At 70.8% G+C, this 114,017-nt stretch carries 100 protein-coding genes and 3 pseudogenes (2 of these 103 cut by a window edge); 43 read left to right on the top strand and 60 right to left on the bottom strand.

The window, feature by feature from the left end; translation table 11 throughout:
- The 5 genes from egtC to BCF44_RS06985 all read right to left on the bottom strand — a co-directional run.
- Positions 1–210, bottom strand: the beginning of a protein-coding gene (egtC, locus tag BCF44_RS07005) for an ergothioneine biosynthesis protein EgtC (RefSeq protein ID WP_116173587.1). Its footprint begins 552 nt before the window's first position; only the first 210 of its 762 coding nucleotides appear in the window; the start codon lies at positions 208–210; the stop codon falls past the left edge of the window.
- A 5-nt stretch (positions 211–215) separates the two neighbouring features.
- The gene (gene egtB / locus BCF44_RS07000; RefSeq protein ID WP_116173300.1) at positions 216–1,520 is read right to left on the bottom strand and encodes an ergothioneine biosynthesis protein EgtB; all 1,305 of its coding nucleotides are present in this window, start codon (positions 1,518–1,520) and stop codon (positions 216–218) included.
- Positions 1,517–2,773, bottom strand: a complete 1,257-nt coding sequence (locus tag BCF44_RS06995) for a glutamate-cysteine ligase family protein (RefSeq protein WP_425460072.1) — start codon at positions 2,771–2,773, stop codon at positions 1,517–1,519. The genes egtB and BCF44_RS06995 overlap by 4 nt, the downstream gene beginning before the upstream one ends.
- Positions 2,774–2,836: 63 nt before the next feature.
- Complete coding sequence (locus tag BCF44_RS06990; protein WP_116173298.1) at positions 2,837–4,189, bottom strand: cytochrome P450; 1,353 nt, start codon at positions 4,187–4,189, stop codon at positions 2,837–2,839.
- 153 nt (positions 4,190–4,342) lie between these two features.
- Entirely contained in the window at positions 4,343–6,409 is a 2,067-nt protein-coding gene (locus tag BCF44_RS06985; RefSeq protein ID WP_379799940.1) for a PQQ-dependent sugar dehydrogenase, read from the bottom strand.
- Positions 6,410–6,628: 219 nt separating this feature from the next.
- Between BCF44_RS06985 and BCF44_RS06980 the strand changes: the two genes are divergently transcribed.
- Positions 6,629–7,240 carry a TetR/AcrR family transcriptional regulator gene (locus BCF44_RS06980; RefSeq protein ID WP_116173297.1) on the top strand — a complete coding sequence of 204 codons (612 nt, stop codon included), beginning with the start codon at positions 6,629–6,631 and terminating at the stop codon, positions 7,238–7,240.
- Between the two features lie 33 nt (positions 7,241–7,273).
- Here the strand turns inward: BCF44_RS06980 and BCF44_RS06975 are convergent, their stop codons facing one another.
- Positions 7,274–8,761, bottom strand: a complete 1,488-nt coding sequence (locus tag BCF44_RS06975; protein WP_116173296.1) for an MBL fold metallo-hydrolase — start codon at positions 8,759–8,761, stop codon at positions 7,274–7,276.
- Between the two features lie 93 nt (positions 8,762–8,854).
- Between BCF44_RS06975 and BCF44_RS06970 the strand changes: the two genes are divergently transcribed.
- Positions 8,855–9,769 (top strand): LysR family transcriptional regulator, encoded by a 915-nt coding sequence (locus BCF44_RS06970; RefSeq protein ID WP_170217375.1) that lies wholly within the window; start codon positions 8,855–8,857, stop codon positions 9,767–9,769.
- On the opposite strand, the gene BCF44_RS06965 is transcribed toward BCF44_RS06970, so the two are convergent.
- Complete coding sequence (locus BCF44_RS06965) at positions 9,750–10,307, bottom strand: DUF1707 SHOCT-like domain-containing protein (RefSeq protein ID WP_147328412.1); 558 nt, start codon at positions 10,305–10,307, stop codon at positions 9,750–9,752. The genes BCF44_RS06970 and BCF44_RS06965 overlap by 20 nt on opposite strands.
- Before the next feature lie 102 nt (positions 10,308–10,409).
- Between BCF44_RS06965 and BCF44_RS06960 the strand changes: the two genes are divergently transcribed.
- The gene (locus BCF44_RS06960; protein WP_116173293.1) at positions 10,410–11,678 is read left to right on the top strand and encodes a cytochrome P450; all 1,269 of its coding nucleotides are present in this window, start codon (positions 10,410–10,412) and stop codon (positions 11,676–11,678) included.
- A 299-nt stretch (positions 11,679–11,977) separates the two neighbouring features.
- Here the strand turns inward: BCF44_RS06960 and BCF44_RS06955 are convergent, their stop codons facing one another.
- Both BCF44_RS06955 and BCF44_RS06950 read right to left on the bottom strand, forming a co-directional pair.
- Positions 11,978–13,459, bottom strand: coding sequence for a peptide MFS transporter (locus BCF44_RS06955; RefSeq protein WP_211352918.1), 1,482 nt, complete (start codon positions 13,457–13,459; stop codon positions 11,978–11,980).
- 42 nt (positions 13,460–13,501) lie between these two features.
- Positions 13,502–14,419 (bottom strand): EamA family transporter, encoded by a 918-nt coding sequence (locus BCF44_RS06950; protein WP_116173585.1) that lies wholly within the window; start codon positions 14,417–14,419, stop codon positions 13,502–13,504.
- A 73-nt stretch (positions 14,420–14,492) separates the two neighbouring features.
- Between BCF44_RS06950 and BCF44_RS06945 the strand changes: the two genes are divergently transcribed.
- From BCF44_RS06945 to BCF44_RS06920, 6 genes are all read left to right on the top strand, one after another.
- Positions 14,493–15,416 (top strand): LysR family transcriptional regulator, encoded by a 924-nt coding sequence (locus BCF44_RS06945; protein ID WP_116173291.1) that lies wholly within the window; start codon positions 14,493–14,495, stop codon positions 15,414–15,416.
- A gap of 60 nt (positions 15,417–15,476) precedes the next feature.
- Entirely contained in the window at positions 15,477–16,502 is a 1,026-nt protein-coding gene (locus tag BCF44_RS06940; RefSeq protein ID WP_116173290.1) for a LacI family DNA-binding transcriptional regulator, read from the top strand.
- A complete protein-coding gene (locus BCF44_RS06935; protein ID WP_116173289.1) occupies positions 16,499–18,046 on the top strand; it encodes an amidohydrolase in 1,548 nt (515 codons plus the stop codon). Before BCF44_RS06940 ends, BCF44_RS06935 begins: the two co-directional genes overlap by 4 nt.
- Before the next feature lie 128 nt (positions 18,047–18,174).
- Complete coding sequence (locus BCF44_RS06930) at positions 18,175–19,494, top strand: hemolysin family protein (RefSeq protein ID WP_116173288.1); 1,320 nt, start codon at positions 18,175–18,177, stop codon at positions 19,492–19,494.
- Positions 19,495–19,549: 55 nt separating this feature from the next.
- On the top strand, positions 19,550–20,596 hold the full coding sequence (locus tag BCF44_RS06925; protein WP_116173287.1) for a hemolysin family protein: 1,047 nt from the start codon (positions 19,550–19,552) through the stop codon (positions 20,594–20,596).
- A 134-nt stretch (positions 20,597–20,730) separates the two neighbouring features.
- Positions 20,731–22,500 carry a substrate-binding and VWA domain-containing protein gene (locus BCF44_RS06920; RefSeq protein WP_116173286.1) on the top strand — a complete coding sequence of 590 codons (1,770 nt, stop codon included), beginning with the start codon at positions 20,731–20,733 and terminating at the stop codon, positions 22,498–22,500.
- Between the two features lie 137 nt (positions 22,501–22,637).
- Here BCF44_RS06920 and BCF44_RS06915 read toward each other — a convergent pair whose 3' ends face one another.
- Together BCF44_RS06915 and BCF44_RS06910 are read right to left on the bottom strand one after the other, a co-directional pair.
- Positions 22,638–23,762, bottom strand: a complete 1,125-nt coding sequence (locus tag BCF44_RS06915; RefSeq protein ID WP_246014871.1) for a glycerophosphodiester phosphodiesterase — start codon at positions 23,760–23,762, stop codon at positions 22,638–22,640.
- 290 nt (positions 23,763–24,052) lie between these two features.
- Positions 24,053–24,487, bottom strand: coding sequence for a DUF5655 domain-containing protein (locus tag BCF44_RS06910; RefSeq protein ID WP_116173583.1), 435 nt, complete (start codon positions 24,485–24,487; stop codon positions 24,053–24,055).
- A 49-nt stretch (positions 24,488–24,536) separates the two neighbouring features.
- Here BCF44_RS06910 and BCF44_RS56545 point away from each other — a divergent pair, with 49 nt between their 5' ends.
- Positions 24,537–24,917, top strand: a complete 381-nt coding sequence (locus tag BCF44_RS56545; RefSeq protein ID WP_211352917.1) for a hypothetical protein — start codon at positions 24,537–24,539, stop codon at positions 24,915–24,917.
- A 137-nt stretch (positions 24,918–25,054) separates the two neighbouring features.
- The gene (locus tag BCF44_RS06900) at positions 25,055–26,086 is read left to right on the top strand and encodes a CE1 family esterase (protein WP_116173285.1); all 1,032 of its coding nucleotides are present in this window, start codon (positions 25,055–25,057) and stop codon (positions 26,084–26,086) included.
- Positions 26,087–26,146: 60 nt separating this feature from the next.
- Here BCF44_RS06900 and BCF44_RS06895 read toward each other — a convergent pair whose 3' ends face one another.
- The gene (locus BCF44_RS06895; protein WP_211352916.1) at positions 26,147–26,971 is read right to left on the bottom strand and encodes an enoyl-CoA hydratase/isomerase family protein; all 825 of its coding nucleotides are present in this window, start codon (positions 26,969–26,971) and stop codon (positions 26,147–26,149) included.
- A 112-nt stretch (positions 26,972–27,083) separates the two neighbouring features.
- Here BCF44_RS06895 and BCF44_RS06890 point away from each other — a divergent pair, with 112 nt between their 5' ends.
- From BCF44_RS06890 to BCF44_RS06870, 5 genes are all read left to right on the top strand, one after another.
- A complete protein-coding gene (locus BCF44_RS06890; protein ID WP_116173284.1) occupies positions 27,084–27,605 on the top strand; it encodes a snapalysin family zinc-dependent metalloprotease in 522 nt (173 codons plus the stop codon).
- 119 nt (positions 27,606–27,724) lie between these two features.
- Positions 27,725–28,906, top strand: a complete 1,182-nt coding sequence (locus BCF44_RS06885) for an AfsR/SARP family transcriptional regulator (RefSeq protein WP_116173283.1) — start codon at positions 27,725–27,727, stop codon at positions 28,904–28,906.
- Between the two features lie 45 nt (positions 28,907–28,951).
- Positions 28,952–29,491: a hypothetical protein gene (locus BCF44_RS06880; RefSeq protein ID WP_147328411.1), complete on the top strand. Its 540-nt coding sequence runs from the start codon at positions 28,952–28,954 to the stop codon at positions 29,489–29,491.
- 77 nt (positions 29,492–29,568) lie between these two features.
- Positions 29,569–31,086 carry an aldehyde dehydrogenase gene (gene adh, locus BCF44_RS06875; RefSeq protein WP_116173281.1) on the top strand — a complete coding sequence of 506 codons (1,518 nt, stop codon included), beginning with the start codon at positions 29,569–29,571 and terminating at the stop codon, positions 31,084–31,086.
- Positions 31,086–31,481, top strand: coding sequence for a DUF779 domain-containing protein (locus BCF44_RS06870; RefSeq protein WP_116173280.1), 396 nt, complete (start codon positions 31,086–31,088; stop codon positions 31,479–31,481). Before adh ends, BCF44_RS06870 begins: the two co-directional genes overlap by 1 nt.
- Here BCF44_RS06870 and BCF44_RS06865 read toward each other — a convergent pair.
- From BCF44_RS06865 to BCF44_RS06850, 4 genes are all read right to left on the bottom strand, one after another.
- Positions 31,465–32,304, bottom strand: a complete 840-nt coding sequence (locus BCF44_RS06865; protein ID WP_116173279.1) for an alpha/beta fold hydrolase — start codon at positions 32,302–32,304, stop codon at positions 31,465–31,467. The genes BCF44_RS06870 and BCF44_RS06865 overlap by 17 nt on opposite strands.
- 29 nt (positions 32,305–32,333) lie before the next feature.
- Positions 32,334–35,069: an AfsR/SARP family transcriptional regulator gene (locus BCF44_RS06860; RefSeq protein ID WP_342775573.1), complete on the bottom strand. Its 2,736-nt coding sequence runs from the start codon at positions 35,067–35,069 to the stop codon at positions 32,334–32,336.
- A 311-nt stretch (positions 35,070–35,380) separates the two neighbouring features.
- A complete protein-coding gene (locus BCF44_RS06855; protein ID WP_116173278.1) occupies positions 35,381–36,778 on the bottom strand; it encodes a carboxylesterase/lipase family protein in 1,398 nt (465 codons plus the stop codon).
- Positions 36,779–36,782: 4 nt separating this feature from the next.
- Positions 36,783–37,730 (bottom strand): catalase family peroxidase, encoded by a 948-nt coding sequence (locus BCF44_RS06850; RefSeq protein ID WP_116173277.1) that lies wholly within the window; start codon positions 37,728–37,730, stop codon positions 36,783–36,785.
- Positions 37,731–37,813: 83 nt separating this feature from the next.
- On the opposite strand from BCF44_RS06850, the gene BCF44_RS06845 reads away from it, so the two are divergent.
- Together BCF44_RS06845 and BCF44_RS06840 are read left to right on the top strand one after the other, a co-directional pair.
- Positions 37,814–38,113: a hypothetical protein gene (locus tag BCF44_RS06845; protein ID WP_116173276.1), complete on the top strand. Its 300-nt coding sequence runs from the start codon at positions 37,814–37,816 to the stop codon at positions 38,111–38,113.
- Between the two features lie 111 nt (positions 38,114–38,224).
- Positions 38,225–38,854, top strand: a complete 630-nt coding sequence (locus BCF44_RS06840; RefSeq protein WP_116173275.1) for a hypothetical protein — start codon at positions 38,225–38,227, stop codon at positions 38,852–38,854.
- Here the strand turns inward: BCF44_RS06840 and BCF44_RS06835 are convergent.
- Entirely contained in the window at positions 38,851–40,458 is a 1,608-nt protein-coding gene (locus BCF44_RS06835; protein WP_116173274.1) for an AMP-binding protein, read from the bottom strand. The genes BCF44_RS06840 and BCF44_RS06835 overlap by 4 nt on opposite strands.
- 70 nt (positions 40,459–40,528) lie before the next feature.
- Positions 40,529–43,894 (bottom strand): S8 family serine peptidase, encoded by a 3,366-nt coding sequence (locus BCF44_RS06830; protein WP_170217374.1) that lies wholly within the window; start codon positions 43,892–43,894, stop codon positions 40,529–40,531.
- Positions 43,895–44,218: 324 nt separating this feature from the next.
- Here BCF44_RS06830 and BCF44_RS06825 point away from each other — a divergent pair, with 324 nt between their 5' ends.
- On the top strand, positions 44,219–45,916 hold the full coding sequence (locus BCF44_RS06825) for a cytochrome c biogenesis protein DipZ (RefSeq protein WP_116173272.1): 1,698 nt from the start codon (positions 44,219–44,221) through the stop codon (positions 45,914–45,916).
- Here the strand turns inward: BCF44_RS06825 and BCF44_RS06820 are convergent.
- The 7 genes from BCF44_RS06820 to BCF44_RS06790 are packed head-to-tail and all read right to left on the bottom strand — an operon-like array spanning position 45,895 to position 54,943.
- The gene (locus BCF44_RS06820) at positions 45,895–47,214 is read right to left on the bottom strand and encodes a rhamnulokinase (RefSeq protein ID WP_116173271.1); all 1,320 of its coding nucleotides are present in this window, start codon (positions 47,212–47,214) and stop codon (positions 45,895–45,897) included. The two genes, BCF44_RS06825 and BCF44_RS06820, sit on opposite strands and share 22 nt — an antisense overlap.
- Positions 47,211–49,265 carry a bifunctional aldolase/short-chain dehydrogenase gene (locus BCF44_RS06815; RefSeq protein WP_116173270.1) on the bottom strand — a complete coding sequence of 685 codons (2,055 nt, stop codon included), beginning with the start codon at positions 49,263–49,265 and terminating at the stop codon, positions 47,211–47,213. Before BCF44_RS06815 ends, BCF44_RS06820 begins: the two co-directional genes overlap by 4 nt.
- A complete protein-coding gene (rhaI, locus tag BCF44_RS06810) occupies positions 49,253–50,425 on the bottom strand; it encodes an L-rhamnose isomerase (RefSeq protein ID WP_116173269.1) in 1,173 nt (390 codons plus the stop codon). Before rhaI ends, BCF44_RS06815 begins: the two co-directional genes overlap by 13 nt.
- A gap of 3 nt (positions 50,426–50,428) precedes the next feature.
- Positions 50,429–51,496 (bottom strand): rhamnose ABC transporter substrate-binding protein, encoded by a 1,068-nt coding sequence (gene rhaS, locus BCF44_RS06805; protein ID WP_116173268.1) that lies wholly within the window; start codon positions 51,494–51,496, stop codon positions 50,429–50,431.
- Positions 51,493–52,443: an ABC transporter permease gene (locus BCF44_RS06800; RefSeq protein WP_116173267.1), complete on the bottom strand. Its 951-nt coding sequence runs from the start codon at positions 52,441–52,443 to the stop codon at positions 51,493–51,495. Before BCF44_RS06800 ends, rhaS begins: the two co-directional genes overlap by 4 nt.
- On the bottom strand, positions 52,440–53,402 hold the full coding sequence (locus BCF44_RS06795) for an ABC transporter permease (protein ID WP_116173580.1): 963 nt from the start codon (positions 53,400–53,402) through the stop codon (positions 52,440–52,442). The genes BCF44_RS06800 and BCF44_RS06795 overlap by 4 nt, the downstream gene beginning before the upstream one ends.
- Positions 53,403–53,455: 53 nt before the next feature.
- A complete protein-coding gene (locus BCF44_RS06790; RefSeq protein ID WP_116173266.1) occupies positions 53,456–54,943 on the bottom strand; it encodes a sugar ABC transporter ATP-binding protein in 1,488 nt (495 codons plus the stop codon).
- Positions 54,944–55,076: 133 nt separating this feature from the next.
- On the opposite strand from BCF44_RS06790, the gene BCF44_RS06785 reads away from it, so the two are divergent.
- Positions 55,077–56,093 carry a LacI family DNA-binding transcriptional regulator gene (locus BCF44_RS06785; RefSeq protein WP_116173265.1) on the top strand — a complete coding sequence of 339 codons (1,017 nt, stop codon included), beginning with the start codon at positions 55,077–55,079 and terminating at the stop codon, positions 56,091–56,093.
- Here BCF44_RS06785 and BCF44_RS55350 read toward each other — a convergent pair.
- Positions 56,090–56,245 carry a hypothetical protein gene (locus BCF44_RS55350; RefSeq protein WP_170217373.1) on the bottom strand — a complete coding sequence of 52 codons (156 nt, stop codon included), beginning with the start codon at positions 56,243–56,245 and terminating at the stop codon, positions 56,090–56,092. The two genes, BCF44_RS06785 and BCF44_RS55350, sit on opposite strands and share 4 nt — an antisense overlap.
- 550 nt (positions 56,246–56,795) lie before the next feature.
- Between BCF44_RS55350 and BCF44_RS06780 the strand changes: the two genes are divergently transcribed.
- On the top strand, positions 56,796–58,412 hold the full coding sequence (locus tag BCF44_RS06780; protein WP_116173264.1) for a DUF885 domain-containing protein: 1,617 nt from the start codon (positions 56,796–56,798) through the stop codon (positions 58,410–58,412).
- Here the strand turns inward: BCF44_RS06780 and BCF44_RS06775 are convergent.
- The 4 genes from BCF44_RS06775 to BCF44_RS06760 all read right to left on the bottom strand — a co-directional run bounded on the left by BCF44_RS06775 (position 58,398) and on the right by BCF44_RS06760 (position 61,557).
- Entirely contained in the window at positions 58,398–59,627 is a 1,230-nt protein-coding gene (locus tag BCF44_RS06775; protein WP_116173263.1) for an RNA polymerase sigma factor, read from the bottom strand. The genes BCF44_RS06780 and BCF44_RS06775 overlap by 15 nt on opposite strands.
- Entirely contained in the window at positions 59,624–59,947 is a 324-nt protein-coding gene (locus tag BCF44_RS06770) for a YciI family protein (protein WP_116173262.1), read from the bottom strand. Before BCF44_RS06770 ends, BCF44_RS06775 begins: the two co-directional genes overlap by 4 nt.
- 31 nt (positions 59,948–59,978) lie before the next feature.
- A complete protein-coding gene (locus BCF44_RS06765; protein WP_116173261.1) occupies positions 59,979–60,590 on the bottom strand; it encodes a dihydrofolate reductase family protein in 612 nt (203 codons plus the stop codon).
- A 208-nt stretch (positions 60,591–60,798) separates the two neighbouring features.
- Positions 60,799–61,557, bottom strand: a complete 759-nt coding sequence (locus tag BCF44_RS06760) for a TetR/AcrR family transcriptional regulator (RefSeq protein ID WP_147328410.1) — start codon at positions 61,555–61,557, stop codon at positions 60,799–60,801.
- Between the two features lie 83 nt (positions 61,558–61,640).
- On the opposite strand from BCF44_RS06760, the gene BCF44_RS06755 reads away from it, so the two are divergent.
- Together BCF44_RS06755 and BCF44_RS06750 are read left to right on the top strand one after the other, a co-directional pair.
- Positions 61,641–63,128, top strand: a complete 1,488-nt coding sequence (locus tag BCF44_RS06755) for an FAD-dependent monooxygenase (RefSeq protein ID WP_116173259.1) — start codon at positions 61,641–61,643, stop codon at positions 63,126–63,128.
- Positions 63,125–64,203: pseudogene (locus BCF44_RS06750) on the top strand (alpha-hydroxy acid oxidase). Before BCF44_RS06755 ends, BCF44_RS06750 begins: the two are co-directional and overlap by 4 nt.
- Before the next feature lie 72 nt (positions 64,204–64,275).
- Here the strand turns inward: BCF44_RS06750 and BCF44_RS06745 are convergent.
- Positions 64,276–65,445: an amidohydrolase family protein gene (locus BCF44_RS06745; RefSeq protein WP_246014869.1), complete on the bottom strand. Its 1,170-nt coding sequence runs from the start codon at positions 65,443–65,445 to the stop codon at positions 64,276–64,278.
- A gap of 27 nt (positions 65,446–65,472) precedes the next feature.
- On the opposite strand from BCF44_RS06745, the gene BCF44_RS06740 reads away from it, so the two are divergent.
- Complete coding sequence (locus BCF44_RS06740; protein WP_116173258.1) at positions 65,473–66,822, top strand: FAD-binding oxidoreductase; 1,350 nt, start codon at positions 65,473–65,475, stop codon at positions 66,820–66,822.
- A gap of 24 nt (positions 66,823–66,846) precedes the next feature.
- Here BCF44_RS06740 and BCF44_RS06735 read toward each other — a convergent pair whose 3' ends face one another.
- The 4 genes from BCF44_RS06735 to hrpA form a co-directional block, all read right to left on the bottom strand.
- Positions 66,847–67,245 (bottom strand): hypothetical protein, encoded by a 399-nt coding sequence (locus BCF44_RS06735; RefSeq protein WP_147328409.1) that lies wholly within the window; start codon positions 67,243–67,245, stop codon positions 66,847–66,849.
- An 82-nt stretch (positions 67,246–67,327) separates the two neighbouring features.
- On the bottom strand, positions 67,328–67,687 hold the full coding sequence (locus BCF44_RS06730; protein ID WP_116173256.1) for a hypothetical protein: 360 nt from the start codon (positions 67,685–67,687) through the stop codon (positions 67,328–67,330).
- Positions 67,680–68,171, bottom strand: coding sequence for a SigE family RNA polymerase sigma factor (locus BCF44_RS06725; RefSeq protein ID WP_116173255.1), 492 nt, complete (start codon positions 68,169–68,171; stop codon positions 67,680–67,682). Before BCF44_RS06725 ends, BCF44_RS06730 begins: the two co-directional genes overlap by 8 nt.
- Before the next feature lie 36 nt (positions 68,172–68,207).
- The gene (gene hrpA / locus BCF44_RS06720; protein ID WP_379799976.1) at positions 68,208–72,119 is read right to left on the bottom strand and encodes an ATP-dependent RNA helicase HrpA; all 3,912 of its coding nucleotides are present in this window, start codon (positions 72,117–72,119) and stop codon (positions 68,208–68,210) included.
- A 91-nt stretch (positions 72,120–72,210) separates the two neighbouring features.
- Between hrpA and BCF44_RS06715 the strand changes: the two genes are divergently transcribed.
- The 5 genes from BCF44_RS06715 (at position 72,211) to treZ (ending at position 79,788) form a co-directional block, all read left to right on the top strand.
- On the top strand, positions 72,211–72,990 hold the full coding sequence (locus BCF44_RS06715; protein WP_116173254.1) for a hypothetical protein: 780 nt from the start codon (positions 72,211–72,213) through the stop codon (positions 72,988–72,990).
- A complete protein-coding gene (locus BCF44_RS06710) occupies positions 72,987–73,667 on the top strand; it encodes a hypothetical protein (RefSeq protein ID WP_116173253.1) in 681 nt (226 codons plus the stop codon). Before BCF44_RS06715 ends, BCF44_RS06710 begins: the two co-directional genes overlap by 4 nt.
- Positions 73,668–73,799: 132 nt before the next feature.
- The gene (gene glgX / locus BCF44_RS06705; protein WP_116173252.1) at positions 73,800–75,914 is read left to right on the top strand and encodes a glycogen debranching protein GlgX; all 2,115 of its coding nucleotides are present in this window, start codon (positions 73,800–73,802) and stop codon (positions 75,912–75,914) included.
- Positions 75,911–78,106 carry a malto-oligosyltrehalose synthase gene (gene treY, locus BCF44_RS06700; protein WP_116173251.1) on the top strand — a complete coding sequence of 732 codons (2,196 nt, stop codon included), beginning with the start codon at positions 75,911–75,913 and terminating at the stop codon, positions 78,104–78,106. Before glgX ends, treY begins: the two co-directional genes overlap by 4 nt.
- On the top strand, positions 78,103–79,788 hold the full coding sequence (gene treZ / locus BCF44_RS06695) for a malto-oligosyltrehalose trehalohydrolase (RefSeq protein WP_116173250.1): 1,686 nt from the start codon (positions 78,103–78,105) through the stop codon (positions 79,786–79,788). Before treY ends, treZ begins: the two co-directional genes overlap by 4 nt.
- 4 nt (positions 79,789–79,792) lie before the next feature.
- Here the strand turns inward: treZ and BCF44_RS06690 are convergent, their stop codons facing one another.
- On the bottom strand, positions 79,793–80,095 hold the full coding sequence (locus BCF44_RS06690) for a WhiB family transcriptional regulator (protein ID WP_116173249.1): 303 nt from the start codon (positions 80,093–80,095) through the stop codon (positions 79,793–79,795).
- A 191-nt stretch (positions 80,096–80,286) separates the two neighbouring features.
- Here BCF44_RS06690 and BCF44_RS06685 point away from each other — a divergent pair, with 191 nt between their 5' ends.
- From BCF44_RS06685 to BCF44_RS06665, 5 genes are all read left to right on the top strand, one after another.
- On the top strand, positions 80,287–80,886 hold the full coding sequence (locus BCF44_RS06685) for an ANTAR domain-containing protein (protein WP_147328408.1): 600 nt from the start codon (positions 80,287–80,289) through the stop codon (positions 80,884–80,886).
- 139 nt (positions 80,887–81,025) lie between these two features.
- The gene (locus BCF44_RS06680) at positions 81,026–81,388 is read left to right on the top strand and encodes an STAS domain-containing protein (RefSeq protein WP_211352914.1); all 363 of its coding nucleotides are present in this window, start codon (positions 81,026–81,028) and stop codon (positions 81,386–81,388) included.
- Between the two features lie 15 nt (positions 81,389–81,403).
- On the top strand, positions 81,404–81,880 hold the full coding sequence (locus BCF44_RS57425; protein WP_116173247.1) for an ATP-binding protein: 477 nt from the start codon (positions 81,404–81,406) through the stop codon (positions 81,878–81,880).
- The gene (locus BCF44_RS06670; RefSeq protein WP_246014868.1) at positions 81,877–82,656 is read left to right on the top strand and encodes a SigB/SigF/SigG family RNA polymerase sigma factor; all 780 of its coding nucleotides are present in this window, start codon (positions 81,877–81,879) and stop codon (positions 82,654–82,656) included. Before BCF44_RS57425 ends, BCF44_RS06670 begins: the two co-directional genes overlap by 4 nt.
- Positions 82,657–82,962: 306 nt before the next feature.
- Positions 82,963–83,361, top strand: a complete 399-nt coding sequence (locus tag BCF44_RS06665; protein WP_147328407.1) for an Rv1352/Rv1906c domain-containing protein — start codon at positions 82,963–82,965, stop codon at positions 83,359–83,361.
- A 7-nt stretch (positions 83,362–83,368) separates the two neighbouring features.
- Here BCF44_RS06665 and BCF44_RS06660 read toward each other — a convergent pair whose 3' ends face one another.
- On the bottom strand, positions 83,369–84,274 hold the full coding sequence (locus BCF44_RS06660; protein WP_116173243.1) for a nucleoside hydrolase: 906 nt from the start codon (positions 84,272–84,274) through the stop codon (positions 83,369–83,371).
- A gap of 103 nt (positions 84,275–84,377) precedes the next feature.
- Between BCF44_RS06660 and BCF44_RS06655 the strand changes: the two genes are divergently transcribed.
- The gene (locus BCF44_RS06655) at positions 84,378–85,148 is read left to right on the top strand and encodes an aminoglycoside adenylyltransferase domain-containing protein (protein ID WP_116173241.1); all 771 of its coding nucleotides are present in this window, start codon (positions 84,378–84,380) and stop codon (positions 85,146–85,148) included.
- Here the strand turns inward: BCF44_RS06655 and BCF44_RS06650 are convergent.
- A complete protein-coding gene (locus tag BCF44_RS06650) occupies positions 85,145–85,813 on the bottom strand; it encodes an MBL fold metallo-hydrolase (protein ID WP_170217372.1) in 669 nt (222 codons plus the stop codon). The two genes, BCF44_RS06655 and BCF44_RS06650, sit on opposite strands and share 4 nt — an antisense overlap.
- Before the next feature lie 73 nt (positions 85,814–85,886).
- Between BCF44_RS06650 and BCF44_RS06645 the strand changes: the two genes are divergently transcribed.
- Positions 85,887–86,336 (top strand): MarR family winged helix-turn-helix transcriptional regulator, encoded by a 450-nt coding sequence (locus tag BCF44_RS06645; protein ID WP_116173238.1) that lies wholly within the window; start codon positions 85,887–85,889, stop codon positions 86,334–86,336.
- Here the strand turns inward: BCF44_RS06645 and BCF44_RS06640 are convergent.
- The 5 genes from BCF44_RS06640 to BCF44_RS06620 form a co-directional block, all read right to left on the bottom strand.
- The gene (locus BCF44_RS06640; protein ID WP_170217371.1) at positions 86,333–87,094 is read right to left on the bottom strand and encodes an alpha/beta fold hydrolase; all 762 of its coding nucleotides are present in this window, start codon (positions 87,092–87,094) and stop codon (positions 86,333–86,335) included. The two genes, BCF44_RS06645 and BCF44_RS06640, sit on opposite strands and share 4 nt — an antisense overlap.
- Before the next feature lie 168 nt (positions 87,095–87,262).
- Complete coding sequence (locus BCF44_RS06635) at positions 87,263–88,213, bottom strand: ABC transporter substrate-binding protein (protein WP_116173234.1); 951 nt, start codon at positions 88,211–88,213, stop codon at positions 87,263–87,265.
- 4 nt (positions 88,214–88,217) lie between these two features.
- Positions 88,218–88,919 carry a class I SAM-dependent methyltransferase gene (locus tag BCF44_RS06630; RefSeq protein ID WP_116173232.1) on the bottom strand — a complete coding sequence of 234 codons (702 nt, stop codon included), beginning with the start codon at positions 88,917–88,919 and terminating at the stop codon, positions 88,218–88,220.
- 153 nt (positions 88,920–89,072) lie between these two features.
- Positions 89,073–89,936, bottom strand: coding sequence for a homocysteine S-methyltransferase (mmuM, locus tag BCF44_RS06625; protein ID WP_116173576.1), 864 nt, complete (start codon positions 89,934–89,936; stop codon positions 89,073–89,075).
- Between the two features lie 17 nt (positions 89,937–89,953).
- Positions 89,954–91,195 carry a S1C family serine protease gene (locus BCF44_RS06620; protein ID WP_116173231.1) on the bottom strand — a complete coding sequence of 414 codons (1,242 nt, stop codon included), beginning with the start codon at positions 91,193–91,195 and terminating at the stop codon, positions 89,954–89,956.
- 109 nt (positions 91,196–91,304) lie between these two features.
- On the opposite strand from BCF44_RS06620, the gene BCF44_RS06615 reads away from it, so the two are divergent.
- Positions 91,305–91,526, top strand: a complete 222-nt coding sequence (locus BCF44_RS06615) for a DUF2630 family protein (protein ID WP_116173575.1) — start codon at positions 91,305–91,307, stop codon at positions 91,524–91,526.
- A 16-nt stretch (positions 91,527–91,542) separates the two neighbouring features.
- Here the strand turns inward: BCF44_RS06615 and BCF44_RS55345 are convergent, their stop codons facing one another.
- Positions 91,543–91,713, bottom strand: coding sequence for a hypothetical protein (locus tag BCF44_RS55345; protein WP_170217370.1), 171 nt, complete (start codon positions 91,711–91,713; stop codon positions 91,543–91,545).
- Positions 91,714–91,924: 211 nt separating this feature from the next.
- On the opposite strand from BCF44_RS55345, the gene BCF44_RS55340 reads away from it, so the two are divergent.
- Positions 91,925–92,101, top strand: coding sequence for a hypothetical protein (locus BCF44_RS55340; protein ID WP_170217369.1), 177 nt, complete (start codon positions 91,925–91,927; stop codon positions 92,099–92,101).
- Here BCF44_RS55340 and BCF44_RS06610 read toward each other — a convergent pair.
- From BCF44_RS06610 to BCF44_RS06600, 3 genes are read right to left on the bottom strand one after another with little or no spacing between them, the layout of a single operon-like run.
- Positions 92,098–92,934, bottom strand: a complete 837-nt coding sequence (locus BCF44_RS06610; RefSeq protein ID WP_116173229.1) for an ABC transporter permease subunit — start codon at positions 92,932–92,934, stop codon at positions 92,098–92,100. The genes BCF44_RS55340 and BCF44_RS06610 overlap by 4 nt on opposite strands.
- Positions 92,931–93,830, bottom strand: a complete 900-nt coding sequence (locus BCF44_RS06605) for an ABC transporter ATP-binding protein (RefSeq protein WP_116173228.1) — start codon at positions 93,828–93,830, stop codon at positions 92,931–92,933. Before BCF44_RS06605 ends, BCF44_RS06610 begins: the two co-directional genes overlap by 4 nt.
- Before the next feature lie 35 nt (positions 93,831–93,865).
- Positions 93,866–96,580, bottom strand: coding sequence for a helix-turn-helix transcriptional regulator (locus BCF44_RS06600; RefSeq protein WP_116173226.1), 2,715 nt, complete (start codon positions 96,578–96,580; stop codon positions 93,866–93,868).
- 151 nt (positions 96,581–96,731) lie between these two features.
- On the opposite strand from BCF44_RS06600, the gene BCF44_RS06595 reads away from it, so the two are divergent.
- Positions 96,732–97,271: a hypothetical protein gene (locus BCF44_RS06595; RefSeq protein ID WP_147328406.1), complete on the top strand. Its 540-nt coding sequence runs from the start codon at positions 96,732–96,734 to the stop codon at positions 97,269–97,271.
- A gap of 49 nt (positions 97,272–97,320) precedes the next feature.
- On the opposite strand, the gene BCF44_RS06590 is transcribed toward BCF44_RS06595, so the two are convergent.
- Together BCF44_RS06590 and BCF44_RS06585 are read right to left on the bottom strand one after the other, a co-directional pair.
- Entirely contained in the window at positions 97,321–98,037 is a 717-nt protein-coding gene (locus BCF44_RS06590) for a glycoside hydrolase family 75 protein (protein ID WP_116173223.1), read from the bottom strand.
- Positions 98,038–98,126: 89 nt separating this feature from the next.
- Complete coding sequence (locus BCF44_RS06585) at positions 98,127–98,570, bottom strand: NUDIX hydrolase (RefSeq protein ID WP_116173221.1); 444 nt, start codon at positions 98,568–98,570, stop codon at positions 98,127–98,129.
- A gap of 77 nt (positions 98,571–98,647) precedes the next feature.
- Here BCF44_RS06585 and BCF44_RS06580 point away from each other — a divergent pair, with 77 nt between their 5' ends.
- Complete coding sequence (locus BCF44_RS06580; RefSeq protein WP_116173219.1) at positions 98,648–99,313, top strand: hypothetical protein; 666 nt, start codon at positions 98,648–98,650, stop codon at positions 99,311–99,313.
- A gap of 39 nt (positions 99,314–99,352) precedes the next feature.
- Here BCF44_RS06580 and BCF44_RS06575 read toward each other — a convergent pair whose 3' ends face one another.
- From BCF44_RS06575 to BCF44_RS06560, 4 genes are all read right to left on the bottom strand, one after another.
- The gene (locus BCF44_RS06575; RefSeq protein WP_211352913.1) at positions 99,353–100,315 is read right to left on the bottom strand and encodes a GlxA family transcriptional regulator; all 963 of its coding nucleotides are present in this window, start codon (positions 100,313–100,315) and stop codon (positions 99,353–99,355) included.
- On the bottom strand, positions 100,312–100,935 hold the full coding sequence (locus BCF44_RS06570; protein WP_116173217.1) for an HD domain-containing protein: 624 nt from the start codon (positions 100,933–100,935) through the stop codon (positions 100,312–100,314). The genes BCF44_RS06575 and BCF44_RS06570 overlap by 4 nt, the downstream gene beginning before the upstream one ends.
- Before the next feature lie 64 nt (positions 100,936–100,999).
- The gene (locus tag BCF44_RS06565) at positions 101,000–101,473 is read right to left on the bottom strand and encodes a DnaJ family domain-containing protein (RefSeq protein WP_211352912.1); all 474 of its coding nucleotides are present in this window, start codon (positions 101,471–101,473) and stop codon (positions 101,000–101,002) included.
- Positions 101,474–101,483: 10 nt separating this feature from the next.
- Positions 101,484–102,755: a COG1470 family protein gene (locus BCF44_RS06560; protein WP_116173214.1), complete on the bottom strand. Its 1,272-nt coding sequence runs from the start codon at positions 102,753–102,755 to the stop codon at positions 101,484–101,486.
- Between the two features lie 154 nt (positions 102,756–102,909).
- On the opposite strand from BCF44_RS06560, the gene BCF44_RS06555 reads away from it, so the two are divergent.
- A complete protein-coding gene (locus BCF44_RS06555) occupies positions 102,910–105,354 on the top strand; it encodes a choice-of-anchor D domain-containing protein (protein ID WP_147328405.1) in 2,445 nt (814 codons plus the stop codon).
- A gap of 262 nt (positions 105,355–105,616) precedes the next feature.
- Here the strand turns inward: BCF44_RS06555 and BCF44_RS57420 are convergent.
- A pseudogene (locus BCF44_RS57420) lies at positions 105,617–105,758 on the bottom strand (IS5/IS1182 family transposase); the annotation flags it as partial.
- Between the two features lie 76 nt (positions 105,759–105,834).
- The gene (locus tag BCF44_RS06545) at positions 105,835–106,350 is read right to left on the bottom strand and encodes a DinB family protein (protein ID WP_116173210.1); all 516 of its coding nucleotides are present in this window, start codon (positions 106,348–106,350) and stop codon (positions 105,835–105,837) included.
- Positions 106,351–106,469: 119 nt separating this feature from the next.
- Here BCF44_RS06545 and BCF44_RS57415 point away from each other — a divergent pair.
- Together BCF44_RS57415 and BCF44_RS06535 are read left to right on the top strand one after the other, a co-directional pair.
- Positions 106,470–106,865, top strand: a pseudogene (locus tag BCF44_RS57415) (transposase); the annotation flags it as partial.
- Positions 106,866–107,140: 275 nt separating this feature from the next.
- Positions 107,141–108,268, top strand: a complete 1,128-nt coding sequence (locus BCF44_RS06535; RefSeq protein WP_170217368.1) for an HNH endonuclease signature motif containing protein — start codon at positions 107,141–107,143, stop codon at positions 108,266–108,268.
- 44 nt (positions 108,269–108,312) lie between these two features.
- On the opposite strand, the gene BCF44_RS06530 is transcribed toward BCF44_RS06535, so the two are convergent.
- The 5 genes from BCF44_RS06530 to BCF44_RS06505 form a co-directional block, all read right to left on the bottom strand.
- Complete coding sequence (locus BCF44_RS06530; RefSeq protein ID WP_116173206.1) at positions 108,313–109,077, bottom strand: discoidin domain-containing protein; 765 nt, start codon at positions 109,075–109,077, stop codon at positions 108,313–108,315.
- 1,037 nt (positions 109,078–110,114) lie between these two features.
- Positions 110,115–110,654 (bottom strand): phage tail protein, encoded by a 540-nt coding sequence (locus tag BCF44_RS06520; RefSeq protein ID WP_116173203.1) that lies wholly within the window; start codon positions 110,652–110,654, stop codon positions 110,115–110,117.
- A complete protein-coding gene (locus tag BCF44_RS06515) occupies positions 110,654–112,603 on the bottom strand; it encodes a putative baseplate assembly protein (RefSeq protein WP_116173201.1) in 1,950 nt (649 codons plus the stop codon). Before BCF44_RS06515 ends, BCF44_RS06520 begins: the two co-directional genes overlap by 1 nt.
- Entirely contained in the window at positions 112,603–113,010 is a 408-nt protein-coding gene (locus BCF44_RS06510; protein ID WP_116173573.1) for a GPW/gp25 family protein, read from the bottom strand. The genes BCF44_RS06515 and BCF44_RS06510 overlap by 1 nt, the downstream gene beginning before the upstream one ends.
- A gap of 12 nt (positions 113,011–113,022) precedes the next feature.
- Positions 113,023–114,017, bottom strand: the 3' portion of a protein-coding gene (locus tag BCF44_RS06505) for a phage baseplate assembly protein V (protein ID WP_147328403.1). The gene runs 946 nt beyond the window's last position; the window shows 995 of its 1,941 coding nt (coding positions 947–1,941); the start codon falls outside the window, past its right edge; its stop codon occupies positions 113,023–113,025.

Raw genomic sequence — 114,017 nt, 5'->3', positions numbered from 1 at the left:
GTCGGCCCACATCGGTGTGGCGCGCCGATAGCGGGCGGGGTCCTTCTCGCCGGGCGCGAACCAGCCCGCCCCGAACCCGTCGGCGTTGATGGTCCCGCCGTGCCGCATGTCGGCCGGCGCGTACGACTGGTGCAGCAGCGAATGCGGCGGCGCCAGCAGCAGTTCGGTCAGCGGCACGGCGGGGCCCAGGTAACCCAGATGGCGGCACACCGGCGTCAGTCCCGCCGGTGGTCGCGGGCGCACCGGAAGCCGGCGAAGATCTGTCTCCGGATCGGGTGGTCCCAGTTGCGGAAGGTGCCGCGCACCGCGGCCTTGTCGGTGCCGAACGAGCCGCCCCGCAGCATCTTGTAGTCCCCGCCGAAGAACACCTCGGAGTACTCGCGGTACGGGAACGCCCGGAAGCCCGGATACGGCTGGAAGTCGGAGTCGAGCCACTCCCACACGTCGCCGATCAGCTGCCGCACGCCCAGCGGCGACGCGCCCAGCGGGTACGCGCCGACGGGGGCGGGCCGCAGGTGCCGCTGCCCGAGGTTGGCGTGCTCGGGCGTCGGATCCTCGTCGCCCCAGGGATAGCGCCGCGACCGACCGGTGGCCGGGTCGAAGCGGGCCGCCTTCTCCCACTCCGCCTCGGTCGGCAGCCGCTTGCCGGCCCACGCCGCGTACGCCTGCGCCTCCCAGAAGCACACGTGCACCACCGGCTCGTCCTCCGGAATCGGCTCCACCACGCCGAACCTGGTGCGCACCCAGCGATCGCCGTCCCGCTGCCAGAACCGCGGGGCGACGAGACCCACCTCCTGCCGGTACGCCCACCCGCGCTCGCTCCACCAGCGCTGGTCGTCGTAGCCGCCGGCGTCGATGAACGCCAGGTACTGGCCGTTGCTGACCGGCACGGTGTCGATCCAGTACGAGTCGACGTGCACCTGGTGCGCCGGCCGCTCGTTGTCGAGCGCCCACGGCTCCAGCGAGGTGCCCATCTCGAACGGCCCGCCGGGCACGAACACCTCGGCCGGCAGCTGCTCCGCCGGCGCGGCCGGCGGACTGGGCGCGTGCAGCACCGGCGCGCCCTTGCGGAGCTGGTGGGTGGCCAGCATCGTCTCGTCGTGCTGCTGCTCGTGCTGCACGATCATGCCGAACGCGAAGCCGTTGTCGACCAGCTCGCGGCCCTCCAGCGGCGTGCGGTCCAGCACGTCGAACACCTTGTCCCGGACCTCCCGCACGTAGGCGCGGGCCTCTGTCGGGTTGAGCAGCGGCAGCGACGGTCGATCGGCGCGGGCGTGCTGGAACGCGTCGTACAGCTCGTCGATGTCCTGCCGCACCGGCTCCCGCCCGCCGACGTCGCGGACCAGCCAGAGTTCCTCCTGGTTGCCGATGTGCGCGAGGTCCCACACCAGAGGCGACATGAGCTTGGAGTGCTGGCGGACCAGGTCGTCCTCGTCGACGGCGTCGGTGAGCTGGGTGCTGCGGTCCCGCGAGCGCTCCAGCGCCTCGGCAATGCTCAAACGGAGATCAAAAGTGGTCACAGCGTCTTGCCTCCAAGCGTCGCGGTGGCCGTCGCGAGCCGGCGATCGAGGCTGTCGATCACCGGCGCGGACAGCTCCGTCGGCAGGCCGAGCCGATGCATGTTGCGCAGGCCCAGCTCCAGGGCGGCGGCCGCGGCCTGGGCGACGCACGGGTCGTCCAGGCCGTGCTGGGCCGCCGGCAGCCAGCGCCCTACGCCGGGCGCGGCCGCGTCCAGCGCGGCGTCGACGACGTCGTCCGCGCTGAACAGGGCGATGAGCAGTGCGACCGCCGGGCTCCACTCGTCCGGCGGCTGCGAGTCCAGGTACCGGACCTCGAAGTAGCCGCGCGGCCGGACCGGCGTGAACATCGTGCTCAGGTGGTAGTCGAGGTCGTCGGTGGTGGGCACGCCGGGCAGCGCGCCGGCGATCCAGTCCGCGAAGGTGACGTCGCCGGGCACGTCCCAGCTGGCGCCGTCCCGCCGAAAGACGATCATCGGCGTGTCCAGCACGCGGCGGGCCCATCCGGCGGCCGGGTCGTCGCCGGTCTCGCCCGGGCTGCTGCGCGCGGGCTCGGCGCCCAGCACCACGCGGGTGCGGACGGAGGCCCATCCGGTCGAGGCGCCGGCCTGGCGCGGCGAGTTGGCGAACGCCGCCAGCAGCGCGGGACCGAGCGCGTGCAGCGCGTTCCAGCGGGTGGCGACCTGTGCGGCCTCGCCCGTGTCGAGGCACACCTGGAGGCCCGCGGTGCTGCACATCATGGCGGCGCCGTCGGGTCCGAGTCGGTCGTAGCGGGCGTTCATCGCGGCGTAGCGCGGGGTGTCCAGTATCCGGCGCGGCGGGCGATGCGGATCGACGCCGGCCGTGCCCAGTTCCAGCCCCTCGGCCGCGAGCAGCCCCTGGAGCTGCGCGATGTCGGCGGTGAGGGTGGTGAGCAGATCGGCTGTGGTTGTCTTGGGCGGAGTGGAGAGCTCCACCTGGCCACCGGGCTCGACGGTGACAGGGGAACCACCGCGAAGCGGCAGGTTCGGGCTGTCCGGCCGGAGCGTGGCGGGGGCGTGCGGCCCCAGGGCTTTCGCCAGGACGTGCTGGTCGAGCGGCTGACATCGGTCGTGCGCGTGGTGCACCGTCCACTCGATCTCAGCCCCGACGTACCGCGGCGGCCCGTGCTTGAAGCAGACCGAGGCCACGTAGGCCTCGGCCCGGTCACGGTCGCGCAGTAAGTCGGGCGCCGGATCGGCGGAAGGAGTAACACTGACGGTAGTCACCGTTACCACCCTTCGTGATCGTCGTCGTTCCGACGCTACACGCAGGGTCTGACAATCGCACTCGATCGCAGGTCAGGCTGGCGGTCGTTCATCTGTTGGTAAGGACCTGCGGCTGAGCACCATGTGCGAGTGCCGGGGCCGGTAGGTCGTGCTGGCCAGCGGCTCCGGGTCGGGGTGCACCGGCGTCAGGTTCCACGGTCCGAGGAACGTCGCCACCATGATCATCATCTCGGTGAAGGCGAACGACTCACCTATGCACTTTCGAACACCGCTGCCGAACGGCAGGAAGGCCTGCCGATGCATGGCGCGGGCCCGCTCCGGCAGCCAGCGGTCCGGGTCGAAGCTGCGTGGATTGTCGAAATTGCGCGGATCCATGTGCTCCGCGTACGGGCTGAACATGACGTCCGCGCCGGCCGGGATGCGCACGCCGGCGAGTTCGGTGTCCGACACGCAGTACCGGGACAGCAGCCAGGCCACCGGGTACATGCGCAGCGCCTCCTGCACGACCCGCCCGGTGTACTCCAGCTTCGGCAGGTCCTCGTAGTCGAGGCGGCGGCCGGCCAGCACCAGGTCCAGCTCCTCATGCATCCGGTCGCGCACGTCGGGATGCTCGTGCAGGGCGTAGGCCATCCACAGCATCATGGTCGCGGACGTCTCGGTGCCGGCGACCATCATGCTGCGGACCTCGTCATGCAGCTGGGTGTCGGTCATGCCGTTGCCGGCGTCGTCCTGGGCCAGGATCATCATCGACATCAGGTCGCCGTGGTCGGCGCCGGTGCGCCGGTACTCGGCGATCACGTTGTCCACCACCCGGTGCAGCTCGCGCAGCGCGGCGTCCTCGCGCAGCTTGGGCGGCAGCGGCAGCTTGTGCACCCACGAGATGGGGATGAACGCCCGGCGGCCCACGCCGTTGACGATCACCTGCATCACCGCCCGCACCTCGGCGGCGGTGTCGGTGTCCTTGACACCGGAGAACAGGCACCGGGTGAGCGCGTCCATGGTGGCCACGTTCATCAGCGCGTCGAAGTCCACCGTGGACCCGTCGACCCACTGCTCGGCGATCTCCGCCGACACCTGGGTCATCACCTCGGTGTAGCGGGCCAGCCGGCCGTGGTGGAAAGCGGGGTTCATCATCGGCCGCGCGCGACGCGCCTGCTCCCGGTCGCAGCCGACCAAACCGTTGCCCAGCAAGGTTTTGGACTGCTTGAACAGCGGGCCGCCCTTGTCGAAGCACTGCGACTTGGTGATCAGCAACTCCTTGCACATGGCGGGCGTGGTGACCACGTAGACGGGCTTGGGCCCCAGGTTGAACCGGACCACCGGGCCGGCGTCGCGCAGCCGCTCGACGAAGTCCAACGGCCGGCGGAGAAGATCCACTGCGTGTCCGAGCAGCGGCAGGCCGCCCGGCAAGACGTTGATCGGCATCTGCTGTCCTGTCCACTAGACGGCCGGACACCGATGTGATAGCACCGGCCGCGCCGCGGCCACATCCGTGCGGCGGCAATGGCTACGCAAAACCCCCGTGTTTGACCACGGGGGCTTGCGCTGCCGATCAGCCTGTACTAGCTAGGGATTTCCCTAGGGGAACTTCAGGTGCACGATGACGTTGTCGAGAACCGTCGGCGTGCCGCCGTTCTTGTCGTTGTTGGTGGAGGTCACCCACAGCCCGCCGTCCGGCGTCTTGACGACGGTGCGCAGCCGGCCCCACTTGCCCGCGAAGATGGCCTGAGGGGTGCTCGTGCCGGTGCCGGCCGAGTTGATCTGCGCCACGTACATCCGCTCGCCGGTGACCGCTGCGACGTAGATCCAGTCGTTGACGATCTCGATGCCGCTGGGCCCGCCCTGCGCCGTCGGCCAGGTCTGCTTGGGCGCGACGAAGCCGGCGCAGTTGCCCTGGGTGCCCTCGCAGGAGGGCCAGCCGTAGTTGCCGCCCTTCTTGATCAGGTTGAGCTCGTCCTGGCTGTTCTCGCCGAACTCGGTCTCCCACAGCTGGCCCTTGGAGTCCCACGCGATGCCCTGCGGGTTGCGATGGCCCATGCTGTAGACGTACCGCGCGTTGCCGCCCGAGGAGAAGAACGGGTTGTCGGACGGCGCGGTGCCGTCGGCGTTGAGCCGCAGGACCTTGCCGTTGAGCGAGTTCTTGTCCTGCGCGTTGGCGCCGTTCTTGGCGTCGCCGGCGGTGGCGTAGAGCTTGCCGTCCGGACCGAAGCGCAGCCGGCCGCCGTTGTGGAACCGGTTCTTCTGGATACCGGTCAGGATCGGCGTCGACGTGGTCGACAGCTTGCCGTTCTGATAGGTCATCCGCACGATGCGGTTGTCCGTGGCCGAGGTGTGGTCGATGTAGATGAAGTGGTCGGTGTCGTACGTCGGCGACACCGCGAGGCCCAGCACGCCGCCCTCGCCGTCGGTGGTCACGGCGCCGGGCACCTTGCCCAGCACGGTCACCTGGCCGTCCAACGTGACGCGGTCGATCTCGAACCGGTCGCGCTCGGCCACCAGGGCGGAGCCGTCCGGCAGCCAGTCGATGCCCCACGGCAGGTCGAGCTTGGCGACCGTCTTGTCGAACACCGGGATGCCGCCCTTGCCGCCCGGCGCGGACGTCGTCACCGAGACCGCGTTGCTCGCGGCGGAGGTGTTGCCGTCGGGGTCGCGGGCGGTGACGGTGAACGTGTACTTGGTGCTGGGGCTCAGATCCGTGACCGTGGTGCTGGTGGAGTTGGTGGTCGCGACCTTGGTCGTGCCCTGGTACACGTCATAACCGGCGATCACACCGCCGTTGTCGGTGGAGGCGTCCCATGCCAGCGCGGCGCTGTCCGCCGTGACGCCGGTGGAGCGCAGGTTGCCCGGCACCGACGGCGGGGTCTTGTCGTTGCTCGGCGGCGTCGTGAACGTGACGACGTTGCTCTGCTGCGAGGCGTTGCCCGCCGCGTCGAAGGCGCCGACCGAGATGTCGTACGAGGTGTTCGGCGTCAGAGTGTCAACAGTGGCCGACAGCGTCTTGCCGTCGACGGTCTTGAGCACGTTGCCGCCACGGTTGATCTCGTAGCGGACCACGCTCGTGTCGTCGCTCGCGGCGCCCCACGCGAAGTGCGCGGTGGTCGGCGTGATGTCGCTGACGACCAGGTTGGTCGGCGGCGTCGGCGGCGTGGTGTCGACGTTGTTCGGCGTCACCGTCAGGTTGTCGAGGTTGGGGCCACCGTTGGCAGTGGTGGCCGTGGCCCGGACCTTGTTGCTGCCGGCCTGGAGGTTGACGGTGGTGGTGGCCACCTGCCACGTGGTCCAGGCGCCGGTGGGCGGGAAGGCGAGGTTGCTGACCGCCTTGGTGCCGTTGACGGTCACGTCCATCGGCCGGTTGTCCGGGGCGTCGAAGGCGTAGCGGAAGTCCAGCCGCGCGCTGCCGGCGGCCGGCGCGGTCACCGTGAACTCGACATAGCTGCCGGTGACGTTCGTGTAGTCGACGAACCCGGTTCCGGTGTAACCGGCGTGGTTGTTGGCCACGGTCGCTTGAGAAAGAGTCGCCTTCTCCGCCTCGTACACCGTGCCGGCGTGCGGCGCGGCCAGCGCGTTCGGGACGGCCACGGCCAGCGCGACGAGTGCGGCCAGGCCACCGGCGAGCGCCAGCCGCAGGCGTGATGGGGGTGCCACTGTGCCTCCCACTGCAGGGGTTGGGGTGGCGGCGGAACGGATTAGGGAACTTCCTTACCCGTAACCGGGATCACACCATTTGTCCGACCGGCTGTCAATACATGAAAGCGCTTGCCTTCATTCACCACTGAAGCCATAGGATGTTTCACCAGTTACGTTCTGTATGCAATCCGTACGTACGGATTGCAATTGCCGTCCACCAACTGGGACGATGGCCGAATGCCCCGCGTCAGCCAGGACCACCTCGAGGCCCGCCGCCGCCAGATCCTCGACGGCGCGCGCGCCTGCTTCGCCCGCCACGGCTACGAGGGCGCGACCGTGCGGCGGCTGGAAGAGGCTACCGGACTCTCCCGCGGCGCGATCTTCCACCACTTCCGCGACAAGGAGTCGCTGTTCCTGGCGCTGGCCGAGGACGACGCGCTGCGGATGGCCGAGGTCGTCGCCGAGCAGGGCCTGGTTCAGGTGATGCGGGACCTGCTGGCCGGCCGGCGCGAGGACGGTCCGGACGAGGACGGGCGCGGCGAGCATCCCGCCGACTGGCTGGGCACCCGGCTGGAGGTGTCGCGCCGGCTGCGCACCGACCCCGACTTCCGGGCCCGCTGGGCGGAGCGTTCCGAGCAGCTGACCAAGGCCACCCAGGACCGCCTCCGCCGCCAGCGCGAGGCCGGCAACCTGCGCGACGACGTGCCGGTCGAGGTGCTGTCCGACTTCCTGGAGCTGGTGTTGGAGGGCCTCGTCTCGCACCTGGCGATGGGCCTGCCCGCCGACGACCTCGGTCCGGTGCTGGACCTGGTGGAGGAGACCGTCCGCCGTCATCGCCGCAGCAGCTGAGACTCGTGCGGGGAAGGCGCCCGTCCGTCACGCTCAGCGACCGGCGACGATGCGCAAGTACTCCAACGGCGCGGCGTGGGCAAGGGTGTGACCATCCGTTCCACGGTGGCCGCTGGCAATCGTCCTGACGTTCAAATCGAGTGCGACGATCGCGTCATAGAGCTGTTCGGCCAATCGACCCCGGCCGGAATGCGGCGCGGGCGGCACAGGGGTCGGGTTCCAGAGGTCGGACTGGAACAAGATGCCCGGCTTGCTCACGAACGCCACGAGCGTGTCGTGGGAGTGGTCGGTGTCGATGCGCTGGATCCGCAGCACGCCGCCGTCGGCGGTCGGCAGCTCCAGCACGTCGTCGACGCCGATCACCTCGACCGGCACCGGATTGGCGGCCAGCCGGTCCGGGTCGACGGTGTGCGGGCCGCGGAGCAGTTCCTCGAAGTAGGGCACGCTCGGCTCGCCGACGATCACCGCCACATTCCCGTCGGCGACGAATTCGCGAATGCCGCCGATGTGGTCGTAGTGGAAATGCGTGCCGACAACCGCGCGCAGCGGTTTTCCGGGGAATGCGGCCTTCACCTGAGCCAGCGCCGCGCGGCCGTATTCGTCGTAGAGCGGGGCGTCCACGGCGACGACATGGTCGGGCATTTCCACCACGAGCACGTTGTGGCTGGGACCGAGCACGATCTTCACGCCGGGCGCGATCTCCACCGCGGCCGACTCGACGGGCGCGGTCTGGAGGTCGAAATAGAACCGCACGCCAGCGAACACGTAGTTCATGATCCACTCGGTGGAGTGCTGGGCGTAGGAGGCCTGCTCCTCGCCGGCGTCCCGAACGGTCTCGTCCGGCAACCGGAAGTCGGCGCCCCGACCCAGCTCGATCGACGTCCGGGTCTCGTCGTGCACGGTCAGGCCGTCGATGTCGATCACCACCCGATGCGGCAGTGTCAGTGCGCCGACCGCGCGGTAGTCGTCGAACCGCACCTCCACCTCGGCGTCCCCGCGCGGCGAGTGCTCCTCGGTGAGCTCCACCCGCGCCGGCAGGCCGCGGTCGTCGAGGACGACGCGCACCGGCGGCCGGCCGATCTCGCGCAGCGTCACCGTCGAGCCGTCGATCACCAGGTCGGCGGCCGGCGCCAGCAGCTTGGTCGCCAGCCGCGGCACCGAAGCCAGGTCGATGTGCCGGAGCCGGGCGGCGACCCGCCACGACGGCACCGCCATCGACACCGGGCGCGGATCGAACATGAAGTCAATGCCGTCCACATATCCGGCGCTGCCGTTGCCGGTTTCGGTGTAGTGCAGTTTTGTCGGCACCAGCTTGGTGTCGATGGACGTCTCCAGCCGGTACCGCGGCCGCACGACGTCATTCGTCAGCATGTACGAGAATTCGCCCACCAGTTCCGGTCGGGAAGGGTCCTTTCCCCAGCCGGGGTGCCGTCGCCACCCGGTCGCGGTGACCATTTCGGTGGTGGCCGCGGCCAACGCGGCGCGCCCGCCCAGGGCGTCCGCCATCACGTCGAGAATCATCGCCGATCTCCCCTTTCACGGGCCTCGACAGGAAGTCTGCGCCCGGGAAAGTGAGGCGTCCAGTGCACATTTCTCAGCAGTACTATGTGCCCCATGCATATCGAGAACGCCGACCTCAACCTGCTCAAGGCGCTCGATGTCCTGTTGGAGGAGCGGCACGTGTCGCGCGCGGCGGCGCGGTTCCACCTCAGCCAGTCGGCGATGAGCCGCACCCTGACCCGGCTGCGCGAGACCTTCGGCGACGAGCTGCTGGTCCGCACCACCCGCGGCTACGAGCTGACGCCCCGTGCCCGCGCCATCCGGCAGGAGCTGGAGTTCATCCTGCCGCGGCTGCGCGCGATGGTGCGCGGCGGCGACTTCGACCCGGCGACGTCGACCGACGCGATTCGCGTCAACTGCACCGACTACGCCATCTCCATCCTCGGACCCGGCCTGCTTCCCCATGTCTTCGAGCGGGCCCCGAACCTGTCGCTGACGATCGAGCCGCTCAGCCCCCGCACGTACGACGAGATCGAGCACGGCCGGGTCGATCTGGCGCTGTCGCCGGTGCAGCCGCCGGCCGGCCTGCGCTGGCAGCCGCTGTTCGAGGAGGACTACGTGGGCGTGGTGGCGGCCGACCATCCGCTCACCGCGGACCGCCTGACGCTGGACGAGATCCGCGAGTTCCCCCGGGTGAGCGTGGTGGTGCTGCCGCAGGAGCAGATGGTCATCGACCGGCGGCTGGCGGAGTTGGGCGTGGCGCAACGCAGCGGTCTGCGCGTGCCGTACTTCGAGGCGGCGTTCACCGCCCTTCCGGGCACGAGATTGATCGCGCTGGTGCCTCGCCGGCTCGTCGAGGCCCGACGGGCCGACCATTCCGTGCGCCTGGTCGAGGCGCCGACCGAGCTGGCCGCGCCCTTCCCGTACGGCATGGTGTGGCACCCGCGGCTCAACTCCGACCCGGCGCACGTGTGGGTGCGCTCCAAGGTCGGCGAGGTGGCAGCGGGGCTCAGACCCGGAACACCTTGAGGTTGCCCAGCTTCACGGTGCCGCTGAGCCGGATCCGGGGCCCCTCGCGGCCGTCCTGCTCGCCGTAGATCGCGCGCTTGCCCAGGATCGCCGCCCCGTCGTCGATCACGGTGGCGTCGTCGGCGACCATCAGCTGCACCTTGCCGCAGAAGGCGTCCACCTGGACCTCGACCTCCTGGCCGGCGGGCACCGACACGAGGTTGAGCACCAGCGCGCCGAACGTGGAGCGGGCGTGGATGCGCCGCGAGGTGTCCGGCACCCGGACGATCTTGCTGAGAACGGCGCTGACCTCGGTGGTGCCGCTCGACAGCGGCACGACGCCGGCCGGGCCGAGGTCGGCCAGCAGGGGACGCAGGTCGTCGGTCACCCGCGCCGCGTAGACGGCCTCGACGCGCTCGGCGTGCTCCGTCCAGGTCACGCGGCCGTCCGCGACGGCCCGGTTGAGCTGCTCGACCGCCTGCTCGCGATCGTCGTTGGACAGCCGCATCGGCACGGCGGCCCGAGGCGCCTCGAACGGCACCGGCTCGGGCAACGACATGATGCCCACCCCCTCCAAATCTCTTAGTCGGCAAGATTCTCACCCCGCCATCGGCCGGGTCAAGTCGGTGGTACAAAGGCGGTCAGGGTGAGGAGAAAACACATGTCCGACAGACAACTCGCCACCGGGATCACACTCGGCAAGGCCGTTCTCGGCTGGTTCCGGCTGCTGAACGACCCCGGCGCGATGCTGATCCGCCCGTTCCAGTCCGTCGACCCCTATCCGCAGTACGAGCGCATCCGCGCGCTGGGCAAGGTGGTGCCCAGCCGGCTCGGCATGCTGCTCGTCACCGATTACCAGCTGTGCAACGAAGTCCTGCGCGATCCGGCGTACGGCGTCGCCCCCAACAGCGAGGTCGGCCAGCCCGATCTCGGCCTGGACGGGTTGGTGCACCCGCTGGAGGACTCGTTCCTGTTCCGCAACCCGCCCGAGCACAGCCGGCTGCGGCGGATCGTGTCGCCGCTGTTCACGCCGCGGGCCATGCACGAACGGCAGGGCCGCATCGAGGCCATCGTCGACGACTTCCTCGACCAACTGGCCGGCCGCGACGAGTTCGACCTCGTCGGCGAGTTCGCCGCACGGGTCCCCATCAAGATCATCTGCGACCTGCTCGGCGTGCCCGACGCCGAGCACCGGCGGATGACCCAGTGGGGCACCGTGCTCGCCGCGTCCATCGACGGCATGGGCAGCATGGGTCAGGTCCGCGAGTTGCGGGCCACGCTGCGGGAGCTCAACGACTTCCTCGCCGCGCGCATCGCCGAACATCGTGCGGAGCCGAACGACGACGTCATCGGGCGCATGCTGGCCGACGGCACCATGACCGAGGCCGAGTTGCTCGCCACCTCAGGGCTGTTGCTGGCCGCCGGCTTCGAGACCACCGTGAACCTCATCGGCAACGGTGTGCTGGCGCTGCTGGCCAATCCCGCGGCGCGGGCTCGACTCGTGGACGATCCCGATGCGACGGACGCCATCGTCGAGGAGATCCTGCGCATCGACCCGCCGATCCAGTACACCGCGCGGTTGTCCCTGGACGGCGCTTTGCTGGCCGGACGCCCGGTGCCCGCCGGCAAGGTCGTCCTGCTGCTCACCGCTGCGGCGAACCGGGATCCCGCCGTGTTCCCCGATCCGCACCGGTTCGACCCCGACCGCCCCAACGCCCGCGAGCACATGACGTTCTCGTCCGGGGTGCACTACTGCCTCGGCGCCGGTCTGGCCCGGATGGAGGGTGGCATCGCGCTGCGTGCGCTGTTCCGCCGCTTCCCCGACCTCCGCGTCGCCGGCACCGTGCAACGCCGCCCCAGCCGGGTCGTCCGCGGCCCGCTGCGGCTGCCCGTTCGGGTCACTTCCCGTCAACCCGCGGCGATCGGCTGACCACCGACCGTCAAAGGAGACCGGCATCACCCACCCGTTCGGGTCACGGGTTGCCGCTTTCCCCGGAACTTCAGGCACTCTGGTTGTAGCAGCCCCGGATCCGCCACCCCGCCGCCGTGACGGATCCAGGGGCTGCTTCCGTCCATTTCGGACATCTGAATGCCGCCAACCCCGCGAGGTCGCGCCGGTCTGAAGGACCGCCGGCTCAGCTCGATCGAGTCTGTCCATCGATCGAGCTGAGCCAAGGGAAGAGACCGGTCACGAGCGACCTCGCCCCGCGCGGAACGCGCGGAGAAAACTCAGTCGACGCCCTGCATCTTGCGGGAGATGGCCGGCGCCAGGAAGAGCAGGCCGACGGCCAGCAGGACGGTGATGCCGCCGACGATGCCGAAGTACGGGATCTCCGTCTGCGGCGTGGCGAACGGCACGATCTGGGCGCTGATGCCCTGGGCGGCGGCGTCGGACAGGAACCAGAGGCTCAGCATCTGGGCGCCGAAGGCCTTGGGGGCCAGGCGGGTCGTGGCGGACAGACCCACCGGGGACAGGCACAGCTCGCCGAGGATGACGATGAGGAAGCTGCCGACCAGCCAGAACGGGCTGACCTTGGCGTCGGGGCCGTAGAGCGCCGCGGGCAGCACCATCAGCAGGTACGAGACGCCGGCCAGGCCGAGGCCGATGGCGAACTTGACCGGGGTGGACGGCTGGCGGCTGCCGAGCTTGGTCCACATCACCGCGAACACCGGGGCCAGCACGACGATGAAGCCGGGGTTCAGGGTCTGGAACCACGACGCCAGCAGCGGCAGGCTGCCGATGTGCAGGTCGGTCCGGTTGGCGGCGTAGTCGGCCAGCACCACCGAGCCCTGCTCCTCGATCATCCAGAAGAACAGGGACGCGATGAACAGCGGGATGTAGGCGACGACCCGGGACCGCTCCACGTCGTTGACCTGCTTGCTGCGGATCATCGTCACGAAGTACGCGGTCGGCAGCAGGATGCCCAGCGCGCTGATCACGTTGATCACGAGGCCGACGGTGAACCAGCCGGCCAGCACGACCACCACGAACAGCGCCACCACGACCACGGCGCCGATGCCGATGCGGCCGAGCACCTTGCCGCGCTCCTCGGCGGTCAGCGGGTTGCCGGGCACGTCGCCGACGTCGCCGAGCCGGCTGCGGCCGAACAGGTAGATGACCAGCGCCAGGAACATGCCGATGGCGGCGACGGAGAAGCCGAGGTGGTAGCTGACCTCCTGGCCGAGCGTGCCGACCAGCAGCGGCGCGACCACGGCGCCGGCGTTGGTGCTCATGTAGAAGATCGAGAAGCCGGCGTCGCGGCGGCGGTCCTTCTCGTCGTACAGGCCGCCGACCATGTTGGAGATGTTCGGCTTGAGCAGGCCGGTGCCGATGGTGATCAGCAGCATCGAGACGTACAGCGCGGTCACGCCGGACGGGAACGACAGCGCGATGTGCCCGAACATGATCAGCACGCCGCCGTAGAGCACGGCCCGGCGCGAGCCGAAGATCCGGTCGGCCAGCCAGCCGCCCACCACGCCGGACATGAACACGGCCGCGCCGTAGATCGACATCAGGCTCTTGGCCAGCGTCGGGTCCAGGCCCAGGCCGCCGTCACTGAGCTTGCTGTACATGAAGTACAGCAGGATGGCGCGCATCCCGTAGTAGGAGACGCGCTCCCAGAACTCGGTGAAGAACAGCGGCCCGAGAGCGGCGGGATGGCCGAAGAAACCCTTCTGGGGCGGCTTCGCGCTCTCAACGGTGGCGCTCACAACCACTACCTCCCTGTAGTGCACGCACAGTGAGTTCGGCGATCACCGAACGTCGTGAGCCGCACCATAGCGTGAGGCCTGGAGTGAGCGTTGCCACCCCGTCAGCTTCGAGCCGAACACTGAGGTCAGAGACACGCCGACGATCACGAGAACGGCCGCGCCGATCCTCGGTGCGGACAATTTCTCGTGCAGAACGAGCGCGGACGACGACATTCCGAACACGGGCACGAGCAGAGAGTAAGGCGCAATGACCGTTGCGCCGTAACGACGAATGAGCATGCCCCACAGGCCGTAACCGACGAGCGTGGCCATCCAGGCGACGTAGCCGACCGACACCAGCGCCGACACGCTCAGGTGCGACAAGGCCCGCAGGTCAGGGCCGATGCCCTCGAACGCCAGCGACAACAAGAGCATCGGCAGCGGCGGCACGACGCTCACCCACACCATGAAGCGGAACGCGTCCGGCGGCGCGGCCTTGCGGGTGGCGATGTTGCCGAGCGCCCAGCCGACGGCGCCGCCGAGCACGAGCAGGAACGCCAGCAGCGGGCTGCCCTGCCCGTAGTCCACTGCGACGAGCGCGATCCCGGACAGCGCGATCGCCATGCCGACGATCTGCCAGCGCCCCGGCCGCTCCCCCAGCAGCGGCACGGCCAGCAGCATGGTGAACAGCGCCTGCGCCTGGAGCACGAGCGACGACAGGCCGGCGGGCATGCCGAGGTGCATGCCGACGAACAGCAGCCCGAACTGGAAGCAGCACGTCGCCGCGCCGACCGCGAGCACCCACCGCCACGGCACCTGCGGCTTGCCGACGAACAGCACCGCCGGCAGCGCGGCCACCACGAAGCGGATGGCCAGGAACAGCAGCGGTGGGAAGGAGCCGAGGCCGATGTCGACGAAGACGAAGTTCACGCCCCAGGTGGCGGCGACGAGCACGGCGGCGAGGATGTGGCGAGGGGACACGCGGACCAGCCTCACCCGGTGCTCAATTAAGCACAAACAAATAATGCTTCCGGGTTGGGTTTAGTATCGCTACATGATTGACCTGGGCCGGCTGCGCGCGCTGCACGCCGTCTCCGTGTACGGCTCCGTGAACGGGGCGGCGGAGGCGTTGGGCTACACACCGTCCGCGATCTCGCAGCAGCTGAACAAGCTGGAACGCGAGACCAGGACGACGCTGCTGGAGCGGCGAGGCCGCGGCGTCGTGCTGACGGACGCCGCGCAGTCGCTCGCCGACACCGCCGCGGAGGTGCTCAAGCTCGTCGAGCAGGCGGAGATCCGGCTGGAGGAGCAGCGCGGCGCACCGGTCGGCAAGGTCGCCCTCGGCGCGTTCCCGACGTCCTGCCGCGGTCTGCTGCCGCGGGTCGTCGCCGAACTGGCCGCCGAGCACCCGGCGCTGGACGTCACCGTGCTGGAGATCGACCCGCCGGGAGCGGTCGCGGCGGTGCAGCGCGGCGATCTCGACGTGGCGGTGGTGCACGACTGGGAGAACGCGCCGCTGGCGATGCCGGACGACTTGGCGCGGGAGGCGATCGGGGTGGACGTGGCCGATCTGCTGGTGCCGGCCGGCCACCACCTCGCCGGCCGCGAGCGCGTGACGCCGGCGGACCTGGTGCACGAGCGCTGGCTGTCCCAGCCGCCGGGGTCGATCTGCCACGACTGGCTGGTGCGGACCGTCCGCACCACCGGGCATGAGCCGGTGGTGTCCTATCTGGTCTCCGAGTACGAGACCCAGCTGGCGTTCCTGCGGGCCGGCATCGGGGTCGCGCTGATGCCGCGGCTGGGCCGGATCCCGCTGCCCGACGACGTGGTGGCGGTGCAGTTGACCCCGGTGCCGACCCGAACGTTGTATGCGGTGTGGCGGGAACGCACGAGTCGTCGACCGGCGATCAAGGTGACCGTCGCGGCGCTCAGCCGTATGACAAGTCGGGCCGGGCACGCGACAAGCCGGGGGCGTTGACACGACCGTTGCACAGGTCACCGGTACTGTCTGTCCAGTTGGCGAAGGGAAGGTGGGCCCGTGCCTGGACGGCAGATCACGCTCGCCGAGGTGGCACAGCACGCCGGCGTCTCGCTGGCCACGGCGTCACGAGTGATCAACGGCAGCACGCGGCAGGTCAGCGACGGGCTGCGGGACAAGGTGCTGGCCAGCGCGGACTCGCTGGGCTACCTGCCCAACGCGTCGGCGCAGGCGCTGGCGCGCAACAGCAGCTCGCTGGTCGGCCTGGTGGTGCACGACATCGCCGACCCGTACTTCTCGAGCATCGCCGCCGGCGTCACCCGGGTGGCGGAGGACGCGGGCCTGGTGGTGGTGCTCGGCACCACCATGCGCAAGTCGGAGCGGGAGCGCGAGTTGCTGTCCACGCTGCGCGCGCACCGGGCCAAGGCGGTGGTGATGATCGGCAGCCGGTCGACCCAGCGTTCGGTCACGGCCAGGCTGCACGACGAGATCGTCGCGTTCACCGAGCAGGGCGGCCGGGTGGCCTGCGTGTCGCAGGCGCGGCTGCCGGTGGACACCGTGGTGCCGGCCAACCGCGCGGGCGCCAAGGCGCTGGCGGTGGCGCTGGCCGAGTTGGGGCACCGCAAGTTCATCGTGCTCGGCGGCCCGGAGGAACTGGTGACCAGCCGGGACCGCGTGGCGGGTTTCCGGGCGGGGCTGGCCGAATCCGGTGTGGAGCTGCCGGACAAGTCCATTCGGTACGGCGAGTTCACCCGCGACGGCGGCTACGACACCGTGACCGAGCTGCTGGCCGAGAGCACCGACGCGACCTGTGTGTTCGCCGTGAACGACGTGATGGCGCTGGGCGCGATGGCGGCGATGCGGGCGGCCGGCGTGCGCGTGCCGGAGGACATGTCGGTCGCCGGCTTCGACGACATCCCCACGCTGCGGGACGTCTCCCCCACGCTGACCACGGTCCGGCTGCCGCTGGAGGAGATGGGCGCGCGGGCGGCGCACATGGCGCTGTCCGACCACCCGATCGACGAGCCGCGGACGGTCCGGATCCAGGCGCAGGTCGTGCTGCGAGAGAGCACCCGCAAGATTTGATCCTGCTGACCAACGCGGCCAACACGCCGCCGGTGGCGATCGCCGACAACCGGATCGTCGCCGTCGGCCGGGAGGCCGAGGCCTGGGACGTCGCCGACGTCGTCGACCTCCGGGGTGGCACGCTGCTGCCCGCGTTCGGCGACGGCCACGCGCATCCGGTGCTCGGCGGCCTTGAGCGGCAGGGGCCGGCGGTCACGGAAAAGTCCACTGTGGACGAGATCGTGGCCGAGGTCGGCCGGTGGGCGCGGGAACATCCCGGCGACGGCTGGATCGTGGCCGCGAGCTACGACCCGACGCTGGCCCCGGACGGCGCGTTCGACGCGCGCTGGTTGGACGCCGCGGTGCCGGACCGACCGGTGGCGCTGCGGTCCCGCGACTACCACGCCGTGTGGTGCAACAGTTCCGCGCTGGCCCGGGCGGGCATCGACCGCGACACGCCGGAGCCGCGGCTGGGCCGGATCCTGCGCCGTGCCGACGGCAGTCCGCTGGGGACGCTGCTGGAGTGGCACGCCTGCGATCTCGTGCTGGACCTGGTTCCGCAGCGGTCGACGGACGACCTCGTTGCGGCGCTCGATGAAGCCGGCCGGGTGTATGCGGCGGCGGGTGTCACCTGGGTGCAGGACGCGTGGGTGGAGCCCGCACTGGTGGACGCGTATCTGCTTGCCGTGGAACGGGATTCGCTGTTGTTCCGGGCGGATCTGGCGCAGCGGGCCGATCCCGACCGCTGGCGCGACCAGCTGCCGCACTTTGCCGACCAACGCGAGCGGGTCACACGATTCGGGCGAGACCTCGTCACCGCGCGCACGGTGAAGTTCTTTGCCGATGGCGTTATCGAGACCGGCACCGCTTCGATGCTCGATCCGTACGTGGACGTGCAGTCGCACGGGATGCCGGTGTGGTCGCCGGCGGAGCTGGCCGAGGCGGTCACCGCGTTCGACGCCGAGCGGTTCCAGATCCACGTGCACGCCATCGGCGACGCGGCGGTGCGCGCCGCGCTGGACGCCGTCGAGCGGGCGCGGGCCGTCAATCCGGTGTGGGATCGGCGGCCGGTGATCGCCCACGTCCAGGTGGTGGACCCCGCCGATCTGCCGAGGTTCGCGGAGCTGGGTGTGATCGCGACCGTGCAGCCGCAGTGGGCGCAGACCGATCCGGTGATGACCGAGCTGACCATTCCGCGTCTCGGTCCGGATCGCGCCAACCGGCAGTATCCGTTCGCGACGCTGGCGCGGCTCGGCACCCGGCTGGCGTTCGGCAGCGACTGGCCGGTCAGCCCGCCCGATCCGCTCGTCGGCATCGAGGTCGCGACGAGCCGGGACTGGCTGCCGGGCGAGCGGCTGACCGCGGCGCAGGCGATCCGGGCGCAGACCGAGGGCGTGGCGTGGCAGGCGCAGGCCGAGCTCGAGTGGGGCGAGATCGCCGTGGGCCGCCGCGCTGACCTTGTGTGTCTGAGCGGTGACCCGGCGCACACGGCGATCCGGGAAATCTCGGTGACGAGCACGTGGCTGTCCGGCCGCCGCGTCTACGCAGCCTTTACACTGGGCTGAAGTCGTACGACGTGATCCATCTGAGGAGTGACTGTCTCCGTGCCTGACGCGCGGTCACCTGGCCACAGTAGTGAGCCGGGGGAAAGCCCCGGCTGCGATATCGACCCGGTCCCGAGCGTGAGCCCGCGATGACCGGATACCTTCTCGACGGCCTCTTCCTGCTCGCCGTGCTGCTGTTGACGCTGGCGAACGCGGTGTTCGTGACGGCCGAATTCTCCCTGACCACGCTGGAGCGCAGCCAGGTCGACACCCAGGTCGCCCTGGTCGGCGACAAGCGGTCGCGCACCGTGCAGAAGGCGCACCGCTCGCTGTCGTTCCAGCTGTCCGGCGCCCAGCTCGGCATCACGCTGGCCACGCTGATCACCGGTTTCCTGGCCGAGCCGGCGCTGGCCGACCTGATCGAGGCGCCGCTGGACGCGATCGGCGTGCCGGCCGGGGTGTCGGACGCCGTCGGCGCCGTGCTGGCGCTGCTGCTGGCGTCCGCGCTGTCGGTGGTGCTCGGCGAGCTCGTGCCGAAGAACCTGGCGATCGCCCGGCCGATGCAGACCGCGCGGGCCGTCGCCGGCTTCCAGTACGCGTTCTCCCGCGCGTGCAAGGCGCCGATCACCGTGCTCAACGGCACCGCGAACTGGATCGTGCGGCGCTTCGGCGTGGAACCCGCCGAGGAGCTGCGGTCCGCGCGGTCGCCGCAGGAGCTCGGCTCGCTGGTCCGCTCCAGCGCCGCGCACGGCACCCTCGACCAGGGCACCGCGACGCTGCTGGACCGCTCGCTGCGGTTCGGCGACCGGACCGCCGACGAGCTCATGACGCCGCGCGTGCAGGTCGAGGCCCTGCGGTGCGACGCCACCGTGCTGGACCTCATCGCCGCGACCATGCGCACCGGCTTCTCCCGGTTCCTCGTGCACGAGGGCGACCTCGACGACGTTCGCGGTGTCGTGCACGTGAAGCAGGCCTTCGGCGTGCCGGCCGCGCGGCGCGGCACCACGCCGGTGTCGGCGCTGATCCGGCCGGTGCCGACCGTGCCGGAGAGCCTGGAGGCCGACGCCCTGCTGGAGCGGCTCGGCTCGGGCCTCCAGATCGCCATCGTGGTCGACGAGTACGGCGGCACCGCCGGCATCGTCACGATGGAGGACCTGGTCGAGGAGATCATCGGCGACGTCCGGGACGAGCACGACCGCGGCGAGGCCGCCCCGGTCCGGCCGCTCGGCAAGGCCAGCTGGATGGTGTCCGGGCTGCTGCGCGCCGACGAGGTGGCGGAGGCGACCGGCTTCCGCATGCCCGACGGCGACTACGAGACGCTGGCCGGCCTGGTGCTGACCCGGCTCGGCCGGATCCCCGAGGTGGGAGACGAGCTGCGGGTGGACGGCTGGCGGATCACCGTGATGGCGATGGACCGGCACCGGGTGGCGGAGCTGCGGGTGGCGAAGGTCAGCGAGGTGCCGGCGTGAACGGAACGTCACCGCGGACCGACCAGGGTTTGAGCACTGTCAGCGAGGTGCCGGCATGAGCGACGGCCTCGCCCTTGTCCTCACCGTGTTGTTGCTGCTGGGCAACGGGTTCTTCGTCGGCGCGGAGTTCGCCATCATCACCGCGCGGCGCGACCGGCTGGAGGAGATGGCCCGGCAGGGCCAGCAGCGGGCCCGCACGGTGATCCGTGCCGGGCACCAGCTTCCGCTGCTCATCGCGGGCGCGCAGCTGGGCGTCACGGTGTGTTCGCTGGCGCTGGGCGCGCTGGCGGAGCCGACCGTGGCCGGCCTGCTGGAGGCGCCGCTGGCGCCGTTGGGCGTGCCGGACACGGTCGTGCACGCCATCGGCCTGGTGGTGGCGCTGCTGCTGGTCTCGTTCTGCCACACGGTGATCGGCGAGATGGTGCCGAAGAACCTGACGATCGCCGGCCCCGAGCGGGCGGCGCTGTGGCTGGTGCCGGTGCACTTCGCGTTCTGCCGGCTGACCCGACCGCTGCTGAACGCGTTCACGGTGATCTCGCAGGCTCTGCTGCGGCTGATCAAGGTGGAGCCGAAGGACGAGCTCGAGGGCGCGTACACGCCCGATGAGCTGGCCTCGCTGCTCGGCGAGTCCCGCCAGGAGGGGCTGCTGGACGAGCCGGAGCACCGGCGGCTGGCCAAGACGCTGTCCTCGGCGGCCCGGACCGTGAAGGACGTGCTGGTGCCGCTGGACCGGCTGACCACGGTGCCGGCCGAGCCGACCGTCGGCGACGTCGAGGCGGCCGTGGAGGCGACCGGGTTCTCGCGATTCCCGTTGCGGGCGGCGGACAATCGGCTCGCCGGCTACCTGCACGTGAAGGACGTGCTGGACCTGGCCGACCAGCCGCCGTCGACGCCGGTGCCGCGCAACCGCGTCCGGGGCCTGCCGGAGCTGCCGGCGGATGCCCGGCTCGACGACGCGCTGGCGGCGCTGCGGCGGGCCCAGAGCCACCTGGCCCGCGCGGTGGACGCCGACGGCCAGCAGCTCGGCGTGGTGGCGCTGGAGGACCTGGTCGAGGAGTATGTCGGCACGGTCCGAGACGGCACACATGTGGGCGGAAGGTGACGATGATTCCGCCAATCGGGCAGCACCGTTGTGAGCGGTAGGGCACAATCTGCCGCGATCATGACGCTGATGTAACACCCTGTAAGTCACCTTGGCCCATTAGGTTCACCCGGGGTTCTGGAGAGGGACATCCCATGGCTCGACACCGCGCGCTGGTGACGAGGGTCCGGCGCGGCATGGCCAAGTGGCCCGTCGCGATCACCGGCCTGGTGGTGCTGGTGCTGCTCGGCTGGCTCGCCTGGACCTGGCTGGGCGGGGTGCTGGAGCGGCGGGCCGCCGCCGAGGCCAACGGCTGCACGAACGGCGACGTGGTGCTGCGCGTCGCCGTGACGCCGAGCATCGCCGAGCCGGTGCGGGACGCGGCGCAGGCGTGGACCAACACCAACCCGGTCGTCGACGACTCGTGCGTGCGGCTCCAGGTGCAGTCGGTCGACTCGCAGACCGTGCTGACCGGGCTGACGACCAAGTGGGACGAGGGCAAGCTCGGCACCCAGCCGGCGGCCTGGCTGCCGGACTCGACGCTGTGGGCGAACCGGCTGACCGCGCAGAACAACACGATCATCGGCACGCCGCCGCAGTCGGTCGCGACCAGCCCGGTCGTGCTGGCCACCCAGCAGCCCGGCGCGGACGCGCTGGCCAGCGGCAACCTCGTGCAGTGGACCGACCTGCCGGGGCTGACCGCCGCGCCGAACGGCTGGGCCGGCTACGGCAAGCCGCAGTGGGGCAAGTTCCGGCTCGCGGTGCCCGACCCGGCGACCAACCCGGCGAGCGCGCTGGCCATCCAGTCCGCGCTGGCCGGCGCGACCGCGCAGGGCGCGGGCCCGGTGACCACCAACATGCTTGGGCAGCAAGGCGTCAAGGACATCATCACCAAGCTGGCCAACTCGCGGGCCTCCGGCGCGCCGGCGGACACCCTGGACGCGCTGGACGGCCTGGCCAAGGCCGCCGACATCGGCACCGCCAGCTACAGCGCGGTGCCGGTGACGGAGGTCGACCTGTACCGGCGCAACCTCGGCAAGGACGGCGCGCCCAAGCCGGCGTCGCCGCTGTACGAGGTGCCGATGGGCGGCGCCAGCCCGGCCGCCGACTTCCCGTTCGTCACGCTGTCGGGCACCTGGGTCACGTCCACGCAGAACAAGGCGGCGCAACAGTTCCGCGACTTCATGCGGCAGCCGGCGCAGCAGAAGATGTTCGCCAAGGCCGGTTTGCGGGTGTCGGCGACCAGCGACCACCCGACCGACGCCGTCGGCATGCGCTGGCCGGCGCTGACCCAGAACCTGGTGCCCGCCGACGCCACCACCACCCAGGACATCTCCGCCAGCTGGACCACCGCCGCGGTCGGCGACGAGGTGCTGTCCGTGCTCGTGGACACCTCGCCGGCGATGGGCACGGACGGCGTGAACGGGGTGCGGCAGGCGCTCACCGGCGAGGTCGACCGGACCGTGTCCGGGTCGATGGGGCTGTGGGCGTACGCGGCGGGCCTGGACGGGGACAAGCCGTACAAGCAGCTCGTGCCGGCGGTGCGCGTCGACCAGAGCATCGATCAGCTGCACGTGGGCATCGGCAAGCTGAACCCCGGCAACGGCAGCCAGCTCTACACCAGCCTGCTCGCGGTGTACCAGTCGGTGCTGGCCAACTATCAGGACGGCAAGCACAACCGGGTGGTCGTCGTGGTGGCCGGCAAGAACGACGGCGGGCTCACGTTCGACCAGTTGCGGGCGCAACTGGGTGGGCTCAAGGACGGCAGGAAACCGGTGCCGGTCAACATCATCGCCGTCGGCGGGAACGTGGACCACGACCAGCTCAGCGCCATCGCGCAGGACACCGGCGGCAGCCTGTCGACCGTGCAGAACGCCGGCGGCGTGGACGCGGCGCTGGCGCAGCTGTTGTCCACCACTGGTTGAGTTGTGCCGATGGGGTGCCGGGCGGGCGGCGGAGGCTCTACCCTGTAGGACGCCTCGCCGCCAATCCCCCCTGGTGGTAGGCGACGCTGGAGCCCTTGCCTACCCCCCGGACAGGGGCTCCAGCCCTCCACTGTGGACTAGCGGCTCTCGTCCCGCGCCACGATGCCCATGTCGGTGTTGTCCGTGAAGAAGCCGTCGACGCCGGCGCGCAGGAACGTCTCGATCTCGCCGAACAGGTTGCCGTAGGCGTTCGGGTCGGCCGAGGAGCGGAAGTCCGCCGGCAGGAACACGTTCTCCGGCCGGAAGGTGTAGGGGTGCACCTTCAGGTGGACCCGGTGCGCGTCCGCGACCAGCGCCGTCGGCTTGGCCAGGTGGTCGGTGGCGTCACGCGGGATGATCTGGTTCTTGTCGGGTCCGACGCCCTGCGCGTACGTCGCGACCTCGCGCAGGCCCGCCGCCGACGTGAGGTCGGCGTAGGTGCGCTTGTCACCGGTGGCGGCGAAGTCGTACGGCTGGCCCGTGGCGCTCGTCAGCTGGATCAGCGGCACCCGCAGCTGGCGGTGCAGCTGCTTGAGGTTGGACACCTCGAACGACTGGACGAACACCTTGGCGTCCGGTCGGTTCAGGCCGTTGCGGTTGAGCGCGTCCACCAGCTTCGGCTCCAGCGCCAGGCCCGCGTTGCGAAAGAAGGTGGGGTGCTTGGTCTCCGGGTAGATGCCGATGTCCCGGTGCAGCTCCTTGTCCAGGCGGCGCACCAGATCGATGATCTCCTGGAAGGTCGGGATCTGGTAGCGGCGGTCGTAGACCGTGTTGCGCTGGCGGATGGCCGGGATGCGTTCCACCGCGCGCAGCGTCTTCAGCTCGGCGAGGGTGAAGTCCTCGGTGAACCAGCCCGTCACCGACACGCCGTCGAGCACCTTCGTCGTCTTGCGGCCGGCGAACTCCGGGTGCAGCGCCACGTCCGTGGTGCCGCCGATCTCCGGCTCGTGCCGGGCGACCAGCACACCGTCCTTCGTGGACACCAGGTCGGGCTCCACGTAGTCCGCGCCCATCCGGGCCGCCAGCTCGTATGAGGCCAGCGTGTGCTCCGGCCGGTAGCCGGCCGCGCCCCGGTGGCCGATCACGATCGGCCCCTGCTGCCGGTGGTGGTCGGCGGCCCAGCCATCGGTCGATCCGGGCACCGCGCTCGCGGCGGGAATGGCCGTCACGGCGATCGCCGCGGCCGCCGCCAGCACCATCCCGGCGATCCGGGTTCCGCTCATCGTTGCGACTCCTGACATCGTGGACCAATCGGGCAGCGACACCCAAGTCCCTCGGCACGAAATCCGGGTCAACGTAGCGGCAAGGGCCGGCCAACGGTAGGTAAAGGACGGGCGCGGGGTTCCCGCGGGCAGGACATCCGCGCTGAGCAGCCCCCGAATCCAGCCAACCACAGGACCCTGACAGTTCCGACGGCCGCGCTCCCCCGGCGACGCTCGGCTTCCCGAACTGTCAGCCCCTCCTGCTTGGATTGATTCGGGGGCTGCTCAATCGCGGCTCGTTGATCTTGCCTTCACACCGGGTTGTTCGCGCAGTCGTAGGCCGCGACGAACCACTCCCGCACCTCGTCGGTCAGCTCCCGCAGCGGGATCCGGTGCAGCACCCGGTCCCCGGACCGCCCCTGCGCATACGCCTCGTCGGCGACGAACGGCAGGAACAGCCACACCAGCAGGTCCTTGGACCGCGGCCGGATCTCGGCCAGCTTCCGCTCGTTCTTGAGGAACACGCCGACCTTGACGGCGTCCTCGTGCAGGTCCCCCAGCTCGCGCAGCTCGGCGACGATCTCGTCGTACACCGCGCGCATCCACGGCGGCCGGCCCGCGAAGGTGTCGTCGACGGTGCAGCCCGGCACGCACACGTGGGACTGACGCGCCCGCCCGAACTCCCGGTCGCACTCCGGGCACGTCCACCGCTCCGCCACGTCCCCATCGAACTCCGCGTCCCGCATCATACCAACTATATGGACATTGCGTCCACAAATGACCGGAGAAGGAGCCATGAGCAGCCAGATCGTCGTCGCCACGGGGGCGTCCAGCGGCTTCGGCGCGATGAGCGCCCCACCGGCTGACGCCGGCACGCCCGTCGACACCGCCACCGCCCAGGCCTACGAGGAGTTCTACAGCGGACTCACCGCCCGGCCGACCGAACTGGAGCCGGCCGACGCCGACCCGACCGAGGTGGCGCGGGCCGTGGTCCGGGTGGTCGACATGCCCTACGGCACCCGGCCGCCGCGCACCCACGTCGACCCGTCGCAGGACGGCGCCGAGGTGGTCGACGCCGTCGCCGACCGGCCGCGGTTCGGACTTCTACCAGCGGATCGGACTTTCCGACCTGCTCGAGCCGCGGGTCGTGTGGTCCTGACCACTTCGGACCTCTGACAACGTTGTCAAATGAAACGCCTGCAACCCCACCGGCAGATAACACGTCTACAGGGAAAATTCAGGAACTTCTTAACGTAGATTAGGGTCCGACCGCTGACGACGCCGTCGGCCCGCCGCCGCCAGAGGAACAGCCGATGAGTACCGCCGCCACGCGTCGCCTGACAGTGCTCGCACTGGGCACGCTCCTGGTCGCGCTGACCGCGTCCGCGTGCGGTGGCAGCGTGACGAGGGTAGTAGAGGGTTCCTCGCTCAAGCCGACGCCGCAGGGCGCGGTGCCGGCGCTCGGCGGCGTCTGCAAGCCGGCCGACATCCCGGCCGGGCTGAGCACGCAGCACGTGATGTCCGGCGGGGAGCGGCGCACGGTCGTCGTCTACTACCCGCACGGCCGCCACGCGGGCAAGTCCATCCCGATGGTGCTCGATCTGCACGGCAGCGGCAGCACGCCGCTCCAGCAGCTGTCCGGCTCGAACATCGCGGCCACCGCGGACAAGAACGGCTTCGCGGTCGTCGCGCCGCAGGCCGGCATTCCGTTCATCGCCGGCAAGTCGCACGGCTTCGCGTGGAACGTGCCGGGCGTGCCGCTGATGAGCGGCCGGCCGGTGCCCAAGGGCGCGCCGAACGACATGCAGTTCATCCGCGACACCGTCGCCGACATGGGCAAGCAGCTGTGCGCCGACCCCAAGCGGATCTACGTCACCGGCTTCTCCGGCGGCGCGCGGATGGCCTCCCAGATCGGCTGCGAGATGTCGAGCCAGATCGCCGCCATCGCGCCGATGTCCGGGCTGCGCATGCCGGGCAACTGCACACTGGCCAAGCCGGTGTCGGTCCTGACCTTCCACGGCACCTCGGACGGGACGAACCCGTACAACGGGAGCAAGCAGCTCTACTGGAGCTACAGCGTGCCGGTCGCCGCGCAGCTGTGGGGCAACGCCGACCAGTGCGCGAAGCCCGTGCAGAAGCAGGTTGTCAACGGTGTCATGAGCACCACGTACAGCAACTGCAAGAACGGCCGGGAGGTCGTGCTGTACACGGTGACCGGGCAGCGGCACGTGTGGCCGGGCATCGCGGGCTCGATGGCCCACGGCTACGCGCTGCCCAAGATCGACCCCAACGAGATCATGTGGGACTTCTTCGCCGCCCACCCCCTCGACGGCGCCACCGCTTGATGCAGGGAAGGACGCCTTACCCTCGGTGAACGCGGGTAAGGCGTCCTTCCCTGCGTAATCTCAGGCCGGGGCGCCGTCCTCGTCGAGCTTGGGCCACGGGATCCCGCCGAAGTCCGGCTGCCGCTTGCCCACGAACGCCTCCACGCCCTCCGCGTACTCGCGGCTGGCGTAGGAGGCCCGGTACCAGCGCTGCGCCCACTCGTCGTCGGCGGCCTCGCCGGCCACCGCCCGCGCGATGAGCTGTTTGGCGCCGGCCAAAGTGATCGGCGCTCGCGTCGCGAGTGTGGCGGCCAGCGCGTACGCCCGCGCCGCGGCCTGGTCGACGGGGTGCACCTCGTGCACGAGCCCGATGCGCAGCGCCACCTCCGCGTCCAGGAGATCGCCCGTGAACAGGATGTAGCGCGCCCACGCCGGCCCCACCGTCTCGACCACACGGGCCGTGGACATCTGGTGGTAGACCACGCCGAGCTTCGACGGCGTGATGCCGAACCTGGCTGTGTCATCGGCGATCCGGATGTCACAGGCCAGCGCCAGCTCGCAGCCGCCGCCCACGCACCAGCCCTGCACCAGGGCGACCGTCGGCTTCGACATCGTTGCCAACGCCCGCTCCGCCTCGTGCACGACCTCCGAATACGCCGCCGCGGCCTCCTCGCCCTTGCGCACCGTCTGGAACTCGGCGATGTCCGCGCCGGCCGAGAACGGTCCGTCGCCCGCACCGCGGATCACCAGCACCCGGACGTCGTCGTTGTCCTCGACCAGCCGCACCACCGCCGGCACTGCCGCCCACATCCGCAGCGCGAACGCGTTGCGCTTGGCGGGGCGGTCGATGGTCAGCGTGGCGACCGGTCCGTCGACCGTGAGCGCCAGTTCCTCGGGCAGGTTCATGGTCTCCCAAGCTACCCGGGTCAACCGTGAACGCACCCCGACGAACGCAGGTGGCTGCGTCACACCGCGTGCTGCCAACCTGGCCGGACGTCTTCGCCAGAGGAGTGACGAGATGCTTCGACGTTTGTCCCTCGGCCTCGCCGCCACCCTGCTCCCGTTGGCCGGCATCGGTCTTGCCGCGCCCGCGGACGCGGCGCCGTCCGTGGTCACCCTGCACTACAACGCGAGCGGGATCACGCACTACTCGGCCCAGGTGGTGCAGGCCGTCAAGAACTGGGACACCAGGCTCAAGAACGTCCAGCTGGTGTCCGGCGGCAGCGCCACCATCACCCTGCACGAGGTCAACGGCGGCGGTTCGTACACCACCACCGACGGGCACGGCCACGGGCAGATCTACATCGACCGGCAGCAGGTGGCCCAGGGCTTCGACCCGACCCGGATCATCACCCACGAGTTCGGCCACAACCTGGGGCTGGCCGACGACTACACCGGCCCCTGCTCCGAGGTGATGTCCGGCCACGGGCCCGGCACCGCCTGCAAGAACGCCATCCCGTCGGCGGCCGAGGTCGCCGAGGCCGACGCCGACTTCGCCAATGGCTTCGCCCCGGCGCTGGCCACCCACACCGTTCGCTGACCTTTCCGCTCGGAAGGGGGCATTCCTCGCGGTGAACGCCAGGAATGCCCCCTTCACCGCATCCAGGGCTACCCGGCTGGCCGGGTGCGTCGGGCCTCGTGATCAGGCAGTATCGGGGCATGGCATCCCCCAGCGCGCTGCGCAGGCGGAGGTCCGCGCTCGAGCGCAACTGGGCCGACTGGCTCGCCGGTACCGCCGCCGGCGACACCCGGGACGAGGTGCTGGCCTCGTGGTCCCGGTCTCGGCCGACGGTGGATCCCGGGCGGGCGGCCGCGCCGGCGGTGGATTCGACGGACCGGTGGGCGGCGTCGCCGCTGCGGGAGCCGGTGCTGGCGCTGGCCGACGAGCTGCGCAGCATCGCCGACGACGCCCAGTTCATCGCGGCGGTCACGGACGAGTCCGGCACGATCATGTGGACATGCGGCGGACGCGTGATGCGCCGCAAGGCCGAGCAGGTCAACTTCGCGCCGGGCGGGTGCTGGAACGAGCCGTCGATGGGCACGAACGCGCTGTCCCTGGCGTTGCGGACCGACCGCGCCAACTCCGTGTTCTCGGCCGAGCACCTCGTGCACGCGTTGCACGGCTGGGTTTGTTACTGCGCACCGATTCACGGCCGTGACGGGCAGGTGCTGGGTGTGCTGGACCTGTCGAGCACGTGGGACCGGTCGCATCCGCTGGCCATGTCGACGGTCCGCACGCTGGTGTCGGCGATCGAGGCGCGGGTCGGCGACGCGCCCCGCACGGGCCTGCGGCTCCAGTGCCTCGGCGACGCCGTCGCGCACCGCGGCGGCTCCCCGCTCGCGCTGCGTCCCCGTCAGATCGAGATCCTGACTTTGCTTGCCCTGCACCATCCTCGCGGCCTGTCCCCCGAACAGCTGCGGGACGCGTTGTTCGGCGAACGCGATGTCGCCACGGCGACGTTGAAGGCCCAGGTTTCCCAGCTGCGCAGCGCTTTGGATGGCGCCGTCAGCAATCGTCGTTATGTGCTCACGGAATCCGTCTTCTGCGACGCCGTCGAGGTGCTGCGGCTGTTGCGGGCTCGCGATGTCACCGGCGCCGTGCGGATGTACGGCGGTCCGCTGCTGCCCACGTCGACCGCCCCCGGCATCGAGACGTGGCGCGAGCACGTCGCCGTCGCCGTGCGTCAGGCCGTGCTGGACTCCGGCGACCCCGAGCACGCCCTGCGGTTCGGTGAGGCCCACCCGTACGACGCCGAGGTGCACGCGCGCGCCCACTTCCTCCTGCCGCTGAGCGACCCCCGCCGCGCCATCGCCGCGGCCCGCCTCACCTGGGCCGACTGACGCAACTCGCCCACGGTGCGATGATCGCGGCGCTACCGTTGCCACATGGTCAGAGGAGACAAACCGGTGGCGCGGCCGGGTATCCCCGCCGTCGTGCTGCTGCTCGCCGCCGGCGCGCTGCTTCTGGTCGTCGGTACCCTGGTCGACCTGGCCACGATCGAGCCGGCTTTCGGGTCGCGGCTGGTCGCGATCGGCCCGTGGCGCATCGACATCGGCTCCGGCGCGCCCGCGCAGCAGTACAACGGCGCCCTGCCGATCGTCGTCGGCTTCGCCCTGGTGCTGGTCGCGGCGGCGTCGCTGAATGCCGGCTTCCGGTGGACGCGGTCGGCGTCACTCGCGATCGGCGGCATCGGCGCGGGCACCGGGGTGTCGGTCGCGATGGCCGGCATCAGCGCCAGCTCGTTCCTCAACCAGGTGGTGAGCTCGCTGTTCGGCAGCCCGACCGGCAGCGCCGGCAGCCCGCCGGTCGGCCTCGGCATCTGGTTCGCGCTGCTGGCCGGCTTCGGCGCGCTGGTCGCGGTGCTGTTGCCACCCCGCTGGGACGCGGTCGAGTCCGCCACTGAGGGTGGTGTCGAGACGGCCTGACCTGGGCGGAAACCTCGCGGCAACCCCCGGCGGGCAGCGTGGCGGCGGTCACGGACGTCGATTCGGGAGCGCGAACAATGGTGTACGCCAAGCCTGGGGCAGACGGCAGCGTCGTGCGGTTCAAGGCACGCTACGAGAACTTCATCGGCGGCGAGTGGACCCCGCCGGTCGAGGGGCGGTACTTCGACAACCCGAGCCCCGTGGACGGGCAGACGTTCTGCGAGGTGGCCCGCTCCACCAAGCCGGACATCGAGCTGGCGCTGGACGCCGCCCACGCCGCCGCCGAGAAGTGGAACCGGACCTCGGTCGGCGAGCGGTCGCTGCTGCTCAACCGGATCGCCGACCGGATCGAGGAGAACCTGGAGCGGCTGGCCGTCGCCGAGACGTGGGAGAACGGCAAGCCGGTGCGCGAGACGCTGGCCGCCGACATTCCCCTTGCGGTGGACCACTTCCGCTACTTCGCCGGCGTGGTGCGGGCCCAGGAGGGCGGCATCAGCGAGATCGACGAGGACACCGTCGCCTACCACTTCCACGAGCCGCTGGGCGTGGTCGGGCAGATCATCCCGTGGAACTTCCCGATCCTGATGGCCACCTGGAAGCTGGCGCCCGCGCTGGCCGCCGGCAACTGCGTGGTGATCAAGCCGGCCGAGCAGACGCCGGCCAGCCTGCTGCTGCTCATCGAGCTGATCGCCGACATCCTGCCGCCGGGCGTGGTCAACGTGGTCAACGGCTTCGGCGTGGAGGCGGGCAAGCCGCTGGCGTCGAGCAAGCGGGTGGCCAAGGTGGCGTTCACCGGCGAGACCACCACCGGCCGGCTGATCATGCAGTACGCCAGCGAGAACATCATCCCGGTCACGCTGGAGCTGGGTGGCAAGAGCCCCAACATCTTCCTGCCCGACGTCATGGCGGCCGACGACGACTTCCTGGACAAGGCGGTCGAGGGCTTCGTGATGTTCGCGCTGAACCAGGGCGAGGTGTGCACCTGCCCGTCCCGGGCGCTGATCCACTCGTCCATCTACGACGAGTTCATCGCCCGCTGCGTCGCCCGCACCGAGGCGATCACCACCGGCAACCCGCTCGACCCGGCCACGATGATCGGCGCCCAGGCCAGCAACGACCAGTACGAGAAGATCTTGTCCTATCTGGACATCGGCCGGCAGGAGGGCGCGCAGGTGCTCACCGGCGGGCACTCGCGCAAGGTCGAGGGCCTGGAGGGCGGCTTCTACATCGAGCCGACGATTTTCAAGGGCACCAACGACATGCGCATCTTCCAGGAGGAGATCTTCGGCCCGGTGGTGTCGGTGACCACGTTCGACTCCGAGGACGAGGCGCTGAAGCTGGCCAACGAGACGCTGTACGGGCTGGGCGCGGGCGTGTGGTCCCGCGACGGCGGCACCGCGTACCGGTTCGGGCGGGCGATCAGGGCCGGCCGGGTGTGGACCAACTGCTACCACGCCTATCCCGCGCACGCGGCGTTCGGCGGCTACAAGCAGTCCGGCATCGGTCGGGAGAACCACCGGATGATGCTCGACCACTACCAGCAGACCAAGAACCTGCTCGTCAGCTACTCGCCGAAGAAGCTCGGTTTCTTCTGATGGGACAACGGATTCGGCGGGTCGAGCTCACCGGGGCGGCGGCGGAGCTGGTGGCGACGCTGACCGGCGAGCACGGCCCGCTGATGTTCCACCAGTCCGGCGGCTGTTGCGACGGCAGCGCGCCGATGTGCTACCCGCGCGGCGAGTTCCGGGTCGGCGGCTCCGACGTGCTACTCGGCGAGGTCGCCGGGGACGTGCCGTTCTGGATGAGCGAGAGCCAGTACGCGTACTGGCGGCACACGTTCCTGACCGTGGACGTGGTGCCGGGCCGGGGCAGCGGCTTCTCCGTCGAGGCCCCGCACGGTGTCCGCTTCCTGATCCGGTCGCGGCTGCTCACCGACGACGAGTCCCGCCGGATCGATCAGGAGCCGCCGCTGCCTACGGGCGCCGACTAGTGTGCGCGAGCAACGCGTCGGCGAAGACGTCCCAGAGCGGCGCCGGGACCTCGTGACCGGCGCGGTCGAGGACGAGCAACTCGGCGCCGGGGATCGCGTCGCGCAGCGCTTCCCCGTGCGGCAGCGGGAAAACCGGGTCCAGCTCGCCGTGCACGACCAGGGTCGGCGCGGTGATGTCGCCGAGGCCGCCCTTGGCCGGCGCGTCGAAGTCCAGCACGAAGTGGTTGATCAGGGTGGCGGCGATGGAGGTGGCCCGCGCGATGTCGGCCTCGGCGATCGCGCGGACCGCCGCCTCGTCGTGGTACGGCGAGCCGCCCGAGTAGGCCTTCATCAGTCCGACGACGAAGTCCACGACCGCCGCGGGATCGGACGCGTCCGGACTCCGCGCCGTGTACGCCAGGAATTCCGGAGACATCGGCGGCAGGCCGGGGAGGCCCGGCGTGGTGCAGACCATGGCGAGTGACGCGACCCGCTCGGGATGGTCGATCGCCGCCATGCCCGCGATGGCCCCGGCCATCGAGCGACCGACCACGTGCGCCCGTTCGACACCGAGGACGTCGAGGATGCCCAGCGCGTCCTCGGTCATGTCCCGCAGCGAGTACCCCGGTCGTCCCGGCGGGTAGCTCACGGACCGGCCGGTGTCCCGGTTGTCGAACCGGATCACGTGCCGCCCGCCGGCGGCGATCCGCGCGCACAGCTCCGCCTCCCACCACAGCATCGACGCCGACGCGCCGTGCACCAGCAGCACGGTCGGATCGGCGGCGTCGCCGAAGGTCTCGACGCAGAGCTCCACCCCGTTGACGTGCATCATTCGCTCGGTCATGCCGGTAGAACGTAGTCAGGCCCCCGAACTCATCGGTCGTCCGCCAATCGGGTGCGGAGCCGCACGGCGTCGTCGAGACGGTTCTGGCGTCGGTACAGGTCCAGGGCGGCTTCCCAGGCGGTCCGGGCCCGCCGGTCGTCTCCGAGGGCGGCGTGGGTGCCGCCGATCTTCTCCAGGGTGCTCGCCCGGTAGAACGTGTGGCCCAGCTCGTCGGCGATGGCCAGGGACTGCTCGTAGTACGTCACGGCCTCGGCGTAGCGGCCGCACCCGTGGGCGATGAAGCCCAGGCTGTCCAGGATGCTCGCCTCGGTGTCGCGGTCGTCGTGCGCACGGACCAGCGCCAGGGCCTGCTCGCAGGCGGCCAGCGCGCCCTCGTGCTGCCCGAGCTGCGCCAGCAGCCATCCGCGCTGGTTGAGGGCCCGCGCGTGCCAGGCCGCCAGCCCGAGCTCCTGGAACAGCGCCCCACCCCGGATGGCGTGCTCCAACGCCTCGGCATGGTCTCCCTGCCGCTCCCACGCCTGCGCCAGGGTGTGGTGCGTGTACGCCTGCACCGGCAGATCCGCGGCCGCCTCGGCCAGCGCGAGCGTCTGCCGGAGGTGCGCAATGCCCTTGGCGTGCTCGCCTGCCCGTCCGTACGCGTGGCCGAGCAGCCGGTGGCTCTGCGCGAGCGCCGCCGGATCGTCCAGCCGCTGGGCAGCAGCCAACGCCACCAGCGCGGTGTCCAGGTCGTCCCGGAGGTGGCCGCGCCGGATGCGGTAGGTGCTCGCCGCCCAGGTCAGCTGCCACACCTGGGCGTGCCAGCCGTGCTGCACGGCGAGCTCCTGCGCCGCCAGCAGGCCGGGATACTCGGCGTCGAACCAGGCCAGCGCGTCGTTCGGGCGCGCGGGCTCGCAGCCGGCGACCGGCGGATCCAGCGCGATGGCCTGCCGGTGCGGGTTGATCAGCCGGTCGGCGGTGGCCGCGGTGTGCAGGTAGAAGTCGATCACGCGCCGCAGCGCGGCCTCCTGCCCGGCCCCGACCTGCTCGCAGGCGTAGAGGCGGACCAGGTCGTGCATGCGGTAGCGGCCGGGACTGCGTTGCTGGAGCAGGGAAACACCCTCCAGCGCGGTCAGCGTGGCGGCGGCGCGGCCGATGCTCGTGCCGACGAGACTGGCGGCCGCCGGCAGGCTGATGTCGGGGCCCGGGGCCAGGCCCAGCAGTGAGAACACCCTGGCCTGTTCGGTGGTGAGCGCGGCAACGGAACACGCCAGCACCGCGCGGACGCTGGCCGCGGGATCGCTGTCGTCGAGCGCCCCGAGCCGGGCGGTGGCGTCGCGCAGCTCGGCGGCCAGCACGGCCAGCGGGAAGTCCGGATGGGCCAGGGCCCGGCCGGCGACGATGCTCAGCGCCAGCGGGAGGCCCGCGCAGCACGCCAGCAGTTCGGCGACGGCCTCGGGCTCGGCGTCGACTCGGCCGGCGCCGAGGCGTGCCGCCAGCAGGGCTCGCGCGTCGGCGTCGGAGAACACGTCCAGCGACAGCGGATGCGCCCCGTGCGTGGTTACGAGGCCGGCGAGGCGGTCGCGGCTGGTGATCAGCACCGTGCACGTCGAACCGCCCGGCAGCAGCGGCACCACCTGCGCCGCGTCGGCGGCGTTGTCCACGAGGATCAGCAGCTTCTTGCCGGCGACCAGGCTGCGGTACAAGGCGGTCCGCGCGTCCTGGTCCGCCGGGATGCCGGCCGGGTCGACCCCGAGCCCCTCCAGCAGGCTGCGAAGGGCGGCGTTCGGTGGCGTCGGCTCGGCCGTCGGGTCGAAGCCGCGCAGGTTCACGTAGAGGCGGCCGTCCGGGAAGCGGTCGGCGTTGAGGTGGGCCCAGCGCAGCGCCAGCCACGTCTTGCCGACGCCACCCGTTCCGCCGATCGCCGATATGACAACGGATCCGTCACCGTCACGCAGCAGCGCGTCGAGCCGGTCGATCTCGCGGCCCCGCCCGACGAACATCGCCGGCGCGCCGGGAAGCTGTTGCGGCACAAGGGACGTCTGCACCGGTCGCGACGGCGCGGTGCCGCCGTCGAGAATGTCCTGGAACCGTTGCCGCAGCTCGGGCGACGGGTCGACGCCCAGCTCGTCGGCCAGGCTTCGCCGGATCCGCTCGTAGTGGCGCAGGGCATCCTGCTGCCGCCCGTTTCGGTACAGGGCAAGCATCAGCTGGCCGGCGAGGCGCTCGTCGAGCGGGTGCGCCGCGGCCAGTTCCGTGAGTTCCGCGACCAGTTCGCTGTCGGCGCCGGCGCGCAGGCGCACGTCCGTCAGATCCAGGCGGGCCGCATGTCGTTGCCCGTGCAGGGTTTCCCGCAGGCCCGCCACCCACTCGGTGTCGAGGCCGGCGAACGCGTCTCCCGTCCACAGCGCCAGCGCCTCGGCCAGCAGGCCCTCCGCCCGGCCGTCGTCCGCCGCCCTCGCCGCGGCCACCAGTTCGTGAAACCGGTGCAGGTCAACGGATTCGGGATCCACCGACAGCTGGTAGCCGCCCGAGCGCTGAGCGATGTTCACGTCGTCGGCGTCGGACAACGCGGCGCGCAGCTGCGACAGGTAGCTGTAGAGAGATTCCCTCGGCCGCTGCGGCAGCCTGTTCCCCCACACCCGGTCGGCCAGCGTGTCCACCGTGACGAGCTTGTTGGCGTCGACCAGCAGCGCCGTCAGGACACAGCGCTGCTGGTGTCGGTTGATGTCCATGACGCGGCCCCGGTCCACCACCTGGACCTCGCCGAGCAGCCGGAACTGAACCACACCGCTCCCCCCTCGCACCCGACGCGACGTCCCCACATCGCGCCCGTCGATCCCCGCCGAGATACAACCATCCGCGGCGAGGCAGGTGCAAGGGTAAACCGGGCAAACCGCCAGGCCCGACGTGAGCCCGCCGGAGGGCCTGCCACCCCTGCAACAGGTGGGGTGTCTCCGCACGAAACCGACATTTCGTACGAGGGCGGGGAGGCTCGCGAGGTCTGCACGTAAGCGGGTTTCGGTATGACGCTGGGCGGGACTCGCGGGGTGTGCCTGAAACCTACATTCGGTCTGTCTGTGGGCGCGACTCGCCGGGGTCAGAACCAGGTGGTGGAGGGCCAGGATTCGGGCCAGGCACGGCGGCGGAGGGAGTCGGGGTCGTCGGCGAGGTGGGGCGGGGTGGCCATGATCATGGTGGGGCGGGTGGCGGCGTCGTAGGGGGTCCAGTCGACCTTGCCGGTGCGGACGAAGGAACCCCAGGCGGCGTGCATGATCCGGCTCAGCGCGGTCGCCTCCGGAGTGCCCAGGTCCCCGGCGCCGACGGCCCACGCGAAGGCGACGTCGGTGCCGTGCCCGGCCGGCGCCGAACCGGGCAGGGAGCCGTCGAACCGGTACCGCCACGTCGGCGCGTGCCGGGACTGGCCGTCCACCAACCGCAGGGTGGGAATGCCGTACCGCTCATCGGTCATCACGGCGGCAAGGTCACCGCCATAGACGTCGAGGATCTCCCCGGCCTTCACAGCCCCGAACGCCTCGGTCAGTACCCGCGTCGCCGGCCGGGCGGCCCGCGGATCGAGCCCCACGAACGTGCCGGCCTCGTTGACGGTGCTGGACGCCAGCAGCGCGACGCCGGCGGCGGATCCGGCGGCGATCCGACGCGCCGGCACATCGGGGAGCAGGGCGCCGTCCACGACAGGCCGCCACGTCCACACCCCGTACAGCGGCGGCGACACCGCCTGCTGCGCGGCCAGCAACTCCGCCGCCGGCACGGTGGGAATGTGCCGACGGTCGATCCCCAGCCGGTCGACGGTCGCCCGCGCGACGTCCACGGTCGTCACGTGATCGCCGCCGCCGCTCTGCGAGATGGCCCGCTGGAACAGCCCGGACGCCGACGGCACGGCCATCAGCGTCGCCACGCTCTTCGCACCGGCGGACACCCCGCCGAGGGTGACCAGCCGCGGATCCCCGCCGAACGCGGCGATGTTGTCGCGGACCCACCGCAAGGCCGCGATCTGGTCCAGCACACCGCAGTTGGTCTCGTCGAGGAAGCCGAACGCCCCGAGCCGGTAGTTGAAGGTCACCACCACGACGTCGTGACTGCGCACGAACGTCTCGCCGTCGCCGATGCCCTCCGGCCCGGCGCCGGACATGTAGCCGCCGCCGTGGATCCACACGAACGCCGGCCGCGGCGTCGCAGACGGCCGGTCGGGAGCGCACACGTTGACGTAGAGGCAGTCCTCGCTGATCCGCTGTGGATCGTCCACACAGGCCGGTCGCGGACCCACCGGCACGAGGCCCGGCAACACGGTCTGCATCGCCCGGGCGGCGAACCGGCCGCCGTCCCGAACCCCGATCCACGACGAGGCGGGCAGTGGCGGGCGGTGCCGCAGCGGCCCGACCGGCGGCTGCGCGTAAGGAATCCCCCGCCACGCCACCGCTCCGCCGAGATCGACGCCGCGAACCTGACCGATGGTGGTGGCGACGACCCTCGTCACGAACTCACTTCCCCTGCGTGCGGCGGCCGTGCGACACGGCGTAGACCTGGCTGCGGAAGCGCAGCACCGGGTCGTCGGACAGCTCGATGCCGGGCACCAGCCGCGTCGGGTCGAACATCCGCTTGTCCCACTTGGCCTGGTCCTCCACCGGCCCGGTCACCAACAGCCGCCCCACGGTGATCTCGGTGCGGTCGTGCGGCCACAGCACCGTGCAGTCGTCGGTGGGGTCGCCGGGCTCGGCGATCTGCACCTTGAGCTGGAAGGCGACCGTCGTGGACGCCAGCCGCTCGGTCAGCTCGTCGGACAGGTACGTCGGCGCCTTCTCGGCGGCGCGCTCGTCGGACAGCTGCTGCACGCCGGCCTCGGGCTCCCAGCGGTAGCGCACGGCCGTGCGGCGGCGCATCTTGTCCAGCCAGACGAAGGCGTGCACGGCCCAGTAGCGCAAGGTCGCGTAGCTGACGGGGATCGGTGTGTTCTTCACCGCACGCAGCCCGCGCATCGCCTCGGTGTGCTCGGTGGCGTACTTGCGCACCACCTCCGGGTCGGGCGAGCCGGTGAACATGTTCGGCTCGGCCGCCTCCAGGAAGTTGCGGAACGCCTGCGGGGTGGCCGCGACGAACACCGGCTGGCTGACCGACACCAGGTCGGTGGCCACGCCGCCGGGCAGGTGGAACGCGACCGACAGGCCGCGGGCCGACCGGGTGCGGTCCCAGATGTAGGGATTTCCCGAGAAGTTCGAGAAACGCACGGTCGCGGGCACGGGGTCGCCCTGGAGGTGCGCCGCGGTGGTGTACTCGGCGGCCGCGCCGGTGGGCAGGAAAACCGCGCGGTAGCACGCGCCCTTCGCGTGGGCCCGACGGTAGCCGGGGTACAGACCGGACACCCATTCCAGCCGGTCGACGATGTCGACGGCCAGCTGTGGATGAGCGCCGTCGGGTGGCTGAACGGACATGTGCGAGATCCTGTTCGGCTCTGCGTAGGATCGTCAGCCTAGGGCGCGGCCGACGCGGTGCCAAGCTGAGTACCGTGGACGGCATGGACGGGCACCAGCCGCCGGGCCCCGAGGACCGCTTCGAGGACGACCTGATCGGGTTGGACCGCGACGATCCCGAGGCCAAGGCGTTCGCCGAGCACCTGGACCGGATGGAGCGGGTGCGCAACGGCTACACCGTGGAGGGCTATCTGGCCGGTGTCAACGACTTCGCGGAGTCGGCCAACCGGTCCAGCGGGCACCGCCGGCTGATGGTGAGCCTGGTCGTGCTGCTCATCCTGGCGGGTCTGGGTTTCGCCACCTGGAATCTACTCACGGTGGTCTTCGGCGTGATCATTCCCTGACCGGACACCGCCCGATCGGGCGGTGGTGTGTTCGAGGAGACACCGCCGCCGGGCGGCGGTGGGAGGATCATCTGCCCTCGGAGCGTCCGTCCAGGACGCGAGGGGGCGAAAGTGCAACGCCGCAAGGGCATCACCGGTCGCAAACGGCCGGCGTGGAGCCGCGGCCAGGCCGCGGCGTGGACTGCCGCCGCGTCAATCGCCGTGCTGGGCTACTTCGCCCTGGCCACCTGGTGCGTGCTCGGCGACGACCTGTTCGGCGGGCCACCGGTCCTGGTCGCCTGGATCGGCTCGATGGTGGCGATGGTGGCCGCCTGGTGGCTCGGCCGGTTCTGGGCGGCCTTCCCGCTCGTCCTGCTCGGCGGGGTGTTCCTCGGCATCGCCGGCCCGGCGTGGGTCAACGACGAGGTGCTGGCCACCGCGGGGCACACTATCGTCGCCACGGTCTCGAAAGTGACCGTGGAGAAGGACAAGAACGGCCCGGAGTACACGGTGTGGTTCACCGATCCCGACAGCCGGCCGGTCAGGCGCCCGCTGCTCACGCAGAATCCGCCGCACGCGTTCCACGTGAGCGATCACGTCCAGGTGATCGTCGATCCGCAGGCGCGTGTCCTCACAGAGGAACCCGCGTCCGTCGAGCGGAGCTGGCCGCTACCGGTGGCGGTCGGCGGCGCGCTGGTGCTGGTCGCCGGACTTGCCGTGGCGGCAAGCGGGAACCGCAAGGCAGTGTCCAAGGTGGACTAGAGCTCTCCGTCCAGGTACCGCCGCCGGATGGCGGCCCGGGTGGGACGGCCCGACCAGCCGGCGGGCATCCGGCCCGACTCGACGATCACCACGTCCCGGACGGGCACGGCGAACCGCTTGGACACCGCGGCCCGCACGGTGTCCACGACGGCGGTCAGGTCCACCTCGTCGGGCGGCACGTGCTGGGACCGCTCGGCGACGATGACGACCGCCTCGCCGAAGGACAACGCCACCACCCGGTCCGGGCGGACGGTGGGGTGCGCGGCGCGGGCGACCAGCTCCACCTCGTGCGGGTCGAGCCGCCGGCCGTCCACGGTGAGCAGGTCCTCCTGGCGTCCTAACACGAACAGCTCGCCCTCGTGCAGGAAGCCGAGGTCGCCGGTGCGCAGCCAGGACCGGCCGTCCAGCTCGACGAGCTCCTGGCGGACGGCCACGGCCGTGCCGGTCACCCAGATCTCGCCGACCATGCCGTCCGGCAGCGGCCAGCTGGCACCCGGATCGACCACGAGCACGGCGCCGTCCAGCGGCATGCCGCTGGACACCAGCGGGGTGGCGCGGCCGTCGGTGCGCGGAACGGCCTTGCCGGCGGCGAGCTGCTCGCGGTCGACGGTGAGCCGCCGCGGCGGCTCGCTCATCGACGTCATGGTGACGGGTCCGACGGTGCCGGTGGCGCCGTAGCAGGTGCGCAGGGCCTTGGGCTGGAGCCCGCACTGCCCGAACACGTCGACGGCCACCCGCACGGTGCTGGCGTTGATCGGCTCACCGCCGTCCAGCATGGTGCTGACCTGCGACAACCGCAGCCAGGAGCGGTCCTGCTCGGTGGTCCGCGACGCGCAGTAGGCCAGCGCGAAGTCGGGGGCGGCGGTGATCACGTCCTGCCCGGACGCCAGCGCCTGCAACCAGCGGCGCGGCTGCTCCAGCACGGACGACTGCTCCAGCAGCACGGCCCGCAGGCGGGCGGTCAGCGGCGCGGCTACGGCCAGCACGAAGCCGAGGTCGTGGCACAGGGGAAGCCAGCTCACGGTCACCGAGCGCCCGGTGACGGCCCGGAACGCGGTGACCGCGCGGGCGCCGGCGGCGGCGAGGTCGCCGTGGCTGAGCGGCGTCCCGACCGGGTCGGTGCCGGGGTCGACCGGGTACCGCAGCATCGCGACGTCGTCCGCGACGACCGGGTAGCGGTCGATGGCGTCGTCGGGCATGGCGTCCACGAGCACCACCGGCACGTCCACGAAGTCCTGCACGCGGGGCTTGGCGGCGGTGGTGGTGAGCACGGCGGTGGCCAGGCAGTCGGCCAGCACGGCGGTCACGTGCGAGGGATGGTCGTCCAGGTCGGCGAGGTCGAGCGGCACCGCGACCACCCCGGCCCACAGCGCGGCCAGCATGGCCACGACGTCGTCGACGCCCTGCGGCGCGAGCACCACCACCCGGGTGCCCGGACCGGTCACGCGCCGCAGCGCGGCGGCGGTCGAGGCGACCCGGCGGTGCAGCGTTCCCCAGGTCGCGGTGACCGACAGCCCGTCGAGGCTGGTGCTGTGGTCGACGTAGGTGACGGCCGCGTCGTCGGTGTTGTCGGCGGCCCAGGTGGCTAGTCGGTCGGTCAGCACGGTTCCTCCAGATGCGAGGGGACCCCGTCAGACATCCAGTGTCCGACGGGGTCCCCGAACCGCAACAGGCTTAACCGATCGTGTAGCTGTACGGCACGCCGGCGAGCTCGTCGCCGCTGAGCAGCACACCGTTGAAGTTGTCCACGTACAGCACGCCGCTCACCGTCGTGCCCTTCGCCCCGGTCGGGGTGATGGTCACGGTGATGGTCGCCGTCTGGCCGGGGGCCAACGTCGTCGGGGTGAAGTTCGGCGCGCCTGCGTCCACGCCGAGCCGCCACAGGTCACCGGTGTCGCTGGTGGCCGAGGTGTCGAACGCCTGGGCGTGCACCTGCGCGGCCAGCGTGGCCGAGCCGGTGACCGTCGCGTTGGTCGGGCCGACGACGGTCGCCACCGCGAGCCACTGGCCCTGGGTGATCTCCGACGCGGCCGTGCTGCCGGTCGCCGAGGTGCCGCGCGGCTGGCCGTAGACCTCGGGCACGCCGCTGAACGCGGAGGCGTCGAAGTCGGCCGTCACGGTGGCGTTCTGCTGGATGGTCAGCGACCGGGCCTCGGTCGGCACCAGCCACTCGGTGCCCGTCGCCGTCGCCGGCTGCGGGAACTGCTGCGCGGCCGAGGTCGGCGGGATCACCAGCAGCGCCTGGTCGGTCTCGGTGGTCAGGCGCGGGTCGGCGAAGATCGCTTCCGGCGCGACGCCGTTGTTGTGCACCTTGACCTTGACCTTGATCGGCTTGCCGGCCGGGACCGTGCCGCTGGGCAGCCCGGTGACCGTCGCGTCGACCACGTTGTACTTCAGGTGCCCGGTGAACTGCTGGGACAGCGCCGTGCCGCTGACGCCCTGGCTGACGTTGATCACCAGCTCCCAGCGGCCCTTCTCCGGCGCGCGGACGTAGGACTGCATCGACTTGGTCAGCACCGTGCCGCCTCCGCCCGGCTGCTGGTTGGTCGACAGCGACAGGATCTGGCCGCTGGGCGACTTCAGCGCGGCGTACACCGTCTGGTTGGGGTCGCCGCCGAGGCTGACGTCCAGGCCGAAGTCCTTCTTGCCGGCCGGCACGTCGAACCAGTACGTCTGGGTCTGCGCCGGCGCGAAGTCGCGGCCGTTGCCGCCGACGATCGTGCCGCTGAACGCGCCGCCCGAGTCGGGCGTGATCAGGCTGCGCAGCGTGAACGGCACCGAGGAGACCGCCCCGAGCGGGGTGTCCAGCTCGACCGCGGCCGACAGGTCGCCCGGCGTGCCGGGCGTCTTGGCGGTGACCTGGAAGGTGCCGGACTGACCCGGCTTCAGGGTCAGCGTCGACGGGCTGACCGAGCCGAAGTTGGTGTACTTCGTGCTGGTGAACTCGTAGGCGATGTTGCCCTTGAAGCCGTTCGCGGCCTGCGTCGCGTAGAACACCGCGGTCCAGGCGCCCGGGGCCGGGTTCTTCACGTCGACCCGGCCGTGGTCGGACTTGCTGCTGCTGTTCTGCGGCCGCGAGTCGGACTGGTAGACGCCGTTCGGGTCGATCAGCGCCATGCGGATCGTCTGGGACTGCGCCGGGGTGCCCGGCCACGCCAGGTCGCCCTGGAGGTGGTCGGCGCCGAAGGGCACCTGGAAGGTGGTCTTCGCGTACGCCCGCGTCGCGCTCGTGCCGTCGATGAAGATCGGCGTCTGCGGCGAGTTGACGTCCAGCGCGATGCTGCTGGTGGTGTCGGCCAGCGTCTTGCCCAGGACCCGGCCGTGCGCGGACACGGTCTGGGTGTTCGGGCTGGTGTTGGTGATCGTCAGCGGCTTGGTGACGTTGGTGCCGGGCTTGGCCGCCGCGGTCAGCTGGGTGTCGCCGCCGCCGGTGGTGGCCAGCAGGCCCGCGCCCTGCGCCTTCGGCTTGCCGTTGCCGTCCTGGATGGACTCGGCGGTCCGCACGGCGGCGTAGGTGTTGAGCTCGCCCGCGCCCTGCTCGTCGGCCGGCTGGCCGAGGTCGGTGGCGGTGCTGGTGAGGATCTGCTTGACCAGCTGCGGGCTCGGCTTGGCGCCGTGGTGGGTGTTCTTGTACGCCTCGATGACGAGCGCGGCGCCGCCGGCGATGAACGGCGAGGCCTCGCTGGTGCCGCCGAAGGTGCGGATGTTGGACGGGCGGCCCTGCTCGTCGGTGCAGCCGGCGAAGCGCTTGTCGGCGCTGCACACCGACCAGCCGGACTCACCGGGGGCGACCAGGTCGGGCACCCGGCCGAGGTCGTCGACGCCGCCGGAGGACAGCGAGGACATGTTGTCGTTCGCCCAGGTCTTGGCGAAGGTGCGGGCGCCCCGCTCGCCGGTCTGCGCGTACAGCCGGTAGTTGGTGACCGAGCCCGCGGAGATCACGTGCGGGTCGACGGCCGGGGTGCCGATGGTGCCGCTCGGGCCGGCGTCGCCGGTGGAGGCGACGACCGTGACGCCCGCGGCGACCGCGGCGTCGTTGGCCAGCGCGACCGGGTCCACGCCGTCGGCCGGGAACGGGTTGCCGCCCAGCGACTCGTTGATCACGTCGACGTTGTCGGTGTTCACCGCGTAGTCGATGGCCTGGAGGATGATCGAGTTGGTGACCAGCTCGGCGCTGCCGAACACGTTGAGGCCGACCAGGCTGGCGCCCGGCGCGATGCCCCGCACGGTGACGGTGCAGCCCTTGGGCAGCGGGTGCGCGGCGGCCACGACGTTGGACAGGTCGTAGGTCACGCGGCCCTGCGCGGCGATGGAGCTGGCGTCGCCGAAGGCTTCCTCACCCGACTGCGGCCCGTTCGGGTCGGTGCCGGAGAAGTCCTGGTAGTCGGTGAAGACGTGGCTGCCGTCGGCGCGGATGAAGTCGGGGTTGTTCGGGTCCAGGCCGTCCGCGATCCACGCGACCGACACGCCCTTGCCGTCCACGATGTTCTGCGCCTGCGGCAGCGTGGGGTTGGTGTAGGCGGTGTGCGTGGTCTGGAGCGCCTCGGGCTCCAGGATCGGCTTGGCCGGGTCGGTCGGGCAGGCGCCCGCCGCGAGCGGCTGGTCCGGCGGCGGCGTGGCCTTGATCGCCGCCTTCTGGGTGGCGTCCAGCGGCTTGACGGCGCGGGCGCGGTCGGGCACGACCGCGGCGACGTCGGGGTTGGCGGCGAGCTTGCTCGCCTCGGCGTCGGTGACCTTGGCCGAGAAGCCGTTGAGCACGTCGAACGCCTTGACGTTCTGCGCGCCGACCTGCTTGGCCTGGGTGACCAGCGGGGCCTGCTCCTTGCCGACGGTCTGCTGGCGCTGGCCGCGCTGGGCCTTGGGCGATAATTCGGGGTGCTGGTTCTTCAGCACCACGATCACCGGCTGCTTGCTTCCCTGGGCCAGCGCCGCGTCGGCGGCGGCCGCGCCGGCGGCCATCGCGTTCGGGCCGGTGGCGGCGAGCACGCCGGTCACCGTGGCCACGACGAGCACCAGTCTTCGGCGTTGTTGGCGGAACATCCGCGCACACCTCACTCCGGGCGAATCCACATCGGACCGCGGGAGCCTATGTGGCGATCCGCACGCGAAGTACGGCAGAAAGGAGGGCATTTTCGGACGAATACGCGTTATCGGGCAGAACGCCGTTGTAACTGTTAACAGCAATGTGCTATTGCGCCCGAACGGCGACTGGCGCCCGCCGCGAAAATGGCGTAGAAGCGGTCCCGATCGTCATGATCACGATACGAAACCGGCCAAGCGCGTACCGTAGCACAGCCCTTGCGCCGGCCGCCGTAAGAGATCGGTAACCGCGGCGGTGTGTGTTCGGGCACTAGCATTGCACGCATGGTCACGTTGGTCGTCGTGGGATTCCTGGCCGGGGTGATCACGAGCCTTTCCCCGTGTGTGCTGCCGGTGCTGCCGGTCGTGCTCACCTCCGGCGGCCCCCAGCGCCGCAAATGGCGGCCGTACCTGGTGATCGCCGGCCTCGTGCTCAGTTTCGCGCTGTCCACGCTGTTCGGCTCGCTGGTGCTGACCGCGCTGGGGCTGCCGCAGACCCTGTTGCGCGACGCCGGGATAGCGGTACTGGTGCTGATCGGCGTGGCCCTGATCTGGCCGCGGTTCGGCGATCTGCTGGAACGGCCGTTCGCGCGGCTGGGCAACCGCCCGGTGAATCCCAACGGCAACGGAATCGTGCTCGGTCTCGGACTCGGACTGCTATTCGTGCCGTGTGCCGGTCCGGTGCTGGCGACCATCGCGGTGATCGGCGCCAATCACACGTTCAGCGTCGACGGGCTGGCGCTGACCGCCGCATTCGCCGTCGGCGCGGGCGTGCCGCTGCTCGTTCTCGCGGTCGCCGGCGATGCCATCACCCGCCGTGTCGGCGCCATTCGCAGCCGGGCCCGCGGATTCCGTACCGTCAGCGGCGCGGTGATGCTGGTGGTCGCGGTGGCGATCGCGTTCAACCTCACCGACGGATTGCAGACGGCGGTGCCCGGATACACGAGTGCGTTGCAGCAGTCGGTGGAGGGCAATTCCGAGGCGCAGGGCCAGCTGCACAAACTCACCACTCCGGGCGCCGGCTCGGGCGGCACGGACAACGCCACCGTTCCCGGCGTGAACTGCCAGCCCGGCGGGACGACGCTCCAGGACTGCGGCAAGGCGCCGGACCTGACCGGCATCACGTCGTGGCTCAACTCCTCGCCGCTGACGCTGGCCGGGCTGCACGGCAAGGTGACGCTGATCGACTTCTGGACGTACAGCTGCATCAACTGCCAGCGGACGCTGCCACACGTGGAGTCGTGGTACTCCGCATACCACCGGGCGGGGCTGGAGATCATCGGCGTGCACACGCCGGAGTTCGCCTTCGAGCACGACACCGGCAACATCAAGGCGCAGGCCGCGGCGCTGGGGGTCAAGTACCCGATCGCCGTGGACAACAACTACGCGACGTGGAACGCGTTCGGGAACCAGTACTGGCCGGCCGAGTACCTCGTCGATGCCACCGGCCACGTCCGGCACGTGAACTTCGGCGAGGGCGACTACTCCGGCACCGAGCAGCTGATCCGGCAGCTGCTGACCTCCGCATCGTCCACTGTGGACCTGCCGGCGGCGACCGAGGTCGCCGACACGACCCCGTCCGAGCAGCAGACACCGGAGACGTACCTGGGGTCGCAGTACGCGCCGCTGCACGTGAGCGGCGGGACGCCGAGCGGGGGTTCGACACAGATGTTCCAGTTCCCGCCGGCGCTGCAACCGGACACGTTCGCGCTGGCCGGGGCGTGGAAGGCCGCCGACGCCGAGTCGCTGACGTCCGGGCCCGGTGCGCAGCTGGAACTCAGCTACCAGGCCAAGTACGTGTACCTCGTGCTCGGCGGCTCGGGCACGGTGACGGTCCAGGTGGACGGCAGGACCACCCAGACCATCGCCGTCTCCGGCGTGCCGAAGCTCTACACCCTCGTGAACAACGGCCCGTACCAGCGCTCGACCATGACGCTGTCGTTGACGCCGGGCATCGACGCCTACGACTTCACCTTCGGCTGACCAGGCTCGTACCGGTGGATCTCCTGGGTGGCGGCGACGAGGCGGCGGGGATCGGTGACGCCGGCCTGCACCAGCACGTTTCCCAGGGCGGTGGCCTCGACGGGGCCAGCGAGCACCGGCAGGCCGCACGCGTCGGCGGTGAGCTGGCAGAGCAGGGCGTTCCGCGAACCGCCGCCGACGATGTGCACGACGTCGATCTCCTTGCCGGACAGGCGTTGCGCGTCCAACAGGGTGTCGCGGTAGGCGGCGGCGAGGCTGTCGAGGATGCAGCGGATGATCTCCGCCGGCTGTTCCGGCACGGGCTGCCCGGTCTGCCGACAGGCGGTGGTGATCCGGGCGGGCATGTCGCCGGGCGGCAGGAACTCCGGCGCGTTCACGTCGATGACCGCACGGCGCGGCAGAGAACCGGCGGCCTGGAGCAATGGATTTCGGTCCAGGCCCCAGATCCGCAGGCACTCCTCCAGCAGCCACAGACCCATGACATTGCGCAGATACCGGATGGTGCCGCCGATGCCGGCCTCGTTGGTGAAGTTGGCGGCGAGGCTGTCGGCGGTCAGCACCGGCCGGTCCAGCTCCACGCCGACCAACGACCAGGTGCCGCAGGAGATGTAGGCGAAGCGATCGGTGGTGGCCGGCACGGCGTAGACCGCAGAGGCGGTGTCGTGCGAGCCGACGGCGACGACGTTGCCGCCGATGACCGAGCCCGGCTGGCGGATCGGCGGGAACAGGCCGACGGGAACCCCCAGCCGGGACATGAGATCCGTGGCCCACTGTCCGGTGTGGACGTCGAGCAGTTGGGTGGTGGAGGCGTTGGTGTGCTCGGCCCCGATCTCGCCGGTCAGCCAGTACGCGACGAGATCCGGGATCAGCAGCAGAGTGGATGCCTTCTGCGCCAACGGATCGGCCATGAGCTGGTACAAGGTGTTGATGGGCAGAAGCTGGATGCCGGTGATGCCGTACAGCTCGGCGGCGGGCACCCGCACCCGGTCCACCATGCCGTCGGTGCGGGAATCCCGATAGCACACCGGGTCGGCGAGCAGTTCACCGTGAGCGTCCAGCAGCCCGTAGTCGACGGCCCACGAGTCGATGCCGATGCTGCGAACGTCCAGGCCCCGCAAGCCATCCACCACGGATCGCCGCAGCAGCGCCGCGTCCCACCGCAACGCCCCGTCCCGAACCGTCGGCCGGTAGGAGAACCGGGACACCTCCCGCAGCGAGAGGCCGTCGGCCTCGACGCGTCCGAGCATCACCCGCCCGCTGGACGCGCCGAGATCGACGGCCGCGAAATCCCCTGTCATCGCAGGAAGGCCGCGGCGACACCGGCGTCGACCGGCACGTGCAGGCCGGTCGTCCGGGACAGCTCGCCGCCGACCAGCACGAAGATCGCGGCGGCGACGTGCTCGGGCAGCACCTCCTCCTTCAACAGGGTCCGCTGCGCGTAGTACTCGCCGAGCTTCTCCTCCGGCACCCCGTACACCGCCGCCCGCTGCGCGCCCCAACCCGACGAGAAGATCCCGGAACCCCGCACCACCGCGTCGGGATTGACGCCGTTGACGCGGATCCCGTGCGCGGACAACTCGGCGGCGAGCAGCCGGACCTGGTGCGCCTGATCGGCCTTCGCCGACCCGTAGGCGACGTTGTTCGGCCCGGCGAACACGGCGTTCTTGCTGACCACGTAGACGATGTCGCCGCCGATGCCCTGCGCGATCATCGTTCGGGCGGCCGCCCTCGACACGAGGAAAGACCCCCGCGCCATCACGCCGTGCTGACGGTCCCAGTCCTCGTCGGTGGTGTCCACCAGCGGCTTCGAGATCGACAGGCCGGCGTTGTTCACCACGAGGTCGATGCCGCCGAACGCCAGGCAGGCGGCGGAGATCGCCGCCTCGACGGCCCAGGACGACGAGACGTCGACCTGCAACGCCACCGCCGCGTCGCCGATCTCCTTGGCCACCGACTCCGCCGCGGCGAGATCCCGGTCCGCGACGGCGACGCACGCGCCCTCGGCGGCCAGCCGCAGGGCGGTCGCGCGGCCGATGCCGGACCCGCCGCCGGTCACGAACGCCACCCGCGAGGACAGCGGCTTCGGCTTGGGGCGCCGGCGCAGCTTGGCCTCCTCCAGCTCCCAGTACTCGATCCGGAACTTCTCGCTCTCCGGGATCGGCGCGTACCGGGACACCGACTCGGCCCCGCGCATCACATTGATCGCGTTGACGTAGAACTCCCCGGCCACGCGGGCGGTCTGCTCGTCCGCGCCGAAGGAGAACATTCCGATGCCCGGCACCAGCACGATCGCCGGATCCGCCCCGCGCATGGCCGGCGAGTCCGCCGACGCGTGGCGCCCGTAGTAGGCCCGGTAGTCCTCGCGGTAGTCGTGGTGCAGCACCCGCAGCCGCTCCACCACGTCCTCGAACGCGGCGTCCGCCGCGGTGTCCAGGATCAGCGGCCGGACCTTGGTGCGCAGGAAGTGATCCGGGCACGAGGTGCCCAGCGCGGCCAGCGCCGGCGCCTTCGTCCCGGCCAGGAACTCCAGCACCTCGGGGGAATCCGTGAAGTGCCCGACCTGACGGTGATCGGTCGACACCAGCCCGCGGATCACCGGCGCCAGCGCCGCCGCCCGCTCCCGGCGGGCGTCCGGCGCCAGCGCCTGCCACGCCGGCACGACCGGCCCGAACGGCTCCGCCGAGCCTCGGGCGTCCAGGAACTCCTGCGCCCGGCGGATGATCTCCAGCGAGTTGGCCTGGCACTCCTGCGGCGTCGCGCCCCACGCGGTGATGCCGTGTCCGCCGAGGATCACGCCGATCGCCGCCGGATTGGCCCGCTTGATCTCGGCGATGTCCAGCCCCAGCTGGAAACCCGGCCGCCGCCAGTCCACCCACGCCACCCGGTCGCCGAAGCACTCCCGGGTCAGCGCCGGCCCGTCCGCCGCCGTCGCCAGCGCGATGCCGGCGTCCGGGTGCAGGTGGTCGACGTGCGCGGCGTCGACCAGGCCGTGCATGGCGGTGTCGATCGACGGCGCGGCCCCGCCCTTGCCGTGCAGGCAGAAGTCGAAGGCGGCGACCATCTCGTCCTCGCGGTCCACGCCCGGATACACGTCCACCATGGCCCGCAACCGGTCCAGCCGCAGCACGGCCAGCCCGGCCTCGGTCAGCGTGCCGAGATCGCCGCCGGATCCCTTGACCCACATCAGTTCCACGTCGCCGCCGGTGACCGGGTCGCGGTCCACCGCCTTGCACGACGCGTTGCCGCCGGCGTAGTTGGTGTTGCGCCGGTCCGCGCCGATCGCGTGCGCGCGGTCGAGCAGCGCCGATATCTGGTGTTGAGCTGCGACTTCCGGGTTCACGCGCCCCATCCCATCGCCGAGCCGCCGACCCGCTCGGCCTCGATCTTCTGCTGGTAGCCGGACCGGCGGTAGGCCCCGATCGGGTCCGGGTCGAGCCCGTCCTCGGCCCGCAGCTCCGCGAGCAGCGGCCGGACGTCGGTGTTGTAGGCGTCCATCAGCGCCGCGTTCGCGCCGAGCACGTCACCTTCCGCCTGCGCCTTGGCCAGCGCCTCGCGGTCCACCAGCAGCGCCTTGGCGGTGGCCTCCTGCACATTGAGCACCGACCGGATCATCGCCGGCACCTTCGGCTCGATGTTGTGGCACTGGTCCAGCATGAACGCCACGTTCGCCTCGGGGGCCAGGGCGCCCGCGGCGGCGATCTCGTGCATGATGCGGAACAGCTGGAACGGGTCGGCCGCGCCCACCATCAGGTCGTCGTCGGCGTAGAACCGGCTGTTGAAGTGGAAGCCGCCGAGCTTGCCGGCCCGCAGCAGCAGCGCCACGATGAACTCGATGTTGGTGCCGGGCGCGTGGTGGCCGGTGTCCACGAGCACCTGCGCCTTGGGGCCCAGGTTCACGCAGTGCGCGAACGAGGTGCCCCAGTCCGGCAGGTCCATGGTGTAGAAGCTGGGCTCGAACAGCTTGTACTCCACCAGCATCCGCATCCCGTCGGGCAGCTGACCGTACACTTCGGACAGCGCCTCGGCCAGCCGGTCCTGCCGGGCCCGGATCGAGTCCTGGCCGGGATAGTTGGTGCCGTCGGCGAACCACAGCGACAGGATGGTCGACCCCGTCTGCACCCCGATCTCCACGCACTCCAGCAGGTGGTCGGTCGCCTTGCGGCGGATCGTGGGATCGGGGTTGCAGACGCTGCCGAGCCGGTAGTCGTCCTCCTGGAACACGTTGGGGTTGATGGCTCCGAGGGTGATGCCGTGGTCGGCGGCGAAGCGGGCCAGCGCCGGATAGTCGTCGACCCGGTCCCACGGGATGTGCAGCGCGATGCTCGGGGCGACCCCGGTCAGCTCGTGCACCTTCGCCGCGTCGGCGATCTTCTCCTGCGGCGTCCGCGGCACGCCGGCCTGCGCGTACACCTTGAATCTGGTGCCGGAGTTGCCGTAGGCCCACGACGGCGTCTCGATCCGGTGCCCGCGCAGCTGCGCCTTCACGCCTTCCACGGCAGCTCTCCCCATGTGTCAGAAGTTGTACTTGTCGACGTTGTCCTTGGTGAAGGTCACCGGGTCGCCGAGCACCACCTCGCCGTTGGCGCCGATGGTGTACTCGCCGAGCTCGCCGGCCTTGAACTTCTCGCCCTGCTTGCCGGTGATCTGCCCGGAGGCCAGCGCCACCGCCGCGTACGTGGCGAGCTCGCCCAGCTGGGCCGGGTCCCACAGCTCGACCGAGCCGACCGTGCCGTCCTGGAGGAACTTGCGCATCTGGTTGGGCGTGCCCAGGCCGGTCAGCGCGACCTTTCCCTTGTACGAGGAGGAGTCCAGGTAGCGCGCGGCCGCCGCGACGCCGACCGTGGTCGGCGAGATGATGCCCTTGAGGTTGGGATGCGCCTGCAACAGGCCCTGCGTCTTCTGGAACGAGGTCTGGTCGTCGTCGTTGCCGTAGGCGATCTCGTCCAGCTTGAGGTTGGCGTACTGCGGCTTGGCCAGCTCCTGCTTCATGATGGCGATCCAGGCGTTCTGGTTGGTGGCGTTCGCCGTCGCCGACAGGATGGCGATCTCGCCGGCGCCGCCGATCGCGTCGGAGATCAGCTTCACCTGGCTCTGCGCGATCGACTGCGCGGTGGCCTGGTTGATGAACACGTCCCGGGAGTCGGCGGCGGCGTCCGAGTCGAAGGTCACCACCTTCATGCCCTGCTGCCGCGCGGACTTCAGCGCCGGCGCGACCGCGTTGCTGTCGTTGGCCGCCAGCAGCAGGATGTTCTGGCCCTGCTGCGAGGCCGTGTTGATGTAGGTGACCTGCGAGGACGCGTCGGCGTCGGACGGGCCGGTGGCCTTGAACTGCTCGCCCAGCGCCTGCGCCGCCTTCTGCGCCCCGCCCTGCGCCACCGTGAAGTACGGGTTGTTGACCTGCTTGGGCAGGAAGGTGATCTTCAGGTCCTTGGCGCTGGTCGCGTTCGGGTTGGCGGTGGTCTGCGTCTGGCCGCCGCCGGTGTCGCCGCCGGAGTTGTTCTTCGTGGTGCCACCGCAGGCAGTCAGCGCCGGGGCCGCCAGCAGCAGGGCGGCCGAGAGCACGATGACCGTTCGTTTCATGAGGTGCCTCTCGTCAGACGCTTGGTCACGGCCGGCGCGAGCACGCTGGCCAGTAGCAGGATTCCGGTCACCAGGGTGAGCACCTCCGTCGAGGTGTCGCCCAGGATCAGCGCGGTGCGCAGGCCGCCGAGCACCAGCACGGCGAGGATGACGCCGAAGATCGTGCCGCGGCCGCCGAAGATGGACACGCCGCCGAGCAGCACGGCCGCCACGACGGCCAGCTCCAGGCCGGTGCCGTTGTCGGCGCGGGCGCTGACGAACCGCAGGGTGTAGACGACGCCGGCGAGCGAGGAGACCGCGCCGGTCAGCGTGAACAGGATGAGCTTGGTCCGCTTGACCCGGATCCCGGAGAACCGGGCCGCTTCCTCGTTGGCGCCGATGGCGAACACCGCGCGCCCGAACGCCGTCGCGTGCAGCAGCAACCCGAAGACCACCGCCAGCAGCACGAAAAGCACCATGGGGTAAGGGATCCAGGTGCCGGGTATGGGCGCGGTGCCGAACTGCGTGTAGCTGTAGGGGAAGTCGGCCACGGCCTGGTCGCCGAGCACGACCAGCGCCAGACCCCGGTACAGCGCGAGCGTGCCGATGGTGACCGCGAGCGACGGCAGGCCCAGCTTCGTCACCAGAAAACCGTTGAAGGCCCCGCACAACGCCCCGACGACGAGCACGAACGGCAGGATCGCCTCCAGCGGCCACCCCGCGTTCCACAGCGTGCCGATCAGCGCGCTGGACAGGCCCAGCACCGACGCCACCGACAGGTCGATCTCCGCCGCCACGATCACCAGCGTCAGCGGCAGCGCGATGAGGGCGATCTCACCGACGTCCAGACCGAGGTGGAACAGGCTGTTGCCGGTGAGGAACAGGCCGCCGGTGGCGGCCGAGCCGATCACCGCGATCAGCACCAGCAGCACGAACAGGGCGCTTTCCCAGCGCAACAGGCGTTTCATGCGCTCACTCCCCTCGACTGCCGGCGCAGCGCCGCGGCCTGCCGCAGCGCGACGGCCCGGTCCAGGGCGATCGCCGCGAGCAGCAGCGCGCCGGTGATCGCCTGCTGCCAGAACGCCGTGATGTGCAGGACTTCCAGCGCGCTGCCGATCGTCGTCAGCAGCAACGCGCCGAGCGCCGCACCCACGACGGTCCCGCTGCCGCCGAAGATCGCCACGCCGCCGACCACGACCGCCGACACCACCTGGAGTTCCAGGCCCGTGCCGGCGGTGGCGTCGACCGTGCCGTACCGGGCGGCCCACAGCACGCCGGCGAGGCCGGCGACCGCGCCGGACACCAGGAACGCCGTGAACACGCGGCGCCCCACCGGAATTCCGACCAGCACCGCCGCCTCCGGGTTGGATCCGATCGCGTACAGCTCGCGGCCGCTGCGGTAGCTGCTCAGGTGCAGCGCGGCGACGGCCAGCACGATCACCGTGATGATCACGAGGTACGGGACGCCGAGCACGCCGGCGCTGCCCAGCGCCAGGAAGCCGTCCGGCAGGTTGGCGGCGTTGATCTGCCGGCCCTGCGCCCAGGCGTAGTCGAGGCCGCGGATCACGTACAGCGTGCCGAGGGTGACCACCAGGCTCGGCACCTTGCCGGCCGCCACCAGCGCGCCGTTGAGCAGCCCGCACAGCGCGCCGACCCCGATGCCGACGACGATCGCCAGCGCCGGGTCGACCGAGAACGTGTCGCCGGTGAGGAAGGCGGAGAACCCGAGCACCGAGCCCACCGACAGGTCCACGTTCCGGGTGATCACCACCATCGTCTGGCCGACGGTCAGCAGCGCCACCAGGCAGGCGTTCAGCAGCAGGTCGCGGATGCCCTGCCCGCTCAGGAAGAGCGGGTTCACCAGCGCCGTCACGCCGACGACGACCGCCAGCGCGATCAGGATGCCCAGTTCTCGGACGGCGGTCATGCCGCCGCCGGCCCGGCGGCGGCGCTCGGGCAGGGCCAGGTCCTGGGTGCCGCTCATGCGACCGCCACCCCCGTCGCCGCCAGCACGATGCGTTCCTCGTCGGCCTCGGCCCGGGCGAGCTCGGCGACCGTCCGCCCCTCGCGCACGACCAGCACCCGGTCGGCCATGCCGAGCACCTCCGGCAGCTCGGACGAGATCATCAGGATCGCCACGCCCTGCGCCGCCAGCTCGGACAGCAGCCGGTGCACCTCGGCCTTGGTGCCGACGTCGATGCCCCGCGTCGGCTCGTCCACGATCAGCACCGCCGGCCGGCGGGACAGCCACTTGGCCAGCACGACCTTCTGCTGGTTGCCGCCGGACAGCACGGCGACCGGGTCGGTCAGGTGGGCGAACTTGAGCTGAAGCTTGACCGCCCAGTCGCGGGCCAGCGACCGCTCGTCCCGGCTGCGGACGAAACCGAGGCGGGACAACCGGTTCAGCGAGGCCAGGGCGGCGTTGCGCTCGATCGACGCGTCCAGCACCAGGCCCTGCTGCCGGCGGTCCTCCGGCACGAACCCGATGCCGGCGCTCATCGCCGCCCCCGGTGAGCCGGCGCGGATCCGCTTGCCCCGCACCAGAACCTGGCCGCCGTCGGGCTTGTCGACGCCGAACACCGCGCGGGCGATCTCGCTGCGGCCGGCCCCGACCAGCCCGGCCAGTGCCAGGATCTCCCCGGCCTTCACGTCGAAGGAGACGTCGGTGAACACGCCCTCGCGGGTCAGCCGCCGCACCGACAGCACGGTCTCCCCCGCAGCGACCTCCTGCTTGGGGAACAGGGCGTCCAGGTCGCGGCCGACCATCAGCCGCACCACGCTGTCCGGCGTCTGCTCGTGCAGCGGCCCCGACCAGACGAAGCCGCCGTCGCGCAGCACGGTCGCCTCCTGGCACAGCTCGAAGACCTCGTCGATGCGGTGCGACACGAACAGCACCGCCGCGCCGTGCTCCCGCAGCGCGCCGACCACGCCGAACAGCCGCCGCACCTCGGTGCCGGACAGCGCCGCCGTCGGCTCGTCCATGATGATCACGCGGGCGTCCGAGCCGAGCGCCTTGGCGATCTCCACCAGCTGCTGGTCGGCGATGGACAGGCCGCGCGCGGGGCGTCTCGGGTCGATGTCCACGCCCAGCCGGGCGAACAGCTCCTCGGCCTGCTCACGCATGGCGGCGACGTCGATCATGCCGCCGCGGCGGGTCGGGTGCCGGCCCATCGCCACGTTCTCGGCCACGGACAGGTCCCCGAACAGGGTCGGTTCCTGGTAGATCACGGCCACGCCGGCGGCCTTGGCGTCGGCCGGCGAGGCGAAGCGGGCCGGCGCGCCGTCGAGCAGCAGTTGCCCGGAGTCGGGCCGGTGCACGCCGGCCAGCACCTTGATCAGCGTCGACTTGCCGGCGCCGTTCTCCCCGAGCAGCGCGTGCGCCCGACCGGCGGTCAACGTCAGCGAGACCTCGCGCAGCGCCCGCACGGCGCCGAAGGACTTGCTGACCTCCGCCAGGGCGATGACCACGGGCGCCTCCCGTTAAATCGTTTCAATTCGCGTCGCTCAGAGCATGCCCGCAACACCCAATTGTGTCAAGTATCACAAGGTTGAGCGGGGGCTATGCTCCGTTGAAACGATTTGAGGCGGTTGGGGAGGACGAGTGTCGTCAGCCGTGAGCATCAAGGACGTCGCGGCGCTGGCCGGCGTGTCCATCGGCACCGTGTCCAATGTGCTCAACCGGCCGGACGTGGTGGCCGACGAGACCCGGCGCAAGGTGCTGGCCGCCATCGAGGAACTCGGCTTCGTGCGCAACGAGTCCGCGCGCCAGCTGCGCACCGGCACCGCCCGGGCGATCGGCCTGGTCGTGCCGGACGTGTCCAACCCGTTCTTCACCGATGTCGCCCGGGGCGCCGAGGACGCCGCCAGCGACGCCGGGCACATGGTGATCCTCTGCAACAGCGACGAGTCCGAGCAGCGCCAGGACCGGCACCTGCAACTGCTCGCCGAGCAGCGCGTGCACGGGGTGCTGATCACACCGGTCGACGCCGCGCCGGAGCCGGTGCGCCGGCTGCGCGACCGAGGCGTGTCCGTGGTCCTGTTGGACCGGCACGCCGACGTCGCGGACGCCTGCTCGGTGTCGGTGGACCACCGGATCGGCGGGACACTCGCCATCAACCACCTGCTGGCCGAGGGGCACCGTGAGCTGGCGATGGTCACGGGTCCGCTGTCGATCGCCCAGTGCCGGCAGCGCCTGGACGGGGCGCGCGACGCGCTCGTGGCGGCCGGGCGCGACCCCGACGGGCTGCGGGTGGTCGAGGTGGCGGCGATGAACGTGGCCTCCGGCCGCAATGCCGGAGAGCGGGTGCTCGCCGGGACGCGCAGGCCGGACGCGCTGTTCTGCGCCAACGACCTGCTCGCGCTCGGCGTGCTCCAGGTGATGGTTCGCGCGGGTGTGCGCGTGCCCGGAGAACTCGCCATCGTCGGGTACGACGACATCGATTTCGCGGCGGCTGCCGCAGTGCCCCTCACCTCGGTGCGGCAGCCGAGCCGGTCACTCGGCCGACGCGCCGCCGAACTCGTTCTGGGAGAAACGAATTCGCCGCGGGAGCACGTCCATCATCACGTGGTCTTCCCCCCGGAGCTGGTGGTCCGGGAGTCCAGCAGGCGGTTCCGCTAGTCGAAGCCGCGCATGATCAGCGGCTCGTAGCCGTCCTCGCGGTCCGCGTCCCAGACCAGGCTCTGCTGCGGGGTCTGCGGGCCGTCGCCCTCGTCCTCGCCCCAGTTCCAGCTCCAGGTGCGCGGGCTGTCGTCGATGTCCAGTCGTCCCATGGTTCTCTCACTCCCCAGGTCTCATGACCGTTGGTTTCCTTCGGGTCTCCACTTCGCTGTGGTCAATATCACTGTGCCGCAGAGCAACCTTGGACTCAACCAAGTTTAGGGATCTTATGTCGGGTTTATAGGGGTCCTCTAGTAGGTTAGGCACACCTAACCTACTTTGGGGTGACAGATCCGCCGCGGCGCCGGATCTTGGTGTATCGGACCGACCGGATCCGTCGACGGGGATATCGAATCCGCAGGTCACAGGGTTACATGGCGGTCGTGCGGCCGGGCACGTGCACATGGCCGGACGTACGTCTGGGACACTCGGTTAGTCGCCGCAGATGCAGGGCGGAGAATCCAACCTTGGACCGATCCAGGCGTCGCCCGGACGGGCCGCGAGTAGGGGTGGCCGCGGCGATCGGGGTGTCCCGCCGGCCCCACCCGGAGATCAGGCGAGCCCGGTAGGGTCGCCGTCGGGGGAACCGAGGTATATCAGCATAACGCCAGTCCTGAGCGCCGTCGCGGCTCCCCCGCTGGCAGCAAGTGACGGGGGGATTCGATGTCACCGCTGGCCGAGCTGGCCGACGAGCTCTTCGACCTGGTGCTGGCGCGGTTCCCGATCGGGGCCAGCTTCGCCGGCGTGCCCGGCCACGACGACCGGCTCACCGACTACAGCCGACCGGCCGAGGAGGCGTTCGCCGCCTCGGTCGCGGGGCTCGCGGCGCGGGCCGCCGCCGTGCCGGACGAGGACCTGTCGACCACGGACCGAATCACCAAGCGGACCATCGCCCACGAGGCGGCGGTGCTGGCGGGACAGATCGAGGGCCGCTGGATCGAGTTCACCGTCTCCGACTACCTGCTGACGCCGGTGGCCGGCCTGCTGTCGGCCCTGCACGACGTGCCGCTGAACGACGACCTGCCCAAGCGGCTGGCCGCCCTGCCGGAGTTCCTGGCGACAGTCGCGCAGCGGCAGCGGGACGGCCTGGCCGCCGGGCTCACACCGCTGACGCACCTCGTACAGGCCGCGATCGCCAACCTCGACGTCCGTCTGGCCACCGTGGACACTTTCGTCCGCTCGGAGGCGTGCCGGCCGGTCGTGACCTCGCTTGTCGCACCGGCGATCGCCGAGTACCGGGACTTCCTGGCGACGGAGGTCCTGCCGCATGGACGGGACACCGAGCACGCCGGCTTGTGTTGGCTGCCCGGCGGCTCTGAGCGGTACGCGACGGCGGTACGCGCCCACACCACGACCTCGCTGACGCCGGACGAGCTGCATCAGATGGGTCTGGACGTGCTCGCCGACCTCGCCCATGACTACGTCGAGCTCGGTCGACGGGTGTTCGGCACCGACGAGCTGCCGGAGATCTTCCGGCGGCTGCGGGACGATCCGGCACTGCGGTGGTCCAACGCCGAAGAGATGATCGCCGCCGCGACGGCGACCGTGCGCCGTGCCGAGCGCGCTGCTCCCGACTGGTTCCACCAGGTGCCGTCGACCGTGTGCGACGTGCGGGCCTTTCCCCCGTCGACATCCACGCTGCCCGGCGCCTACCGACACGGGTCCCTGGACGGTTCCCGCCCCGGCACGTTCCACGTGAACACCGACCGGCCCGCCGAGACGCCCCGCCACCAGATCGAGGCCCTCGCCTTCCACGAGGCCGTGCCCGGACACCACTTCGAGGTCACCGGCGCCGAGACGCGCACCGACCTGCCCCTGTTGCGGCGCACCGCGTCCGTGAGCGCGTACCGGGAGGGCTGGGGGCTGTACTCGGAGCGTCTCGCCGACGAGATGGGCCTCTACACCGACGATCTCGCCCGGCTGGGCATGCTCATGATGGACTCCACCCGCGCCGGCCGGCTCGTCGTCGACACGGGCCTGCACGCTCAGGGTTGGTCACGCCAGCGGGGCATCGACTACCTGCTGGCCAACACTCCCATGGCGCCGCACCACGTCGAGTCCGAAGTGGACCGTTACCTGGCCGTCCCCGGGCAGGCGCTGGCGTACATGGTGGGGCGATTGGAGATCCAGCGCCTGCGGCGCAAGGCGGAGGCCGCGCTGGGCGATCGCTTCGACGTCAGGGACTTCCACGCGGTGGTGTTGAGCGAGGGCGCGGTGCCGCTTTCCGTACTGGACGAGCTGATCACGGAGTGGATCGACCGCGTCTCAGGGCGCGCCTAGCTGGTCGCGGCGGCGGGTGAGGTAGGCCGTCTCGGCGGAGTTGCCGGCCAGGTCGATGGCCTTGTCGTAGGCCGCGCGTGACTCCCGGCCGCGGCCGAGCCGGCGCAACAGATCGGCGCGGGTGGCGTGGTAGGCGTGATAGCCGGCCAACCGTTCCTCGAGACGGTCGACAACCGCCAGCGCCACCTCCGGGCCGTCGATCTCGGCGACGGCGATGGCCCGGTTGAGGGCGATGACCGGTGAGGAGTCGAGACGTACGAGCTGGTCGTACAGGGCGAGGACCTGCGACCAGTCGGTGTCGCGCACGTCGCGGGCGGAGGTGTGCACGGCGTTGATCGCCGCGAGGATCTGGTAGCGCCCCGGGGCCACGCCGGCGGCGAGGCGCTCGCGCACCAGCCGGTGTCCCTCGGCGATCAGCGCCGCGTCCCAGGCCCCACGGTCCTGCTCGCCGAGAGCGACCAGTTCGCCGCCGGTCGAGACCCGGGCGGGGCGGCGGGCCTCGATGAGCAGCATCAACGCGAGCAGGCCGGCGACCTCGCCGTCGTCCGGCAGGAGGGCGCGGATGAGGCGGGTGAGCCGGATCGCCTCGGCCGTCAGGTCGTTGCGGATGGGGTCGGTGTCGGGGCCGGTGGCCAGGTAGCCCTCGTTGAACACGAGGAACAGCACCGTGAGGACGCCGGCGACGCGGGCCGGGAGATCCTCGGCGGACGGCAGCCGATACGGGATGCGAGCCGCCTTGATCTTGGCCTTGGCGCGGGTGATCCGCTGCCCGATGGCACTGTCGGCGACCAGGAAGGCACGGGCGATCTCGGGCACGGTCAGGCCGCCGACCATGCGCAGCGTCAGCGCCAGGCGGGCCTCCACCGCCAGCGCCGGGTGGCAGCAGGTGAAGATCAGCCGGAGCCGGTCGTCGTCGATGGCGCCGAGGGGCTCGGGCGGGTCGTCGTCGTGCACCATCCGAGCCTCCTCGTGCTTGTCGTCGCGCTTGTTCTCGCGGCGGATGCGGTCGATGGCCTTGCGGTTGGCGGTGGTGGTCAGCCAGGCGCCGGGGTTGGGCGGCACGCCGTCGGCCGGCCACCGCTCGACGGCCGTCGCGAACGCCTCGGCAGCCGCCTCCTCGGCGATGTCGAGGTCGCCGAAGCGTCGGGTCAGGGCGGCGACGATCCGGGCCCACTCCTCGCGGTGGGCCCGGGAGACGGCGTCGGTCGCGTTCACAGAAACGGCCGCACCTCGATCTTCCGGTCGCACACCTTCGACGCCTCGGTGGCGAGCTTGAGCGCCACGTCCAGATCGGGGGCCTCCCACACCCAGACGCCGGCGAGGTACTCCTTGGACTCCACGAAGGGCCCGTCGGTGATCATCGCGTGCTCGCCTCGGTTGTCGACGACCGTGGCCGTGTCGGTGCCGGCGAGTCCGCCCGCGAAGACCCAGTAGCCTTCGGCGATCAGCCGTTCGTTGAACGCGCTGATGGCGGGCTGCCGGTCCGTGCTGCCGGGATTGCTCTTGTCGTCGATCACGGAAACCAGGTACCGCATCTGAGGATCCTCTCCTGTGGTGTCGGGGACGTCAGGCCGTCCAGTACTTGGGGCGTCCGGTCGGCCGGAAGACCTGGGTCGCCACGCCCTTCGAGTCCACTCGCGACTCGATCAGGTCGAACGCGAGATCCGGGCCGGCGTCCGGGAACAGCCGCGCGCCCTGGCCGACGACCACCGGGACGACGATCAGGGTCATCTCGTCGACCAGGTCGTGCGCCAGCAGCCAGCGGATCAGGGTGCCGCTGCCGTGTACCTGCACCTCGCCGCCCGGCTTGGCCTTCAGCTCGGTGACGGCGGCCGCGAGGTCACCCTGAAGGACGGTCGTGTCCGTCCACCGCGGCGTCGTGAGCGTGGTCGAGGCGACGTACTTGGGGGCGTCGTTCAGGGCCACGCCGATGGGATGGGCCTGCATCTCGTCGTTCGAACCCCAGGAGCCGGCGAACAAGTCGTAGGTGCGGCGGCCGAACAGGAACGCGTCGGCGCGCTGGTAGGTCTCCGTGATGAACGCCCTGGTGTCGTCGTCACCCGCGCCCCGGGCCCATCCGCCGCGCTCGAATCCGCTCCGGCGGTCCTCGTCGGACGTGCCGCCGTTGCCCTGCGTCACGCCGTCGAGGGTGATCTGGGTCATGGTCGTCAGCTTCATGATCGCGGTTCCTCAGCCTCGGCGCCGCCTCGTGCGGGCGGCCTCACCCCTGCTACGAACGCCACCGCACCGATCCGACACCCCCGCCGACATTTCCTCGAAGATCTTTTTCGAGGGTCTGCCTGAGACCTACATTCGGTGTGACAGTGCTTGTGCCGCGCGTTCCGCGCGGGGCGAGGTCGCTTCCAAGCCGGCCTCTTCCCTTGTCTCAGCTCGATCGATGAACAGACTCGATCGAGCTGAGCCCGCGGTCCAGAGGCCGGCGCGACCTCGCGCGCGACTCGCGGGCGGCCAGGGCTTCGACGCCGGCGATGATCAGATCGATGGCGGCCTGGAAGCGCTGCTCGCCGTCAGCGGCGCCGAGCAGGGGGCCCATGGCCAGCAGCGCCGGGAAGCGGTCGGCCGGCAGGGCCGCCATGTACTGCGACAGCTGCTGGGTGCGTTCCAGGACCTGGGCCTCGGTGAACTCGCCGCTGCGCATGGCGTTGGCCTCCACGGCGTAGGCCGTGCAGTAGAGGCTGAGCACGTCGAAGGCGACGGCGACGAGCGGGTCGGGCAGCCCCGAGGCGCGCAGCGGGCCGAGCATCGCTTCGGCCTGGTCGAGGGCTGCCTCGCCGGTCGGCACGATCGCGGCCAGTGCGACGCGGGCGATGCCGTTGTGGGCGACCAGCGCGTCGACCGTCCGCCGGCAGAGCTCGCGGAGCTGGTCGGCCCAGCGGTCCGGGTCCGGTTCCTCGCGCTGCACCTGGGACAGCACGCGTTCGAGCAGCAGCTCCTGGAGCTCCTCCTTGTTGCTGACGTGCGCGTACAGCGAGGCCGCGCCGGTGCCGAGCTCGGTGGCGATGCGCCGCATGCTCAGGGCGTCCATGCCCTCCCGGTCGAGGATCTCCAGCGCGGTCTCGACGATCAGCTCGCGGCTGAGCTGCTGGCGCACGGGCTTTCGCCACGGTGGTTCCGGAAGCGGCACGTCCACACTCTAGTTGACACGAACACCGTTCGCGACTAGAAACAGTGTTCGTCAGAACAAACACTGTTCGAGGGGGACGTCAGATGAGTGTGTTGGTGGTGGGCGCGGGCCTGTCCGGGCTGTCGACGGCGCTGTTCCTGGGGCTGCACGGGGCGCCGCCGCTGCTGGTGGAGCGGCACGCGACGACGTCGGTGCACCCGAAGGCGCGGGGCCAGTTCCCGCACGTCCTGGAGGCGCTCGAGGTGGGCGGCGTCGGCGACCGGGTACGGGCGGCGTCGGACCCGGCCGGGGCGTTCAAGATCCTCCGGGCGGTCAGCCTGGCCGGCCCGGTGCTGGAGGAGATCATGGTGGCGCAGCCCGACTTCAGCGCCTTCTCGCCGACGGGGTGGGCCGACCTGAGCCAGGAGCGGATGGAGCCGATCCTGGCCGAACGGGCCCGAGAACTCGGCGCCGATCTGCGGTTCGGCACCGAGCTGGTGTCCTTCGCGCAGCACCGGGACGGCGTCACGGCCGTGCTGCGGGACCTGGACACCGGCGTCTCGGAGACCCTCGAGGTCGACTACCTCGTCGCCGCCGACGGGCACCGCAGCCCGATCCGCGAGTCGCTGGGGATCGAGATGATCGGACGTGGGGTGCTCGCGGAGGGGACGGGCACGCTGTTCGACGCCGATCTCGCCGATCACGGCGTGTTCCTCGCGTACCTGCTCAACCCGGAGCTGCCCGGCGGCGCGGGCGTGCTGGTCGGCACCGACGTGCCAGGCCGGTACGCGATCGGCGTCTCGGCCGTCGACGGCCCGCTGGACTGGATGCAGATCATCCGCACCGCGACCGGCGTTCCGGACCTGGAGCCGAAGATCCACGCGCTGCCGGACACCTCGTCGCGGACCGTGCACGGTGTCGCGGAACGGTTCCAGGACGGGCGGGTCTTCCTGGTCGGCGACGCCGCCCGGCTGATGCCGCCGACCGGGGCGTTCGGCGGCAACACCGCGATCATGGACGGGTTCTCCATCGCGTGGAAGCTGGCCATGGTCACCCGGGGCGAGGCCGGGCCGGGGCTGCTGGCCAGCCACGATCCGGAGCGCCGCCCGTACTCGAAGATCCTGGCCGACCAGCAGTTCCTGCTGTTCACCCAGCGCGGCCGCCCGACCGCGCCCGTCGACGACCTGCCCGCCCCGGTGTCGCCGGTGAGTTCGCTGTTCTTCGGCTACCGGCAACTCGGCGGCGCGATCGTCGCCGAGCCCGGCGATCCCGGCGACCTGCTGGAGGATCCCGCCGCGCCCACCGGCCGTCCCGGCGTCCGTGCCCCGTACGTCAAGCTGGGCGCCGGGTCCACCACCTCGTTGCTGGGCCGCGGTTTCGTGCTGCTCACCGGCAACGCGGCGTGGCGCGACACCGACCTGCCGATCGCAGTGCACGTGCTCGACGAGCCGGAGTTCTTCGCCGCGTACGGCGTCTCGGTCGAGGGCGCTGTCCTCGTCCGCCCCGACTTCGTCATCGCCTGGCGCAGCCCCGATTTCGCCCCCGCGGAGCTGAAAACTGCTTGGCGTACCGTGCTTGACTTGGCGGCATGACCCGACGTGTGCCCCGCTTGTGGGAACTCCGGCTCCTGCCGCGCCGCCCGGAGCTGGATCCCGTCAAGCGGGCGCACACGGTTTCCGATCTCCGTGCCGCCGCAAGGAAGCGGGCGCCCAAGGCCGTGTTCGAGTATCTGGACGGCGGCTCGGACGGCGAGATCACCTTGCACCGCAACCGTTCCGCGTACGACCGGGTCGAGTTCCACCCGCGGGTGCTGGTCGGCGGCGAGGCCGACACCGCCACCGCCATCCTCGGCCAGCCGGCGTCTTTGCCGCTGGTCCTCGCCCCCACCGGCTACACGCGGATGATGCACCCCGACGGCGAGCCCGCCGTCGCCCGTGCCGCCACCGCCGCCGGCATTCCGTACGTACTGTCCACAATGGGCACCACCGCGCCGGAGGTTCTCCGCTGCGACAACCTCTGGTTCCAGCTCTACGTGTGGGATGACCGGGGCTTCACCAAGGAGCTGATCGACCGTGCGCGGGGTTGCGGGGCTTTGGTGCTGACCGTCGACACTCCCGTTCCCGGCAACCGGATTCGGGATGCGCACAATCGCCTGAGCCTGCCTCCCCGCCACGGTCCGGCCACCTTCCTCGACTTCGGCTCGCGGAACTTCGCCCGGGACCTCAAGTGGTCCGACCTGGCCTGGCTGCGCGAGACCTGGTCCGGTCCCCTCGTCGTCAAGGGCATCCAGGGCGTCGCCGACGCCGTCCGTGCCGCCGACTTCGGCGCCGACGCCATCGTCCTGTCCAACCACGGCGGCCGCCAACTGGACCGCTCCCCGCCCCCTTGGACCTCCTGCCCGCCGTCGCCGACGCCGTGGGTTCCCGCCTCGACGTTTTCATCGACGGCGGCATCCGGTCCGGCGGCGACATCGCCGCCGCCCTCGCCCTCGGCGCCAAAGCCTGCCTCATCGGGCGTCCTTACGTGTACGGCCTGATCGCCGCCGGGGAGCCCGGCGTCGCCAAGGTGATCTCCATCCTCCGCGAGGAGCTGGAGCGCACCATGCGGCTGCTCGGCGCCAACACCCTCGCCGACCTCGACCGCTCGCTGGCAACCCTGCGCCCCTAGCGAGAGACGCCCGAGGCCAAGCCTGGCGCGACCAACGTCGGCCACGCCAGGCAGGTCCACCGCCCTACCCGATCACCGGACTCTCACGCCGCCCCGCCACACCCCGACGATCGCCCGAGTCGCCAGGATGTCCACGGTCGGATCCCCGTCCACCAGAACGAGATCCGCCCGTCGACCGGCCTCGACCACTCCCCGGTCCGCGAGCCCGAACACCTCCGCCGGCACGGAAGTCGCCGCGGCCAACGCCTCCAGCGGCGTCAACCCTGCCTCCACGAGCAGCGCCAACTCCTGGTGCAGGCTGGCACCATGCGCGACGGTGGGAGCCGAGGCGTCGGTCCCGGCGAGCACCCTGGCACCCTGCGCCCGAACCTGCCGCAATGCCTCAACCGCGAACTCCGGACCCTGCCGGTAACCCGCAGGCGCATACCCGCCATGCCCCAGCACAGCAACGGACTCGTAGTCCAGGTGAGGCCGCACAAGGGGATCCGCCAGCAGCGCCCGGCTCCCGGCCGGATCACCCCACAGTCCATTCAAGACGGTCAGCGTGGGAATGACGAACGCCTTCCCCACGCCGAAATCCGCCGCAGGAGGCCCATCGACGAACAGATGCGCGAGCCCGTCCACCCCGGCGTCCAACGCCATCACCGCCGCCGCCTGGTCGGTGGCATGCGCCACGGCCAGCAGGCCATGCCCATGCGCCGCCTTCACCAATGCGGCTACGGTCGCAGAGTCCAAGGACGGCAGGACATCCTTCCGCGAAATGCCGTTGTCGACGACGATCTTCAGGTAGTCGGACCCCTCGGCCACCCGATCGGCGACGAACTGATCCGCCTCCGACGGCGAGGAAATCCTGGCGTGGTCAGGGAATCCGACGCGCGGGTGGCCGCCGGGCGCGGTGGCGCCGATGCCGGCGGACCGTAGGTCGGCCATCTCGGGGTTGGCGGCGGCCTTGCGCTTCAACTCCGCCACCTGCGCCGGATCGGCGAACATGTCCAGCTCGGTGGTGACGCCGAACTGAACGGCCTGCTCCAAACGGCCGGGACGCACATGCGTGTGCGAGTCGATGAGACCGGGCAACAGGGTTCTGCCCGCACCCTCGACGACCGGCCAGCCCTCGGGAGCCTCGGCGGCGACGTCGAGAACCTTGCCGTCCCGCACCAGGACGTTGGCCGAAGGGCGTGCGGCGACGCCGTCGAAAAGACGGACTTCTCTGATGAGGAAACGCATATCACTGGTCGACATGCCCTCCTAGAATAACATGGATCCGTGATGATCGACGACCTGTTGCCGGAACTCACCATCACCGACCCGGATGTGCTCCGGAGTTACGCCCACGACGAGGCGGAATGGGCCCCGTACGCATTGCCGGCCGCCCTCGTCCGGCCGCGCGGCGCGGAGGACGTGCAAGCGGTGGTCAGACACTGCATCAAGCACCGGATACCGTTGGTGACGCGCGGCGCGGGCACAGGGCTGTCGGGTGGGGCGAACGCGGTCGAGGGCTGCGTGCTGCTGGCCATGGACCAGCTGAACCGGATCATCGAGATCGACCCGGTCGAGCGGCTGGCGGTGGTCGAGCCCGGCGTGGTCAACGACGACCTGCGGGCGGCCGCGGCCCGACAAAACCTCTGGTACCCACCGGATCCGGCCAGTTCGCCGTGGTCGACGATCGGCGGCAACGTGGCGACCAACGCCGGCGGGGTGTGCTGCGTGAAGTACGGCGTCACCCGCGACTACGTGCTCGGCATGCAGATCGTGACCGGCACGGGCGAGATCGTCCGGCTGGGCCGGCGGACCGCGAAGGGCGTCGCCGGCTACGACCTCGCCGGGCTCATGGTGGGCTCGGAGGGCACGCTCGGCGTGATCACCGAGATCACCGTGCGGCTGCGCGCGAAGCGAGCCCCGGAAAGAACCGTGGCGGCGTACTTCTCGTCGATTACCGCGGCCGGCGAAGCGGCGGCGGCAGTAATCGCCGCGGGTGTGGTGCCCTCGGCGCTCGAACTGGTCGACAAGCACTGCCTCAAGGCCGTTGACGCGTGGAAGAACATGGGCCTGTCGGCCGAGGCGGAGGTGGTGTTGTTGGGGCGCACCGACACCGCCGACGACGCCGAGGCGGCGACGATGCTGGCGTGCTTCGAACAGGCCGGCGCGACCTGGGCGGCGATGTCCACGGACGAGGCGGAGGCGGACGCCCTGTTCGCCGCCCGCCGGCTGGCCTACCCGGCGCTGGAGCGGCTCGGACCGGTGCTCACCGAGGACGTGTGCGTGCCCACCGGCAAGATCGCCGAGATGCTGGGCCGGATCGAGGCCGCCGCCGTCCGGCACGACACGGTGATCGCGAACATCGCTCACATCGGCGACGGCAACCTGCACCCGTTGCTGATCACGCCGACCGACGACGACACCGCGAAGGCCCGCGCGCAGGCGGCGTTCGAGGACATCATCGCCGACGCGCTGGCGCTGGGCGGAACCGTCACCGGCGAGCACGGCGTCGGCCTGCTCAAACGCCCCGGGCTGGTCAAGGAGCTGAGCCCGGCGGTGCTGGACCTGCACCGAGCCGTGAAGAACGCCCTGGACCCGCACGGAATCCTCAACCCGGGCAAGGTGTTCGGCGACCCCTAGCCGCCGAACACCCTGCCGAGCCGATCAGCGCTTGACGGTCGTCGTCGGGTACGCCGTCGTCGACTCCGGCGCCGGCGAGGTGGTGACCGTGCTCTGCGGCTCGGAGACGGTCGTCGTCGGCTGCGGATCCGACTTCGTGGTCTCCGTCGGGTAAGCGGTCCGCGTCGTCTCGGTGGGCCCCACGGTCCGCGTGGTCTGCGGGGCGGACCGGGTGGTCTCGGTCGGGCCCGACGCCGGCGAGGTGACGATCGTGGTGGTCGGCAGCGCCGTGACCGGGATCGTCGTCACCGGCGCGGTCGGCGTCGGCGCGCCGCCGGCGGCCGAGGTCGCCGCCATGGCGACCGTCCCGGCCCCCAGCACGCCCACGGTCACGGCCGCCGCGACGATGGCCTTCCGGGACCGCAGCACAGCGGGGATACGCATGAGGTGTCCTCTCGATCAAAGGATCTGACACCACTTCCATGCGGCCCGCGCCGGATCTGTTGCAGCGGTCGCGAAAAAAGTCTCAACGCGAGGTGCTGATCGCGGTCGTGCTGCTGGCCTGCGAATGCGTGGTCGTCGTCTCCGTGGGCGAGACGGTCGACGTGGGCGTGATCTGGACCGGCTCCGTGGTCGTCGTCGTGGTCACGGTGGCGGCCGGCGGCACCTGCCGCACCGGGTTCGGCGACCCGCCGCGCTGCGTCAGCACGAAACCGATCACCACCACGACGGCCAGCACCGCCGCGGCGGTCAGCACCGGGGCGTAGCGGCGGATCGGCCGCCGGGCCTGCGCCCGCGCGCGGATCGCCGGCCCGGAGAGACTCGAGTGCACCCGGTCGGCCCGAGCCGCGAGCATCCGCCGCAGTTCGTCCTCCTCGTCACTCATGGCCCCTCCACGCGCGCTCCGACGTCCCCAGCACCGACCGCAGCGACGCGAGGCCCCGGCTGACGTGCGCCCGCACGGTGCCCTCGCGGCAGCCCATCAGCTCGGCCGTCTCCGCATCGGTCAGGTCCTCGTAATAACGCAGCACGACCGCCGCTCGTTGCTGCCGGGGGAGTTTTCGCAGCTCAGCCCACAGCCGCTGGTCCGGCTCGTGCCAGTCGAGACCGACCGGCACCTCCGGCAGCTCGTCGGTCGGCCGGATGTGCCGGGTGCTCCAGCGCCGCCGCCACGACAGGAACTCGTTGGTCACGGCGCGCCGGACGTAGGCATAGGCCGACCCCTCCAGCGTCTCCCACCGCGGGTAGACCCGGATCAGCACCTCCTGCACCAGGTCCTCGGCGTCGCCCTGCCCGCCCGCCAGCAGCGTGGCGTAGCGGACCAGGGCCTGCTGGTGCTCGTGCACGAACTCATCGAACGACTGGGACATCGAACCGCTAGACGCCCACCGCGCCCGATGCGTTGCTCACAGCTCGTCCATCGCCTTGTAGATCCGTTTCTCGGACACCGGGTAGGCGGTGCCGAGGGTCTGCGCGAAGTAGCTGACCCGCAGCTCCTGGATCATCCAGCCGATGCTTCGCAGCGGCGCCTCCACCGGCTCGCCGTCGGGCACCGCGTCGACCAGCGCCCGGTACTCGGCGGTGATCTCGGCGATCTCCTCGGTGCGCTGCACGTCCCGCTGCGGGTTCTCGGGCAGCTTGTCCAGCCGGCGTTCGATCGCCCGGAGGTAGCGCTCCACGTCCGGCAGCCGCTGGTAGCCGGTCTCCTGCGCGAAATCGGCGTGCACCAGGTCCCTGAGCTGCGCCCGGATGTCGGCGACGGAGGCGTCCGGCGCGAACTTGGTCGCCGCCAGCTGCCGCTCGGCCGCCTGCGCGGCGTCGAGGACCTTGCGGACCCGCTTCACGACCTCCAGCACGGTCTCGTTCAGCCCCTGACGGGCCCTGACCAGCAGTTTCTCGAAGCCGGCCTGGTCGAAGACGGGACCGCCGCCGTCGGCGACGAGCTTGTCCACGGCGGTCGCCGCGCAGTCCGCGAGCAGCGCCGGCACGCCGCCGTGCGGGTTGCGGCTCAACGTCAGCTTGGCGTCGTTGCTCAGGCTGCGGACGATCAGCTTCACCGGCGACGGCAGCTGGAGCAGCAGCAGGCGCCGGGTGCCGAGCTTCATCGCCGCCCGCTGCTGGGCGGCGCTGTCCAGCAGCTTCACGTCCACGTGGTCGCCGCGGTCGACCAGCGACGGATAGGTGGTGACCTCGTAGCCCGTGACGGCCTGGCGGTGCGTGCGCGGCAGCGTGCCGAAGTCCCAGGTCGTCAGGCCGGTGCGCTCGATGTCGTTGGGGGCGGCGGACAGCGCGGCGCGCATGGTGGCCCGCAGGTCCTCCTTGATCGCCGCCAGGTCCTTGCCCGCGGCCAGCGTGCGGTCCCCCTCGTCGACCACGTGGAAGGTGGTCTTGAGGTGCTCGGGCACCTGGTCCAGCTGCCAGGCCTCGCGCGGGATCGCCACCCCGGACAGGGTGCGCAGCTCCCGCTCGACGGCCTCCAGCACGTGCTGGTCGTCCGCGCCGATCCGGTCCACCACGGCCTTGGCGAAGGTCGGCACCGGCACGAAGTTCTTGCGCAGCTGCTTGGGCAGCGACTTGATCAGCGAGGTGACCAGCTCCAGCCGCAGGCCGGGGATCTGCCAGGCCAGGCCGTCCCCGTCGACCTGCCCGAGCACCGGCAGCGGCACCCGCACGGTCACGCCGTCATCGCGGCGGCCCGGCTCGAACCGGTAGGTCAGCGGCAGCTGCACGCCGCCCTGCGTCCAGTGGTCCGGGTAGTCGGCCTCGGTGATGCCGCCGGCGCTGTCGTTGACCAGCATCTCCGGGTCGAAGGTGAGCAGGTCGGGCTGCTCGCGGCGGGTCTTGCGCCACCACGTGTCGAAGTGCCGCACCGACACCACCTCGGCGCCGACCCGCTTGTCGTAGAAGTCGAACAGCGTCTCGTCGTCGACCTTGATGTCGCGGCGGCGGACCCGGTCCTCGAGCTTCTCGACGTCGTCGAGCAGCTTGCGGTTGTGGTGGAAGAACTGGTGGCTGGTGCGCCATTCGCCGTCCACGAGCGCGTGCCGGATGAACAGCTCGCGGCTCACCTCCGGGTCGATCCGGCCGTAGTTGATCCGGCGCGCGGCGACGATCGGCAGGCCGTACAGGGTGACCTTCTCGGTGGCGATCACCGCGCCCTGCCGGGCCTCCCAGTGCGGCTCGCTGTAACTGCGCTTGACCAGGTGCGCGCCGAGCTTCTCGGCCCACTCCGGCTCGATCTTGGCCACGGTGCGGGCCCACAGCCTCGACGTCTCGACGAGCTCGGCGGCCATCACCCATTGCGGCTGCTGCCGGGACAGCGCCGAGCCCGGGAAGATCGCGAACTTCGCGCCGCGCGCGCCCAGGTACTCGGTGGGCCCCTTGCGGATCGACCCCTTCGTGGGCACGCCCTTCGTGATGACGTCCTTCATGCCCAGGTGCGAGAGCAGGCCGGCGAGCAGCGACAGGTGGATGCCCTTGGTGTCGATCTCGCCGCCGTTGACGGACACGCCCTGGCCCTTGACCACCTGGCGCAGCTGCGAATAGATGTCCTGCCACTCGCGGACCCGCAGGTAGTTCAGGAACTCGGCCCGGCACATCTTGCGGAACTGGTTGGAGGACAGCTCCTTCTGCTGCTCCCGCAGGTAGTTCCAGAGGTTGAGGAAGCTGATGAAGTCGCTGTCGGGGTCGCGGAACCGGGCGTGCTGCTGCTGCGCCTGCTCCTGTTGCTCGGTGGGCCGTTCGCGCGGGTCCTGAATGGACAGTGCGGCGGCGATCACCATGACCTCGCGCACGCAGCCGTTCTCCTCGGCGGCGACGACCATGCGGGCCAGCCGGGGGTCGACCGGGAGCTGCGAGAGGCGGCGGCCGATGCCCGTCAGCTTGCCGTTCTCCAGCGCGCCGAGCTCCTGGAGCAGGCCGATGCCGTCGTTGATGTTGCGGCGGTCGGGCGGGTCGATGAACGGGAAGGCGGCGATGTCGCCGAGGCCGGCCGCGATCATCTGGAGGATGACGGAGGCGAGATTCGTACGCAGGATCTCGGCGTCGGTGAACTCCGGCCGGCTCTCGAAGTCCTCCTCCGAGTAGAGGCGGATGCAGATGCCCTCCGACACGCGGCCGCAGCGGCCCTTGCGCTGGTTCGCCGAGGCCTGCGAGATGGGTTCGATGGGCAGCCGCTGCACCTTGAGGCGGTGGCTGTAGCGGGAGATGCGGGCGTTGCCCGGGTCGATCACGTACTTGATGCCGGGGACCGTCAGCGAGGTCTCGGCGACGTTGGTGGCCAGCACGACGCGGCGGCCGGTGTGGCGCTGGAACACCCGGTGCTGCTCGCCGACGGAGAGCCGGGCGTACAGCGGCAGGATCTCCGTGTTGCGGAGGTCCTGTTTGGACAGTGCGTCGGCGGTGTCGCGGATCTCCCGCTCCCCGGACAGGAACACCAGGATGTCGCCGGGGCCCTCGGCCTGGAGCTCGTCCACCGCGTCGACGATCGCCTGCACCTGGTCGCGGTCCGGGTCGGCGTCCGGGTCCTCGGGGTCGATGACCGGGCGGTAGCGGGTCTCCACCGGGTACGTCCGGCCGGACACCTCGACGATCGGCGCGTCGCCGAAGTGCCGGGAGAACCGCTCCGGGTCGATGGTGGCCGAGGTGATGATCACCTTCAGGTCGGGGCGGCGCGGCAGCAGCTGCTTGACGTAGCCGAGGATGAAGTCGATGTTCAGGCTGCGCTCGTGCGCCTCGTCGATGATCAGCGTGTCGTACCGGGACAGCAGCCGGTCGCTCTGGATCTCGGCCAGCAGGATGCCGTCGGTCATCAGCTTGACCAGCGTGTCGTCGCCGACCTGGTCGGTGAACCGGACCTTGTAGCCGACGACCTTGCCCAGCTCCGTGTGCAGCTCCTCGGCCACCCGCTCGGCCACCGTGCGGGCCGCGATCCGGCGCGGCTGGGTGTGGCCGATCACACCGCGTAGGCCCCGGCCCAGCTCCAGGCAGATCTTGGGCAGCTGGGTCGTCTTGCCGGAACCGGTCTCGCCGGCCACGATGACCACCTGGTTGTCCCGGATCACGTCCAGGATGTCCTGGCGGCGCTGGCTGACCGGCAGCTCCTCCGGGTAGTCGATCCGCGGCACCGCGGCCACCCGGGCGGCCAGCCTGGCCTGCGCGGCGAGCACCTCGTGGTCGATCTGGGCCAGCGCGGCGTTGCGTTTCGCCTCGTCGCGGATCTTGCGGGCCCCGTCGACACGCCGACGCAGCCGATGCTCGTCGCGCAGCATCAGCTGGGGCAGTTCGATGTGGGCAGCAGTCACCGGTAGCGATCCCATTTGACTTCACAGCGTAGCCACCCGCGGTTCGGACACGCGCGTGGTTTTCTCCCCTCCCAGTCTAGGTGACCGGCGGGCCTGCCATGATCTGATGGTGCCGCATCCCGACAGCACGCTGCTCCGCTCGCTGAACACGGCCATCGACGACGGCCTGCGCGCCGCCATCGGGGAGGCCCGCCGGGTCTCCCTCGTGCACTTCGCCGACACCGACTCGCCCGGCGACGCCGCGGGCTGGCTGGGCACCCGGATCGCGCTGCGCCGCCTCGGCGTGCGCGTGGCGTACCAGTGCCTCGCCGACACCCTCTGCGCGGACGCCGTCGACGGCCCGCTGCTGGTCGCGGGGGGTATGGACGTCGACCTGCCGGCCGTGCGGCTGGCCGACCTGAAGGCTCCCGACCTCAGCCTCGCCCTGGGCGCGCTGCCGCGGCTCGGGCAGGTCGAGGTGGACGTGCTGTGGCTGTGCGCGGCCCCCGGCACCGTCGACGGCGTCAGCAACCGGGTCGTCGAGTGGGGCTCACCCGAGCCCGACTACACGCCCCGGCAGCGCGTCGCCGCCAAGGCCAACTGGGAGCTGCGCGGCCGGGCCGTCCGCGACCCCGACTTCGCCCGCCGCACCTGGCGCGGCCTGTCCGCCACCTTCGTGCCGCTGGCCAAGGGCCACGTCCGGCACGCGCTGACGGTGCTCGGGGCGGGTCGCGTGGTCGTCACCGACGACCCGTACGGGCATTTGCTCGCGCTGCTGGCCGGCATACCGCATATCGTGCTCGGTGATCTTGTCGGCGCCGTCACCGAGAGCTCGCTGGTGCGGACCGCCGACGACCCGGACGCGGCCGGCGCGCTGGCCCTCGAACTGTTGGACAGCACCCCGTGAACAGACTGAACTGGCTCTTCACCGCCACCTCGCTCGCCGTCGTGCTCGTCACGATCGAGCGGTTCTCGCCCACCGTGTCGGTGCTGCTGCCGCCGCACGACTTCCTGCGGCTGCACGAGGTCGTGCAGATGAGCGTGCTCATCCTGCTCACGGTGATCATCCCGGCGTTGCAGCTCTGGGAGCTGTCCGGCGGCGCCCCCAAGCTGTGGGCGTTCGTGGCCTTCGTGATCGGCGCGTACTTCTACGCCACCGGCAACGGCGTGCACGAGCAGGCCTCGTTCGCGTACTACACCTACTGCCCGGTCGGTCCGCACAACCTGTGCGACGGCCTGTTCTTCAACACCTACTACGCCGGCAACATCGGCTTCTTCGTCGGCGCGCTGATCATGACCGTGACGCTGCTGCTCGTCGAGCGGAGCCGGCCGCGGGAGGCCTTCGGCGGCGGCGCGCTGGCGATTCTCGTGGTCAACGCCGTCATCTACTCGCTGACGGTGCTCGCCTACGCCGGCTTCGACCTCGTGCTGGTCGGGCTCGTCTACAGCCTCGTCGCCGCGCTGGTGTCGATCGGGCTGTTCGTGTCGGTGCGCCGCCGCTGGCGTGAACACCCGTTCATCACGTACTCAACCATCGTCTACGTGCTGGGCACCGTCGCCTCGGCCGTCGTCCGCCTGGTGTGACCCCGCGAGCGGTGATCATGCACACGGGCCCGGCAGGTCGGCGGCTCGCGCCGTAGGGTTGCTTTCGTGGTTCAGTAGCTCATCGGGCCACCGGCTGGTTTGATCGTTCGGCACTCGCTGGAAGGAGTGGCAATGCGTCCGTGGCCGGGGACCTCCTACCCGCTCGGCGCGTCCTACGACGGCGCCGGCACGAACTTCGCGCTGTTCTCGGAGGTTGCCGAGTACATCGACCTGTGCCTGTTCGACGCCGACGGCACGGAGACAGTGGTGCGGCTGCCGGAGGTGGACGGCTTCGTCCACCACGGCTACCTGCCCGGCATCGGCCCCGGCCAGCGCTACGGCTACCGGGTGCACGGCCCGTACGATCCGGCGAACGGCCTGCGCTGCAACCCGAACAAGCTGCTGATCGACCCGTACGCGAAGGCCGTGGACGGCGCGGTGGACTGGGACGAGTCGCTGTTCGGCTACCGGTTCGACAGTCCGGACGAGCGCAACGACGCCGACTCGGCGCCGCACCTGCCGAAATCGGTGGTGATCAACCCGTTCTTCGACTGGGCGGAGGACCGCCGGCCGCGCACGCCGTACCACGAGACGGTGATCTACGAGGCGCACGTCCGCGGCACCACGATCAACCACCCGTTCATCCCGGAGGACCTGCGCGGCACCTACTCCGGCCTGGCCCATCCGGTGATGATCGAGCACTTCACCCGGCTGGGCGTGACGGCGGTGGAGCTGATGCCGGTGCACCAGTTCATCGACGACCACCACCTGACCGAGCTCGGCCTGACCAACTACTGGGGCTACAACACGATCGCCTTCCTGGCGCCGCACAACCGGTACGCTTCCCAGGGCGCTCTGGGCAACCAGGTGCAGGAGTTCAAGGCGATGGTGCGGTCGCTGCACGACGCCGGCATCGAGGTGATCCTCGACGTGGTCTACAACCACACGGCCGAGGGCAACCACATGGGCCCGACGCTGTCCATGCGCGGCATCGACAACGGCGCGTACTACCGGCTGGTCGACGACGACCAGCAGTACTACATGGACTACACCGGCACCGGGAACTCGCTCAACGCCCGCAACCCGCACACGCTCCAGCTGATCATGGACTCGCTGCGGTACTGGGTGACCGAGATGCACGTCGACGGTTTCCGGTTCGACCTGGCGGCCACCCTGGCCCGCGAGTTCTACGACGTGGACCGGCTGTCGGCGTTCTTCGACATCGTGCAGCAGGACCCGGTGGTCAGCCAGGTGAAGCTGATCGCCGAGCCCTGGGACGTCGGCCCCGGCGGCTACCAGGTCGGCAACTTCCCTCCATTGTGGACGGAGTGGAACGGCAAGTACCGCGACACGGTGCGGGACTTCTGGCGCGGCGAGGCCGGCACGCTGGGCGAATTCGCCTCCCGCATCACGGGTTCGTCGGACCTCTACCAGGACGACGGCCGCCGGCCGTTCGCGTCGATCAACTTCGTCACCGCGCACGACGGCTTCACCCTGGGCGACCTGGTGTCGTACAACGACAAGCACAACGAGGCCAACGGCGAGGGCGGCAACGACGGGGCCAACGACAACCGCTCCTGGAACTGCGGCGTCGAGGGCCCGACCGACGACGCGCAGATCCTCGCGCTGCGCGCCCAGCAGCGGCGCAACTTCATCGCCACCCTGTTCCTGTCGCAGGGCGTGCCGATGCTGCTGCACGGCGACGAGCTCGGCCGCACCCAGCACGGCAACAACAACGTGTACTGCCAGGACAACGAGACGTCCTGGATCGACTGGTCGCTGGCCAAGGAGAACTCCGAGCTGGTGGCGTTCACGGGGCGGATGGCGGCGCTGCGCGCGGAGCACCCGGTGTTCCGGCGGCGCAAGTTCTTCCAGGGCCGGCCGCTGCGCAAGGGCGACGACCGGCGCGACATCGCGTGGTTCAACCCGGACGGCGCGGAGATGACCGAGGCCGACTGGGACACCCAGTTCGGCCGGGCCGTCGGGGTCTTCCTCAACGGCGACGCCATGGACGAGCTGGACCGGCGCGGCGAGTGGGTCACCGACGACTCGTTCCTGCTGTGCTTCAACGCCTGGCACGAGGTCGTGGACTTCCGGATACCCGACGGCGAGTACGGCAGCAACTGGGAGGTCGTGCTGGACACGTCCACCGAGTCGGTGGAGCCGCCCGACCGGCACCTGGCCGGCGGCTCCACGCTGCCGGTGCCGGCCCGGTCGCTGGTCGTCCTCCAGCGGAGCGCCGAATGATCCCCTCGTCCACGTACCGCATCCAGTTCGGTCCGGGCATGGGTTTCACGCAGGCCAAGGATTCCGTGGCGCCGTACCTGCAACGGCTCGGCGTCGGCGCGCTCTACGCGTCGCCGCTGCTCCAGGCCACGCCGGGCTCCACGCACGGCTACGACGTCACCGACCCGACTTCCGTGTCGGCCGGTCTCGGCGGTGCGCTGGCACGGCAGTTGCTGCAGCGGCGGCTGGCCGAGCTGGGCATGGGACTTGTCGTCGACATCGTCCCGAACCACGTCGGAATCGCGGTGCCGCAGGCGAATCCGTGGTGGTGGGACGTGCTGCGGTACGGGCGGGAGTCGGTGCACGCGGCCAAGTTCGACATCGACTGGTCGCGCGGCCCGCTGCTGGTGCCGGTGCTGGGCGACGACGGCCTGGACGACCTGCGGGTCGAGCACGGCGATCTCGTGTACTACGAGCACATGTTCCCGCTCGCACCGGGCACGGAGGGCGGCACGCCGCAGGAGGTGCACGAGCGTCAGCACTACCGGCTGGTGCACTGGCGAACGGCCAACACCGACCTGAACTACCGGCGGTTCTTCGACATCACGACGCTGGCGGCGGTGCGCGTCGAGGATCCGGACGTGTTCGAGGCGACGCACCGCGAGGTGCTCAGCTGGGGCGTGGACGGGCTGCGGATCGACCACCCGGACGGGCTGTCCGATCCCGGCGGCTACCTGCGCCGGCTGCGCGACGCCGCGCCGGAGGCGTGGATCGTGGTGGAGAAGATCCTCGGCGTCGGCGAGTCGCTGCCGGTGTCCTGGCCGGTCGCCGGCACCACCGGCTACGACGGGCTGCGCGAGGTGTGCGGCCTGTTCATCGACCCGGCCGGCGAGCCGCCGAACGCGGGATCGTTGCAGTACCTGGAGAACCGTTGCAAGGTGGCGGCGGCGCGGACCATGCTCCGCGCGGAGGTGCGGCGCATCAACGCCCTGCTGCCCTTCGACGACGAGGAAGCCGTCATCGAGCTGCTGTCCATGTTCCCGGTCTATCGCAGTTATCTGCCGGAGGGCCGGGAGGCGTTGGAGCACGCTGCGGCGGCGAACCCGCAGGCCGTGGAGATCGCGAAGCTGATGCTGGCCGATCCGCACGGCGAGTTGGCGACGCGCGTGCAGCAGACGTCCGGCATGGTGATGGCCAAGGGCGTCGAGGACACCGCCTTCTACCGCTACAACCGCTTCGTCGCGCTGAACGAGGTCGGCGGCGATCCGTCCCGGTTCGGCGTGTCGCCGGCCGAGTTCCACGCCGCCATGCAGGCCCGCGAGGCCGGATCGCCGACGACGATGACGGCCCTGTCCACGCACGACACCAAGCGGTCCGAGGACGTGCGGGCCCGGCTGGCGGCGCTGTCCGAGGTGGACTTCGAGACCCCGTTCGGCCGGTGGACCGAGCGGAAGCCGCTGCCCGAGCGGTCGCTGACGCGCCTGGCCTGGCAGACGCTGGTCGGCGCGTTCCCGATCAGCGGCGACCGGCTGCGCGACTACCTGGCCAAGGCGGCCAAGGAGGCCAAGCTGGTCACCTCCTGGGTGGACGCGAATCCCGAGGTGGACAAGGCGATCGAGGCCTGGCCGGAGGACGTTCTGGGCGATGCGACCCTGATGGCCGAGGTCGCCGCGTTCGTCGCCCGCATCACCCCGGCCGGCTGGTCGAACTCGCTGGGGCAGAAGCTGGTGCAGCTGGCCGGTCCGGGCGTGCCGGACGTGTACCAGGGCACCGAGCTGTGGGACTTCTCGCTGGTCGACCCGGACAACCGGCGGCCGGTGGACTTCGAGCTGCGCAAGGCGCTGCTGGCGCGGATCGACGACGGCTGGCTGCCCGAGATCGACGCCACCGGCGCGGCGAAACTGCTGGTCACGACCCGTGTGCTACGGCTGCGGCGGGACCGTCCGGAGCTGTTCACCGGCTACCGCCCGGTGCCCGCGCAGGGCCCGGCGGCCGCGCACGCGCTGGCGTTCGCGCGCGGCGAGAACCTGGTCGCGGTGTGCACGCGGCTGCCGATCGGGCTCGACGCCGCCGGCGGCTGGCGGGACACCGTGCTGCCGCTGCCGGCCGGCGAGTGGACCGACGTGATCACCGGGCGGCCGGTGTCCTCCGACGCGCCGCTGCTGTCCGACCTGCTGTCCCAGTACCCGGTTGCCTTGGCGGTGCGTTCGTGACCGAATTCTCCGTGTGGGCCCCGAACCGCTCCCGCGTTCGGGTCCACAATGGACCTTCCGTGCACGACATGGCGCCGGCCGAGGACGGCTGGTGGCGGGTCTCCGTGGCCGACGCCGCCCCGGACTACGCCTTCCAGCTGGACGAGGAACCCGACGAGCTGCCGGATCCCCGGTCCCGCTGGCAGCCCGACGGCGTGCACGCCCGGTCGTGTTTGTACGACCAGTCTTCCTTCCAGTGGACGGATTCCGGCTGGACCGGCCGCCAACTGCCCGGCGGCGTCGTGTACGAGCTGCACGTCGGCACGTTCACGCCCGAGGGCACCTTCGACGCCGCCATCGGCCGGCTGGACCACCTGGTCGACCTCGGCGTCGACTTCGTGGAGGTGTTGCCGGTCAACGCCTTCGACGGCCCGCACGGCTGGGGCTACGACGGCGTCCTGTGGTACGCGACGCAGGCTTCCTACGGCGGACCGGACGGGTTCAAGCGCTTCGTGGACGCCTGCCACGCCCGCGGCCTGGCCGTGCTGCTGGACGTGGTCTACAACCACCTCGGGCCGTCCGGGGCATACCTGGACAAGTTCGGACCGTACTTCGCGGGCCAGACCATCTGGGGCCCCACCCTCAACCTCGACGGCCCGCAGTCCGACGAGGTGCGGCGGTACGTCATCGACAACGCGCTGAGCTGGCTGCGGGACTTCCACATCGACGGGCTGCGGCTGGACGCCGTGCACGCGCTGTCCGACCGGCGGGCCACGCACCTGCTGGAGGAGCTGTCGTCCGAAGTGGACGCTCTGTCGGCACACCTGCGGCGGCCGCTGACGTTGATCGCCGAGTCGGATCTCAACGACCCCAAGCTGGTCACGCCGCGCGAGGCCGGCGGCTACGGGTTGCAGGCGCAGTGGAGCGACGACCTGCACCACTGCCTGCACACCACGCTGTCCGGCGAACGCCAGGGCTACTACGCGGACTTCGGCTCGTTGCAAGCGCTTGCGGCCACCTTGACCGGGGTCTTCTTCCACGCCGGCACGTGGTCGTCGTTCCGGCAGCGGCACCACGGACGCCCGGTGGACACCCTGACCGCCCAGGGGCACCGGTTCCTGGCGTACCTCCAGAACCACGACCAGATCGGCAATCGCGCCACCGGCGACCGGCTGTCCGCGACGGTGTCGCCGGGGCTGCTGGCCTGCGGCGCGGCGATCGTGCTGTGTTCCCCGTACACGCCGATGATCTTCATGGGCGAGGAGTGGGCGGCGTCGACGCCGTGGCAGTTCTTCGCCTCGTTCCCGGACCCGCGGCTGGCCGACGCCGTGCGGACCGGCCGTCGCAAGGAGTTCGCCGACCACGGCTGGGCCGCGCAGGACGTGCCGGACCCGATGGATCCGGCCACGTTCGACCGGTCCAAGCTGCGGTGGGCGGAGGTCGGCGAGGGCGGGCACGCCGAGGTGCTGGCCACGTACAAGGCGCTCATCGCCCTGCGGCGGAGCCGGCCCGAGCTGTCCGATCCCCGACTGCACCGGCTGTCGGTCGACATCGACGAGCAGCGGCGCGTGATCGTGCTGCACCGCGGCGACCTGCGGGTGGTCTGCAATCTGGGCAGCGGTCAGGTGGAGGCTGCCGGCACGGTGCTGTTCGCCTCGGCGACGCCCGGCGCCCCCGAGTCCGTCACGGTCGTGGAGTCCTGAGCGGTCAGCTGGCGTGGGACTTGAGCCGCCGCCTGGTCGCGGAGATCACCGCCCGGCGCTCGTTCTCGCCCATGCCGCCCCAGATGCCGTAGGGCTCCTGCACCTTGATCGCGTGCCGCAGGCACTCGGCGCGCACCGGACAGCTGTTGCAGATACGCTTGGCCGTGGCCTCCCGGGCCAGGCGCGCGGAGCCCCGTTCGCTGTCGGGATGGAAGAAGACGGCGCTGTTCGCGCCGCGGCAGGCGCCGAGTCGCTGCCAGTCCCAGTTCTCCGAGACCGGGGTGGGTAGCCGGTGCACGTCGGCCATGAGGGCGCCTCCTCAGGAGCTTGTCGTCCGCCCTCTGGTACCCAGCCGCGACGTGGTCAAACCCCGGGGTTTGACCATCTCCCCCATCCGGGTATCCGGGAGACGTGGACGAGGTGAGATTCGGCCCCGAATTGCTCGACCGTCTGCTCAGACACCTGGTCGAGAGCGTGCCCGGCTGTGACGGAGCCGGGGTGAGCACCAATCTGCGGAGCCTGCGCGCGATCGGCGCGGCCGCAGACCGCGACGCCGAGCAGTGGCGGCGCGGCGAGGGGCCGGTCGTGGCCGCCGCGACCGGCGAGGAGACGCTGGTCGAGGCCTGGTCCGACGGCGTCACGTGGATCACCGCCGTGCCCGGCAGCTGGACGCAGGAGGGCCCGTCGGTGCTGTCCGTGTACACCGACCACGAGCCCAAGGAGGACGACCTCCGGATCATCGACCAGGTCGAACCGCTGCTGGCCACGGCGACCGCCGTGATCGAGTTCTGCGCCGATGAGGTGCTGCGTGCCGACCAGATGGTGGAGATGGTCCAGAACCGGCGGCTCATCGAGCAGGCCAAGGGGCTGCTCATGGGCGCGGTGCGGTGCGACGCCGCGGCCGCGTTCCGCACGCTGGTGAGGTCCAGCCAGCACTTCAACGTCAAACTGCGGGATCTGTCCGCCGGGTTGGTCGAGGTCGTCGGCGGCACAGCCGTCGGCGAGCAGGAGCCCGGCACCGGTCCCACCACCTCGCCGCCCCCGCCCGCCGTGCGGGCGGCCCGCCTGACATGGCAGGCTCTCGAGCGGGGCGGTTGATCATCGGCCGCCGGGTTGTGCGGCCGGTCGGCCGCTACGTACGGTGTCCAACGCAGTGGTTGAGCAGCCAGCCGCGGCGTTCTTCGAAGTCCGGGTCTCGGGCCCGGCAGTTACTCCTTCCCGCGACGCGTGAGGAAACGTGACAGAGAACAGCAGCGCTCTCCCCATCGACGTGTTGGTCGACCGGCCGACGCCCGGCGTGGTCGTGGCCACCGTCAGCGGAGAGGTGGACATGCTCACCGCGCCCAGCCTGCGCACCGTCCTCGCGGACGAGATCGCGGACTGCCGGGTGCTGGTACTCGACCTGGCCGGGGTCAGCTTCCTCGGCTCGGCCGGGCTGGCCGTGCTGGTGGAGACCTCGCACGAGGCCCGCCGCCGGCAGGTGGAGCTGCGGCTGGTGGCCGCGGGGCGGTCGGTGCGCCGGCCGCTGGAGATCACCGGACTCGATGAGGTGTTGACCACGTTCCCCACGCGGGACGACGCGGTCGGCGCGCCCGGCTGAGGATCGGGGGGAACAATGGCCGAGGTAGACGTCGATGGCACCGAGGTGACAGTGAGCGAGCACGAGCCAAGCACCACCACCAGCGAGAAGCCCGCACCCGCGGCAGACGTGGAGGTGCGCATCGCCGCCGCCCCCGCGCACCTGTCCGTGGTCCGGGCCGTGGCCGCGGACCTGGCGATGCGGGCCGACTTCACGCTGGACGCGATCTCCGACCTGAAGATGGCCGTGGACGAGGCATGCTCGGAGTTGATCTCGCGGGCCGTGGCGGACGCGGACCTGGTGTGCCGGTTCACCGTCGAGGACGAGCAGATCCACTTCTCGGCCGAGGCGCCCACCGGCTCCGCCGTGCCGCCCAGCCGGGAGAGCTTCGGCTGGCGGGTGTTGACCGCGCTGACCGACGCCGTCAGCACGTGGGTGGTGCCCGGTGGCGACGGAAGCCAGGTGCTTCGCTTCGACCTGGTGAAGAAGCGAGCCGACGTGGTGGGCCTGTGACCCAGTCCTCCGAGCGCGCCACCAACGACTACGAGCACCTGGACCCGCTGCTGGCCGAGTTGGCCGAGCTGCCCGCCGACGACCCCCGGCGGACCGAGCTGCGGGACCGGCTGGTGACCGAGTTCCTGCCGGTGGCCCAGCACATCGCCCGCCGCTTCGGGCAGCGCGGCGAGCCGCACGACGACCTCGTGCAGGTCGCCACCGTCGGCCTGATCAGCGCCATCGACCGGTTCGACCCCACGCGCGGCAGCGACTTCCTGTCCTTCGCGGTGCCGACGATCATGGGCGAGGTGCGCCGGCACTTCCGGGACACCAGCTGGTCGGTGCGCGTGCCGCGGCGGCTCAAGGAGCTGCACCTCGCGATCACCAGCGCCACCAACGAGTTGTCCCAGCACCTGGGCCGCGCGCCGACCCCCAGCGAGCTCGCCAAGCATCTCGGCATCAGCAAGGACGAGGTGTACGAGGGGCTGGAGGCCAGCAACGCCTACCGCAGCTCCTCGCTGGACGAACTCCTCGTCGGCACCGACAAGTCCGTGTCGCTCGGCGACGCCCTCGGCGACGAGGACCCCGAGCTGATGAGCGTCGAGAACCGCGAGGCGCTGCAACCGCTGCTGCAACAGCTGCCGGAGCGGGAGCGCACCATCATCCTGCTGCGGTTCTTCGGCAACCTCACCCAGACCCAGATCGCCGACCGCATCGGCATCTCCCAGATGCACGTGTCCCGCCTGCTCGCGCGAACCCTTGTCGAGCTCCGCAAGGGCCTGCTCAGCGAATAGCATTCCCATTCGCGGCCGGTAACACATTCACGCCGAACCGCGAACAGTACGGGCAGCCGCCCCTTGTCGCCGTGCGGGGCCGAAGCAGAGGGACCCGTCATGGTCGATCAGTCGTGGCTGCCGCCTGCCCAGAATCCGCCCGTTCCGAATCTCGCAGCCCTGAATCAGGCTGCCCCGAATCCGGCAGTCCTAAATCCGCCTATCGCGAACCCGGCCGTCCCGAATCTGGCAGTCCCGAACCCGGCTGCTCCGAACCCGGTCAAGAAGCGCACCGGGCTCAAGGTCGTCGGCGGAATCGTCGCCGGCATGGTCGTCTTCGGACTCGGCGCCGCCGCCGGCTCGGGTGGCTCCCGCACCGCCGCCCCGGCCGCGGTCAAGACGGTGACCGTGGCGGTGCCCGGGCCCACCCAGACCGTGGTCGAGACGCTCACCGTGCAGCCGACCACCACACAGCCGCCCGGTCCGAAGACCCAGGTCACGAACGGCACGTTCCAGGTCGGCACGGACATCGTCGCCGGCCGCTGGAAGACCGACGGACCCGGCGCCGGTTCCCTGGGCAGCTGCTACTGGGAACGTGAGCGCAATGACTCCGGCGACTTCTCGGCCATCATCGCCAACGACAACATCTCCGGCCCGACCTCCATCACCGTGAGCGCCGGCGAATTCGTCAAGTTCGACGGCGGCTGCGACTGGAGCCATTCCTGATCCGCATTCAGTGAATAGCGCTCACCATCAGGTCCCAGAACCGGTCGACGGCCAGTGCGGTGGCCACGTTGGCATTCGGCCGGCGACCGGTCACCCGTTCCAGGTCCACCACCGTCGCGCCGCGGGTGTAGACGCCGGCGAGCTCGATCTCGACGTTGGCCGGCCGCACCGACACGATCGTCGGGTCGATGACGGCAGCCACCGCGACCGGATCGTGCACCGGCGGCGACTCGAAGCCGAAGACCTCGCGGTAGGTGCCCGCGAAGAACGTCAGCAGCTGGTGGCAGATCCGCGCCAGCGGCGTGCCGATGTCGGCGATCCGTTGCAGCACCTGCGGTGTGGCGAGGGCCTGGTGCGTGACGTCCAGGCCGCACATGGTGATCGGCACCCCGGACCCGAACACGACCGCCGCGGCCTCCGGGTCGGCGAAGATGTTGAACTCGGCCAGCGGGGCCATGTTGCCCCGACCGGTGGAGCCGCCCATCAGCACGATCCGGTCCACGTTGTCGACGCCGCGCTCCAGCAGCGTGGCGACGTTGGTCAGCGGACCGGTCGCCACGATCGTCGTCGACTCGCTCAGCACCTCCGTCGCCACCGCCAGCGCCCCGCGCGGGTCGACGTCGACCGTCGGCGGCGGAAAGTCCGGCCCGTCCAGGCCCGACTCGCCGTGGATGCCGTCGGCTGTCAACGGTTCCTGCACCAGCGGCCGGTCCGCGCCGGCGGCGATCGGCACGCCCGTGATGCCCGCGACGGTGCAGACCCGCCGGGCGTTGAGCGTCGTCTTCGCCAGCGTCTGGTTGCCCGCCACCGTGGTGATCGCCCGCAGGTCGATCACCGGATTCGCGGCGGCCAGCAGGATCGCCAGCGCGTCGTCGTGCCCCGGATCGCAGTCGAGGATCACCCGTGTCGCCATCGCCTCATCGTGCCAGCCGGTCGCCGCGGATATCCGCTTGATCGCCCACTCAGGTCGTGGCTACGGTCCGGCCACGAGTTGTCCATGCCTCGGAGACTCCCCGATGCTCACTCCCTTCGTCGAACTCGACGCTCTTCTGACCGACCTCGCGACCTCGGCTCGCGACATCCTCGGCGACACCTACATCGGCACCTACGTCCAGGGTTCCTTCGCTCTGAACGCCGGCGACCTGAACAGCGACTGCGACTTCGTCATCGCCACCACCGTCCCGCCGCGCGCCGGCCATGAGCGGCAACTACGGGACCTGCACGACGACATCCCCGCCCGGCCGGGTTTCTGGACCCGGCACCTCGAGGGCTCCTACGCGGACGCGGCCTCCCTGCGCACCGTCGACGGTCTCGGCACGCCGTGGCTGTTCTGCGACCACGGCCACCGCGAACTGATCTGGGACACCCACTGCAACACCCCACACACCCGTTGGATCCTCCGGCAGCACGGCATCACCGTGGACGGCCCGCCGATCGCGAGCCTCGTCGACGACGTGCCGCCGCAGTCCCTGCGCGACGCCATGCGGGCGGCGATGCCCACGGTGCTGGCGGACGTCGCCGAGTGGGCGCCGCTCGACGTCGCCTGGACACAGCGCTACATCGTCACGACCTACTGCCGGACGCTGTACACCCTCCGCACAGCGAAGGTCGCCTCCAAGCGCGGGGCGCTGGAGTGGGCACTGGCGACGGTCGACGCGAGGTGGAAACCGCTGCTCACGCAGGTGATCGAGGACCGCGCGCTCGGCTGGGACCCGACCGAGCCGCCACGCCCCGGCAGCCTCGCCGAGACCCGCGAGTTCGCCGCGTACGTGGCCCGCATCGCCTAGCGGGCCAGACGGGAGCGCCAGGTTTCGAAGTCCGTCACCTCCTGTCCGATCAGGGGGTCGCCGTGGCCGAAGCCGACGGCGCTGAGGTCACCGGGAATCCGCGCCACGGCAGCGGCCCTGGAGTCCGGGTCGGCGGCGAAGCCCGCCGGCCCGAGCCCGAGCCTGCCGGTGCGGAACACGGCGTCCCCGACGAGCACGGCCCGAGTGGACTCGTGCAGCAGGGCGATGTGTCCCGGCGAGTGGCCGGGTGTGTGGATCACCCGCAACCCGCCGACGACGTCGCCGTCCGTGAGGACGTCGTCGGCGTCGACCGGCGTCCACTGTCCGGCGGCGAGCCCGTCGTACCTGCGGGCCATCGCGCCGGACCGGCCGTCGGCCGGCACCCGGCCTCGGGAAAGCCAGGCGGCGTCCGCATTGTGGATGTACACGCGAGCACTTGTCCGCCTACGCAGGACAGCACTTCCCTGTACGTGGTCGGGGTGCGCGTGTGTCAACACAATGCGGACGACACCCATCCCCAACGTAGCGGCCGCGTGCAGCACCGCGTCCGCCGCGCCGGCCCGGCCGGCGTCGACGACGGTCAGGCCGTCCACGCCTTCCACCAGGTAGGAGTTGTCGTTCTTCGAGGTCGCGACCCTCGTGATCCCGGGCGCGATCACCTGCATTTTTGCCCCCCACGCGTGCATCACACCGTCAATCGTTCACCAAGTAAATGATTGACACGCTAGCATCACCTCCGTGGCAGTGGTCAAGAACGTGGCGTTGACAGAGACGGCGGCCTTCGGCCTGGGCACGGTGGGCGCGTTGGTGGCGCAGCGCTTCGCCGACCTCATCGCCCCGCTCGACCTGAAACCCAAGCACGTCGGCCTGCTCACCCTGCTGTCGTCGAGCGGCGCGGCGTCCCAACTGGACATGGCCCGCGCGATGGGCGTCGCGCCGAGCCTGGTGGTCCGCATCGCTGATCACCTGGAGCGCCTGGCGGCCATCGACCGGGTGCGGGATCCGGACGACCGCCGGCGCCAGACGCTCACGTTGACCAAGCGCGGCCGCGAACTGCTCGCCACCTGCACCGAGATCACCGAATACCTGGAAGAGGAGATCCTCGACGGCATGTCCGCGTCCGAGCGCAGGGCCCTCCGGTCGGCCCTGCGTCACGTGGCCGAGAACCTCGGCCCGGCCACCGATTAACCGACAGCGGACAGCCAGTTGGTCAGGTGGTCGGTGACGACCTCGGGGTGGGTCTCCGGCAAGGGATGTGGGGCGCCGGCGATGAGTTCGACCTTGGCGTTGGGTAAGAGGGTTCGGGCGCGGTGCACCACCTTCGCGGGGTTGTGGGCGACGCTGGCGCCGGCGACGAGCACGAGCGTGGGTTGGGTGATCCTGCGCAGCTCGGCGTCGGAGTGGTGGCGCATGAACGGCAGCCGCACGCGGTAGTTGGCCATGCCGAAGTTGACCAGCCGGCGGTGGTCGGGGTCGCTCGACCAGCCGGCCTCGACGTGGCGGCCGAAGCGCGCGAGGCCGGATTCGCTGTGGTCGCACAGTAATCGGAGCACGGCCGGCAAGGAGGAAAGAGGCATGCGGCCGAACGTGTTGCCGGCGGGTTCGGCCAGTGCCAGGGTGCGCACCCGGAACGGGGCGTGCATCGCGACCAGCGTGGCGACCCAGGCGCCGTAGGACAGCCCGCAGAAGTGGGCACCTTCGATGCCGAGGTCGTACATCACGTCGCCGACCCACGTGCTCAGGTCACGCGGTCCGCGTAACGGCGTGTGCTGCATGCCCAGGCCGGGCTGGCCGAGGATGTCCAGGGCGATCACGGTGTGGCGCTCGCCCAGCGCCCGCGCGCACGTCGACCAGTTGGCGGCGGTGCCGCCGTTGCCCGGCAACAGGATCATCGGCTCGCCGGTGCCGTGGCGGATGGCGTGCGTGACGCCGAATCTGGTCCGCACGTACACGTCCTCGGTGTCAGCCGGCCATTGCGCGCGCACACGTGAGTAGAGCTCGTGATAGGTCGATTCTGTTTGCCTGGTCTTGAATCCCCCGATTTGCGACATGGGTCCACGGTACGCCCGGCGGGCGATTCGGAACCGGGACCTTGGTCCTGTCTCGACCGGGACCTACCCGATCAGGTGACCGACGTCAAGCCCGGTCTTCAACTGGCCATAGGTCAGCATGAGGTCGGCCACGCGTTGCAGCCGGTCCCGGGACACCGAGGTCGGGAACACCGGGATCGCGACCTCGCGGGCGATGTCCGGCGACACGCCCGCCACGAACGTCGGCAGGATCCGTTGCACGGCAACAACATCACGCGCATCGGCCGCGCCACGCCCGAGCGCCCGCCGGAATCCTTCGACCACTCGGGGATGCCGCTGGGCGAACTTGTCCAGCGCGAAGTAGCCGGCGATCGGCAGATCGTGCGCCGGGCCGGGCCCGTAGAGATCGACCACCGGCACCGCGCCGATCTGCCGCCGCGCCATCGTGATGAACGGCTCCAGCTGGATCGCGGCGTCGACTTCCTTGCCCGCCAAGGCCGCCGGGGTGTCGGCGTGGTGCACGATCGGCGTCTTCACCGACGCCGGATCGACACCGTCGGCCTGAAGGACGGCCTTGAGCGCGAGCAGCGGAATGTCGTTGGGGGCATTGCTGCTGACGGTCCGCCCGGCCAGGTCCTGCGGCCCGTGGATGCCGGAATCCGGCCTGGTGGCAACGATTTGCACGTGCGGCGCGCCCTGCGAGCCGTCGGCCAGTACCCGATAGTCGCCCGTGCCGTTTGCCTGCGCCTGAAAGAGAGTGGCCCAGTTGCCGAAGCCGATGTCGATGTGGTCGCCGGCAAGCAGCGGCAGGCTGTCGGTGCCGCTCTTGGTCGGCGTGATCCGTACGTCCAGATCCTCGTCGCGGAAGTACCCCTTGCTGAGGGCGAGGTAGAACGGGGCCGTGTCGATCACCTGCATCACGCCGACCCGCACGACGGTCTGGCCGGTGTCGCGCGGCTGCTCGTCCGCCCCGTTGAGCAGGCTGCATCCGGTGAGCGACAGCAGGGCCACAACCATCAACGCGAGGCGACGCATCGGTTCACGCTCCCTTGTAAACGGTTCGCCAGCAGATGGTGGTGAACCTGGCGTCGACGATGTCCGCGGGCACCAGTGACCGCTGGTGGTCGAGGAATTCCTGCCGTTCCAACGGGTCCAGCGCGATGACCCGGCTGTACGTGCCGAGCAGGGCGACGAGGTCGTCGACGTGCCGACGCCAGGTCCAGCGGAGCACGCGGTACTGCGGCGTGGCGAACGGCTCGGTGGCGCTCAGGATGAGGCGCCCCGGGCGGCGGGTCTCGTCGTGCGCACCCGTCACCGGCGACCAGAACTCCGCCGTCCAGTCGTCGTGGATATCGGGCAGATTCCACGCCACGGCAAGCGTTCCTCCCGGTCGGAGCACCCGCGCGACCTCCCGCGTCGCCGCCGGTTGGGCGAACCAGTGCCACGACTCGAAGGCGACGACCAGGTCCGCCGTGCCGTCCTCCACCGGGATGTCCTCCGCGGTTCCGGCAAGCAGCTTCACGCCGTCAACCGTGAAGGCGGCTCGCATCTTCGCGTCGGGTTCGACCGCCAGCACCTCGTCGGCGTATCGGGTGAGGCGGTGGGTCTGGATGCCCGTGCCCGCCCCGAGTTCCACCGCCCGGTGGCACGGGTGCGGCACCAGCCAGTCGAGGGCGGCGTACGGGATCACGGACCGCAACCGGTGGTAGGCCTCGGCGACGTCTCCGAATGCACGGGACATAGGCGTCAGCGTGGCGGTGATGTCGCGGGCGTGCAGGGAGTTGAGGGAGAGTCACCGAATCGGCGCAGGCGGGACGCAAGTTGCCGCCCTGCTTGGGCTGTTGATCTACCTGAAACCTACATTCGGTGTGCCTGAGAGCGCGACTCGCGGGGGTTAGGGGAGGTGGGTGGCGATGGCGGTGATGTCGGTGGGGGTGATGCGGCAGCAGCCGCCGATGAGGCGGGCACCGTCGGAGAGCCAGGTGGTGACGGGTGAGGGGTCGGTGGCGGGGGCGAAGGTGCGGCGGCCGTCCCAGGCGCGGGCGACAGGGTCCCAGGCTTCGCCGCTGTTGGGGTAGACGACCACAGGCTTGCCGCTGACGGCAGCGGCCAGGGGCACGGCGGCTGTGGCATCGAAGGGATCGCAGCAGTTGACGCCGACGGCGAGGATCTCCGGCACGTCCCGGACCAGGGCGAACGCCTCGGCGAGGGGTTGGCCGGCGCAGGTGGAGGACCCCCTGATGCTGAAGGACAGCCATGCCGGGATGCCGGTGCCGGCGATGATGGTGACCAGCGCCTCGGCCTCGTCGAGGTCGGGGATGGTCTCGAAGGCCAGCACGTCCGGTGACGCCGACGCCAGGGCTTCGATGCGCGGGCGGTGGAAGTCGACGAGCTCCCGCACGGTGAGCCCGTACCGGCCCCGGTACTCGGAACCGTCGGCGAGCACCGCCCCGTACGGACCGACGGACGCCGCCACCCACAGCCGGCGGTCGTCGACGTCGGCCTGGAACGACGCCTGCCGCGCGAGCCGGACGCTCTCCCGCAGCAGCGTCGAAGCCTCCGACCCGAAGCCCTCGAAGGAAGCCTGGTAGCTGGCCGTGGTGCCCACATCCGCCCCGGCCTCGTAGTACGCGCGGTGCGCCGCGACCACCGCAGCCGGGTCGTCACGGAGCAGCCGGGCCGACCACAGCCGGTCGGACAGGTCGTGGCCGGCGGCGGCCAGCTGGTTGGACAGGCCGCCGTCGAGCACCAGCGGCATGTCCAGCTGGAACGCCACTACTGCGCCGGCCCCTTCGCGAGTTGCACGGTGACATTCTGCTGGCCTTGCGGGGTGTCCACGCCGAGTGTCACCCGGTCGCCCGGGTGAAACGCGGTCAGCAGGTTGGTCAGGGTGTTCCACGAGTCGACGGTCCGGCCGTTGAGCGTCACGATGACGTCGCCCTGGGTGATGCCGGCGGCCTCGGCCGGCGAGCCCTGCACGACACCGGAGATGACGGCCCCGTTGGTGGTGTCCTGCGTCCGCCGGCCGCGAGCGGTCGACGCGACCTGGACGTTCACGCCGAGGAAGCCGGAGTCGCCGATGTGCACAGTGGCGCTGGCCTGGTGCGCAGCGATCTGTTTCTCGATGGCGATCGCCTGGTCGATGGGGATGGCGAAGCCCTGGCCGCCGCCGGTGGCCTGGCCGCCGCGGTCCATCTGGAAGCCCTGGGACGCGGCGGTGTCCATGCCGATGACCTTGCCGTCGGCGCTGACCAGGGGCCCGCCGGAGTCGCCCGGCTGCACGTCGGCGGCGACCTGGATCAAGCCGGTGAGCTGCTCGGACGTGCCGTCCTCGCTGGACGCCGTGATGGCCTGCTGCAACGCCGTCACGGTGCCGGGCGCCACGCTCGGGGCGCCACCGACGCCGCCGGCGTTGCCGATGGCCACGATGGAGTCGCCCTGGGCGACGCCGGCCGAGGACCCGATCGGGGCGACGGCCAGGCCGGAGGCGTTCTCCAGCTGGATGACGGCGACGTCGTGGGAACGGTCGTAGCCGACGACGGCGGCCTGGTACGTCTGGCCGTTGCCGATGTCGACGGCGCTGATCCTGGTGGCCCCGTTGATGACGTGGTTGTTGGTCAGCACCAGCCCGGTGGCGGACAGCACGATGCCGGTGCCGGCGGCCTGGGCCTGCTGGAAGCCGAGCGTGGTGGTGATGTCCACCAGCGCGGGGTCGATCTTGGCGGCGACGCCGGAGGTGTCCTGCGGCGTCTGCGTCTCGGTGCGGCCGGGCTGCCGCGGCGGCGCGTACGTCTGCGAGGGCAGGCTGGAGTTCTGGGAGTTGAGCAGCGTCGGGATGTAGCCGCCGGCGGCCGCGCCCAGCGCCACCCCGGCAGCGACGGCCAACGCCACCGTGAGCACCGTCCGCCCGGTCCGCCGGGGCGGAGGCGGCGGCGGAGGCGGCTGGTACTGGTAGCCCTGGTAACCGTGGTAACCGCCCTGGTCCTGCATCTGGGGGTAGCCGTACGGCTCGGTCATCGCCCTCTCCCGTCGTCCTCCTCCTACCACTACACCTCGCCTTCCTGAGGAGAGCCTGAGTGCAGCCTGTCAAGGGTGGGGTAAGAATGGGCCCATGAACGACAAGCCCATGAGCGATCGGGATGTGCTCGGACGGGTCAAGGCCCTCGTCGACGAGGAGCACAAGCTCCGCAACCACGAGCCGGACCCCACCCGGTTGGCCCAGGTGGAGACGGAGCTGGACCAGTGCTGGGACCTGCTGCGCCAGCGGCGGGCGCACAAGGAGTTCGGCCAGAACCCGGACGAGGCGTCGGTGCGCCCGGTTCGGGAGGTGGAGGGCTACCAGCAGTGACTCGGCGCTGACGGATTCAGGGGCGCCCGTCGGGGCCGGCCGCGGCGGTGCAGGTGTACCTGCGGTGCAGCACCCGCTGCCCGAGGCTGTTGGTGATGCGACCGCACCGGCACGCGCCGATGTCCAGGCCGTCCTCGACGGGGCGGGTCCGATAGGTCGGCCGGCGTACGCGCTGGTGCAGGGTCATGTCGACGCTCCGTTCCGATCGCGGGGTGCCTTTTCGCCTACCCGGCGGTAGCCGGGGCGCAAACCCCGGCCACCCCATCGGCCGCGCCGGCGTCACCGTCCGTGTCCGGACCTGCGCCGACCGTGCGAACCCGGTATCGGGTGCACGCTCTCAGGAACGCATCACTACTCTCACGGTGTGATCGTCACCTTCCTCACCGCCGGAGCGCTGCATGTCGGGTAACCGGTTCGGGCCGCTGGACCCGTTCTGCTTCCTGGCGGTCGTGCCGCTGGTGATCGTGGCGGTCGTGCTCGTCATCAGCGATCTCATCGCGTTCGCGCTCATCCCGCTGGCCCTGGCCGGCCTCATCCTGCTGGGCGACTCCTGGGCCAACCGGCGGCCCTCCTAGGCGTCCCGGCGCCGGAGCAGGTAGCCGCCGATCAGCAGGGCGGCCAGCGCGTAGCCGCAGAACACCGCGAAGCCGCCCCACGGGCTCAGCGTGGCCGCCGCGTCGGGGTGCACGACCAGCAGCTGCTGACCGGCGTTGCTCGGCAGGTACGGGTTGATCTTGTCGCCCCAGTCGGACGGCAGCGCCTCGCCCAGCACCGGCAGCACCAGCAGCAGCCCGAACACGGTCGCCACCGACCCGGCGGTGCTGCGGATCACGAAGCCGATGCCGGTGCCGATCAGGCCGACGACCGTCAGGTACAGCCCGGTGCCGACCACGGCCCGCAGCACGCCGTCCGCGCCGAGGGTGGTGCCGATGTGCTGGCCGTCCAGGAACGCCTGCCCGACGAAGAACGCGGCGAACGCGGCGATCTCCGTCACGACCAGGGTGATGACGGCGAACACCGCCGCCTTGGCCACCAGTACCGGCCAGCGGCGGGGCGCGCCGACGAGGCTGGAGCGGATCATGCCGGTGCCGTACTCGCCGGTCACCACCAGCACGCCGAGCACGCCGATGACCAGCTGGGCGATGGCGTAGCCGCGCAGGCTGACCTGAGCCGGGTCCAGCCGCAACTGCTCGACGTGGGTCATCAGCGGGTACCGGTTGGCCGTCACGGCGGAGAACAGCCCGCCGAGGCCGACCATGGCCAGCACCATGCCGCCGAGCGTGAAGTACGACGACCGGAGCGACCAGAACTTCGACCATTCCGAACGCAGCACCCGCGGGAGGGTCACGCGCACGTTGTCGGGCATTTCCGCCCGGCGAACAACGGGCTTGGACGTAACGGCGGTCATGACGCCTCCCGGAACTCGACGGCGTCCTTGGTGAGATCCATGAACGCTTCCTCCAGCGACGCGGTGATCGGCGTGAGCTCGTCCAGCGCGATCGAGTGCTCACAGGCGACCCGCCCGATCGCGGAGCTGTCCAGGCCGTTCACCTGCAACACGCCGGGCTCCACGGCGTCGACGGTCACGTCGGGGCCGACGAGCAGGTCGCGCAGACGGGCCGCCTCCTGGGCGCGGACCCGCACGCTGCGGCCGATGGCCGTCACCTCGGCCACCGACGCGTTGGCGATCAGCCGGCCCTTGCCGATGACGATGAGGTGGTCGGCGGTCAGGGCCATCTCGCTCATCAGGTGCGAGGAGACGAACACCGTGCGCCCCTCCGCGGCCAGCGACCGCAGCAGGGTGCGGATCCAGCGCACACCCTCCGGGTCCAGGCCGTTGACCGGCTCGTCCAGAATCAGCGTGGCCGGGTCGCCGAGCAGCGCCGCGGCGACCCCGAGCCGCTGCCCCATGCCCAGCGAGAAGCCGCCGACCCGCTTGCGGGCCACCTCCTGGAGCCCGACCAGGTCGATGACCTCCTCGACCCGGCGGCGCGGAATGCCGTGGGTGAGGGCCATCGCCAGCAGGTGGTGGTACGCGGACCGTCCGGTGTGGACGGCCTTGGCCTCCAGCAGCGCGCCGACCTCCCGCAGCGGCGCGGCGTGCTCGGCGTAGTGCCGGCCGTTGACCAGCACCTCGCCGGCGGTCGGGCGGTCCAGCCCGACGATCATGCGCATGGTGGTCGACTTGCCGGCCCCGTTCGGGCCGAGGAAACCGGTCACCGCGCCGGGACTCACCGTGAACGACAGGTCGTCGACAGCGACCCGGGTCCCGTAGCGTTTGGTCACACCGTTGACTTCAATCACGCCCGTAGGGTGCATCCACCGGCCTGACAGGACTCTCAGAAACCCTGGCTCCACGCGGCGGCGACCGCGGCACGGGTCTTCACGCCGAGCTTCTGGAAGATCCGGGACAGGTGCGCCTCGACGGTCTTGGGGCTCATGAACAGCCGCTCGGCGATCTGCCGGTTGGTGTGCCCGGCGGCGACCAGCTCGGCGATCTGCCGCTCCCGGTCGCTCAGCGGCGACTGCCCGTCCGGCACGGGCTTGCGGTTGCGGCCGCCGACCCGGCGCTGGTGGATCTCGGCCTGGCGAAACAGCGGATCCGCGCCGCAGGCGGCGAACAACGCCTTGGCCCGGCCGAATTCGGCCATGGCCCGGGTCCGGTCCTCGAGCGTGGTCAGCGCCGCGCCCGCGAACATGTGCGACTGCGCCTGGTAGAGCCGCATGTCGACGGCCTCGAACGCGGCGGCCGCGGTCGCGGCGACCTCGGCCGCGCCGGCGGCGTCGCCGTTGGCCAGCAGGATCGTGCCGCGCGCCAGGGACGCGTGGCCGCGGTGGCCGTTCAGGCCGCTGACCGACGCCGTCATCTCGGCCCGCTGCACGGAAAGCTCCGCCGCCGCGAGGTCCCCGAGCGCCAGCTCGGCGTGGGCCAGCGTCCGCAGCCAGGCCGCCCGGGTCGGGAACTCCAGGTGCGGCAACGTTTCCCCGCCGCCGATGTCCAGCAGCGTGCTGCGGGCCCCGGCGGCGTCGCCGGTCTGGAGCTTGGCCTGCGCCAGCATGCCGGCGGCGATGGTCGGGCCCCGGCCGGCGGCACTACCCATTTCGGACACCGTCTTCTCCGCCGCCCGCAAGGCATTCGCCGGCTCGCCCGTCCACAGCTGCACGGCGACGACGACGCCGGCGGCCATGGTGCGCAACTCGTCGCTGCCGACCAGCACCGCCGCCTCGAACGCCTCGTCGGCGTACCGGGAGGCCTCGTCGAGGCGGCCGGTCCACATGCAGGCGTAGGCCAGGCCCACGAGCAGATCGGCCAGCAGATAGCTGCGGCCGCTGGCGCGCGCCAGTTCCAGGCCGCGGGTCAGGTGCCGGACGGCGTCGTCGTACCGTTCCAGGAAGACCTCGGTCCAGCCGGCGCGCAGGATCGACTCCAGCTGGCCCATCAGCATCTTGTCCTGGGCGCGGTCGATCATCCGGACGGCGTTGTCCAGATGCGCCGCCGCCTCGGCGGTGGAGCCGTAGAAGGTGTGGGCGAGCGCCAACAACGCCGTGATGGTGGCGATGAGCTCGTGCTCGCTCTCCGCCGTCGCCGACTCCAGCGCACGCTCGCCCCAGCTGACGGCCGTGGCGAAGTGGCTGCCGCGCATCGCACCGGCCGCGACCTCCAACTCCAGCGCGGCCTTGCCCTTGCCGGTGCCGAGTTCGCTGAGCAGCAAGCGTTTCACGCCGGTCGGGCTGCCCAGCAGGCGCTCCACCATGGCCAGCGTGGTGACGGCCTCCAGGCGCTGGTCGCTCGGCCCGGCCGGCAGCCGGCCCAGCACCTCGTGCAGGATCTCGCGGCTCTCGTTGAGCTGGCCCGCCACGGCCAGCGTGTGCGCCAGCCGCATCGACAGCTCGGGCTGGTCGACGGCGCGATCTCCCAGCAGCCGCAACGCTTCTCGCAGCCAGTGCGCGGCGCGGGCGGGGGCCAGCGAGGTGGCCTGGTCGGCCGCGCCGACGAGCACCTCCACCGCCCGCGCGTCGCCGATCGTCGCCGAGCGTTCGAGGTGGGTCGCCTGCACGGCAAGGGAAGCGCCCCGCTCGGCGAGCAGCCGCGCGGCCCGGCCGTGCGCGCCGATCCGCCAGCCGGCGCCGGCGCTGCCGTAGACGACCGAGCGCAGCAGCGGGTGCCGGAACTGGAACCGTTGCCCGGCAACGGACTGCCGGATCAGGTCGCGGGCGATCAGCTCGTCCAGGGCGGTGAAGGTGTCGATGTCCTCGGTCTGCGCGACGGCCCCGATCAGGCCCGCCTCGAACTCTTCGCCGAGCACGGCCGCCGCCTGCGCGACCAGCCGCACCGGCGGCGCGAGGCCGGCGAGCTCGCCGATGAGCACCGCCCGCACGGTGTCCGGCAGCTCGTCGCGGTCGCCGGGATCCAGGCGCAGCAGGGCATCCAGGTAGAACGGGTTGCCGCCGCTGGCCTCGAACAGCTCCGCGCCCCGCGCCTGCGACACCGTCTCACCGCAGAACTCGGCGGCCTCGACCGGAGTCAGCGGCCCGACCTCGATGCGCCGCCACCACTCCTCCCGGGCCAGGCCGGAGAACGCGTTGGCCAGGCGATCCGGCAGCTGGCGCGGCCGGTACGCCATCGCCAGCACCGTCGGAGGCCCCTCCGGCGGCCCCTCGGGCGGGTGCCGCAGCACGTGCTCGATCAGCTCGACGCTGGCCTCGTCGGCCCAGTGCACGTCGTCCAGCACCAGCACCGTGCCGGGCAGCAGGGACCGCGCCGACCGGTACAGCGCGGCCCGGCCGTCCGGGGTGTCGACGCTGGTCAGCAGGTCCGTCCAGGCGTCGCCGAAGGCGTCGGAGAACATCGCGAACGGCAGCCGCTCGAACTCGGTCGCCTTGCCGGCGGCGACCCTTGCGCCGCGCGTCGCGGCGGCGGCCCGCAGCTCCGCCAGCAGCGCCGTCTTGCCCATGCCGGGCTCGCCCAGCAGTTCCACGACACGGAAGGTCGCGGCGTCCAGGGCGCGCGCCAGCTCCCCGAGCTGCGCGCTCCGTCCGACCACTCCGACCACCGCTGCCGCTCCCTATCCCGATACGTGTAGGGAAATGCCGGATGTTAGCGGAAACGGCGGTTCGGCAGGGTCTCACCTGTCGCTGTCGCGGTCGTGCACGCCCAGCGATCGCATATCGGAGACACATTTCTATTGCGAGAGGAATACGATCTTGAGTACGTCCCAGGCCATGCTGCCGACCGTCCGGCGGCCCGGCACCGTCATGGCCGCGCTGATCGCCACCCTCGTCTCGGTGGTGGCCGGCGTCGCCACCGCGATCACGGTCTACACCGGTGGCACCGACATGGTGAAGTCGCTGCTGTCCGACCCGGATGTGCTGGCCAAGCTGGGCCTGAGCGCCGACGAGATGGACGCGGCCAAGTCGCTCGGCGGCGACGACCTGTTCAAGCCGGTGCTCGACGCGGCGTACGGGTCGCTCGCCACTCGCGCCACGTTCGCGCTGGTGCTGGCGGTGGTGCTGCTGCTGGGCGGGGTGTTCGCGCTCAACGCGGCGCGGTGGGCCCGAATCCTGGTCACGGTGGCCGGCGTCGTCGCGATCGGCCTCCAACTGCGCGTGGTGACCGACCTGGCGACCAGCCCGATGAAGCTGTTCGGGCTGCTCATCATCGCCAGCACGCTCATCGCGGTCGTGCTGTGGTGGCTGCCCGCCAACGGGCGCTACGCCAAGGCGCGCAAGGCCGTCCAGGCCTGACGCGAGGGGTCGGGGCGGGGGCTCGGGCGAGCCCCCGCCCCGCTGTCGCTCAGTTCTTGCTGACGAACGCGGCGGCGGCCTTGCGGCCCGCCGTCACGGTCGCGTTGTGGTCCTCGATCGCGCCGGACTTCGAGCCCGGGAACACGATGTAGGTCACGGGGTCGGCGGTGCCGCCGTTCTTGGGGTCGGGGTTGATCCCCAGCGACTTGGCCGTCGCGTACGAGGCCTCGCCGATGATGTTGTTCGGGCCCTCGTCGCCGAAGACCGCGTATTCGACCTGGCCCTTGTAGACCACGGCCAGGATGTCGCCGCCCTTGATGCCGTTCTTGCTGTAGCTGAAGCGGCTGCTGGGCAGCGGGATCACCACGTACGGCGTGACGGCGGCGCTGAGCGGCTTGCCGTTGGCCAGGTGGAACGAGGTGTCGTTCTGATAGCAGCAGTCGGTGTTCTTGTTGCACTGCGCGGTGGTCTGGCCGTCGCAGTCGATGTTCATGCCGGACGTCCAGAAGAAGGCGCCGGTGGCGCCGCAGATGTTGACCTTCTTGTTGGCCTGGGTGTTCGTGTAGGTGCCCTTGCTCACCACCTTGCAGTTGGCGGTCTTCGCCAACAGCTCGGCGGCCGTCGGGCTACCGCCGTCCGCCTTCGGCGCCGCCGCCTGGGACGCGGCGGCCGGAGCCTGGGGTGCGGCCTGAGCCGTGAGCTGAGCAGGGACGAGCACCGCGGCGGCCGCGAGCAGGGCGGCCAACGCGTACTTCAACTTCGCCATGCGATTCCTCCGCAAGATGGCTTTCGACCACGTTGCGGCGGCGGATGTCATCGTTGTACGGCATTCAAAGCTGAGCCGTCAACGTGTGCTCAGGTGGGCAGCCGGTCCAGGAACGGGCGCTGTCCCTTGACCAACTTGACGCGGGCGTCGTCCAGGCCGAACCACGCGACCCGGTCCATTTCGGGAAACTCCCTGGTCCTGCCCGACTTGGGCGGCCACTCCAGCTCGAAGGTGCCGGGCACGACGGCGGCCGGATCGAGATCTCCCTCCACCGCCCACAGGGTCACGGTCTTGCCGGACTGCTTCACCTCGCCCAGCGGCAGCAGCTCGCCGTCCGGCGCGGGCAGGCCGAGCTCCTCCCGGAACTCGCGGCGCGCGGCGGCCAGCGGCTCTTCGCCGTCGTCGATCAGTCCCTTCGGCACGGACCAGGCGCCGTCGTCCTTTCGGGCCCAGAACGGTCCCCCCATGTGACCGATCAGCACCTCCGTCCGGCCGTCGACCCTTCGGAAGACCAGGATTCCCGCGCTGCGCATGGACGGAACGTACTCGTGACGCGGCGGTGACGCCGTCCCGGCTACCCTGCGCGCATTTACTGGGAGGGGAAAGCACCATGTCACGACGGCCCGTTCTCGCCGCGCTGGCCATCATCGCCATCGGCGTCGGCCTCGCGCCGGAAGCCGCCGCGTCCACCGTTCACCATCCTGCTGTGTCTCATCCCTTTGGGGAAATATTCGCCACCAACAACACCGCCACCATCACGGATCCGAACGACCCTCGGCTGAAGACCCGCCTGGTCGCGTTCGGCGCTCAGGTCGAGGGCATCATCGCCGCCAACGGGGCCCGGCCCGGGTGCAGCACCCTGCTCAACGGCGTGTTCTGGTCGGACGACCTCAAGACCGCCACCTACGAGCGGTCCCGCGAGTTCGATGTGGACCACGTCAGCGCGACGAACCTGCACCACATCGCGTCGGTGATCCGCAAGCAGTACGACCAGGAGTCGGTGCTCACGTTCCAGTACCTCCCGCAGGCCGGCGCCGACTCGGTCGAGGTCGAGGTGCCGGGCGTCACCGTGCAGCAGCTGTTCAACGGCCTGGCCGCGGATCCGGTGCTGCGCGAGGAGCTCGGCGGTGGATCGGTCACGGCCGACGGCAACCGGCTGGCGCTGATCGCCGACTCCTCCGAGCTGGGGGCGATCAAGACCTTCGTGGGCGAGCTCGGCGCGTCCTGGTCGAAGGCCACCGTCGCGTACGGGCACCTGGAGTTCGTCGCCGACTGACCGTCACGCTCTGACGTTGATCGGCGGCACCGATCAACGTCAGCGTCGTGAGGTGCGGAAACGGGCTCGGTAGGCGCTCGGCGTGACGGCGAGCGTGCGCAGGAACAGCCGCCGCAGCGATTCCGCGGAGCCCAGTCCGACCCGGCGCGCGACCAGGTCGACGGCGTCGCTGCCGCCCTCCAGCAGCGCGCGGGCGGCCTCCACCCGCACCGAGTCGACGAACTCCGCCGGCGTGCTGCCGATCTCGGCGGTGAACAGCCGCGTCAGGTGCCGACCGCTGAGGTTGGCCATGGCGGCGAGGTCCTCGAGGCGGTGCGGGCCCGCCGGATCGGCGACGATCGCGTCCATCACCTGCCGGACGGCCTCACTGCGCGGGTTGCGCGGGCCGAGGCGGGCGCTGAACTGCGACTGCCCGCCCGGCCGGGCCATGAACACCACCAGGTGCCTCGCGACGGCCCGGGCCAGGTCGGCGCCGTGGTCGTCCTCGACCAGCGACACCGTCAGGTCGATGCCGGCGGTGATGCCCGCGGAGGTGATGATCTTGCCGTCCCGGACGAACAGCGGATCCGGCTCCACCGTGACCAGCGGATAGCGGCGGGCCAGCACGTCGGCGAGCGCCCAGTGCGTGGCCACCTTGCGGCCGTCCAGCAGCCCCGCCTCGGCCAGCGGGAACGTCCCCGCGCACACGCCGGCCACCCGCTCCGCGCGGTCGGCCAGGTCGCGGACGGCGTCGGTCAGCGGCCGGTCCGCGATGGCGCGCAGCCAGTCCGGCGTCCCCGGCACGAACACCGTGCCGACCTTGCGCGGCACGTCCGCCAACGCGACGTCGGCGGCGATCCGGACGCCCGCCGACGTGCGGACGGCGTCGCCGGTGAGCGAGGCGATCAGGACCTGGTAGTCGGCGCCCTGTTCGTTGGCGGTGTTCAGCACGTCGACCGGACCGGCGACGTCGAGTAGCTGCACGCCGTCGAAGGCCAACACGACCATCAGGTGACGGCTCATTCCGGCCAGGCCGAGTTCACGATCGCCTCCACGAAGTCGCCGCGCTCGAAGCCGGGCAGGTAGTGCTGGAGGACGTCCGCCTTGACGTTGCCGAAGGTGGTCTCCGGCCTGGACGCGATGCCCTCCGTGAAGGCCTTCAGGATGCGGCGCTTGAAGTCCGGGCGGGGGTGCAGCGCGACCACCTCGGCGCGGGTGTCCGGGTCGATGTCGTGGAAGCCGATGCCGAGCACGTCGTACTCGACGCCGGCGGTGAGCAGCGCGACCTCCGGCTCCATGAACTCCGGGATGCCGGGCGTGGTGTGCAGCGCGATCGCCGTCCACACGCGGCGGACGCTGTCGTCGGGGACGCCGTGGCCGCGCAGGAAGTCCCGGGCCGCGTCCGCGCCGTCCACCTCGAAGCGGCGGCCGCTGGTGCGGTGCTTCTCGCCCAGGCCGATGTCGTGGAACATGGCGGCGACGTAGAGCAGCTCCGGGTCGACGCTGAGGTCCCGGTTGCGGCCCTGGAGGCTGCCCCAGTGGTAGACCCGCCGGGAGTGGTCGAAGACCAGGTCGGACGTCTGGTCGCGGACGAACTCGGTGGCCGCGCGGGCGAGCCCGGTGTCGGGGATATCGATGGTCATGGCACCGATCGTGCTGTCCGCGGTGCCGCCGCGCCCGTGTCCATCAGGCCACGATACCCACGTATCAGGACATCCGCCGGTTCCACCAGCGGCGCTTCTTCCCGGGCTCGGGTGTCGCCAGCACCGGCCGTGGCGTGGCCTTGGCCGCGCGCCACTCGGCGACCACCGCGTCGGCGTTCTGCGGGCCGACCCGGACGTGCGGCCCGCTCGGCGACCGCAGCCAGGCGGCGATGCGCTTGTTCAGGTCGGCGACATGCTCCCGCACCAGCCGCTCCGACGGCATGTCCCGCACCGTTTCCGACAGTCGCTCGACTTCCTTGCGCAGCTGGAGCGACGTCGGCAGCAAGGCCTCGGTCGGGCCACCCTCACGCGCGAGGTAGCTGCGCGCCCACCAGTCCGGGTCGCGCAGCTCGCCACGGTCGGGCAGCGGTTTCCCCTTGCCCGGAAGGTTGTCGAACTCCCCCCGCTGTTCCCCCTCACGGATCTGCTTGTCCAGCCACGTCTCGAAGTTGACACCGGCGGGCCTGCGCTCCGTCATACGGCCGATTCTACTGGATTTTACCGGAGAACGAGGCCGAGCTGCGGCAGGTGCCCGAGGTCGCCGACGCGCAGTTGACCGTGATCACGAGGTGCTGTCCCGGGGCGAACCGCCAGGTCTGGCCGACGTGGTAGTCGAAGGCCCGGAAGTTGCCGAGGCCGAACTCCGCCAGCACCTGGTTGTCCCGCTGGAGCCGGATGATGCCGGTGTCACCGTACGGGTTCTGGAGCAGGAAGTCCGTCACCACAAGGGTCTTGTCCGCCGGCGGCGGCGTGTCCATGCCGAACTTCTTGAAGTTGTTGGGATCCGCGGTCACCGGGGCGTTGGCCACGATACGGAAGTCGGTGTCCGTGCCGGGCACGTCGCCCGCGCCGGTCCCCGTGCCCGTGCCCGGCGTGCCCGGCTTCGGCGCGCCGCCGCCGGCCGCCGCCTGCGCCTGGGAGGCCTGCTGCTGCGCCGAGGACGCCTGCTGCTGGGCCTGGTTGGCGATGGAGATGACCGGCGTCACCTGCTCCTGCGCCGCCTCCTTGGCCGTGGACTGCACCTCCGGCTTGATCACCGTGAACCACAGCGCGACGGCCAGGATGATCAACGCCAGCAGCGCGGCCAGCGCCGGCAGCAGCCACTTGGGCAGCAACTGGTTCTGGATGAACGCGCCGTCCGCGTTGACCGGCTCGCCGCCGGTGGTCAGCACCGTGGCCTGGAACTGGTGCTTGCGCTCCGCCCCGCGCAGGTACCGCTTGTGCGGCTTGGCCGTGAACGGCACGAACGCCGCCGTGCCGGGCTCCACCGTCAGCGTCGGCTGCCGGAAGCGGAAGGACAGCCGCTCCTCGGTGTCGGTGGCGATCAGCTCGACCTCGGCCGGGCAGTTGCCGAGGTTGTCGATCACCAGCTCGTGCCGGCCGCTCATCCGGCCGTGCGAGGTGCGCGGCGTCACCTCGGCGCGCAGGTCGATGAACGGGGCGACGGTGATCACGCCCTCGTCGACGACCGAGCCCTCCGGGTCCTCCCGGGACTTCACGCGGACGCCGAACGGCGTCTGCCCCGCGCGCGCCTCCGAGCTGCGCGGCGGGGCGAAGGTCAGCGACACGGTGCCCATGTCGCCGGGCATCAGGTTCACGACGCGCGGCTCGGCGGTCGCCCACTGCTGCGCGTCGCCGATGACGTCCACGGCGAACTGGTCCACGATGCTGCCGGTGTTGCGGATCTGCACGACACAGTGGGCCTGCTCGCCGGGATTGACGGCCAGGCTCGGCTGTTCGAGCGACGTGATGGCACCCATGGCGAAAAGTGTCGGACGCTGGCACGATCGGGGGCAGCGACGTTCGGGAGCGCCTGGGTGCAACCCGGTTCGCACCTAGGGGCGAGCAGCGGCGGCCCGAAGGACGCCTGTTGGCTGGCGGCGGGTTCGTCGGCGCTGCCCTAGCTTCTGGCCCATGAGCTTGCATGTCCGCGGGCCCCTGGTCGCCCTCGTGGCGGCGGTCGGCCTCCTGGTGGCGACGACCGTCCTGCTCGTGATCGGCCAGCGGTCGGCCGCCGACGCGGCCGTGTCGCCCGGCACGACCGTGCGCGCCTCGGTGCGCAATGACGGATCCCAGGCCACCGGCGGCGGCTCGCAGAACGCGCTGTCGGCCGACGGCCGGTTCGTGGCGTTCCAGGGCGTCCGGCTGGACCCGAGGGACGCCGAGAGCGACTTCACCGACGTGTACGTGCGGGACCTGGTCGGTGGCACCACGACGCTGATCAGCACCGGGCCGGAGGGCGCGCCGGGGCGGGGGAACAGCTCCGAGCCGTCGATCTCCGCGGACGGGCGGTACATCGCGTACACCACCGAGGCCGGCAACATCTCCGACAGCGCCGGCGACGGCCGTAGCGCGATCGTCGTGTGCGACCGGGGTCCTTCGTTGAACGCGCAGTGCGCGACGACCACCGTCAGCGTGCTGCCGCCGGACGTGCGGGTCCATGGCGAGGGTGGCGAGCAGGCGCATTCGCCGCGGCTGTCCGCCGACGCCGGTCGCATCGCGTGGCTCGAGGGGTGGGGCTGCTACAGCAGCGCCGTGCAGCAGGACACGTTGGTGGCGACCACGTTGCACAAGGCGGCCAACGGCGCGTTGTCGGCGCCCGCCGCGACCGACTCCGTGAACGAGACGATGCCGCTGCCCGATTCCCGTACCGAGGACTTCTGCGATCCCGCGCTGTCCGCCGACGGCAGCCAGCTGCTCGCTTCCGTTCGGTACCAGTCGGATCTGACCGACGGCGAGTTCTACGCCATCGTCAGCAACGACCTTCGCTCCAAGAAGGTCACGCGCCTGGACGTAGGCACGGACGGGAACCCGCTCGATTCGCGGGCCCGGTACTTCGAGCCGACGACGTCGAGGGACGGCGGGCGCGTGGCCTTCACGAGCCTGAACGCCGCTGGCGATGAGGCCAGCGCAGTCGTGCACCTCGTCGACCGCGCCACCGGCCCTGGGGCCGTGACGAAGACGTCCGTAGCGTCAAAGGACCTTGCCGGCGCCGAACACGACGGCCGGTATCCGGCGCTGTCCGCTGACGGCCACTACCTGGCGTTCGCGACCGACAGTCCGCAGATCACGGAGAGCACCGGGACCGTGGGTCCGTTCAACTGCTTCCACCCGGAGCCGATCGGCCTGCTCAAGAAGTCCGCCGTGCTGGCGTCGTCGTCCGCGCCCGGGCCGACATTCCAGGCGTGCCAGGTGGTTGTGGTGAACCTGGTGACGTCGCAGCACCCCGAACTGGCGTCCGCCGGCCTGAAGTCCGCTCCTGGGGACGGCGACAGTGTTCTGCCCGTGCTGGCCGGCGACGGCTCGTCGGTGGCGTTCGACTCCGATGCCGATGACCTGGTCACCGGTGACACCAACAAGGCCCGGGACTCGTTCGTGCGGACGTTCCAGCCCGGGATGCTGGCCGACCCCGTCGACTTCGGGTCCGTGACCATCGGGCAGACGGCGGAGCAGACCGTCACCGTGCACCACACCGCCTTCGGTCCGTTGAGCTTCGACCAGGTGACCGTGAACGGGGCTCCGTTCTCGGTGGGTGGTCAGACCTGCACCACCGGGGCCCTGAACGGCGTGGACACGTGCTTGGTGACGGTTCGGTTCTCACCGACGGACACTGTCGCCCGCACCGGCACTTTGACGTTGCGCGCCAAGGGAAGCGGGCGGCTGTTCACCGTCGCGCTGAAGGGCGTCGGCACGCCGGTCGTCCAGCGGCTGCCATCCTTCGCCGCAAGCCCCGATCCCTTGGACTTCGGGCAGCAGCTGCCGTTGGCGAAGAACGTGCAGAAGACGGTGACCGTGGTCAACGGCGGCGCTTCGGCGCTGGTCGTGACTGGCGTGTCCGTGGTTTCGGGGACGCAGAACGGTGACTTCTCGGTGGTGACCAACGGCTGCACAAGTGTCCAACCCGGACAGTCGTGCCAGGTGGTCGTCAGGTTCAGCCCCACCGGTCGGTTGGCCGCGGCTACCACGCCCGATCAGCGGACGGCGGCGTTGAAGTTCGACGACAATGCCGTGGGGTCGCCGCATCTGGTCGCGTTGAGCGGATCCGTGGCGATTCCCTCGATCAAGCTGAGCCCCGAGGTCGGGGCCCCGGGGGCGGTGATCACCGTGACCGGGACCGGGTTCGCTCCCTCCAGCGGGATCTCGGTGCGGTATGCGGGCGGTTTCCCGGAGTCGGCGACCAGTAAGACGGATGGGAACGGCGGTTTCACCACGTCACTGCTGGTGTTCCCGTTGAGCGAGCTCGGCCCTCGTACCGTGCAGGCTTCGGTGGACGGGGCGAATCCCGGGGTGACGGGGAATGCGGACCTGTTGGTGACGCCGGGAAGTCTGACCGCACCGGACTACGACTACAGGCACTGAGGTTCGGACGCCGGCACTGATCGCCCTCGCTGCTGTTCATAGTAGCGAGGGCGATCTTGCGTTGTAGGGTCTTACCGCCGGTGACATGTCGATGTTGATTGACCTGCGGTTTTTCCGTTGTCTCATGGCGATGTCGCTGAGATCAGTCTCAAACTCGTGGCAGTTCCTTGACCGTGGCAGCGTGTGCCGGTTCTTTTCCTGCCATATCTCGGAGTGTCGACTTTGATTGGGCTGCGTATCTCTGGCTAAGAGCTGCCGCAGGGGTCAAGTTTGCGCGCCAATAGGCGGTCACCAGACGGAAACCGGCCCTCCAGCGGCAGGCTCCGCGGTCGACCCTTGCGCACCGGATCCGCCTCCTCGCGCCAAACCGCGGTGATCAGCTTGCGGAACAGTCGCGGGCTCAGTTCTGTGAACGGGCCTGTTCAGAACGGCTCGGACGCCGTGATCACGCCAGCCGTAGCAAGATCATGTCACTGCGCCTTAGAAATAGCCCTTCGTGCCGTCGAGCAGCTCCCGCACGATGTCCGCGTGCCCTGCGTGCCGCCCCGTCTCCTCGACGAGATGGATGAGCATCCAGCGGAGGTTGGCACTGCCGGCGCGGAAGCCGGGGTGGCGGCCGACGTCGTCCAGGGAGGCCGCGGAGACGATCTCGTTACTGCGGGCGCACTGGGCCTCATACTCCGCGAGGAGCTCGGCGACGGGGCGGCCTTCGGTGTGCCAGTCGGCATCCTCGCTCGACTCGTCGAATGACGGGTTCAGCTTCTCTTCTTCGCCGAGGAACAGCACCACCAGCCACGTGTGCTCGGTCCAGCGCATATGGGAGATGAGACCGGCCATCGTCATGGCCGGTGAGGTCGGGATGACCGAGCGGTGAGCATCGTCGTCGTTCAGCCCCTCGCATTTCCAGCGCAGAATCTGCCGCTGCAGGTCCAGCCAGCCGACCAGCGCGGTACGTTCGTCCGCCTGGAGCGGAGGGCGTGCCAGTTCCGATGCCATGTCGATGCACGCTACCGGGGCGGTCGGGAAGGCGCACCTGGCTTTACGGACAGCCCTTAGCCGAGGGCCTTCGGTCCGTAGCGGGTCGTTGCTGCTGCTGCTGTCATGAAGGCCCAGTAGCGGTCTCCGCCGCCTACTCCCGCCGGGTAGCCGGCTGGGCCATTGATTCACGGCAACGAGCCGACCTGGCCACCGCGCTCGGGATGGCCATCGATGCTCGTGGTGCCGCCGGCCGGATCCCTGAGGGGATCATCCACGCGGATCACGGCACGCAGTTCACCTCGTGGGCCTTCACCGAACGCGCTCGCCATGCCGGGTTGCCGCCCTCACTGGGCATGGTCGGAGATCCGTATGACAACGCGGTGGCCGAGGCGTTCTGGGCACGGCTACAGACCGAGCTGTTGGACCGGCAACACTGGAGGACCCGGGTCGAACTCGCCAACGCGATTTTCGAGTACATCGAAGGGTTCTACCACCGACGTCGACGGCACTCCGCCCTGGACTGGTTGAGCCCGATAGAGTCGAAGCCACTCATCCGTCGAGTCGGGTCTCCTCACCAGCGAGTCCGTGAAGCCGGGGCAACATCGAGATGTCCGCCAAAACGGGTCAAGCCCAACGCGGTTCGCGGGGTGGTCCCGTCTACAGGGGGCTTGGGACAAGTGAGCGAGGTCGAGAGTGGTGCGAGGTGCACCGAAAAGCGCTTACCAGACCGTTCGGGAACCGGCCACTCCATCGTGTACTCCTAGCCTCAGCAACGAGAAACGCCTGGTCAGCGCGGCAGAATGGAGGCATGGAAGCGAGCTGGGACACCGCCGCATGGCGGATGGACGACACGCCGCTCTGGCACGCCTGTGGTGAAGCCCAGGACCTTCGTCGCACCGCCTACACGCGGTTGGTGGAGATGGTCGCCGAACTCTGGAACCGCACCGGCCGCTCCAAAGAAGACCGAGTCTCACTGGTCGCACAGGTCCAAACCCAGTTGCGGGTCACCAAGAAGGACGCGTTGCAGATCGTTGCCCACGCGCAACTCTTCGGCCGCGAGGCGGTTCGAGACGCTGCCCGCGCCGGCGAACTGGACGCCGATCGGCTCACGGTGCTGGACCAGACACTGGCTCAAGCGCCGATCCTGGACCGTGACAAGGTCGAAGCGGAGCTGCTTCAGCACTCCAATCTTCAGCTGCACCAGTTCCGCTTGGCCGCCAAACGGATCCTGGTCCTGCTCGACCAGGACGGGCCAGAACCCAATGACGACCTCGCCGCTCCGAAGCGGGAGTTCCACTTCAACAACCGCGCCGACGGGTCGGTCGCGTTCCGGGGCAGCATCGACTCCGAAGCCGGCGCGCTACTGGCCGCCCTGATCAGCCCGTTGGCCAAGCCGAAGGCCGGCGACACCCGCACCACGCCGCAACGCCAAGGCGACGCATTCGCCGACATCATCGAACTGGCCGCCACCAGCGACAAGCTGCCCGACGAAGGCGGCGAACGGCCGCACCTGGCGATCACCATGAACGTGCGGGACTTCCTGGACCAGCTGGGCACGGCGCAGGTCGAGGGCTGCGACCACATCCACGCCACCTCGGCCCGGCGCATCGCCTGTGACTGCAATGCCATGCGGTACATCCTGGAAGAGAACTCCGTGCCGATGAGCATCGGACGACGTCACCGGACCGTGCCGAACGCCATACGACGGGCACTGATCGTCCGGGACAAAGGGTGCGCGTTCCCGGGATGTCACCGCAGACCTAGACAATGCCACGCACACCACGTGATCCACTGGGCCGACGGAGGACCCACCGAGCTCGACAACCTGGTGCTGGCGTGCTCGATGCACCACAGGATGGTCCACCACACCCGGTGGACGGTGGAGATCGTCGAGGGGCTGCCGGCGTTCACGCCACCGGAGCTCAGATCGGGGTGAAAGGGAGTGCCTCGGCGTCCGAGGGGGACGCCGAGGCACGGGGGTCAGCTGCGCTGGAACAGTTCGATCTCGCTGATGGCGACGTCGGTGCCGTGCAGGGACTGGTAGGTGGCCATGACGTGCAGCTCGACGCTGGTGACGTTGTGGCCGTTCTGGACGGTGAGCTCCTGGGGATCGGGCTGGTCCTTGAGCTGGAGGTCGTCGGTCTTGCCGGTGGAGAAGACCAGGTGCAGACGTTCGACGCGGAAGGACTGGTCGAACTTGTCGTTGTCGCCGTTCTGGATGATGGCCTTGTCGATGTTGACGGGGTGGTCGAAGGTGAAGACCAGGGTGGCCTCGCCCTTGGTGGTGGGGGCGGCCCAGAAGGTGTTGCTGACGCTGTCGGCGGCCAGGTCGGCGGGGTGGGTGGGCTCCTCGAAGTTGGCGGTGACCTTCGACGGGTGGACGGGCGAATAGCTCAGTTCCAGAGCCGACTGGGCGTCGGACTGCCACGAGGCGACCCGGTCGTTGACCCAGGTCCGCACGGCGGGCAGCGAACCGTAGGCGAGGCCGCCCAGCACGAGCACCACGGCGACGAGGGCCCGGATGGTCTTGAAGGCGGCCCTGAACGCGGTGCTGGTGGCGGTGCGCTTGGCCCTACGGTCCTTGGCGGTGCGTTCGAGCGCCTTGCGCACCTTGGTACGGCGCTTGGGCAGCAGCTTCCGCCACCACGGAGTCTTGACGGCCTCGGCGGTGAGCAGCGAGGCGCCGCAACGGCTGCAGAACTTCCGGGTGTCGGCGTTGCCCTCGCCGCAATCGCCGCAGATCAAGTCACCGGGACGGAGCCGGCGTGTCGGCGGCCTCCGGACGACAGCGGTGACCCGCTTCTGCTCGCGCTCTGGAAGCACGGACAGCGGCTCGGGCTTGGGGGTGGCGGGAACGGACTGGAGGGGTTCGACTAACGCGGCCTCGACGGGGGGCTTGGGGGTGGGGGTCGGGAGTTCGAGGGAGGGTTCGGGCGCGGCCGGGGAACCGCCGGTCGCCGAAGGGCCGACGGGCGACGGCGGCCCGACGGGTGTGGGCGGGCCAGCAGGTGCGGGCGGAGCCACCGCTCCAGCGGCGGGACCTACGGTCGCCGACGGTGGGCCGGCTACACCGGGCGGACCGACGGGCGACGGCACGCCAGCCGGCGGGCCAGCGACCCCGACCGGTGCCGGCGGCGAACCGACACCAGCCGCTGCGGGAGGGCCGACCGTGCCGGCGGGCGGGCCGGGAGGACCGCCGACACCGGCCGGTGCCGGAGGAGCTGGCGGGGCACCGACGCCGGGCGGTGCGGGAGGGCCGACGGTGCCAGCGGGCGGGCCAGGAGGGCCACCGACGCCAGGCGGACCGGGCGGCTTGGGTGGACCGACAGTGCCGGCCGGTGGGCCGGGAGGACCGCCGACACCGGGAGGTGCCGGAGGAGCAGGCGGCGCACCGACACCGGGAGGGCCGGGAGGCCGCGGAGGACCGCCAACCCCCGGAGGACCGGGAGGACCGGCTACGCCGGGAGGACCGCCAACGCCGGGAGGACCGGGCGGGCGCGGGGGGCCGCCGACGCCGGGCGGGCCGGGACGGGGCGGGCCACCGAAGCCGGGAGGGCCGGTGGGCGCGGGCAGGGGGTCGCGCTCGCCGACGTCCATGTACACGAACGACTGGATCCGCTCCAGGAGACTGCGCTTCGCCGGCGCGGGCTCCTCCGGCTCCGGCTCGACGACGGGAGCCGGCTTGGGGGTGATCTTCTCCCCGGTCCACTCCAGGAACTCACCGCAGGACCCGCAGAAAGAGTCGGCATCCTTGTTGTGGAAGCCACAACTCCGACACACGATCACGACCCCACCACCTCCACCCTGTGCACGACGTGCGCCGGCTTGGCGGCGGACACGACGGCGTCGACGGCACTGACGGACACGGCCGACGGGTCGGCCACGGAAACGCGGACGGCCAGCCGCGGCTGGTCCTGGCCGGGGAAAGGGGCGCCGGGGGTGACGGACCACGCGACGCCGCCGCTGTCGGCGACCTGGGCGCGTCCGCCGGTGAGGACCTCGAGGTTGTCCCGGAGACCGGACACGGTGCCCCGCATGCGATACATCTGGGCGGCGCGGGCGATGGCGGCGCGCTGGCGCTCGACCGGCCAGCTCTCGTCCAGCTCGAGACCGACCCAGCCGGCGAGCCAGGCGAGGAAGTCCTCGGGCGCCAGCGCGGGGTCGAGATACGCACCCAGGTTGTCCAAAGTGGACAGGATGGGAGCCAGCACGTCGTCGAAGCCGCCGACGAACCGGACGGTGAACGGGTCCTCCTGGAAGATGCCGGGCAGCATGGCCGTCAGCGGAACGGCACTCGGCAGACCGGGCACGGTGCCACGCATCAGTGCTGCTCCACTCTCACCTGGTGCTCGAACGAGAAGACCAGGCTGCACGAGTCCAACTCGATGCGCTGGCTCTCTCCTTCCCGAACACCGGTCACGGGGTTGGCGCCGAACAGGCGGACGTCCTCGACCATGTCGACGCCGCGAATCCGCTGCAGCAGACCGAAGATCTCGCCGGACGCAACCGGGCGGCCGAAGGGCCAGCCGGTGCCGTCCGGACCGCCGCTGATGGGATTGAGGTACGCGTACAACGCGGCCAGAGCGTCGGCGCGGACTCGAACGGTGTCGACGCGGGGACGGGCGACGAGGCGGGCGACGACGGTGATGCCACGGTAGCGCGGGGGCTCGACGAGCACCCGGGTGCCGATGAGGCGCACCTGGTCCAGGTGCTCGGCGATCCGGCGGAGCATACCCTCCTCGGGTACCAACTCCCCCAGCTTGATGCCGCCCTCCTCGGACGCGGCCGGCACGACGAGCACCCGCACGGCGCCGGCCTGGACGTCGTCCTCGCCGGCGGTCACACACCGGACCCGCGCCAGCTCGGGGGCGATCTCGGCGACGATGGCCTCGTAGTCCTCGGCGGTGACGGCACGGCTGCGGGTCCGCAGCAGGATGGGGCCGCGGGCCTTGGCCTCGTCGATGGTCTCGGCGTCCACGCCGCCCTTGGCGAACTCCAGGTTCTCCACCCGGTCCACGAACGGGATCGACGACTTCAGCTGCCGGATGGTGCCCTTGCCGACATTGCCCTGACGGCCACCGCCGGTGGCATAGCGCCGAATCCGCACGGTCTCGCCGGCCTCGGGCACGGCGCCGTGCTGACGGACGCTGCCGTCGGCGTCCCGGACTGCGGGGCCGAAGGAGACGGTGCCGGCGACCTCGTCCAGGATGTAGTGCCGATCCGACGGACCGCTCCACGCGAATCCGCTGACCTGCTGCCATTCCTGCCAGCCGTCGTCGGAACTGACCTCGACGACCGGCGACGCCACGCCGCCGAGCAGCGGCACGCGCGACAGCCGGAACTGCTGCCCGGACACGCCTTCCGACAAGCCCAACGCCTCGACGTCGACGATCTCGGCGTGGATCGCGGGCACGGTTCCGCCGACGGTGCAGGCCGACAGGCCCATGATCACCGGGGAGTCGCTGTAGGTCGGGAACTCCGGCGGCACGGCGATCACCCGCGCCCGCAGCCAGCCGGCGCGCTGACCGACCTGCACCGACGCCTCGTGCGTGTCGGGGACGTGGACCAGAACGCCGCCGGCCTTGTTCAGTGCGCCGGTTTCGTCTTTGGAGACAAGGCATTCCGTCCAGCCGGCGCCGGTCCACGCCTCCCACACGAGCGGCGGCTGCTCGGGGTGCACGCCGACACCCTCGACGTGGCAGTCGAAATCGAGCCGGACGACGCAGCTCGGCACGGGGTCGGTCAGGCCGACCAGCAGCACGTCGTCGACCTGCGGCACCATGCTGAACGCCGGGAAGTTGCGGCCCAGCTTGAGTTCCTCGGTGTGGTCGACCGGGGCCTCGTCGCCCACCACGTACGTCGCGACCTGGCTCAGGGCACACGGCACGATCTGGAGATCACGCCTGGTGCTGAACAGGATCGACTCCTCCAGGTCGGTCCGCGGCGTGGCGACGCTGGTGCCCAGGGCCACGCCGACCGAGGTGATCGCGGGCGCGGACAGCCAGAACGTGACCGGGACCTCGGCCGGCGTGGCGGGGATCAGCCGCAGGCCGATCATGTCCAGGAACTTCACGTACAGCCGGTCGGGCACCTGGTTCAGCCGGAACAGCAGCTGGTCGGTCATGTACGCAAAGGTCTCGATGAGCGTCACGCCGGGATCGGACACGTTGTGGTCCGTCCACTCCGGACAGCGGCGCATCACCATGCGCTTGGCGTCGTCCACCAGGTCCTGGAACCGGCGGTCGTCGAGGTTGGGCACCGGCAACGGCATCAGTAGTCACTCCCGTCCTCGGGGATGGTGTAGAACGGGAACACCAGGTTGCGGCGGTCGTTCGTGTGCTTGATCCGGTAGCTGATGTCGATGTACAGCACGCTGCGGTCGTCGGGATCCGGCCGAACGTCGACCAGCTCGATGTCGACCCGGGCCTCCCAGCGCAGCAGCGCGTTGCGGACCTCCTCGGCCAGCTCGGCCGCGGTGGCCGAGTCGGCCGGCCGGAACACGAAGTCCCGCAGCCGGCTGCCGAACGCCGGCCGCATCGGCCGCTCGCCGGGATAGGTGGCCAGGATCAGCCGCATGGCCTGCTCCAGTTCCACCTCGCGGCGGACCAGCTCGATGCCGCCGCGCGGCGACACGCCCAGCGGGAACCCCCACCCGGCGCCGACGAAGTCCTGTGACACCACTGCCTCTTCTCAGTTCAGCTTGATCATCTGGCCCTGCACCTCGACGAGGGCGGGGCTGGAGATCTTGACGCCGGCCTGGCCGGACAGCTCCAGCTGCCCGTCGCTGGTGATCTTCAGGCCACCGGCGCCGGCCTTGATCGTGATGGAGCCCGCCCCGGAGCAGTCGATGGTGAGCGACCCGGCCGGGGTGCGGCTGGCCGGCGGGGCCGGCTTGCACGTCAGCGTGACGGTGCCGCCGACCTGGTCGATGGCCAGCCCGAGGTTGCCGTCGCCGGTGCCCAGCGTCACCGACGACGTGGTCGGCGGCGCGGCCCCGGGCGGACCGGGCGGCAGCTCGTCGGAGAGCAGCAAGCCGTTGCCGGCGGGCGAGGTGATGCCCCGCTTGACCACCGTGCCGGAGCCGTTGACGGCGGAGCTCAGCGGCTCGTACGACGAGTTGTCGTTGACCAGACCGCCGATCACGTACGGCCGGCGCGGGTCGCCGAACTCGAAGCCCAGCAACACTTCGTCGCCAACCTCGGGCACGAACACCATGCCGCTGCGGCGGCCGGCGCCGAGCTGCACGACCCGCGCCCAGTCGGACTCGTAGTTCGGCGACAGCCACGGCAGGGCGACCTTCACCTTGCCCTTGCTGTCCGGGTCGTTGGCGTTGGTGATCACGCCGCACACGAGACCCGCCATCCCCGGATGGGGCTGCGAGGAGCCGGAGGCGAGCTTGAACAGCGACCGGTCCTGGCGTCCGCTGACGTAGAACCTGGTGTGGTAGCCGTTCTCCGCCGGATCGAAGATGTGCTTGGCGTTGGTCACGGTCCAGCTGCCGGCGAACTGCTTGGGCACCTGCGCGACGGTCACCTTGACGCCGGCCTGGATCTTCGGGTCGCCGACGGCGGTGCCCTCGGCCTCGGCGAAGGTGCTGGCGATGTGGTCGGCCAGGCCCTTGGCGGCCTCGTCGGCGGCGGAGTCCGCGGCCGATCCGGTCGCGAGTGGACGGTCGACGACCACGT

The sequence above is a fragment of the Kutzneria buriramensis genome, from assembly GCF_003387475.1.
GTDB lineage: Bacteria > Actinomycetota > Actinomycetes > Mycobacteriales > Pseudonocardiaceae > Kutzneria > Kutzneria buriramensis.
Note: the sequence above shows the minus strand (reverse complement) of the source record. Positions and strands in the feature narration are given on the sequence as shown.

What these genes read in the sequence shown, in the direction of transcription:
- BCF44_RS06990 (WP_116173298.1), bottom strand. Translation starts at nt 4,189, where the DNA reads ATGCCGATCAACGTCTTGCCGGGCGGCCTGCCGCTGCTCGGACACGCA.
- BCF44_RS06980 (WP_116173297.1), top strand. Translation starts at nt 6,629, where the DNA reads ATGCCCCGCGTCAGCCAGGACCACCTCGAGGCCCGCCGCCGCCAGATC.
- BCF44_RS06975 (WP_116173296.1), bottom strand. Translation starts at nt 8,761, where the DNA reads ATGATTCTCGACGTGATGGCGGACGCCCTGGGCGGGCGCGCCGCGTTG.
- BCF44_RS06970 (WP_170217375.1), top strand. Translation starts at nt 8,855, where the DNA reads ATGCATATCGAGAACGCCGACCTCAACCTGCTCAAGGCGCTCGATGTC.
- BCF44_RS06965 (WP_147328412.1), bottom strand. Translation starts at nt 10,307, where the DNA reads ATGTCGTTGCCCGAGCCGGTGCCGTTCGAGGCGCCTCGGGCCGCCGTG.
- BCF44_RS06960 (WP_116173293.1), top strand. Translation starts at nt 10,410, where the DNA reads ATGTCCGACAGACAACTCGCCACCGGGATCACACTCGGCAAGGCCGTT.
- BCF44_RS06945 (WP_116173291.1), top strand. Translation starts at nt 14,493, where the DNA reads ATGATTGACCTGGGCCGGCTGCGCGCGCTGCACGCCGTCTCCGTGTAC.
- BCF44_RS06930 (WP_116173288.1), top strand. Translation starts at nt 18,175, where the DNA reads ATGACCGGATACCTTCTCGACGGCCTCTTCCTGCTCGCCGTGCTGCTG.
- BCF44_RS06925 (WP_116173287.1), top strand. Translation starts at nt 19,550, where the DNA reads ATGAGCGACGGCCTCGCCCTTGTCCTCACCGTGTTGTTGCTGCTGGGC.
- BCF44_RS06920 (WP_116173286.1), top strand. Translation starts at nt 20,731, where the DNA reads ATGGCTCGACACCGCGCGCTGGTGACGAGGGTCCGGCGCGGCATGGCC.
- BCF44_RS06915 (WP_246014871.1), bottom strand. Translation starts at nt 23,762, where the DNA reads ATGAGCGGAACCCGGATCGCCGGGATGGTGCTGGCGGCGGCCGCGGCG.
- BCF44_RS06910 (WP_116173583.1), bottom strand. Translation starts at nt 24,487, where the DNA reads ATGCGGGACGCGGAGTTCGATGGGGACGTGGCGGAGCGGTGGACGTGC.
- BCF44_RS56545 (WP_211352917.1), top strand. Translation starts at nt 24,537, where the DNA reads ATGAGCAGCCAGATCGTCGTCGCCACGGGGGCGTCCAGCGGCTTCGGC.
- BCF44_RS06900 (WP_116173285.1), top strand. Translation starts at nt 25,055, where the DNA reads ATGAGTACCGCCGCCACGCGTCGCCTGACAGTGCTCGCACTGGGCACG.
- BCF44_RS06895 (WP_211352916.1), bottom strand. Translation starts at nt 26,971, where the DNA reads ATGAACCTGCCCGAGGAACTGGCGCTCACGGTCGACGGACCGGTCGCC.
- BCF44_RS06890 (WP_116173284.1), top strand. Translation starts at nt 27,084, where the DNA reads ATGCTTCGACGTTTGTCCCTCGGCCTCGCCGCCACCCTGCTCCCGTTG.
- BCF44_RS06885 (WP_116173283.1), top strand. Translation starts at nt 27,725, where the DNA reads ATGGCATCCCCCAGCGCGCTGCGCAGGCGGAGGTCCGCGCTCGAGCGC.
- BCF44_RS06880 (WP_147328411.1), top strand. Translation starts at nt 28,952, where the DNA reads ATGGTCAGAGGAGACAAACCGGTGGCGCGGCCGGGTATCCCCGCCGTC.
- adh (WP_116173281.1), top strand. Translation starts at nt 29,569, where the DNA reads ATGGTGTACGCCAAGCCTGGGGCAGACGGCAGCGTCGTGCGGTTCAAG.
- BCF44_RS06870 (WP_116173280.1), top strand. Translation starts at nt 31,086, where the DNA reads ATGGGACAACGGATTCGGCGGGTCGAGCTCACCGGGGCGGCGGCGGAG.
- BCF44_RS06865 (WP_116173279.1), bottom strand. Translation starts at nt 32,304, where the DNA reads ATGACCGAGCGAATGATGCACGTCAACGGGGTGGAGCTCTGCGTCGAG.
- BCF44_RS06850 (WP_116173277.1), bottom strand. Translation starts at nt 37,730, where the DNA reads ATGTCCGTTCAGCCACCCGACGGCGCTCATCCACAGCTGGCCGTCGAC.
- BCF44_RS06845 (WP_116173276.1), top strand. Translation starts at nt 37,814, where the DNA reads ATGGACGGGCACCAGCCGCCGGGCCCCGAGGACCGCTTCGAGGACGAC.
- BCF44_RS06830 (WP_170217374.1), bottom strand. Translation starts at nt 43,894, where the DNA reads ATGTTCCGCCAACAACGCCGAAGACTGGTGCTCGTCGTGGCCACGGTG.
- BCF44_RS06825 (WP_116173272.1), top strand. Translation starts at nt 44,219, where the DNA reads ATGGTCACGTTGGTCGTCGTGGGATTCCTGGCCGGGGTGATCACGAGC.
- BCF44_RS06820 (WP_116173271.1), bottom strand. Translation starts at nt 47,214, where the DNA reads ATGACAGGGGATTTCGCGGCCGTCGATCTCGGCGCGTCCAGCGGGCGG.
- BCF44_RS06815 (WP_116173270.1), bottom strand. Translation starts at nt 49,265, where the DNA reads ATGGGGCGCGTGAACCCGGAAGTCGCAGCTCAACACCAGATATCGGCG.
- rhaI (WP_116173269.1), bottom strand. Translation starts at nt 50,425, where the DNA reads ATGGGGAGAGCTGCCGTGGAAGGCGTGAAGGCGCAGCTGCGCGGGCAC.
- rhaS (WP_116173268.1), bottom strand. Translation starts at nt 51,496, where the DNA reads ATGAAACGAACGGTCATCGTGCTCTCGGCCGCCCTGCTGCTGGCGGCC.
- BCF44_RS06800 (WP_116173267.1), bottom strand. Translation starts at nt 52,443, where the DNA reads ATGAAACGCCTGTTGCGCTGGGAAAGCGCCCTGTTCGTGCTGCTGGTG.
- BCF44_RS06795 (WP_116173580.1), bottom strand. Translation starts at nt 53,402, where the DNA reads ATGACCGCCGTCCGAGAACTGGGCATCCTGATCGCGCTGGCGGTCGTC.
- BCF44_RS55350 (WP_170217373.1), bottom strand. Translation starts at nt 56,245, where the DNA reads ATGGGACGACTGGACATCGACGACAGCCCGCGCACCTGGAGCTGGAAC.
- BCF44_RS06780 (WP_116173264.1), top strand. Translation starts at nt 56,796, where the DNA reads ATGTCACCGCTGGCCGAGCTGGCCGACGAGCTCTTCGACCTGGTGCTG.
- BCF44_RS06770 (WP_116173262.1), bottom strand. Translation starts at nt 59,947, where the DNA reads ATGCGGTACCTGGTTTCCGTGATCGACGACAAGAGCAATCCCGGCAGC.
- BCF44_RS06765 (WP_116173261.1), bottom strand. Translation starts at nt 60,590, where the DNA reads ATGAAGCTGACGACCATGACCCAGATCACCCTCGACGGCGTGACGCAG.
- BCF44_RS06755 (WP_116173259.1), top strand. Translation starts at nt 61,641, where the DNA reads ATGAGTGTGTTGGTGGTGGGCGCGGGCCTGTCCGGGCTGTCGACGGCG.
- BCF44_RS06745 (WP_246014869.1), bottom strand. Translation starts at nt 65,445, where the DNA reads ATGTCGACCAGTGATATGCGTTTCCTCATCAGAGAAGTCCGTCTTTTC.
- BCF44_RS06740 (WP_116173258.1), top strand. Translation starts at nt 65,473, where the DNA reads ATGATCGACGACCTGTTGCCGGAACTCACCATCACCGACCCGGATGTG.
- BCF44_RS06735 (WP_147328409.1), bottom strand. Translation starts at nt 67,245, where the DNA reads ATGCGTATCCCCGCTGTGCTGCGGTCCCGGAAGGCCATCGTCGCGGCG.
- BCF44_RS06730 (WP_116173256.1), bottom strand. Translation starts at nt 67,687, where the DNA reads ATGAGTGACGAGGAGGACGAACTGCGGCGGATGCTCGCGGCTCGGGCC.
- BCF44_RS06725 (WP_116173255.1), bottom strand. Translation starts at nt 68,171, where the DNA reads ATGTCCCAGTCGTTCGATGAGTTCGTGCACGAGCACCAGCAGGCCCTG.
- hrpA (WP_379799976.1), bottom strand. Translation starts at nt 72,119, where the DNA reads ATGGGATCGCTACCGGTGACTGCTGCCCACATCGAACTGCCCCAGCTG.
- BCF44_RS06715 (WP_116173254.1), top strand. Translation starts at nt 72,211, where the DNA reads ATGGTGCCGCATCCCGACAGCACGCTGCTCCGCTCGCTGAACACGGCC.
- glgX (WP_116173252.1), top strand. Translation starts at nt 73,800, where the DNA reads ATGCGTCCGTGGCCGGGGACCTCCTACCCGCTCGGCGCGTCCTACGAC.
- treY (WP_116173251.1), top strand. Translation starts at nt 75,911, where the DNA reads ATGATCCCCTCGTCCACGTACCGCATCCAGTTCGGTCCGGGCATGGGT.
- BCF44_RS06690 (WP_116173249.1), bottom strand. Translation starts at nt 80,095, where the DNA reads ATGGCCGACGTGCACCGGCTACCCACCCCGGTCTCGGAGAACTGGGAC.
- BCF44_RS57425 (WP_116173247.1), top strand. Translation starts at nt 81,404, where the DNA reads ATGGCCGAGGTAGACGTCGATGGCACCGAGGTGACAGTGAGCGAGCAC.
- BCF44_RS06665 (WP_147328407.1), top strand. Translation starts at nt 82,963, where the DNA reads ATGGTCGTCTTCGGACTCGGCGCCGCCGCCGGCTCGGGTGGCTCCCGC.
- BCF44_RS06660 (WP_116173243.1), bottom strand. Translation starts at nt 84,274, where the DNA reads ATGGCGACACGGGTGATCCTCGACTGCGATCCGGGGCACGACGACGCG.
- BCF44_RS06655 (WP_116173241.1), top strand. Translation starts at nt 84,378, where the DNA reads ATGCTCACTCCCTTCGTCGAACTCGACGCTCTTCTGACCGACCTCGCG.
- BCF44_RS06650 (WP_170217372.1), bottom strand. Translation starts at nt 85,813, where the DNA reads ATGCAGGTGATCGCGCCCGGGATCACGAGGGTCGCGACCTCGAAGAAC.
- BCF44_RS06635 (WP_116173234.1), bottom strand. Translation starts at nt 88,213, where the DNA reads ATGCGTCGCCTCGCGTTGATGGTTGTGGCCCTGCTGTCGCTCACCGGA.
- BCF44_RS06630 (WP_116173232.1), bottom strand. Translation starts at nt 88,919, where the DNA reads ATGTCCCGTGCATTCGGAGACGTCGCCGAGGCCTACCACCGGTTGCGG.
- mmuM (WP_116173576.1), bottom strand. Translation starts at nt 89,936, where the DNA reads ATGCCGCTGGTGCTCGACGGCGGCCTGTCCAACCAGCTGGCCGCCGCC.
- BCF44_RS06620 (WP_116173231.1), bottom strand. Translation starts at nt 91,195, where the DNA reads ATGACCGAGCCGTACGGCTACCCCCAGATGCAGGACCAGGGCGGTTAC.
- BCF44_RS06615 (WP_116173575.1), top strand. Translation starts at nt 91,305, where the DNA reads ATGAGCGATCGGGATGTGCTCGGACGGGTCAAGGCCCTCGTCGACGAG.
- BCF44_RS55345 (WP_170217370.1), bottom strand. Translation starts at nt 91,713, where the DNA reads ATGACCCTGCACCAGCGCGTACGCCGGCCGACCTATCGGACCCGCCCC.
- BCF44_RS55340 (WP_170217369.1), top strand. Translation starts at nt 91,925, where the DNA reads ATGTCGGGTAACCGGTTCGGGCCGCTGGACCCGTTCTGCTTCCTGGCG.
- BCF44_RS06610 (WP_116173229.1), bottom strand. Translation starts at nt 92,934, where the DNA reads ATGACCGCCGTTACGTCCAAGCCCGTTGTTCGCCGGGCGGAAATGCCC.
- BCF44_RS06590 (WP_116173223.1), bottom strand. Translation starts at nt 98,037, where the DNA reads ATGGCGAAGTTGAAGTACGCGTTGGCCGCCCTGCTCGCGGCCGCCGCG.
- BCF44_RS06585 (WP_116173221.1), bottom strand. Translation starts at nt 98,570, where the DNA reads ATGCGCAGCGCGGGAATCCTGGTCTTCCGAAGGGTCGACGGCCGGACG.
- BCF44_RS06580 (WP_116173219.1), top strand. Translation starts at nt 98,648, where the DNA reads ATGTCACGACGGCCCGTTCTCGCCGCGCTGGCCATCATCGCCATCGGC.
- BCF44_RS06575 (WP_211352913.1), bottom strand. Translation starts at nt 100,315, where the DNA reads ATGAGCCGTCACCTGATGGTCGTGTTGGCCTTCGACGGCGTGCAGCTA.
- BCF44_RS06570 (WP_116173217.1), bottom strand. Translation starts at nt 100,935, where the DNA reads ATGACCATCGATATCCCCGACACCGGGCTCGCCCGCGCGGCCACCGAG.
- BCF44_RS06565 (WP_211352912.1), bottom strand. Translation starts at nt 101,473, where the DNA reads ATGACGGAGCGCAGGCCCGCCGGTGTCAACTTCGAGACGTGGCTGGAC.
- BCF44_RS06560 (WP_116173214.1), bottom strand. Translation starts at nt 102,755, where the DNA reads ATGGGTGCCATCACGTCGCTCGAACAGCCGAGCCTGGCCGTCAATCCC.
- BCF44_RS06555 (WP_147328405.1), top strand. Translation starts at nt 102,910, where the DNA reads ATGAGCTTGCATGTCCGCGGGCCCCTGGTCGCCCTCGTGGCGGCGGTC.
- BCF44_RS06545 (WP_116173210.1), bottom strand. Translation starts at nt 106,350, where the DNA reads ATGGCATCGGAACTGGCACGCCCTCCGCTCCAGGCGGACGAACGTACC.
- BCF44_RS06535 (WP_170217368.1), top strand. Translation starts at nt 107,141, where the DNA reads ATGGAAGCGAGCTGGGACACCGCCGCATGGCGGATGGACGACACGCCG.
- BCF44_RS06520 (WP_116173203.1), bottom strand. Translation starts at nt 110,654, where the DNA reads ATGCGTGGCACCGTGCCCGGTCTGCCGAGTGCCGTTCCGCTGACGGCC.
- BCF44_RS06515 (WP_116173201.1), bottom strand. Translation starts at nt 112,603, where the DNA reads ATGCCGTTGCCGGTGCCCAACCTCGACGACCGCCGGTTCCAGGACCTG.